98 protein-coding genes and 1 pseudogene (2 of these 99 only partly in view) are annotated in these 112562 nt (G+C 74.1%); 48 read left to right on the top strand and 51 right to left on the bottom strand.

Features of this window, described 5'->3' with window-relative positions; genetic code table 11:
* Positions 1–1455: the 3' portion of a glycoside hydrolase family 3 C-terminal domain-containing protein gene (locus tag ABFY03_RS32170; protein ID WP_346171490.1), read on the top strand. 1389 nt of this gene lie to the left of the window's left edge; the window shows 1455 of its 2844 coding nt (coding positions 1390–2844); its start codon lies off the left edge, out of view; the stop codon is at positions 1453–1455.
* Between the two features lie 311 nt (positions 1456–1766).
* Positions 1767–4049 carry an alpha-xylosidase gene (yicI, locus tag ABFY03_RS32165; protein ID WP_319010513.1) on the top strand — a complete coding sequence of 761 codons (2283 nt, stop codon included), beginning with the start codon at positions 1767–1769 and terminating at the stop codon, positions 4047–4049.
* Positions 4050–4099: 50 nt separating this feature from the next.
* Here yicI and ABFY03_RS32160 read toward each other — a convergent pair whose 3' ends face one another.
* The 3 genes from ABFY03_RS32160 to ABFY03_RS32150 form a co-directional block, all read right to left on the bottom strand.
* On the bottom strand, positions 4100–5215 hold the full coding sequence (locus tag ABFY03_RS32160) for a ricin-type beta-trefoil lectin domain protein (protein WP_346171489.1): 1116 nt from the start codon (positions 5213–5215) through the stop codon (positions 4100–4102).
* An 18-nt stretch (positions 5216–5233) separates the two neighbouring features.
* Positions 5234–6880 (bottom strand): glycoside hydrolase family 27 protein, encoded by a 1647-nt coding sequence (locus ABFY03_RS32155; protein WP_346171488.1) that lies wholly within the window; start codon positions 6878–6880, stop codon positions 5234–5236.
* A gap of 96 nt (positions 6881–6976) precedes the next feature.
* Complete coding sequence (locus ABFY03_RS32150; protein ID WP_346171487.1) at positions 6977–8404, bottom strand: non-reducing end alpha-L-arabinofuranosidase family hydrolase; 1428 nt, start codon at positions 8402–8404, stop codon at positions 6977–6979.
* Positions 8405–8919: 515 nt separating this feature from the next.
* Between ABFY03_RS32150 and ABFY03_RS32145 the strand changes: the two genes are divergently transcribed.
* Positions 8920–9606, top strand: coding sequence for a hypothetical protein (locus ABFY03_RS32145; RefSeq protein WP_319010509.1), 687 nt, complete (start codon positions 8920–8922; stop codon positions 9604–9606).
* Between the two features lie 13 nt (positions 9607–9619).
* Here ABFY03_RS32145 and ABFY03_RS32140 read toward each other — a convergent pair whose 3' ends face one another.
* Complete coding sequence (locus ABFY03_RS32140; protein ID WP_346171486.1) at positions 9620–10618, bottom strand: transcriptional regulator TrmB; 999 nt, start codon at positions 10616–10618, stop codon at positions 9620–9622.
* Between the two features lie 137 nt (positions 10619–10755).
* On the bottom strand, positions 10756–14490 hold the full coding sequence (locus ABFY03_RS32135) for a S8 family serine peptidase (protein WP_346171485.1): 3735 nt from the start codon (positions 14488–14490) through the stop codon (positions 10756–10758).
* Between the two features lie 266 nt (positions 14491–14756).
* Between ABFY03_RS32135 and ABFY03_RS32130 the strand changes: the two genes are divergently transcribed.
* The 3 genes from ABFY03_RS32130 to ABFY03_RS32120 all read left to right on the top strand — a co-directional run bounded on the left by ABFY03_RS32130 (position 14757) and on the right by ABFY03_RS32120 (position 16413).
* Positions 14757–15170, top strand: a complete 414-nt coding sequence (locus ABFY03_RS32130; protein WP_319010506.1) for a DUF7144 family membrane protein — start codon at positions 14757–14759, stop codon at positions 15168–15170.
* A gap of 131 nt (positions 15171–15301) precedes the next feature.
* The gene (locus ABFY03_RS32125) at positions 15302–16141 is read left to right on the top strand and encodes an SDR family oxidoreductase (RefSeq protein WP_346171484.1); all 840 of its coding nucleotides are present in this window, start codon (positions 15302–15304) and stop codon (positions 16139–16141) included.
* The gene (locus tag ABFY03_RS32120; RefSeq protein ID WP_346171483.1) at positions 16138–16413 is read left to right on the top strand and encodes a hypothetical protein; all 276 of its coding nucleotides are present in this window, start codon (positions 16138–16140) and stop codon (positions 16411–16413) included. Before ABFY03_RS32125 ends, ABFY03_RS32120 begins: the two co-directional genes overlap by 4 nt.
* Here ABFY03_RS32120 and ABFY03_RS32115 read toward each other — a convergent pair.
* Positions 16379–18217: a glycoside hydrolase family 15 protein gene (locus ABFY03_RS32115; RefSeq protein WP_319010504.1), complete on the bottom strand. Its 1839-nt coding sequence runs from the start codon at positions 18215–18217 to the stop codon at positions 16379–16381. The two genes, ABFY03_RS32120 and ABFY03_RS32115, sit on opposite strands and share 35 nt — an antisense overlap.
* A 257-nt stretch (positions 18218–18474) precedes the next feature.
* On the opposite strand from ABFY03_RS32115, the gene ABFY03_RS32110 reads away from it, so the two are divergent.
* The gene (locus ABFY03_RS32110) at positions 18475–19842 is read left to right on the top strand and encodes a chloride channel protein (protein ID WP_319010503.1); all 1368 of its coding nucleotides are present in this window, start codon (positions 18475–18477) and stop codon (positions 19840–19842) included.
* 19 nt (positions 19843–19861) lie between these two features.
* On the opposite strand, the gene ABFY03_RS32105 is transcribed toward ABFY03_RS32110, so the two are convergent.
* Complete coding sequence (locus ABFY03_RS32105; protein ID WP_319010502.1) at positions 19862–20164, bottom strand: SHOCT domain-containing protein; 303 nt, start codon at positions 20162–20164, stop codon at positions 19862–19864.
* Positions 20165–20206: 42 nt separating this feature from the next.
* Positions 20207–20668: a DUF6325 family protein gene (locus ABFY03_RS32100; RefSeq protein ID WP_319010501.1), complete on the bottom strand. Its 462-nt coding sequence runs from the start codon at positions 20666–20668 to the stop codon at positions 20207–20209.
* Between the two features lie 240 nt (positions 20669–20908).
* On the opposite strand from ABFY03_RS32100, the gene ABFY03_RS32095 reads away from it, so the two are divergent.
* Positions 20909–22240, top strand: a complete 1332-nt coding sequence (locus ABFY03_RS32095) for a DUF1254 domain-containing protein (protein WP_319010500.1) — start codon at positions 20909–20911, stop codon at positions 22238–22240.
* Between the two features lie 24 nt (positions 22241–22264).
* On the opposite strand, the gene pntB is transcribed toward ABFY03_RS32095, so the two are convergent.
* On the bottom strand, positions 22265–23683 hold the full coding sequence (gene pntB / locus ABFY03_RS32090; protein WP_346171482.1) for a Re/Si-specific NAD(P)(+) transhydrogenase subunit beta: 1419 nt from the start codon (positions 23681–23683) through the stop codon (positions 22265–22267).
* Between the two features lies 1 nt (position 23684).
* Entirely contained in the window at positions 23685–25211 is a 1527-nt protein-coding gene (locus tag ABFY03_RS32085; protein ID WP_346171481.1) for a Re/Si-specific NAD(P)(+) transhydrogenase subunit alpha, read from the bottom strand.
* Positions 25212–25321: 110 nt separating this feature from the next.
* Here ABFY03_RS32085 and ABFY03_RS32080 point away from each other — a divergent pair, with 110 nt between their 5' ends.
* The 3 genes from ABFY03_RS32080 to ABFY03_RS32070 all read left to right on the top strand — a co-directional run bounded on the left by ABFY03_RS32080 (position 25322) and on the right by ABFY03_RS32070 (position 27973).
* Positions 25322–25903, top strand: coding sequence for a hypothetical protein (locus ABFY03_RS32080; RefSeq protein ID WP_319010497.1), 582 nt, complete (start codon positions 25322–25324; stop codon positions 25901–25903).
* 113 nt (positions 25904–26016) lie between these two features.
* Positions 26017–26991, top strand: coding sequence for an acetylxylan esterase (locus tag ABFY03_RS32075; RefSeq protein ID WP_319010496.1), 975 nt, complete (start codon positions 26017–26019; stop codon positions 26989–26991).
* Positions 26992–27040: 49 nt separating this feature from the next.
* Positions 27041–27973 carry a LysR family transcriptional regulator gene (locus ABFY03_RS32070; RefSeq protein WP_346171480.1) on the top strand — a complete coding sequence of 311 codons (933 nt, stop codon included), beginning with the start codon at positions 27041–27043 and terminating at the stop codon, positions 27971–27973.
* Positions 27974–27980: 7 nt separating this feature from the next.
* On the opposite strand, the gene ABFY03_RS32065 is transcribed toward ABFY03_RS32070, so the two are convergent.
* The gene (locus tag ABFY03_RS32065; protein ID WP_319010494.1) at positions 27981–28457 is read right to left on the bottom strand and encodes a hypothetical protein; all 477 of its coding nucleotides are present in this window, start codon (positions 28455–28457) and stop codon (positions 27981–27983) included.
* Positions 28458–28596: 139 nt separating this feature from the next.
* Between ABFY03_RS32065 and ABFY03_RS32060 the strand changes: the two genes are divergently transcribed.
* Complete coding sequence (locus ABFY03_RS32060) at positions 28597–29967, top strand: carbohydrate-binding protein (protein WP_346171479.1); 1371 nt, start codon at positions 28597–28599, stop codon at positions 29965–29967.
* Positions 29968–30031: 64 nt separating this feature from the next.
* Here the strand turns inward: ABFY03_RS32060 and ABFY03_RS32055 are convergent, their stop codons facing one another.
* The 3 genes from ABFY03_RS32055 to ABFY03_RS32045 form a co-directional block, all read right to left on the bottom strand.
* The gene (locus tag ABFY03_RS32055; protein ID WP_346171478.1) at positions 30032–30373 is read right to left on the bottom strand and encodes a VOC family protein; all 342 of its coding nucleotides are present in this window, start codon (positions 30371–30373) and stop codon (positions 30032–30034) included.
* A 61-nt stretch (positions 30374–30434) separates the two neighbouring features.
* Positions 30435–31349 carry a glucose-6-phosphate dehydrogenase assembly protein OpcA gene (gene opcA, locus ABFY03_RS32050; protein WP_319010491.1) on the bottom strand — a complete coding sequence of 305 codons (915 nt, stop codon included), beginning with the start codon at positions 31347–31349 and terminating at the stop codon, positions 30435–30437.
* 80 nt (positions 31350–31429) lie between these two features.
* Positions 31430–32005 carry a DoxX family protein gene (locus tag ABFY03_RS32045; RefSeq protein WP_346171477.1) on the bottom strand — a complete coding sequence of 192 codons (576 nt, stop codon included), beginning with the start codon at positions 32003–32005 and terminating at the stop codon, positions 31430–31432.
* 190 nt (positions 32006–32195) lie between these two features.
* Here ABFY03_RS32045 and ABFY03_RS32040 point away from each other — a divergent pair, with 190 nt between their 5' ends.
* From ABFY03_RS32040 to ABFY03_RS32030, 3 genes are all read left to right on the top strand, one after another.
* Entirely contained in the window at positions 32196–33590 is a 1395-nt protein-coding gene (locus ABFY03_RS32040; protein WP_319010489.1) for a dipeptidase, read from the top strand.
* A 42-nt stretch (positions 33591–33632) separates the two neighbouring features.
* Positions 33633–34247: an HdeD family acid-resistance protein gene (locus ABFY03_RS32035; protein WP_319010488.1), complete on the top strand. Its 615-nt coding sequence runs from the start codon at positions 33633–33635 to the stop codon at positions 34245–34247.
* Positions 34248–34390: 143 nt separating this feature from the next.
* Positions 34391–34813: a DUF350 domain-containing protein gene (locus tag ABFY03_RS32030; protein WP_189851624.1), complete on the top strand. Its 423-nt coding sequence runs from the start codon at positions 34391–34393 to the stop codon at positions 34811–34813.
* Positions 34814–34853: 40 nt separating this feature from the next.
* Here the strand turns inward: ABFY03_RS32030 and ABFY03_RS32025 are convergent, their stop codons facing one another.
* Positions 34854–35354, bottom strand: coding sequence for a hypothetical protein (locus ABFY03_RS32025; RefSeq protein WP_319010487.1), 501 nt, complete (start codon positions 35352–35354; stop codon positions 34854–34856).
* A complete protein-coding gene (locus tag ABFY03_RS32020; RefSeq protein ID WP_319010486.1) occupies positions 35351–36793 on the bottom strand; it encodes a WGR domain-containing protein in 1443 nt (480 codons plus the stop codon). The genes ABFY03_RS32025 and ABFY03_RS32020 overlap by 4 nt, the downstream gene beginning before the upstream one ends.
* Positions 36794–36969: 176 nt before the next feature.
* On the opposite strand from ABFY03_RS32020, the gene ABFY03_RS32015 reads away from it, so the two are divergent.
* The gene (locus ABFY03_RS32015) at positions 36970–38094 is read left to right on the top strand and encodes an SPFH domain-containing protein (protein WP_346171476.1); all 1125 of its coding nucleotides are present in this window, start codon (positions 36970–36972) and stop codon (positions 38092–38094) included.
* Positions 38095–38708: 614 nt separating this feature from the next.
* Positions 38709–39068 (top strand): annotated as a pseudogene (locus ABFY03_RS37965) (M23 family metallopeptidase); the annotation flags it as partial.
* Between the two features lie 6 nt (positions 39069–39074).
* On the opposite strand, the gene ABFY03_RS32005 reads toward ABFY03_RS37965, so the two are convergent.
* The 4 genes from ABFY03_RS32005 to ABFY03_RS31990 form a co-directional block, all read right to left on the bottom strand.
* Positions 39075–39926 (bottom strand): alpha/beta fold hydrolase, encoded by an 852-nt coding sequence (locus ABFY03_RS32005; RefSeq protein ID WP_346171474.1) that lies wholly within the window; start codon positions 39924–39926, stop codon positions 39075–39077.
* A gap of 97 nt (positions 39927–40023) precedes the next feature.
* A complete protein-coding gene (locus ABFY03_RS32000; RefSeq protein WP_319010482.1) occupies positions 40024–40725 on the bottom strand; it encodes an ABC transporter ATP-binding protein in 702 nt (233 codons plus the stop codon).
* Positions 40726–40783: 58 nt separating this feature from the next.
* A complete protein-coding gene (locus tag ABFY03_RS31995; protein WP_319010481.1) occupies positions 40784–42262 on the bottom strand; it encodes an ABC transporter permease in 1479 nt (492 codons plus the stop codon).
* Positions 42263–42365: 103 nt separating this feature from the next.
* A complete protein-coding gene (locus tag ABFY03_RS31990) occupies positions 42366–43061 on the bottom strand; it encodes a type 1 glutamine amidotransferase domain-containing protein (RefSeq protein WP_346171473.1) in 696 nt (231 codons plus the stop codon).
* A 130-nt stretch (positions 43062–43191) separates the two neighbouring features.
* Here ABFY03_RS31990 and ABFY03_RS31985 point away from each other — a divergent pair, with 130 nt between their 5' ends.
* Positions 43192–44163 carry a LysR family transcriptional regulator gene (locus ABFY03_RS31985; RefSeq protein WP_386723797.1) on the top strand — a complete coding sequence of 324 codons (972 nt, stop codon included), beginning with the start codon at positions 43192–43194 and terminating at the stop codon, positions 44161–44163.
* Between the two features lie 41 nt (positions 44164–44204).
* Here ABFY03_RS31985 and ABFY03_RS31980 read toward each other — a convergent pair whose 3' ends face one another.
* A complete protein-coding gene (locus tag ABFY03_RS31980; RefSeq protein WP_346171472.1) occupies positions 44205–45248 on the bottom strand; it encodes a S66 family peptidase in 1044 nt (347 codons plus the stop codon).
* A 62-nt stretch (positions 45249–45310) separates the two neighbouring features.
* Entirely contained in the window at positions 45311–46507 is a 1197-nt protein-coding gene (locus ABFY03_RS31975) for an ROK family transcriptional regulator (protein WP_346171471.1), read from the bottom strand.
* Positions 46508–46684: 177 nt separating this feature from the next.
* Between ABFY03_RS31975 and ABFY03_RS31970 the strand changes: the two genes are divergently transcribed.
* The 4 genes from ABFY03_RS31970 to ABFY03_RS31955 are packed head-to-tail and all read left to right on the top strand — an operon-like array spanning position 46685 to position 49132.
* The gene (locus ABFY03_RS31970; RefSeq protein ID WP_319010477.1) at positions 46685–47254 is read left to right on the top strand and encodes a winged helix-turn-helix transcriptional regulator; all 570 of its coding nucleotides are present in this window, start codon (positions 46685–46687) and stop codon (positions 47252–47254) included.
* Complete coding sequence (locus ABFY03_RS31965) at positions 47251–48195, top strand: ketopantoate reductase family protein (RefSeq protein WP_319010476.1); 945 nt, start codon at positions 47251–47253, stop codon at positions 48193–48195. The genes ABFY03_RS31970 and ABFY03_RS31965 overlap by 4 nt, the downstream gene beginning before the upstream one ends.
* A gap of 38 nt (positions 48196–48233) precedes the next feature.
* Complete coding sequence (locus tag ABFY03_RS31960) at positions 48234–48875, top strand: phosphoribosylanthranilate isomerase (RefSeq protein ID WP_346171470.1); 642 nt, start codon at positions 48234–48236, stop codon at positions 48873–48875.
* Positions 48876–48877: 2 nt separating this feature from the next.
* Complete coding sequence (locus ABFY03_RS31955; protein WP_346171469.1) at positions 48878–49132, top strand: hypothetical protein; 255 nt, start codon at positions 48878–48880, stop codon at positions 49130–49132.
* Positions 49133–49252: 120 nt separating this feature from the next.
* On the opposite strand, the gene xylB is transcribed toward ABFY03_RS31955, so the two are convergent.
* Positions 49253–50731 carry a xylulokinase gene (gene xylB, locus ABFY03_RS31950; protein ID WP_346171468.1) on the bottom strand — a complete coding sequence of 493 codons (1479 nt, stop codon included), beginning with the start codon at positions 50729–50731 and terminating at the stop codon, positions 49253–49255.
* 122 nt (positions 50732–50853) lie between these two features.
* Here xylB and xylA point away from each other — a divergent pair, with 122 nt between their 5' ends.
* A complete protein-coding gene (xylA, locus tag ABFY03_RS31945) occupies positions 50854–52026 on the top strand; it encodes a xylose isomerase (protein ID WP_319010472.1) in 1173 nt (390 codons plus the stop codon).
* A 24-nt stretch (positions 52027–52050) separates the two neighbouring features.
* Here the strand turns inward: xylA and ABFY03_RS31940 are convergent, their stop codons facing one another.
* From ABFY03_RS31940 to ABFY03_RS31915, 6 genes are all read right to left on the bottom strand, one after another.
* Positions 52051–53133: a LacI family DNA-binding transcriptional regulator gene (locus tag ABFY03_RS31940; RefSeq protein ID WP_386723798.1), complete on the bottom strand. Its 1083-nt coding sequence runs from the start codon at positions 53131–53133 to the stop codon at positions 52051–52053.
* Between the two features lie 94 nt (positions 53134–53227).
* Positions 53228–53548 (bottom strand): L-rhamnose mutarotase, encoded by a 321-nt coding sequence (locus tag ABFY03_RS31935; RefSeq protein WP_319010471.1) that lies wholly within the window; start codon positions 53546–53548, stop codon positions 53228–53230.
* A 149-nt stretch (positions 53549–53697) separates the two neighbouring features.
* On the bottom strand, positions 53698–54723 hold the full coding sequence (locus tag ABFY03_RS31930; protein WP_319010470.1) for a LacI family DNA-binding transcriptional regulator: 1026 nt from the start codon (positions 54721–54723) through the stop codon (positions 53698–53700).
* A 28-nt stretch (positions 54724–54751) separates the two neighbouring features.
* A complete protein-coding gene (locus tag ABFY03_RS31925) occupies positions 54752–55666 on the bottom strand; it encodes a carbohydrate ABC transporter permease (protein ID WP_319010469.1) in 915 nt (304 codons plus the stop codon).
* Positions 55663–56595, bottom strand: coding sequence for a carbohydrate ABC transporter permease (locus ABFY03_RS31920; protein ID WP_319010468.1), 933 nt, complete (start codon positions 56593–56595; stop codon positions 55663–55665). Before ABFY03_RS31920 ends, ABFY03_RS31925 begins: the two co-directional genes overlap by 4 nt.
* Positions 56592–57911 (bottom strand): ABC transporter substrate-binding protein, encoded by a 1320-nt coding sequence (locus ABFY03_RS31915; RefSeq protein WP_319010467.1) that lies wholly within the window; start codon positions 57909–57911, stop codon positions 56592–56594. The genes ABFY03_RS31920 and ABFY03_RS31915 overlap by 4 nt, the downstream gene beginning before the upstream one ends.
* Before the next feature lie 218 nt (positions 57912–58129).
* Between ABFY03_RS31915 and ABFY03_RS31910 the strand changes: the two genes are divergently transcribed.
* Positions 58130–60157, top strand: coding sequence for a beta-galactosidase (locus tag ABFY03_RS31910; protein ID WP_319010466.1), 2028 nt, complete (start codon positions 58130–58132; stop codon positions 60155–60157).
* Positions 60158–60878: 721 nt separating this feature from the next.
* The gene (locus ABFY03_RS31905) at positions 60879–62459 is read left to right on the top strand and encodes a glycoside hydrolase family 53 protein (RefSeq protein ID WP_346171467.1); all 1581 of its coding nucleotides are present in this window, start codon (positions 60879–60881) and stop codon (positions 62457–62459) included.
* A 63-nt stretch (positions 62460–62522) separates the two neighbouring features.
* Here ABFY03_RS31905 and dgoD read toward each other — a convergent pair whose 3' ends face one another.
* From dgoD to ABFY03_RS31880, 5 genes are read right to left on the bottom strand one after another with little or no spacing between them, the layout of a single operon-like run.
* A complete protein-coding gene (gene dgoD, locus ABFY03_RS31900) occupies positions 62523–63668 on the bottom strand; it encodes a galactonate dehydratase (RefSeq protein WP_319010464.1) in 1146 nt (381 codons plus the stop codon).
* Between the two features lie 10 nt (positions 63669–63678).
* Positions 63679–64431 (bottom strand): SDR family NAD(P)-dependent oxidoreductase, encoded by a 753-nt coding sequence (locus tag ABFY03_RS31895; protein WP_319010463.1) that lies wholly within the window; start codon positions 64429–64431, stop codon positions 63679–63681.
* 26 nt (positions 64432–64457) lie between these two features.
* Complete coding sequence (locus ABFY03_RS31890) at positions 64458–65435, bottom strand: sugar kinase (RefSeq protein ID WP_319010462.1); 978 nt, start codon at positions 65433–65435, stop codon at positions 64458–64460.
* Positions 65432–66073: a bifunctional 4-hydroxy-2-oxoglutarate aldolase/2-dehydro-3-deoxy-phosphogluconate aldolase gene (locus ABFY03_RS31885; RefSeq protein ID WP_346171466.1), complete on the bottom strand. Its 642-nt coding sequence runs from the start codon at positions 66071–66073 to the stop codon at positions 65432–65434. The genes ABFY03_RS31890 and ABFY03_RS31885 overlap by 4 nt, the downstream gene beginning before the upstream one ends.
* Before the next feature lie 39 nt (positions 66074–66112).
* Positions 66113–67018 carry an SMP-30/gluconolactonase/LRE family protein gene (locus ABFY03_RS31880; protein WP_346171465.1) on the bottom strand — a complete coding sequence of 302 codons (906 nt, stop codon included), beginning with the start codon at positions 67016–67018 and terminating at the stop codon, positions 66113–66115.
* 193 nt (positions 67019–67211) lie between these two features.
* Between ABFY03_RS31880 and ABFY03_RS31875 the strand changes: the two genes are divergently transcribed.
* The gene (locus ABFY03_RS31875) at positions 67212–68468 is read left to right on the top strand and encodes an ROK family transcriptional regulator (RefSeq protein WP_319010459.1); all 1257 of its coding nucleotides are present in this window, start codon (positions 67212–67214) and stop codon (positions 68466–68468) included.
* A 286-nt stretch (positions 68469–68754) separates the two neighbouring features.
* Here the strand turns inward: ABFY03_RS31875 and ABFY03_RS31870 are convergent, their stop codons facing one another.
* Positions 68755–69528 (bottom strand): IclR family transcriptional regulator, encoded by a 774-nt coding sequence (locus ABFY03_RS31870; protein WP_319010458.1) that lies wholly within the window; start codon positions 69526–69528, stop codon positions 68755–68757.
* 197 nt (positions 69529–69725) lie between these two features.
* Between ABFY03_RS31870 and ABFY03_RS31865 the strand changes: the two genes are divergently transcribed.
* The 3 genes from ABFY03_RS31865 (at position 69726) to ABFY03_RS31855 (ending at position 73070) form a co-directional block, all read left to right on the top strand.
* Positions 69726–70880: a mandelate racemase/muconate lactonizing enzyme family protein gene (locus ABFY03_RS31865; RefSeq protein WP_346171464.1), complete on the top strand. Its 1155-nt coding sequence runs from the start codon at positions 69726–69728 to the stop codon at positions 70878–70880.
* The gene (locus ABFY03_RS31860; RefSeq protein WP_319010456.1) at positions 70877–71899 is read left to right on the top strand and encodes a zinc-dependent alcohol dehydrogenase; all 1023 of its coding nucleotides are present in this window, start codon (positions 70877–70879) and stop codon (positions 71897–71899) included. Before ABFY03_RS31865 ends, ABFY03_RS31860 begins: the two co-directional genes overlap by 4 nt.
* Positions 71900–72125: 226 nt before the next feature.
* Positions 72126–73070 carry a hypothetical protein gene (locus ABFY03_RS31855; RefSeq protein WP_319010455.1) on the top strand — a complete coding sequence of 315 codons (945 nt, stop codon included), beginning with the start codon at positions 72126–72128 and terminating at the stop codon, positions 73068–73070.
* 145 nt (positions 73071–73215) lie between these two features.
* Here the strand turns inward: ABFY03_RS31855 and ABFY03_RS31850 are convergent, their stop codons facing one another.
* Together ABFY03_RS31850 and ABFY03_RS31845 are read right to left on the bottom strand one after the other, a co-directional pair.
* Positions 73216–73524 (bottom strand): putative quinol monooxygenase, encoded by a 309-nt coding sequence (locus ABFY03_RS31850; protein ID WP_319010454.1) that lies wholly within the window; start codon positions 73522–73524, stop codon positions 73216–73218.
* 85 nt (positions 73525–73609) lie between these two features.
* A complete protein-coding gene (locus ABFY03_RS31845) occupies positions 73610–75874 on the bottom strand; it encodes a glycosyl hydrolase family 95 catalytic domain-containing protein (RefSeq protein ID WP_346171463.1) in 2265 nt (754 codons plus the stop codon).
* Between the two features lie 1314 nt (positions 75875–77188).
* On the opposite strand from ABFY03_RS31845, the gene ABFY03_RS31840 reads away from it, so the two are divergent.
* Entirely contained in the window at positions 77189–77767 is a 579-nt protein-coding gene (locus ABFY03_RS31840) for a hypothetical protein (RefSeq protein ID WP_346171462.1), read from the top strand.
* Here the strand turns inward: ABFY03_RS31840 and ABFY03_RS31835 are convergent.
* From ABFY03_RS31835 to ABFY03_RS31820, 4 genes are all read right to left on the bottom strand, one after another.
* Positions 77727–78905 (bottom strand): Cmx/CmrA family chloramphenicol efflux MFS transporter, encoded by a 1179-nt coding sequence (locus tag ABFY03_RS31835; protein WP_346171461.1) that lies wholly within the window; start codon positions 78903–78905, stop codon positions 77727–77729. The genes ABFY03_RS31840 and ABFY03_RS31835 overlap by 41 nt on opposite strands.
* Before the next feature lie 391 nt (positions 78906–79296).
* Positions 79297–80148: an RCC1 domain-containing protein gene (locus ABFY03_RS31830; protein WP_346171460.1), complete on the bottom strand. Its 852-nt coding sequence runs from the start codon at positions 80146–80148 to the stop codon at positions 79297–79299.
* Between the two features lie 447 nt (positions 80149–80595).
* Positions 80596–81015 carry an Imm10 family immunity protein gene (locus ABFY03_RS31825; RefSeq protein ID WP_319010448.1) on the bottom strand — a complete coding sequence of 140 codons (420 nt, stop codon included), beginning with the start codon at positions 81013–81015 and terminating at the stop codon, positions 80596–80598.
* Between the two features lie 31 nt (positions 81016–81046).
* On the bottom strand, positions 81047–81508 hold the full coding sequence (locus tag ABFY03_RS31820) for a pyridoxamine 5'-phosphate oxidase family protein (protein WP_346171459.1): 462 nt from the start codon (positions 81506–81508) through the stop codon (positions 81047–81049).
* A gap of 442 nt (positions 81509–81950) precedes the next feature.
* Between ABFY03_RS31820 and ABFY03_RS31815 the strand changes: the two genes are divergently transcribed.
* Positions 81951–82295: a hypothetical protein gene (locus ABFY03_RS31815; protein ID WP_346171458.1), complete on the top strand. Its 345-nt coding sequence runs from the start codon at positions 81951–81953 to the stop codon at positions 82293–82295.
* Between the two features lie 238 nt (positions 82296–82533).
* On the opposite strand, the gene ABFY03_RS31810 is transcribed toward ABFY03_RS31815, so the two are convergent.
* Positions 82534–83106, bottom strand: a complete 573-nt coding sequence (locus ABFY03_RS31810; protein ID WP_319010445.1) for an ArsR/SmtB family transcription factor — start codon at positions 83104–83106, stop codon at positions 82534–82536.
* A gap of 75 nt (positions 83107–83181) precedes the next feature.
* On the opposite strand from ABFY03_RS31810, the gene ABFY03_RS31805 reads away from it, so the two are divergent.
* The gene (locus ABFY03_RS31805; protein WP_346171457.1) at positions 83182–83937 is read left to right on the top strand and encodes a hypothetical protein; all 756 of its coding nucleotides are present in this window, start codon (positions 83182–83184) and stop codon (positions 83935–83937) included.
* 36 nt (positions 83938–83973) lie between these two features.
* Here ABFY03_RS31805 and ABFY03_RS31800 read toward each other — a convergent pair whose 3' ends face one another.
* Positions 83974–84456 carry a hypothetical protein gene (locus ABFY03_RS31800; RefSeq protein ID WP_346171456.1) on the bottom strand — a complete coding sequence of 161 codons (483 nt, stop codon included), beginning with the start codon at positions 84454–84456 and terminating at the stop codon, positions 83974–83976.
* 68 nt (positions 84457–84524) lie between these two features.
* A complete protein-coding gene (locus ABFY03_RS31795; RefSeq protein ID WP_346171455.1) occupies positions 84525–84860 on the bottom strand; it encodes a hypothetical protein in 336 nt (111 codons plus the stop codon).
* 392 nt (positions 84861–85252) lie between these two features.
* Between ABFY03_RS31795 and ABFY03_RS31790 the strand changes: the two genes are divergently transcribed.
* Entirely contained in the window at positions 85253–86155 is a 903-nt protein-coding gene (locus tag ABFY03_RS31790; RefSeq protein ID WP_346171454.1) for a GNAT family N-acetyltransferase, read from the top strand.
* Here the strand turns inward: ABFY03_RS31790 and ABFY03_RS31785 are convergent, their stop codons facing one another.
* Positions 86156–86743, bottom strand: a complete 588-nt coding sequence (locus ABFY03_RS31785) for a VOC family protein (RefSeq protein ID WP_346171453.1) — start codon at positions 86741–86743, stop codon at positions 86156–86158. It abuts the gene before it with no gap.
* A 295-nt stretch (positions 86744–87038) separates the two neighbouring features.
* Between ABFY03_RS31785 and ABFY03_RS31780 the strand changes: the two genes are divergently transcribed.
* The gene (locus tag ABFY03_RS31780) at positions 87039–87545 is read left to right on the top strand and encodes a hypothetical protein (protein WP_319010439.1); all 507 of its coding nucleotides are present in this window, start codon (positions 87039–87041) and stop codon (positions 87543–87545) included.
* Between the two features lie 113 nt (positions 87546–87658).
* Here ABFY03_RS31780 and ABFY03_RS31775 read toward each other — a convergent pair whose 3' ends face one another.
* Positions 87659–88540, bottom strand: a complete 882-nt coding sequence (locus ABFY03_RS31775) for an alpha/beta fold hydrolase (protein WP_346171452.1) — start codon at positions 88538–88540, stop codon at positions 87659–87661.
* A 1341-nt stretch (positions 88541–89881) separates the two neighbouring features.
* On the opposite strand from ABFY03_RS31775, the gene ABFY03_RS31770 reads away from it, so the two are divergent.
* From ABFY03_RS31770 to ABFY03_RS31710, 13 genes are all read left to right on the top strand, one after another.
* On the top strand, positions 89882–90541 hold the full coding sequence (locus ABFY03_RS31770; RefSeq protein WP_319010437.1) for a GntR family transcriptional regulator: 660 nt from the start codon (positions 89882–89884) through the stop codon (positions 90539–90541).
* Between the two features lie 2 nt (positions 90542–90543).
* On the top strand, positions 90544–91446 hold the full coding sequence (locus tag ABFY03_RS31765) for a dihydrodipicolinate synthase family protein (RefSeq protein ID WP_346171451.1): 903 nt from the start codon (positions 90544–90546) through the stop codon (positions 91444–91446).
* A complete protein-coding gene (gene araD / locus ABFY03_RS31760) occupies positions 91443–93176 on the top strand; it encodes an L-arabinonate dehydratase (RefSeq protein ID WP_346171450.1) in 1734 nt (577 codons plus the stop codon). Before ABFY03_RS31765 ends, araD begins: the two co-directional genes overlap by 4 nt.
* Before the next feature lie 136 nt (positions 93177–93312).
* On the top strand, positions 93313–94251 hold the full coding sequence (locus ABFY03_RS31755; protein ID WP_319010434.1) for a carbohydrate ABC transporter permease: 939 nt from the start codon (positions 93313–93315) through the stop codon (positions 94249–94251).
* Positions 94248–95168 (top strand): carbohydrate ABC transporter permease, encoded by a 921-nt coding sequence (locus ABFY03_RS31750; protein ID WP_346171449.1) that lies wholly within the window; start codon positions 94248–94250, stop codon positions 95166–95168. Before ABFY03_RS31755 ends, ABFY03_RS31750 begins: the two co-directional genes overlap by 4 nt.
* A 5-nt stretch (positions 95169–95173) precedes the next feature.
* Positions 95174–96346: a Gfo/Idh/MocA family protein gene (locus ABFY03_RS31745; RefSeq protein ID WP_346171448.1), complete on the top strand. Its 1173-nt coding sequence runs from the start codon at positions 95174–95176 to the stop codon at positions 96344–96346.
* Positions 96343–97191: a DUF6807 domain-containing protein gene (locus ABFY03_RS31740; RefSeq protein ID WP_346171447.1), complete on the top strand. Its 849-nt coding sequence runs from the start codon at positions 96343–96345 to the stop codon at positions 97189–97191. Before ABFY03_RS31745 ends, ABFY03_RS31740 begins: the two co-directional genes overlap by 4 nt.
* A complete protein-coding gene (locus ABFY03_RS31735) occupies positions 97188–98732 on the top strand; it encodes a glycoside hydrolase family 43 protein (protein WP_346171446.1) in 1545 nt (514 codons plus the stop codon). The genes ABFY03_RS31740 and ABFY03_RS31735 overlap by 4 nt, the downstream gene beginning before the upstream one ends.
* A 107-nt stretch (positions 98733–98839) precedes the next feature.
* Entirely contained in the window at positions 98840–100177 is a 1338-nt protein-coding gene (locus ABFY03_RS31730; RefSeq protein ID WP_319010429.1) for an ABC transporter substrate-binding protein, read from the top strand.
* Positions 100174–100998, top strand: a complete 825-nt coding sequence (locus tag ABFY03_RS31725; protein ID WP_346171445.1) for a rhamnogalacturonan acetylesterase — start codon at positions 100174–100176, stop codon at positions 100996–100998. Before ABFY03_RS31730 ends, ABFY03_RS31725 begins: the two co-directional genes overlap by 4 nt.
* A gap of 12 nt (positions 100999–101010) precedes the next feature.
* On the top strand, positions 101011–102306 hold the full coding sequence (locus tag ABFY03_RS31720) for a pectate lyase family protein (RefSeq protein WP_319010427.1): 1296 nt from the start codon (positions 101011–101013) through the stop codon (positions 102304–102306).
* A 139-nt stretch (positions 102307–102445) separates the two neighbouring features.
* The gene (locus tag ABFY03_RS31715; RefSeq protein ID WP_346171444.1) at positions 102446–103585 is read left to right on the top strand and encodes a pectinesterase family protein; all 1140 of its coding nucleotides are present in this window, start codon (positions 102446–102448) and stop codon (positions 103583–103585) included.
* A 135-nt stretch (positions 103586–103720) separates the two neighbouring features.
* A complete protein-coding gene (locus ABFY03_RS31710) occupies positions 103721–104665 on the top strand; it encodes a DUF2382 domain-containing protein (protein ID WP_346171443.1) in 945 nt (314 codons plus the stop codon).
* A 71-nt stretch (positions 104666–104736) separates the two neighbouring features.
* Here the strand turns inward: ABFY03_RS31710 and ABFY03_RS31705 are convergent, their stop codons facing one another.
* The 4 genes from ABFY03_RS31705 to ABFY03_RS31690 form a co-directional block, all read right to left on the bottom strand.
* Positions 104737–106392, bottom strand: coding sequence for a rhamnogalacturonan lyase B N-terminal domain-containing protein (locus ABFY03_RS31705; RefSeq protein ID WP_346171442.1), 1656 nt, complete (start codon positions 106390–106392; stop codon positions 104737–104739).
* 161 nt (positions 106393–106553) lie between these two features.
* Positions 106554–107192 (bottom strand): hypothetical protein, encoded by a 639-nt coding sequence (locus tag ABFY03_RS31700; protein WP_319010423.1) that lies wholly within the window; start codon positions 107190–107192, stop codon positions 106554–106556.
* Positions 107192–107737: a SigE family RNA polymerase sigma factor gene (locus tag ABFY03_RS31695; RefSeq protein WP_319010422.1), complete on the bottom strand. Its 546-nt coding sequence runs from the start codon at positions 107735–107737 to the stop codon at positions 107192–107194. Before ABFY03_RS31695 ends, ABFY03_RS31700 begins: the two co-directional genes overlap by 1 nt.
* Entirely contained in the window at positions 107724–108758 is a 1035-nt protein-coding gene (locus tag ABFY03_RS31690) for a LacI family DNA-binding transcriptional regulator (RefSeq protein WP_319010421.1), read from the bottom strand. Before ABFY03_RS31690 ends, ABFY03_RS31695 begins: the two co-directional genes overlap by 14 nt.
* A gap of 281 nt (positions 108759–109039) precedes the next feature.
* Here ABFY03_RS31690 and ABFY03_RS31685 point away from each other — a divergent pair, with 281 nt between their 5' ends.
* Positions 109040–111940 carry a glycoside hydrolase family 2 TIM barrel-domain containing protein gene (locus ABFY03_RS31685; RefSeq protein WP_346171441.1) on the top strand — a complete coding sequence of 967 codons (2901 nt, stop codon included), beginning with the start codon at positions 109040–109042 and terminating at the stop codon, positions 111938–111940.
* Positions 111941–112212: 272 nt separating this feature from the next.
* Here ABFY03_RS31685 and ABFY03_RS31680 read toward each other — a convergent pair whose 3' ends face one another.
* Positions 112213–112562, bottom strand: partial view of a rhamnogalacturonan acetylesterase gene (locus ABFY03_RS31680; protein WP_346171440.1) — the final stretch only. It continues 700 nt past the right edge of the window; only the last 350 of its 1050 coding nucleotides appear in the window; its start codon lies off the right edge, out of view; its stop codon occupies positions 112213–112215.

The following is a 112562-nucleotide window of genomic DNA, read 5'->3' as shown; positions in this document are numbered from 1 at the left end:
GGCACCGAGTTCTCCCTCGTCGACTGGGGCGAGGGCGTGCTGACCCTGCGCGCTCCCGACGGCCGCTATCTCTCCGTCGCCGAGGACGGCCTCGTCCGCGCCTCCGCCGACCAGCCCGGGGGCTGGGTCGTCCAGGAGACGTTCCGGCTGGAGCCGCACGGGAACGGCCACCTCCTTCGGCACATCGGTACGGGGCGCCCCCTCTCGGTCGCCGCCGACGGCCTGAAGGTTGCCGCCGGGGACGGGGAGATCTTCGAGGTCGTCGTCGTGGAGAGCGGCGAGGACGCGGTGCGCCGGGTCGCCACGCGGGCGGACGTCGTGGTGGTCGTCGCGGGCAACGACCCGCACATCAACGGACGCGAGACCGAGGACCGTACGACCCTGGCCCTCCCGGCCCACCAGGAACGCCTGCTGCGCGCGGCCCGCGCGGCCAACCCGCGCACGGTGCTCGCGCTGGTCTCGGCGTACCCGTACGCGGTCGATCACGCGGAGCTGCCGGCGCTGCTGTGGACGGCCCACGGCGGTCAGGCGGCCGGCACCGCCCTGGCCCGGATCCTGGCCGGCGACGTCTCCCCCGCCGGCCGCCTCCCGCAGACCTGGTACGCCGACGACTCCGATCTGCCCGGACTCCTCGACTACGACGTGATCGGCGGCCGCCAGACGTACCTCTACTTCCAGGGCACGCCCCTGTTCCCGTTCGGCCACGGCCTGTCGTACGCGTCCTTCTTCTACGAGGGCCTCAGGACGCACATCGAGGACGGGACGCTGCACGTGTCCTTCACCGTCGCCAACACCGGTGACGTCGTCGCGGACGAGGTCGCCCAGCTCTACACCCGGGCCGTGGAGCCGTCGGTGCCACGGCCCCGCAGGGAACTGGCCGCGCACCGGCGGGTGACGCTCGTGCCCGGCGAGGTCATGGAGATCGCCTTCCGGCTGCCGCTGTCGGCCTTGGCGTTCTGGGACGTCGCCCAGGGACGTCGTCGGGTGGCGCCGGGCCGCTACGAGATCCTCGTCGGCGCGTCCAGCGAGGACATCCGCCTGACCCGGACCCTCGGCCTCGACGGCGAGCCGTCCGTCCCCCGGCCGGTCCTGGCGGACGGCCTGGACGCGGTGGACTTCGACGACCAGAGCGACACCGAGATCGTGGACCGGACGAGGACGGCGGGTGACTCCGTCACCCCCGTGACCGGCCGGACGGGCCAACTGGTCTACCGCGACTGCGACTTCGGGGCGGGGGCCGACGGGATCACGGTGGAGGCCGCGGGCGAGGGCACCGTCGAACTCGCGCTGGGCGACGGTCCGGTCCTGGCGGTCCTCACGCTCCCCCGGGGTACGGGCGGCCGCTACGACTACGCGACGGTGAGCGCCCCCGCCGTCGTGGCGGGGGGTGTGCACGACGTCCGCCTCGGACTGCGCGGCCCCGTGCGACTCGCGCGCGTCGCCTTCACCGCCTGAGGTCTCCCTCGACACCTCTGCCGTGGTCGCACGGCATTCATCGAAGCGCTTCACTCAGGGGGACGCGCTGTAACCGCACTTCTGACGAGGGAAAAGGCGTTCGGCGCGATAACCCTCTTCCTTCCGGGGCATTGACACCGCCTCTCAGGTGATGACAGCGTCGAAGCGCTTCACCTACGGTCCCGGGCGCTCCCGCGCCCCCGACGGGCCGATCCACGACCCGGACCGGATCCGAACGCCCCCGAGGACGGCCACCACCGGCAGCGGGGCCTGATCACCGCGCACCGCGCGCGGACGGAGGAAACCACCCGATGAAGTTCACCGACGGCTACTGGCTGATGCGGCCCGGAGTGACCGCGCACTACGCCACCGAGGTCGCGGACGTCCGGGCCGACGAGCACCGGGTCACCCTCTACGCGCCGGTGAAGCACGTGCGCGGCCGCGGCGGCATGCTCAACAGCGCGCTGCTGACGGTCGAGTGCTGGTCGCCGGCCGAGGGCGTGATCGGGGTGCGCGCCACCCACCACGCCGGCTCGGTGCGCCGCGGGCCGGAGTTCGCCCTGCCCGGCGCGCGACCGGACGTGGGCAAGGTGTCCAGGGACGGCGCGGTGGTCGAGCTCGGTTCGGGTGAGCTGTCGCTGCGGGTGGACACCTCCCAGCCGTGGCGCCTGGAGTTCTCCGCCGACGGCCGGGTGCTGACCTCCGTGGGCGAGCGCGGCATCGGCTACGTCACCGACGCCGCCGGCCGGCACCACATGCTGGGCCAACTCGCCCTGGGCGTGGGCGAGCTGGTGTACGGACTCGGTGAGCGCTTCACCCCGTTCGTCAAGAACGGGCAGTCCGTGGACATCTGGCAGGCGGACGGCGGCACCAGCAGTGAGCAGGCGTACAAGAACGTGCCCTTCCACCTGACCAACCGCGGCTACGGCGTCTTCGTCAACCACCCCGGCAAGGTGAGCTACGAGGTCGGGTCCGAGGCCGTCGGCCAGGTCCAGTTCAGCGTCGAGGACCAGTCGCTGGAGTTCTTCGTCGTCCACGGCCCGACCCCGAAGCGGGTCCTGGAGCGCTACACGGCCCTCTCCGGCCGGCCCGCGCTGCCGCCGGCCTGGGCCCTCGGCCTGTGGCTGACGACGTCCTTCACCACGGACTACGACGAGGCCACCGTCAACCGCTTCGTGGACGGCATGGCCCAACACGGCATCCCCCTCGGCGTGTTCCACTTCGACTGCTTCTGGATGCGCGGCTACCAGTGGTGCGACTTCGAGTGGGACCCCGACACGTTCCCCGACCCGGCCGGCATGCTCACCCGTCTCAAGGAACGGGGACTGCGGATCTCCGCCTGGATCAACCCGTACATCGCGCAGAAGTCGGCGCTGTTCGAGGAGGCCGTGCGCGAGGGCCACCTGGTGCGGCGCCCGGACGGCAGCGTGTGGCAGTGGGACCTGTGGCAGCCCGGCATGGCGCTGGTGGACTTCACCGATCCGGCCGCCCGTGCCTGGTACACCGGCAAGCTCCGCACCCTCCTCGACATGGGGGTGGACTGCTTCAAGACCGACTTCGGCGAGCGCGTCCCCACCGACGTGGTCTGGCACGACGGCTCCGACCCCGAGCGGATGCACAACTACTACACCCACCTCTACAACAAGGCCGTCTTCGAGCTGCTGCGCGAGGTGCGCGGCGAGGGCGAGGCGCTGGTGTTCGCCCGCTCCGCCACCGCCGGCGGGCAGCAGTTCCCGGTGCACTGGGGCGGCGACTGCGAGTCCCACTTCAACGCCATGGCCGAGTCACTGCGCGGCGGGCTCTCCCTCGGCCTGTCCGGGTTCGGCTTCTGGAGCCACGACATCGGCGGCTTCGAGGGCACGCCGACCCCGGCCGTCTTCAAGCGCTGGGTGCAGTTCGGGCTGCTCTCCTCGCACAGCCGCCTGCACGGCAGCAAGTCGTACCGCGTGCCGTGGGACTACGGAGAGGAGGCCGTCGACGTCACCCGCGCGTTCACCCTCCTCAAGCACCGCCTCGCCCCCTACCTCCAGCGCGCCGCGCAACAGGCGCACGCCACCGGCGTCCCGGTGATGCGCGCCATGGTGCTCGAGTTCCCCGACGACCCGGCCGCGGCCACGCTCGACCGGCAGTACCTGCTCGGCGACGACCTGCTGGTCGCCCCGGTCTTCACCGACGACGGCACGGTCGACTACTACGTGCCCGAGGGGACGTGGACCAACGTGCTGACCGGCGCCCAGGTCACCGGGCCCCGGTGGGTGCGCGAGCGGCACGGCTTCCACACCCTGCCGCTGCTCGCCCGCCCCGACTCGGTCATCCCGCTCGCCGCGGACGACCAGCGCCCGGTCTCCGCCTGGGCGGACGGCGTCGAACTGCGGGTGCACGCCTTCGCCGACGGCGCCGAGCGCACCGTCGTGATCCCCGGCACCGAAGGCCCCGGCGAGACCGCCCGCTTCCACCTGCGCCGCCGTGGCGACCGCCTGCACGTGACCACCGACAGCCCGCACCCGTGGCGGCTGCGGATCGGCGGCCCGGACGGGCCGGCGCACACCCGGCCGGCCGGCACCTCGGAGGCCGACCTGCCGTACCCGGCCTGACCCCTCCCGGGATCCGGACCCGGGCGGGGTCCGGGTCCCGGGAGGGGCGGTCATCCGGCGGTCAGGGCGGTCCACTTCTGGTTGGAGCCGCTGTGGCAGTCCCACAGCTGGAGCTGGGTGCCGTCGGCGGTGGAGGAGCCGGGGACGTCGAGGCAGCGGCCGGAGGCGGGGTTGCGGTAGCCGCCGTTGTAGGGCTGCCAGACCTGGTTGGCGCCGCCGTGGCAGGCCCACAGCTGCACCTTGGTGCCGTTGGCGGTGCCCCAGCCTGCGGCGTCGAGGCACTTGCCCAGGGAGCGCAGGGTCCCGTCGGTGTAGGCGGACCAGTACTGGTTGGCGCCGCCGCCGCAGCTCCACGTCTGGACGGCGGTCCCGTCGGCGGTGCCGGCGCCGCCGACGTCCAGGCACTTGCCGGTGATGCCGGACTGGACGCGCGCGGGGGCGGGGGCGGGGTTCCTCAGCCACCCGGCGCTGTCCGCGGCCCGCACGCCGCGCTGGAAGGCGTCGGCCATCTTCCGGTAGCCGGCGTCGTTGGGGTGCAGGGCGTCGGCCAGGTCGGCCGTGGTCAGGGCGCTCATGTCGACGTACGCGACGCGCTTGCCCGCGGCCTGCGCCTCGCTCACGATGCCGGGAATGGCCCGGTTGTAGGCGGCACGGTACTGCTCCTCGGAGCCGCTGGTGGACACGACCAGGGAGGCGACGAGGACGGTGGCGTCGGGGGCGGCGGCGGTGATCCGGCCGACCAGGGACTTCAGCCGGGCGGTGGCCGTGGAGACCTGGTGGGAGCGGTTCAGGTCGTTGGTGCCGATGTGCAGCGTCACGACGTTGGGCCGGTAGCGGGTCAGTGCGGCGTCGGCGAGCGCGTCGATCTGCTCGATCAGGTATCCGGAGTGGCCTTCGTTGTCAGGGTCGGACATCGAACCGGCCCGTCCCGTGCCCACGAAGTCCAGCGGGTGGCCGTCCGCCGCGAGCCTGTCCCACAGCGGGGCCCGGTAGCCGTCTCCCGTCGTGCTTCCCACGCCCCAGGTGATCGAGTCGCCCATCGGCATGACCCGGAGGGGCGTGTCGGAGGCGGCGGCCGCGGGGGCCGTTCCTGCCGCCGTCACCCCGGTCACCCCGAGCGCGGCGGCGAGCAGCGTGATCAGCGGGCGCATCCAGGACTTGCTCATGCGTTCTCCTCTCTCGCGTTACGGGAGCGTGGTCCACTTCTGGTTGCTCTGGCCGTTGCAGGTCCACAGGACGACGGGGGTCCCGTTGGCGGTGGCGGCGCCGTTCGCGTCGAGGCACAGACCGGCGCGGACGTTGCGCACCGACCCGTCGGCCTGCCTGGTCCACTTCTGGTTGTCCTGACCGTTGCAGGGCCAGATGACGACCGGCGTGCCGTTGGCGGTGCCCTGGCCGGAGGCGTCCAGGCACTTGTCGCCGTAGACGCGGATCTCGCCGCCCGCCCACGTGGTCCAGAGCTGGTTGGCGGCGGTGTGGCAGTCCCAGATCAGCGTCTTCGTGCCGGCCGCGGTGGCGGCGCGGTCCACGTCCAGACAGCGGCCCGATCCGGTGCCGCGCAGACGGGCGGTGGTGGCGGCCAGCGGGCTCCCCCCGGTCACCTTGAACACGGCGACGCCGTGCGCGGGCACGCCGGCGGAGATCTGGCCGGAGGTGGTCGACGTCCCGCCGGTCCACAGGTCGGTGAGGGCGAACGACTGCCCGGCGAGGCCGATCTGCGCGGCCGTGGCGGTCACGGTCGCGGTGCTCCCTCCCCTGTTGAGCAGGCCCACGGCGACCGACCCGTCGGCCAGCGGCTTGGCGAACACCTCGGTGGCGCCGTCGTCGCGCACCCTGCGTCCGCCCGCGCCCAGCGGGTCCTGGTTCACCGCCACCAGGCGGGGGTTGCGCAGGATGGCGCTCACGTCGGCGGACATGGTGCGGATGTCGTTGCCGGCCATGAGCGGAGCGCCGAGCAGCGCCCACAGCGCGAAGTGGGTGCGGGACTCGGTCAGGGTCAGGCCGGGGCGGCCGACGACCAGCATGTCGGGGTCGTTCCAGTGCCCCGGACCCGACTGCGCGGCCAGGGGGGCGGTGATGTCCAGGACGTTGCCGACGCCCATCGGGTAGCTGTTGGTGTTGGTGTTCTGCCAGATGTCGAGGAGGTCCTCGGTCGTGCGCCACAGGTCGGCGACCTCGCCCCAGTCGTAGGTGGCGCCGGTGGGGGCGTGGAAGCTGTTGGGGTTGATGCTGTAGACGATCGGGCGGCCGGTGGCGCGCAGGGCGTCGCGCATGATCGTGAACCGTTCGACCTGTTCGCCCAGGGTGCCGCTGCCGGAGCACCAGTCGTACTTGAGGTAGTCGACGCCCCAGGAGGCGAACGCGGCGGCGTCCTGGGCCTCGTGGCCCTTGCTGCCCGTCGAGCCGGGGTAGGTGCCGACGCCCTGCGCGCAGGTGCGCTCGTTGGGCGCCTGGTAGATGCCGAACTTCAGGCCCTTGCCGTGGATGTAGTCCCCGAGCGCCTTCATGCCGCTGGGGAACGTGGTCGGGTTGGCCCGGAGGTTGCCGGCCGCGTCGCGCTGCGGGTCGAACCAGCAGTCGTCGACGACGACGTACTGGTACCCCGCGGCCTTCATGCCCGAGGACACCATCGTGTCGGCGGCCTGGCGGACCTGCGCCTCGGTGATCCCGCATCCGAAGCTGTTCCAGCTGTTCCAGCCCATCGGCGGGGTGAGCGCCGGGCTGCCCGGCGCGGCCTCGGCCGCCGTGTGGGCGGAGGCGGTGACGCAGGCGGTGAGCGTCAGCGCGGCGGCCGCGAGGAGACGCACTAATCGTCCGTGCGGGGAGACCATGGGGGGTTCCTTCCTGGCCCGCACGGCGGAGGCCGCCGTGCGGGCCGGATCGGTCGGGTCGGGGTCAGGTGCGTGGGTGCGGGTGCGCGTGCGGGGTCAGCGCTGCAGGGTGAGCAGTCCGGGCCGGTACGGGAGACGCTGGTAGGGGGTGCCCTGAGGGGTGGCGGGGTCGTAGCCCTGGTAGAGGAACTGCAGCCTGCAGGGGTCGACGGTCATGGTCTGGTCGGCGTTGACGCGGACCAGGTCACCGTGGCTGATGTCGTCGGTCCAGGTGGCACCGCTGTTGGCCTTGCCCGCGAAGGGGCTGCTCTCGCTGCCGGCCTGGACGGTCCACGGCCCCTCCAGGCCGGCGGCGGTGAACGAGCGGAAGAAGCGGTCCTCGCTCGCCCCCCGGGCCTCGACGATCATCAGGTACTGGTTCCGGCCCTGGACCTTGTAGACCTCCGGCGCCTCGAACAGGTTCTTCACCGTGTCGCTCATGACCGTCGTGTACGACGAGCCGAAGCTGCCCGGGAAGTTCCCGAGCGGCAGGGTCGACCGGTAGATCTTGCCGTTGTCGTCGGCGAAGAACAGGTGCATGTTCCGGTCGTCGCCGATCAGGGTCGGGTCGATGGGGCCGGACTCGGGGAGGCTGCCGGTGAACAACGGCTGCGGGGCGGACCAGCCGTGGGGATCGGTGGGGTCGCTGGACGTGCGGTAGGTGAACGGCCAGGCGGTGCCCCACCCGTTCGAGGCCAGCACCCAGATGTTCTTGGGCGCGAAGTAGAAGAGCTTGGGCGCCACCGCCAGGCCCGAGGTCATCCCGGTCTGGGGGGCGGTCGCCATGTCCGACCAGTTCGTGAACGGACGGAAGGCCATCGTGCCCCACGACGAACCGTCGGAGGTGGTCGCGTAGACCAGGTTCCGGCCGTTGTACGGGACGGTGGTGAAGTCCTTCAGCGCGGCCCACCCGTTCGCCGGCTGCGCCAGCGGACCGGTCGAGGTCCAGCGGTACGTCGACGGGAGGGCGCACGTCTCGCCCGGCCCGGACAGGCCGGTCCACTTCTGGTTGTCGCCGCCGTGGCAGTTCCACAGCTGTACGGCGGTGCCGTCGGCCGTGGCGCCGCCCGACACGTCCAGGCACAGGCCGGACTCCACGGCGACGACCCTGCCGTCGGCGTCGATCCGCCACTGCTGGTTGGTGCCGCCGTTGCAGCTCCAGATCACCGGCCGGGTGCCGGCGGTGGTGGCGTGGCCCGGGACGTCCAGGCACTTGTCGCCGTACACGGTCAGCCGGTGGTCGTCGGTCAGCGTCCACCGCTGGTTGGTCCCGCCGTGGCAGTCCCAGATCTGCACGGTCGTGCCGTCGGCCCGGCCGGCGCCCGGCACGTCGAGGCAGCGGCCGGAGCCGACCCCCCGCAAGGCGCCGCTGGTGGCCGCCTGGGCCGGTCCGGCGACGAGCATCGCCGCCAGCGAGACCAGAGCCGCGAGCACGGCGGGGAGCGCCAGGAAGGGGTGTCCGCGGCGTAGACGGCGTCTGCGCATGGTGACCTCTCTCGCATTCTCGAGTAAGTGGTTCGAGCGCCCCGGCCGGGTGATGGTTCGAAATGACGAACAGCGTGCGGCACTTCGAGCAGAAGATAGATTCGGGCCCAGGCTCCGTCAACGTTTCCGGCGCGTAACATTCCGCCGTTTCGCACCGCGCCCCGGATTTCGAAATCGGAGGACGCACAAGGAAGTTGACCTGCCCCTGGAATGCCGTTTACGTTCGGCGTCGACCGTGTCGCACCATGAGGCCTGTTCGGTATTTCGGATATTCGCGTCAGCCCTGTCGGGGGCATCCCGCCCGAGCTCTTCGGGACGGCTATTCCGCCGTCTCTCCGCATCGAAAATTTCTGGACGGGGAATTCCAGCCGCCGGTGTCGGATTTCCGCGGGTCGCTCCACGACCACGCCCGGCACGCGGTTCGCGACGTCCCTGGGGCGGGCGCCGGGGCGCTATATCGTCCGGGACGGGGCGGCGACCGCCGTTCCGCACACGCGACGGGAGGGCTCCGCACCGTGACCGGACGTGTCCCCGTAACCGCCGAGGGCCCGAGTCGGCCCGCGTCCTTCGGCGAGGCGCGGTGGCCGATGGCCCTGGCCGTCGTCACCGCCATGGTGCTGACGCTGCTGCTCCCCGACGGCCTCCGGCTGGCGCCCCGCTGGGTGCTCCCGTCCGTCGAGGGGCTGCTGCTGCTCGCGCTCATCGCGGGCGACCCCGGCAGGATCGACCGGCGGTCGACGGCCCTGCGCGCCCTGTCGATCGCCCTGGTGGGCGTCCTCGCGCTCAGCGCCGTGTGGTCGACGGCGCAGCTGGTGGACGACATCCTCCAGGGCGGCGAGGAGACCGATTCGGCCACCAGCCTCCTGCAGTGGGGCGGCAGCGTCTGGGCCTGTACCGTCCTGGCCTTCTCGCTGCTGTACTTCGAGCTCGACAGCGGCGGGGCGGCCGCCCGCGCCCACCGGTTGCCCCGCACGCCGGCGCTCGCCTTCCCCCAGCAGCTCAACCCCGAACTGGCGGGCCCCGACTGGCGGCCGCGCTATGTCGACTACCTCTATCTCGGGCTGACCAACGCCACCGCGTTCAGCCCCACCGACGTGATGCCGCTGGCGCCCTGGGCCAAGATCGCCATGGGGCTCCAGTCGCTCGTCTCGCTGCTCCTCCTCGGCCTGGTGGTGGCACGCGCCGTGAACGTCCTCGCCTGACCCGGCGGCGCGGTCAGCTTTCCGCGGGCTCCGTCCAGCCGTTGCGTACGGCGTGGGCGCCCAGCTGCATCCGGGTCCTGACCCCGGCCAGGTCCATGAGGTGGCGCAGCCGCCGGTGCAGGGTGCGGGGCGAGAGGCCGAGCTGGGCCGCGGCCGTCAGGTCGGTGACGCCGGCCAGGAGCAGCCCGAGGATCCGGCGGTCGAGCTCGGTCGGGCCCTGGGGACCGGCCTCGGTGAGGGCGTCGGTGCCGCCTTCGCCGGTCGACAGTTCGAGGGGCCGGGCCGTGTGCCACACCGTCTCGAACAGGGCGTCGAGGGCGTCCAGCAGGCCGCTGCGGTGCAGCAGTACGGCGCCGGGCTCGCCGGCCGGTGTGACCGCGAGCGGGACCAGGCCGAGGTCGGCGTCGGCCAGCACGAGCTTCATCGGCACGTGGTCCGCCACGCGCAGCCGCACGCCGTGGCGGAGGGAGTCGACCGCGTCGCGGACGATGCCGGGCTCGGCCAGCACCTCGCGGTCGAGGACGGCGCGGAAGAGCACCCCGCGTTCGAGGGCCACCGGCTCGGCCGTGTTCTCGTCGGGCGGCAGGGCGACGAAGGGGGCGGTGATGAAGGTGCGGACCTGGGTCCGGGCCGCCTGCTGGACCTGGAGGAAGCGGTGGCGGATGGCGTCGACGCCCGTGACGATCTCGATCAGGTCGGTGATGCTGCTGCCGGTCATGGCGGCCCGGTGCTCCTCGGCGAGGGCCACCAGGGCCTGCTCGGCGGTGCGCAGTCCGTCCCGGCGTCGGCCGATGAGGGCGCCCAGCGCCATGGCCGGCGGCGCGGCGGTGAACCGGTCCTCAGCCGATCGGCTCGCGAGCCCCCAGTCGACGAGTCGTGACAGCGCCTCGTCGACGTGGGCGGGGGTCAGCGCGAGCAGCTCCGCGAGCAGGAGCGCGGTGGCGGCCGGCCGCCCGATCAGCGCCCGGTAGACGCGCTCCTCGTCGGGTGCGAGACCCAGAGCATCCAGCATCGGCGACCGACTCTCCTCCGCTTGCCGCAGCGGGGAGAGTATGGTCCACGGCGGCAGACCGTGAAAAGGCCCTGCTGGGAGTGGGTGTGCGGGGAAGGGCCCCGGGGAGTCGCCGCCCCGGGGCCCGGCCGTGTGGCTCATCGCAGGCCGTACGCCCGGATGATCTCGTTCTCGACGCCGAAGCCCGCGTCGGTCTCGGCGCTCGCGCGCAGCGAGACGTATCCGCCGGGCTTCCCGGCCGGCCGGAACGAGCCCGTCCAGGAACCGTCGGTGCCCCGCGTCAGGTGCACCTTCCGCCAGGCGGCGCCGTCGTCGTACGAGACGTCCAGGGTCACCGTGGTGACGTCGCCCGGGACGCGGCCCAGGTCCATCGCCCCCGGCGTCAGCGTGATCCGCTGGAGGGCGTCTGCCTTGATGTCGCCGTGCAGGTCCGTCTCCAGCCGGTAGTCCAGGTTCAGCACCGAGAACGGCTGGAAGAAGTCCGCGTCGACGGTGTCGGACCGGAAGGTCCACTCGGTGTGGGTGCGCGTCGACAGCCGGAAGAGGTCGGCGGGCCGTTCCGCGTCGAGGACGGCGCGGTAGGGGAGGTCCCCGGGCGGCACCTCCACCCACTGCATGTCCGCGCTCCTCGGGTTGTCGTGGATCAGCGTGTCGCCCTGGTAGATCCGCAGGTGGGTCGGGGTCTCGCCCCAGGGCAGGTAGCCGCCGAGGCGCAGGGTGTCGGCGGCGGAGGCCCAGGGCTGCACGTTCCACGTCATGTGGTTCTGCCAGCGGGAGTTGTAGACGCCGAAGGACTCGCTCTGGCCCGGCCGGGTCGCCGGGGCGAACCAGTCCAGACGGGTGGTGCTGCCCTTGGCGTACGTGTTGTCGCCCGACACCATCGACCAGGGCAGGGATCCGTCGACGCCCTGGGTGTGGAACTCGCGCCAGACCTGACCCGGGGTCACCCATTCGGTGCGGGTGCCCGGGTGCCACTCGGCCTCGGGGAAGTTGAACGACGGGCTGAGGGTGAAGTCGGACCGGTAGCCCTCGGCCGTGCGGCCGCCCGCGGCCGCGTGGTAGCGGGCGTCGATCCGGGCGAGGTCGGCCTTGGCCGGCTTGTAGACCAGCGGCCGGTCCGGCACCCGGCCGGGGTAGTCGCGCGTCAGGTCGTAGACGTACGGCGTGTACCGCGTCTGCTGGACGGTGAGCCTGAGCTTGCCGCCCTTGGCCAGCGCGACGAGGGTCCGGCCCGCGTCGCGGTGGACGGTGGCGACCGGGACGGCGGACTCGCCCACGTACTCCATCAGGCCGCCGGCGGCGTCGTTGACCACGATCAGGGCCTTCGCCCCGGCCGCGGCCGCGGCGGCCGCCCGCTCCTCCGGCGCGACCTCGTCGCCGCGTTCGACGACGACGACCTTGCCCTCGGCGTCGATCCGCGCGTAGTCGGCGGCGGCGCCGCGGCCCGCGTACACCGCGGCCGGCCGGTCCGTGCCGGTGCCCAGCGCGCTGCCGGGCTGCACCAGCGTCTCGAAGCGGAGCCGCCCGTCCACCGTGCTCAGGCCGAGCTGCGGCTCGCCCTTGCGCCAGCGGGTGACCATCATGAACTCGCCCCGGGTCATCGGCTCCGTCGGCGCGACGTAGACGTCGTCGTAGGTCGCCGGCAGGACGTACGCGCCGCGGTGGTCCATCCAGGGGTCGAGGCCGGTGTAGTGGACATTGAAGTCGACCTTGCGCTGCCGGTCCTGGGTCCGCTGGGGTGCCTCGGTCTCCAGCAGGCGCGCCTTGCTCGCGTCGAGGACGACGTCCGCGGAGCCGTCCCGGAGCACGGTCTCCGGGTCGACCAGCACGGCCAGACCCGAGCGGTCGGCCCGCTCGCCGGTCACGTCGAGGTAGGCCGCGACGGTGTACAGGCCGGGTGCCATCCGCATCGTGGTGGAGCCGTCGACGTAGACCGACCAGGGCCAGCCGTCGCCGGCCAGGTTGACCGAGACCCATCCGGCGGCGGGCCTGCCGTCCCGGCCGACCAGGTCGATGTTCAGGTCGTAGCGCTCCTCCTCCTTGAGCAGCGCGACGGAGGTGCGGGCCACCGGCCGGCCGGTGGACGCGTCGGTGGCGACGACGTGGCCGGCGTGCCGTCCCGCCGGGGCGGACCGCGGATCGCCGGTCACCGGGACGGCGGCGGTACCGCCCGCCGGGACGGTCACGGTGGCGGCGCCCAGCGAGAACGGGCCGTCGGTGTCGGTCAGCGCCAGGTTCAGCGTGACGTCGCCGGAGCCGGTGTTGGTGAAGGTGAGCTCCTTCGTGACCGCGGCCTCGCCCGGCTCGTGCGGCCAGGTGTGGTTGCCGAAGAAGAGCGGTCCGCCCGCACGGACGGCGGTGCGCACCGCGGCGCTCACGTCGAGGCGGCCGGCGCCGACCTCGTACGGCGAGTAGGCGTCGCCGAGGCCCTTCGCGGTGCTCATCAGGTGTTCCTTGAGCTGCGCGCCGGTCCAGTCCGGGTGCTGCTGGGCCAGCAGCGCGGCCGCGCCGGCGACGTGCGGCGTGGCCATCGAGGTGCCGCTGATGGTGCGGTAGAGGCCCTCGCCCCCGTCCGTCATCGCCTGCGAGCGGGCCGCGGTGATGGCGACGCCGGGGGCGGCGATGTCCGGCTTCATGCCGCCGGAGGAGGCCAGCGGGCCGGTGCTGGAGAAGGAGGCGAGCCGGTCCTGCTTGTCGGTGGCGGCCACGGTCAGCGCCGCGGCGGCGGCGCCCGGGGCGGAGATGCTCTCCGGTCCCGCGTTGCCGGCGGCGATGACGAAGAGCGTGCCGTACTGCTCCGAGAGCGCGTCGACCAGCCGCGACATCGGGTCGCTGCCGTCCGTGGGGTAGGAGTCGCCGAGGCTCATGTTGACGACGTCGGCGCCGGACTCGGCGGCCCACTGCATGCCGGCCATGACCCACGAGTCCTGGCCCGAGCCCTCCGCGCCGCCGAGCACCTTGCCGACGTAGAGGTCGGCGTCGGGGGCGACGCCCTTGTGGTCGCCCGCGGAGGCGGCGCCCGAGCCGACGATGGTGCCGGCGACGTGCGTGCCGTGCCCGTTCACGTCGGTGACGGTCTCCCCCGGCACGAAGCTGGCCGAGCCGTCGATCAGGCCGGCGACGTCGGGGTGGCCGGCGTCGATGCCGGTGTCGAGCACCGCGACCTTGACGCCCTTGCCGGTGTGGCCGGCCGCCCATGCCTCGGGCGCGCCGATCAGGGGCACGCTCTCCTTGAGGCTCGCCTTCACGCGCCCGTCGAGCCAGAGCTTCGCCACGCCCGCGCCCAGGGTCGTGTCGTCCTGCGGCGCGACGGCGTCCCAGAAGGTGCGGGCCTGCCGCTTCTCGGTGCTGAGCGCGGCCGCGCCGATGCCCTTGAGCCGGCGGGTCAGTCTGCTGCCCCGGGGCGCCGTCGGCTCGGCGGCCGCGCGGGACCGCGACCCGTCGTACGTCGCGATCAGCGGCACCGCGCCCGACGCCGTGTCGTCGTAGCCCATCTCGATGAGGTCGGTGACGTTGAACAGCCGCCGGTCCAGCTTGTCGGCGCCCAGCAGCGGCACGGCCTCGTCCGGGACGACGAACAGGTCGCCCTGGATCTCCTGGATCCGGACGCCCCCGACGGCGCTGTCGGGTCGGTCGACCTCGGCGGTCTGCCTGCCGTCGGCGCCGGTGGTGACCGTGACGACGTCGCCGGTGACCAGGGTGACCTGATGGGTCGCGGAGGGGGTGGCGGGGGCGATCGGCCGGCTCGGGGCAGCCTGCGCGGGCGCGGGCAGCACGGCGAGCCCCGCCATCAGGAGCGGGAGCGCGGCGGCGGCCGCTCTCCGTCGTGGGTGTCCGCGCCGGAGGGCGGAGGAGGGGGAGGGGGAGTCCATGGCACGGGTCTACCGACCGGTGAACGCCGTCGTGAAGGCGTCGTGACGGCAAGTCCTCGCCATGGCAGAGGCTTGCCAGTCGCGAACCGTGCGATGACGGGCGGAAAGGGCTTTCTCCCTCGCTTCCCTCCGGGCACGCGGCCGCCCGCGGCACCCGCTCTCCCGTCCCGCCGACATGCGTCCGGCGACGGGGGGCGTCAGATTGGAGGGACCGGCCCGCCGGACGTCCGACGCCTCGGCGGGCAGACGAGGTGAAGGAGCCTGTCATGACGACCCCCACGAGTGCGCCCGGCCGACACGACGCGACGCACACGAGCGGCTGGCTGGTGTTCGCCGCCGTCATCATGATCTTCAGCGGCATCATGGCGGCGCTGGGAGGCATTTCGGCCATCGCCGAGGACGACGTCTTCGTGGCCACGCGCAACTACGTCTACCAGATCAACCTCACCGGCTGGGGCTGGATCCACCTCATCCTCGGCATCGTGATCGCGCTCACCGGCGCCGCCCTGTTCACCGGCGCCACCTGGGCCAGGGTCGTCGGCGTCGGCCTCGCCGGGCTCAGCATGATCGCCAACTTCATGTGGCTGCCCTACACGCCGTGGTGGGCCCTGCTGATCATCGCCATCGACGCCCTCATCATCTGGGGGCTGTGCGTCGCGCCCAAGCCGACGAGGGCCTGACGGTCCGGAACCGGCACCGAGGTGTCCGGGACGGTGGCCGGGGACCGGCCGCGTGATTGCGTGACGATGCCCGGCCCCGAGCACGCGCGGCCGGGCGTCGGCGCGACCGCGCAGCGAGGAGGCAGGACGGCATGGATGCCACCGACGGAGCATCGCGGGACATGATCCCGACGCGTCTGCTGCAGGGCCAGAAGGCGCTGGTCACCGGCGCCAATTCGGGCATCGGCAAGGCCACGGCCATCGGACTGGGGCGGGCCGGCGCGGACGTGGTGGTGAACTACGTGGCGGACCGCGAGGCCGCCGAGAAGGTGGTCGCGGAGATCGCCTCGTTCGGGGTGCGCGCGGCCGCGTACGAGGCGGACGTGTCCCAGGAGGACCAGGTCGTCGCCATGACGGACCGGATGGTCCAGGAGTTCGGCACCATCGACATCCTGGTGGCCAACGCGGGCCTGCAGCGGGACGCCCCGGTCACGGAGATGACCCTCGCCCAGTGGCAGAAGGTCCTCGACGTCAACCTCACGGGCCAGTTCCTGTGCGCGCGGGAGGCGACCAAGGAGTTCCGGCGCCGGGGCGTGGTGCCCGAGGTGTCCCGGTCCGCCGGGAAGATCGTCTGCATGAGTTCGGTGCACCAGGTCATCCCGTGGGCGGGCCACGTCAACTACGCCTCCTCCAAGGGCGGCGTGCAGATGATGATGCAGACCCTGGCCCAGGAGCTCGCGCCGGACCGGATCCGGGTGAACGCGGTCGCCCCGGGGGCGATCAGGACGCCGATCAACCGCGCGGCCTGGGAGACGCCCGAGGCCGAGGAGGAGCTGCTGCGCCTCATCCCGTACGACCGGGTCGGCGAGCCGGACGACATCGCCCACGCGGTCGTCGCGCTCGCCTCCGACCTCATGGACTACGTGGTCGGGACCACCCTGTACGTCGACGGCGGCATGACGCTCTTCCCCGGTTTCGCCACCGGCGGATGACCCGCTCCCGGAACCGCGCCCACCCGAACGACGACGGCACGCCTGCCCACTTCGCTCACCTGCCGGCGGACGCCCCCGCGCAGCTCCTGCCGGCCCGGCGCTGGTCGGCCGTGCCGGCGGTGCAGTTCGCGCTCGGCATCGTCACCGGGACGGTGCTGTCGTTCGAGTTCATCGCCGTCCACCTGTACGGCCGGCGGCGGCTGAGGCCCCGGACGCACTTCCCCCTCGGGCCCGTGCCTAGCGTGCCTCCCGGAGCATCGAGTCCAGGGTGATCGCCGCGTCGATCAGGGCCAGGTGCGTGAACGCCTGCGGGAAGTTGCCGAGTTGGCGTCCGGTCAGGTCGATCTCCTCGGAGTACAGGCCGAGATGGTTGGCGTACGTGAGCATCTTCTCCAGCACCAGCCGGGCCGCGTCGAGGCGTCCCGCGCGGGCCAGGGCGTCGACGTACATGAAGGTGCACAGGGAGAAGGTGCCCTCGGTGCCGCGCAGTCCGTCGGGGGACGCCTCCGGGTTGTAGCGGTAGACGAGACTGTCGCTGACCAGCTCGTCCTCCATCGCGTCCAGGGTGGACCGCCACATCGGGTCGTCCGGCATGATGAAGCCGACGGTCGGCATGCGCAGCAGCGACGAGTCGAGCACGTCGTCGCCGTAGTGCTGGACGAACGCCCGCTTCCCCGGGTCCCATCCGCGGTCGAGCACCTGCCGGTAGATCGCGTCCCGCGCCTCCACCCAGCGGCCGCCGGCGGCGGGGCGCCCGTCGTCGTAGGCGATCCGCAGGGCGCGGTCGAAGGCCACCCAGGACATCACCCGGCCGTAGGTGAAGTCCTTGCGGCCGCCGCGGGTCTCCCAGAGTCCTTCGCCGGGCTGGTCCCAGTGGTCGACCAGCCAGTCGAGCAGGGTGTGCAGGGCGGTCCAGCCGCCGTGGTCGAGGTGCATGCCGTGCTCGTGCGCGAAGTAGATGCTGTCGAGCGCCTCGCCGTAGATGTCCAGCTGGAGCTGGGTGGCGGCGCCGTTGCCGATGCGGACCGGCGCGGAGCCGCGGTACCCCTCCCAGTGGTCGAGGGTCTCCTCGACCAGGTCGGCGGTGCCGTCGACCCGGTACATGATGTTCAGCGGCCCCGAGCCGTTCCCCTGGCCGGCCTCCTGCTTGACCCGGTCGTGCAGCCAGCGGATGAAGTCGGCCGCCTCCTCCTTGAAGCCCAGGCCGAGCAGGGCGTACACGGAGAACGAGGCGTCCCGGATCCAGGTGAAGCGGTAGTCCCAGTTACGCTCCCCGCCCAGTTGCTCGGGAAGCCCGGCGGTCGGGGCGGCGACGAGGGCGCCGGTCGGCGCGTACGTCATGAGCTTCAGCGTCACGGCGGAGCGCTCCACCGCCTCCCGCCAGCGGCCGGAGTAGGTGGACTGGGCCAGCCAGGAGCGCCAGAAGCCGACGGTCTCGTCGTAGAGCCGCTGGAACTCCTCGACGCGGATCTCCCGCGGAGGTCCGTCGGGGGCGGACTCCAGGATCAGGCCGCGCTGCTGCCCCGCGCTCAGCGTGAGGGAGAAGCGCACGTCGTCGTCCTCGACCGCGAGCCTGTCGGCCAGCCGCTCGTCCTGCGGTTCCCGGACGATGTGGACGGCGAGGTCGAGGTCGTCGGAGCTGAACACGGCGCCGTGCTCGGTGAGGTGCGCCTTGTGCGGCTTGCGGCCGTAGTCGAAGCGCGGGGCGATCTCCCCCTCGAACGCCATGCTGCCGCGTACGCAGCGCAGCACGCGGACGAGACGGTGCCGGTCGGTCGCGGTCCGCCCGGTCACCGGCATGAAGTCGACGACCTCCCCCGCGCCCTGCTCCGTCATGAAGCGCGTCACCAGGACGGCGGTGTCCGGATGGTAGAGCTGCTTGGTGGTGTACGTGGCCGCCGTCGGCCGCACACTGAAGTGACCGCCCTCGCGCCGGTCCAGCAGGGCTCCGAAGACGCTGGGCGAGTCGAACCGCGGACAGCAGAACCAGTCGATCGTCGCATCGGTCGTCACGAGGGCCGCGGTCTGCAGGTCACCGATCAGGCCGTGGTCCTCGATCAGGGGATAGTCGTCCATCGCCGACCCCTTTCCGCCCCGGTCGACCGCCCACGGGGCACCACCGCGCCGCGGTCGAAGCCCACGGGGCGGCACCCGATCAGCTTAGGCCGCCCCCTCCGGTCCGTCCTTTCGGGCGGTCACCGGGGGCGGCGGCGCCGCGCCGCCCCTGCGGCGGTGCGGGAATCGCCCTAGCGTGGTGGTCATGACGTCCTCGGCCACCGGCCGGACCTCCAGGGCCTCGGAGGCCCGTCCCCCGCCCCGGAAGGACGCACCCCATGACGGACCCGAAGACCGGCCCCGCCCCCGCCGAGGAGCCGGAGGAGGCCACGGAGGCCGACCGGCTGCGCGAACTGCTGCGGATGCCCGCGTACCGCAAGGTCCTGGTGTTCAGCGCGCTCATCGGCGTCCCGGTCTCGCTGGCCGCCTTCTGGTTCCTCGTCGGCCTGCACGAGCTGGAGCACGTGATGTGGGCCGATCTGCCGGAGGCGCTCGGCTGGGACGCGCCGCCGGCCTGGTGGCCGCTGCCGCTGCTGGCCGTGGCCGGCGTGGTCGTGGGGCTGGTGGCGGCCCGGCTGCCCGGCGCGGGCGGTCACGTCCCGGCGTTCGGACTGCACGCCGGCGGGGCCTCGGCCGCCGCCCTGCCCGGGGTGGTCATCGCGGCGGCCGCGAGCCTGCCGCTCGGTGCGGTCCTCGGCCCGGAGGCCCCGCTGATCGCGCTCGGCGGCGGCCTCGCCCTGCTCTTCCGGGCCCTCGTCCGGGCCCCCGCCACCCCCGAGAGCACGGCGCTGCTGGGCGCGGCGGGCGCGGCGGCGGCCATCGCCGCCATCTTCGGCAATCCGCTCATCGCCGCCGTCCTCCTGATCGAGGTGGCCGGAGTGGGCGGGCCGCAGCTGTTCGTCGTGATGCTGCCCGCGCTGCTGTCGAGCGGCGTCGGAGCGGTCGTCTTCACCGGTTTCGGCCGCTGGACCGGTCTGGAGACGGGCGATCTCAGCGTCCGGTTCTCCACCGCTCCCCCGCGTCTGGACACCGGGGACGTGGTCTGGTCGATCCTGCTGGCCGTGGGCATCGGCGCGCTGACGCACCTGGTGATCGCGGGGGGCCGGCTCACCGCCGCCTTCGTGGCGTCGTCCGTGCTCGTCCGCACGGTGGTCTGCGCGGTCGCGGCCGGAGGCTGCGCCGCCCTGTACGCCGTCGTCACCGGTCGTAGCCCGGTGGACGTCGCCTCGTCGGGCCAGGCGACACTGGCCGCCCTCGCCGCCGATCCGCACGCCTGGGGCGTCGGCGCCCTGCTGGCCGTGCTGCTGTTCAAGTCCGCCGCGTACGCCCTGAGTCTGGGCAGCCTCCGCGGCGGCCTCGTCTTCCCCGTGCTCTTCCTGGGCGCGGCGGCGGGTGTGCTGCTCTCCCCGCTGCCCGGCTTCGGGGTGATCCCCGCGGTCGCCGCGGGAATGGCCGCGGCGGCGGCCGCCGCGCTGCGGCTTCCGGTCAGCAGCGTGGCCCTGGTGGTCCTGGTGCTCGGGAACGCCGAGACGATCCCGGTGGTGATCCTGGCGGCGGTGACGTCGTTCGTCACCGCCGAGCTGCTGCCCCGCGGGCCCTCGGGCACGAAGCGCCGCCCGCGCGAGGAGGCGCGGGCGGCGGGGTGAGAACCGGGGACCGGGCGGGTCAGGAGCCGAGGATGCGGCTCTTCTGGGCCTCGAACTCGGCCTCGGAGAGCACCCCTTGTTCCTTGAGCTCGCCGAGCTCCTTCAGCTGGGAGATCTTGGTGTCCATCGACACCTCGGCCGGCGGCTCGGGTGCGGGTGCGGGCGGCGGAGCGGCGTAGGCCTGTTGGGGCGCCGGGGCGGCGCGGTCGTAGTCCTGCTGCGCCCACCGCCCCGCCTGCCGGCGGGACACGCGGTTGGACACGGCGGTGGCGGTACCGGAGATGACCGCGGTGCGCGCGATGCCGCGGAGGAGACCAGGCATGACGGATTCCTTGTCGTCAGGGTGACTGTCGGCCGGCGGGGGTCAGGAGTCGGATCCGGCGGTCCCGGCCTCCAGGGCGTCCAGACTCGCCAGGAGGTCCTCGGCCGGGATCCGTCCGTTGGCCACCATGCGCGCGCCACTGCGGCGCAGGGCGGCCGCGAGCGGCGCGGCCCACAGGTTCTCGTACACGAGGATCCCCGCGGAGTTGCCGGGTTCGAGGACGGAGGCGGCCTCCTGGAGGTCGTCCTCGCCGAGCAGACCCGAGGAGGCGCCCTCGAAGACGGCGAGGTCGAGTTCCCCGTCGCCGTCCAGGTCCGCGACCTTCAGCGCCGTGACCGTGCCGTCCTCGTCCTTGCGGACGAAGGACAGGTCGAGGACGCGGATGACGCGCCGCTCCACGAGGTCGAGCAACAGGGGCAGTCCTTCTCCGGTCATGCGGTTGCCCGGGAACTCGAGGACCAGGTAGTCCACGGGTCCCATCTCGGAGAATTCGTCGACGCTCATGGCGACTCCTCGCTGGCGGCTCTCAGCCTTCGGCCGTGCGGCGGCCATGCCCCGGCCGCACGCGTTCCCGTCCTCCATTCCAGCACCGCGCCCCCGCCCACGCACCTTCGTGACGGCCCGGGGGCGCGGCGCCGTCCGCCGCCCCCGTCACCCGTTCGGCGGGCCCGCCGGGCGGCGGGCGGGCCGTGCTCCTACCGTCGGGCCGGAAAGCGGATCGCCCTCACACCTTGGGAGCAGCGGATGACGGACGAGTCGATGGAGCAGCTGGCCACGGAGGCGTGGCTCTACGGGTACCCGCTGGTCACGGCAGCCGTGACGAAGGACGCGATGACGGCCGTGCCGGCCCGGGACGACGCGCGCAGGAAGGCTCCGGTCAACCAGTTCTGCTCCATGCGCACCACGCCGGACGCCTCCTTCACGGAGGTCGTCTCGCCGAACGCCGACACGCTGTACACCAGCGCCTGGCTCGACCTGTCCGACGAGCCCCTGGTGCTGACCCTGCCCGACTTCGGCGACCGCTTCTGGATGGTCCCGATCCTGGACGCCTGGTCCGACGTCTGCGCCGTCGTCGGCCGGCGCGCGTACGGTCCGTCCGCCGGGCCGTTCCTGATCGCGGGGCCGTCCTGGTCCGGAGCGGTCCCCGACGGCCTGACCGTGCTCACGTCGCCCACGGCGGTGAACTGGATCATCGCCCGGTACGCGACCAGCGGCCCGTCGGACTTCGCGGCCGTCAACAAGCTCCAGGACGCCACGCGGCTGATCCCGCTGTCGCGGTGGACCGGCGATCCCGACGACTACTCCCCGCCCACCGACGTGCCCGTGCCCGCCGGCGTCGACCTCACGACGGCTCCCGTCGACCAGGTCCACGCGCTCAGCGGCCGCGACTACTTCGCGCTGCTCAACCGGATGATGGTCGACAACCCTCCCGACCCCGCCGACGCCCCGTTCCTCGGCCGTCTGGCCGCGCTGGGCGTCGCTCCCGGCGCGAGCCCGGACGACCTGTCCGCCGAGGAGCTCGCCGTCCTCGACGCGGGCGCCCGGCGCGGCCCCGAGACACTGCGCGAGCTGTTCGCCCGGGCCGAGTCCTCGAAGGCCGACGGGTGGGCCGTGCACCGCGGTCTGGGGGACTACGGAACCGACTACGCCAAGCGGGCGGTCATCACCCGGTACGGGTACGGGGCCAACCTCGACGCCGACGCCCTGTACCCGCACGCCACCACCGACTCCGACGGCCGGCCCCTCGACGGCTCCCACACCTACGTCCTGCACTTCGACGCCGGACAGACCCCGCCGGTCGACGGCTTCTGGTCCCTCACGATGATGAACGAGCGCCAGTTCTTCGCCGACAACCCGCTGGACCGGTACGCGATCGGCGACCGCAGCGACATGCGGACCAACCCTGACGGCTCCCTGGACATCTACGTCCAGCACGAGCATCCCGGACCCGACCGCGAGAGCAACTGGCTCCCGGCCCCCGCGGGCGGCTTCAACGTCTTCCTGCGCCTGTACTGGCCCCGGGAGGCCGCCCTCACCGGCGACTGGACCCCGCCGGCCCTGCGCCGGACCGACTGACTGCGGTCTGCCGGGCGGAGCCGGTCACAGGGCGCTGACGATGTCCTCCACGCGCTCCTTGGCGTCGCCGAAGAGCATCGCGGTGTTCTCGCGGAAGAACAGCGGGTTCTGGACGCCCGCGTAGCCGGAGGCCATCGAGCGTTTGAAGACGATGACCCGGTCGGCCTCCCACACGGTGAGGACCGGCATGCCGGCGAGGGGACTCGACGGATCCTCGGCGCCGGCCGGGTTGACGGTGTCGTTGGCGCCGATGACGAGGACGACGTCGGTGTCGCCGAAGTCGGGGTTGATCTCGTCCATTTCGAGGACGATGTCGTACGGCACGTTGGCCTCGGCCAGCAGGACGTTCATGTGGCCGGGCAGCCGGCCGGCGACCGGGTGGATGCCGAAGCGGACGTCGACGCCCCTGGCCCGGAGCTTCTCGGTGAGTTCGGCGACCGGGTACTGGGCCTGGGCTACGGCCATGCCGTAGCCGGGAGTGATGATCACCGAGCGGGCGGCGCCGAGGAGTTCGGCGGCGGCCTGGGCGGTGATCTCCTGGTGCTCGCCGTGGTCGGTCTCGGAGCCGGGCGGGGCCTCGATGCCGAAGCCGCCGGAGATGACGGCGAGGAAGGAGCGGTTCATCGCCCGGCACATGATGTACGAGAGGTAGGCACCGGAGGAGCCGACGAGGGCGCCGGTGACGATCAGCAGGTCGTTGCCCAGGAGGAAGCCGGAGGCGGCCGCCGCCCAGCCGGAGTAGCTGTTCAGCATGGAGACGACGACGGGCATGTCGCCGCCGCCGATGGAGGCCACCAGGTGCCAGCCGAGGGCGAGCGCCAGGACCGTCGCCGCGACGAGCAGCCACAGCGCGGGCGCGACGGTGAAGCGGACGGTCAGGGCGACGAGGACGGCGAGCGCGCCGAGGTTGAGGGCGTTCTTGCCGGGGAGCGTCAGCGGGCGGGAGGCGATCCGGGCGGCGAGCTTCAGGTAGGCGACGACCGAGCCGGTGAAGGTGACCGCGCCGATGAAGACGCCGATCAGGACCTCGGCGTGGTGGATGCCGAGGGTGCCGAGCGCGTCCAGGGCGGCGGCCTCGGAGCCGTCGGGGTGGTGCTCCACCTCCAGGTAGCCGTTCCAGCCGACGAGGACGGCGGCGAGACCGACGAAGGAGTGGAGCAGCGCGATCAGTTCGGGCATGCCCGTCATCTCGACGCCCCGGGCGCGCCACAGCCCGATGAGCGCGCCGGCCAGCATCGCGACGGCGAGCAGGCCGGCGGCTCCGGCGGCGATGCCGCGGTCGGCGGCGAGGACGACGGTGGCGGCGAGGGCGACGCCCATGCCGAGCATGCCGAAGGCGTTGCCGAGCCGGGCCGACTCGTGCTTCGAGAGTCCGGCGAGGGCGAGGATGAACAGCAGGGCGGCGACGAGGTAGGCCGCCTGTGCGGCGTGGGTGGCGGACATGTCAGCTCCTGTTGAACATTCCGAGCATGCGGCGGGTCACCGCGAAGCCGCCGAAGACGTTGATGCTCGCCAGCAGGATGGCGGCGGCCGACAGCACGGTGACGAGGGTGCCGCCGTGGCCGATCTGGAGCAGGGCGCCGACGACGATGATCCCGGAGATCGCGTTGGTCACCGACATCAGCGGGGTGTGCAGGGCGTGGTGCACGTGACCGATGACGTAGTAGCCGATGACGATCGCGAGCACGAAGACGGTGACGTGGGGCAGGAGCGCGGCCGGGGCGAAGCCGACGGCGAGGAAGAGCGCGAGGGCGCCGAGGGCGACACCGGTGAAGCGGCGCCTCGGCGTCATCGGCTCCTTCACCGGCGAGACGGGGGGCGCGGCGGTGGCACCGGTCGGGGCGGGCGCGGCCGAGACCTCGACCGGCGGGGGCGGCCAGCGGATCTCTCCGTCGCGCACGACCGTGATCGAGCGCTGCACGGGGTCGTCGTCGTCGAGGACGAGGACGCCGTCCTTGCCGGGCGTCAGGAGCGTGAGGAGGTTGAGGAGGTTGGTGCCGTACAGCTGGGACGCCTGGGCGGGGAGGCGGCCGGCCAGGTCGGTGTAGCCGAGGATGACGACGCCGTTCGCGGTGACGGTCCGCTCCCCCGGCACGGTGCCGGCGACGTTGCCGCCGTTGGCGGCGGCCATGTCGACGATGACGGAGCCGGGCCTCATCGTCGCGACCATCTCCGCGGTGATCAGCCGGGGCGCGGGGCGGCCGGGGATGAGGGCGGTGGTGATGACGATGTCGGCCTCGCGGCACTCCGCGGCGTAGAGGGCGGCCTCGCGCGCCTTGTAGTCGTCTCCCATCTCCTTGGCGTAGCCCGTCTTCGAGACCTCCGTCTCCGGGGACTCGATGGCGAGGTACTCGCCGCCCAGCGAGCGGACCTGGTCGGCGACCTCGGGGCGCGGGTCGGTGGCGCGGACGACGGCGCCGAGCGAGCCGGCGGTGCCGATCGCGGCGAGGCCGGCGACGCCCGCGCCGGCGACGAGGACCCGCGCCGGCGGCACCTTGCCCGCGGCGGTCACCTGGCCGGTGAAGAAGCGCCCGAACTCGTGGGCAGCCTCGACCACGGCCCGGTAGCCGGCGATGTTCGCCATCGACGACAGCACGTCCATCGACTGGGCCCGGCTGATGCGCGGCACCGCGTCCATGGACAGGACGGTGAGGGGCCGTCGGCCCAGCTCCTCGACCACGGCCGGGTCGGCGGCCGGGGCGAACAGCGCGATGACGGTGGCCCCGGGACGCATCCGGTCGAGCCGTTCCGGCCCGGGCGCGTCGACCCCGAGGACCACGTCCGCCGCCGTGGCCTCGCCGGTCCGCGCCCCGGCAGCCTCGTACGCGGCGTCCGGGAAGCCGGCCGCCGCGCCCGCGCCGGGGTCGACGACGACCTCGTACCCGAGCCCGCGGAGCTTCTCCACCGTGGCGGGCGTCGCCGCCACGCGCCGCTCCCCGTCCCGTTCCTCCCTGAGGACTCCGACAATCACCGCACCCCTCCGTTCGCCGCTGTCGCCCCCACCTTGGCGTCCCCGGGTCGCTCCGTGAAGAAGGCTCGCGCGGCGCGTCCGTATGCTGGTCTCCTTCGGGGAGGGACGACATGGGCGCGACGCAGTTCGCGGTGGGGCTGCCGAGGTACGGACGACGGCCGCCGGTGCGGCTGCTGCCGCCGCTGGAGCGGCGGACGCGGTGGCGCGCGCTGCGGGACTCCTTCCTGGTCCGCTTCGTGGTCGCGTTGCCCGATGGTCCCGTCGAGGCGGCCTGGGCTCTGCTGGAACCGGCGCGGAAGGCGTGGTGGCTGCTGGTGCGCCTGTGGGCCGGGCCGGGCATGCGGGGCGGCTGGGAGAGCGACGCGGGGCGGCTGCTGCTCGCGGTGCACGGCGCGTACTGGACGCGGGAGGGGGTCCGCGCCGACGAGGCGAACTGCTATGTCCGGGTGACGGACGAGGGTGTCGTGGCGGTGCGTGCCAAGTGGGTGGACGTGGGCGAGGAGTTCGGCCGGGTCCATGCCGGGGTGCGCGGGACGCCGCGGCTCCGGGCGCTGCGGCGGCGGGTGGACATCGGCTTCCCGGACGGGTCGTGGCTGACGGTGCGGACGCTGACGCCGGGGGCGGCGGAGCTGCTGCGGGAGGTGCTGGAGGCGGAGGTGCCGCGGGGGGCGGGTGCGGCCGTGCGGGGCTGAGCACCTGACGGGCGTTCACATACATGAATATTGCGGCGGCGCGGGCTAGGGTGGGCACGGCCGGACGACCACCGGTCGGTATTTCGAACGAACGACCTGACCAGGCGGTGCGCATGACCCTCTTCGACCTGCCCCTCGACCGGCTCCGCGAGTACCGCAGCGCGTCCGAGGAACCCGGGGACTTCGACGCGTTCTGGGCGAAGACGCTCGGCGAGGCGCGGGAGCACGACCTTGACGCGCGCTTCGAGCGGGTGGCGACGGGGCTCGCGACGGTGGAGACGTACGACGTCACCTTCGCCGGTTTCGGCGGGCAGCCGGTGAAGGGCTGGTTCGTCGTCCCGGCGGGGATCACCGAACCGGTCCCGGTCGTCGTGGAGTTCCTGGGGTACGGCGGCGGGCGCGGCCTGGCGCACAGCCACCTGCTGTGGGCGTCCGCCGGGTTCGCGCACTTCGTGATGGACACCCGCGGTCAGGGCAGCGGCTGGGCGCCGGGCGACACCGCGGACCCGGTGGGCAGCGCGCCCGCCTTCCCGGGGTTCATGACGCGCGGCGTGGAGGCCCCGGAGACGTACTACTACCGGCGGCTGTACACGGACGCCGTGCGCGCGGTGGAGGCGGCCCGGTCGCACCCGCTGGCGGACGCGGCCCGCACCGCGGTCACCGGGATCAGCCAGGGCGGCGGCATCACCGTCGCCGTCTCCGGTCTGGTCCGGGACCTGGCGGCGGTGGCGCCGGACGTGCCGTTCCTGTGCGACTTCCCGCGCGCGACGACCGTCACGGACCGGACGCCGTACCGGGAGATCGGCAACTATCTGAAGACGCACCGGGGCCGGGTGGAGCAGGTGCGCCGGACCCTCGCCTACTTCGACGGGGTGCACTTCGCGGCCCGGGCGAACGCCCCGGCGCTGTTCTCGACCGCGCTGGAGGACCAGACCTGCCCGCCGTCGACGGTGTTCGCCGCGTTCAACGCGTACGCGCACGAGGACAAGGCGATCGAGGTCTACGACTTCAACGACCACGAGGGCGGCGAGGCGTTCCAGCAGGCGGCGCAGCTGGCCTGGCTGCCGGAGCGGCTGCGCGCGCGATAGCCGCACCCTTGGTCTGGACCTGTCAGGGCGGGGGCGTCAAGCTGGGCGCATGGACTTGGAGTTGCGGCATCTGAAGACGGTCCGGGCCATCGCCGAGGCCGGCAGCCTCACCCGCGCGGCCACCGCCCTCGGACTGGCCCAGCCCGCCCTCAGCGCCCAGCTGAAGCGGATCGAACGGACCCTGGGCGGGGCCCTGTTCACGCGCGGCCGGGACGGGGTGCGGGCCACCGCGCTGGGCGATCTGGTGCTCGACCGGGCCCGGGTGGTGCTGCCCGCCGTCAGCGGACTCCAGGAGGAGGCCGTCCGGTTCGCCCGGGACGGCGCCGCCGGGCACCGGCTCGGCGGGACCCACGGCCCGCTGCTCGGCGGGCTCGTGGACCGGCTGGCCCGGGCCGAGCCGGACGCCGAGGTGACGACGTACACCTCCTGGTCGGAGCGGGAGGTGGCCCGCGGAGTCGTCGCCGGGCGGCTCGACTTCGCGCTCGTGGGCGTCTGCGGCGAGAGCTCCCCTCCGGAGGCGGGCCGGCTCGCCTGGACGGAGGTGGCCCGCGACCCGGTGTACGTGATGCTCGCGACGGAGCACCCGCTCGCCGCCCGCCCGCAGGTGGCGCTGGCCGAACTCGCCGCCGAGGGGTGGACGGACGTGCCCGGCGACGGCTGCTTCGGCGACTGCTTCGCCGCCGCGTGCGTCCGGGCGGGCTTCACCCCGGCCCGGGTGTACGAGACGGACACCGCCTCCTGCGTCCACCTCGTCCAGGTGGGCCGCGCGGTGGGCCTGTGCCGGGCCACCTTCCCCGCCACCCCCGGCATCGTGACGCGTCCCCTGACCGGCGCCCCGCTGCTCTGGCGCCACCTCCTCGGCTGGCACCCGGAGGGCCGCGCGGCCGGGCGCGCCGCCGCGGTCCTGTCCCACGCCCGCGACGCCCACGCGGAGGCGCTGGCGCGCAGCGCGGGACGGACGGCGGCGGGCGCGGCGCCCTGAGCGCCGGTCAGGTGTCGTACGTGCCGTCCCAGGGCGCGGAGAACCCGAGGCCGTCGGGGTAGAGCTCGACCCAGTTCCCCTCCTCGTCGTCCTCGTCCTCGCTGTGGCCCTCCACGACCAGGCCGAACAGGGCCCCCTCGCACCGCACGGCGAACGGGGCGACGGCGACGGACTCGTACCGCCGCCCCGGCAGGGCGTCCAGCCAGGTGCCGAGGAGCTCCCGCGCGGCCTCCACCGCCCGCCGCTCCCCGTCCGCCGTCGTACCCGTGGACTCGATCCGCGACTCCAGGTGCCGGCCGGCAGCGTCGAACCGGTGGAGGACCGCGTACCACCGCTTGTGCCGCTTCCCGTCGTCGCCCGTCCGCAACCCCTCCGGGAACGCGGCGGTGACCGACGCGAGGAACTGGCCGCCGTCCCACCGGCCGATGGTGGGCGTGCGGTAGTCGGGCTCGTACGCAACGGGGATGACCTCGGGAACGCTCATGGGCGCACCGTAACGGCCGCCACCGACAACGCCCTCGGCCATAACGCGAGGGGAGGGGCCGGCCGGAGGCTCCCCGCTCCCCCGGGCCCGTTCCTACGGTTCTCCGCAGATCCCCCACCGAGAACCGAGGAGACTCCCCATGCTCCGACGACACGCCCGCGCGGCGTGTACCGCGCTGGCCGCCGCCGGGATGGTGCTGGCCGGGCTTCAGGCCGGGTCCGCCACCGCCGCGCAGCCCTCCCCCGGGACCGCCCCGGCCGTGCAGAGCGCCGCCCGGGCGCTCGGCGCCGCCGAGGCGCGGCCCGAGCTGCTCGCCGCGATGGGCCGTGACCTGGGCCTGACCCGGGCGCAGGCCGAGCGCCGGCTCGCCAACGAGGCCGAGGCGGGCGCCACCGCCGCCCGGCTCCGCGACCGGCTCGGCGGCGCCTTCGCCGGCGCCTGGGTCGAGGGCGCCGAGTCCGGCACCCTGACCGTGGCCACCACCCGCGCCGCCGACCTCGCCGCGATCCGGGCGGCCGGGGCGACGGCCCGGCTGGTCCGGCACGACCTCGCCGCCCTGGAGCGGGCGAAGGAGTCCCTGGACCGGGCGGCGGGTGCCGAGGCGCCGGTGCGGTACGTGGACGTGCGCGCGAACGTGCTCGTCGTCGAGGAGACCCGGGCCGGGGCCGGCGCGCGGCTCGCGGCGGAGACCGGCGTGGCGCGGGAGCTGGTGCGGGTGGTGCGGTCCGCCGAGGCGCCGCGCGCGCTGTACGACCTCCGGGGCGGTGACGCGTACTACATGGGCGGCGGCGGACGCTGCTCGGTCGGCTTCCCGGTGACCCGGGGCACCACGCAGGGCTTCGCGACGGCGGGCCACTGCGGCCGGGCGGGCCAGTCGACCAGCGGCTACAACCAGGTCGCGCAGGGCACCTTCCAGGCGTCCGTCTTCCCCGGCAGCGACATGGCGTGGGTCGCGGCCAACAGCAGCTGGACCGCGACGCCGTACGTGAAGGGCGCGGGCGGCGCGAACGTGCAGGTCACCGGGTCGGTGCTGCAGCCGGTGGGCGCCTCGGTCTGCCGCTCCGGCTCCACCACGGGCTGGCACTGCGGCACGATCCAGCAGCACAACACGAGCGTCACCTACCCGGAGGGCACGATCAGCGGGGTGACCCGGACGACCGTGTGCGCCGAGCCGGGCGACTCGGGCGGCTCGTACATCTCCGGCAGCCAGGCCCAGGGCGTGACCTCCGGCGGCTCCGGCAACTGCTCCAGCGGCGGCACCACGTTCTTCCAGCCGCTGAACCCGATCCTGTCGGCCTACGGCCTGACGCTCAGGACGACCGGCACCGACCCGGGCCCCGGTCCCGGCCCCGGCGAGCCGGAGCCGGGCGGCACCTGGAAGGCGGGCACCGTCTACGCGGCCGGCGCCACGGTCACGTACGGCGGCGCGACGTACCGCTGCCTCCAGGGCCACCAGGCCCAGGCGGGCTGGGAGCCGCCGAACGTACCGGCGCTCTGGCAGCGGGTCTGACGCCCGGGACCCGCGTGCACGGTGCCACCCGCCCCCGCCGGACGGGTGGCACCGTCGTGCGGTCTCAGCCGCCCACGTACTCGAAGACCCCGCCCTGGGGGTGCCTGAGCACCGCGCGACGGCCCTGCGGGGTGGGCGACTTGGGCGCCACGACCTCCGCGCCGGCGGCCACCGCCTCCCCGACGGCGGCGTCCAGGTCGGCCACGGCCAGGGTGGCCGTCACCCCCGCGACCCGCGCGACGGCCTCGTCCGGACCGCTGAAGAGCAGGAAGGGGCCGACGCCCGCCAGGTCCACTCCGGCGAAGGAGAAGCGGGAGGCGCTGCTCCCCGTCAGCTTCTCGTAGAAGGGCACGGCGGCGTCGAGGTCGGCGACGCGCTGGCGGACCACCACAGATTCGATCGACATGATCCCATCATCGCCCGAACGCGGGTGCGAGGGTGGTGTTTTCGGGACCGTCCGCGGCGGCTCAGGAGGGGCGGCCCTCCAGGGCCGCCGCGTAGGCGTCGTCGGGGTCGAGGTGGCGGAGCTCCTCGGCGATCAGCTCGGCGGTGGTGCGGACCTTGAGGGCCATGACGCGGCTGGGCTGGCCGGGGATGGCGAGCCGGGCGACCGGGCCCTCGGGCCGGTCGATCCGGATCTCGCCCTGGGGGGTGCCCATCCGGACGGCGGTGACGACCGGACCCTCCGAGACGATCCGGTCCACCGGGACGCCGAGCCGGACCTCGAACCAGCGGGCCAGCAGTTCGGCGCTGGGGTTGTCCTCCTCGGCCTCCACCGCGGCGGACACGACGTCCGTCCCGGCCTGGTCGAGGGCGGCGGCCAGCATGGAACGCCACGGGGTGAGCCGGGTCCAGGCGAGGTCGGTGTCGCCGGGGGCGTACGAGGCGGCCCGGGCGTCCAGCGCGCGGAGCGGGTCCTCGACGGCGTAGGCGTCGGTGATCCGGCGCTGGGCGAGGGCGCCGAGCGGGTCCTTGGCGGGGACGGCGGGCGCGTCCACCGGCCACCACACGACCACGGGGGCGTCGGGCAGCAGCAGCGGCAGCACCACGGAGTCGGCGCGGGCGCCGAGTTCGCCGTGCAGGCGGAGCATCACCGTCTCGCCGGAGCCGGCGTCGGAGCCGAGCCGGACCTCGGCGTCGAGCCGGGTCACCTGGCGGTCGCGGGGCGAGAGCGCCCGGCGGCGGATGACCACGAGGGTCCGCGAAGGGTGTTCCTTCGACGCCTCGTTGGCGGCCCGCACCGAGTCGTAGGCGTTCTCCTCGTCGGTGACGATCACCAGGGTGAGGACGACACCGACGGCGGGGGTGCCGACGGCCCTCCGGCCCTCCAGGATCGCCTTGTTGATCGCGCTGGAGTTGGTGTCCGTGAGATCGATCTTCATAGCCCGGCGCCCGTCCCTTCCTCTGCGGGGAGCCTAACGCCCCCCGCACGCGCGCGTGCGCCGGTGGGGGCGTGCGGGGTTCAGTGGGCGTCCGGTTCCCCGGTGCCGTCGCCCTCGGGGGCCAGGTCCGCCTCGGCGGCGGCGGCCGTCGCGGCCTGCCCCTGGGCCCGGCGGCCGACGACGGCCGCGGCGGCGAGCGCGGTGCCGAGGAAGGCGGTGACGACCACCCAGGGGCGGTCGAGGACGTGCCCGGTGGCGTGGTCGAGGGAGTAGCGGCCCGCGCCGGTGATGCCGATGGCGGCGGCGGTGAAGCCGAGGAAGGCCGGGTACTCGTAGCCGCCGGCCTGGGCGAAGAAGCCGGCCGGGGCGTGCACGGAGACCGCGCCCGCCATGGCGCCCGCGGCGGCCGCGCCGGCGGCGGGGGTGGCGAGTCCGAGGGCGAGCAACGCGCCGCCGCCGGCCTCGCCGAGGCCCGCGGCGATGGCGGACTGGCGGGCGGGGTGGAAGCCCATGGCCTCCATCGCGTGGCTGGTGCCCTCGATCCCCCCGCCGCCGAACCAGCCGAGGAGCTTCTGGGTGCCGTGCGCGGCGAGGACGGCGCCGGTGCCGACCCTCAGCACGAGCAGCCCGAGGTCGCGTCGGTTGGGGTGGACCATGACGTTCTCCAGGTGCGGGAGGGGACGCGTACGCCTCCACTGTCCGTGCCCGGCCGGGCCGCCGCCGCCCGGGAGGCCGTCCGGTACTCCGTCTGTGTCATGTTTTGCAGCGTTTGTCGCGCGTTGCTTGACTGGGGTGGCCGTCGCCGCCCCGGCCGTTCGGGCGCGGCCCGAGAGAAGTGGGTGACGCATGACCTCCGAGTCCACCGACACCGCCGCGCTGCGGGCGCGCGTCCACGACCTGATGCCCCGCGCCGAGGAGGACCTGCGGGCCCTGGTCGCGATGCGCTCCGTGGCCGACCCGCGCCAGTTCCCGCCCGAGGAGTGCGCGAAGGCCGCCGACTTCCTGGTGCGGGCCTTCACCGAGGCGGGGCTGAGCGACATGCGGCGGGTCACCACCCCGGACGGCACGGACGCGGTGGTCGGACACGCGAAGGGCCCCGAGGGGGCGCCGACCGTGCTGCTCTACTGCCACTACGACGTGCAGCCGCCGCTCGACGACGCGGCCTGGCGGACCCCGCCGTTCGAGCTGACCGCGGTCGACGGACGCTGGTACGGGCGCGGCGCGGCCGACTGCAAGGGCAACATCGCCATGCACCTCACCGCGCTGCGGGCGCTCGGCGGTCCCGAGGGAACGGGCTTCCCGGTGAACATCAAGTTCGTTGCGGAGGGTTCGGAGGAGCAGGGCACCGGCGGGCTCGAACAGCTGGTGCCGATGCGGCCCGAACTGTTCGCCGCCGACGCCCTGTTGATCTGCGACACCGGAAACTTCTCGCTGGGTCTGCCGACCACGACGACCTCCCTGCGCGGGCTGACGAACGTGGTGGTGACGGTCTCCACGCTCAAGGGCGAGATGCACTCGGGCATGTTCGGCGGACCGGCGCCGGACGCGCTGGCCGCGCTGGTGCGGATCCTCGACAGCCTGCGCGACGAACACGGCAACACGGCGATCGAGGGGCTGCCGGCCGAGGGACTGTGGGACGGGGTGTCCTATCCGGCCGAGCAGTTCCGCGCCGACGCGGGCGTCCTGGACGGCGTGCAGCTGGTCGGCACCGGCTCGGTCGCCGACGAGCTGTGGGCGCGGCCCGCGGTCACCGTCCTCGGCATCGACTGCCCGCCGGTGGTGGGCTCCTCCGCCGCCGTGCAGGCGAGGGTGCGGGCGCGGGTGAGCCTGCGGGTGCCGCCCGGGACGGACGCCGAGACGGCCAGGAAGGCGCTGACCGACCACCTGGTGGCGGCGGCGCCGTGGGGCGCCCGGGTCGAGGTGGAGGCGGAGAGCGCCGGCCAGCCCTTCCGGGCGCGCACGGACGGGCCCGCGTACACGGCACTCGGGGCGGCGCTGCGCGAGGCGTACGGCGCGGACATGGTGCAGGCGGGGCAGGGAGGTTCGATCCCGCTGTGCAACGTGCTCGCGGACCGCTTCCCCGACGCGGAGATCGCGCTGATCGGCGTGGAGGAACCGGGCTGTCTCATCCACGCCCCCAACGAGAGCGTCGATCCGTCCGAGATCGAGCGGATGGCCCTGGCGGAGGCGCTCTTCCTCGGCTCCTACGCCGAGGCGTTCACGCGCCGGGCCGGCGCGTGAACGCGCACACGGACCACCGGCACAGGAAGGAGAACGGCACCGATGACACGGACGGATGAGAGGGCACACGAGAGGACCGGCCGGGACGGGGTGCCGCCCGGTCCGCTGACGATGCTCGCGGGCGCGGCCTGGCAGGCGCTGCTGCTGGCCGGGATCGCGGCCCTGGTGCTCGGGGTGCTGGTGCTGGTGTGGCCGGGTGCGTCGCTGGTCGCGGCCGGCGTGCTGTTCGGCGTCTACCTGCTGTTCAGCGGTGTGATGCAGTTGGTCGCCGCCTTCGGCACGCACGCCACCGCGGCGCTGCGTGTGATGGCCTTCATCAGCGGTGCCCTGTCGATCCTGCTGGGCCTGTTCTGCTTCCGGGGCGCGACGCAGTCGATCCTGCTGCTCGCGCTGTGGATCGGCATCGGCTGGCTCTTCCGCGGCATCACCCAGGCCGTGGCGGCGGCCTCCGACCCCGCGATGCCGGCCCGGGGCTGGCAGGTCTTCCTCGGTGTCGTGAGCGCGATCGCCGGGGTGGTGCTGATCGTCTCCCCGCTGGAGTCGGTCGCGGTGCTGACCCTGCTCGGCGGGATCTGGCTGATCGCGGTCGGCGCGGCCGAGATCGTGACCGCGATCCAGGTGCGCTCGCGGGCCGGGAGGCTGCCGCCGGGCGCCTGATCCGCCCGGGAGGTCCCGCTCGTCCGGTCCGCCGTCCGCCCGATCTCCGGGCGGACGGCGGACCGGCTGGTTCCGTGCGCTAGATTTTGCCGGTCCATGACCGTCGATCGCTCGCGATCACCACTCTCCGGAGCCGGCTTCCCATGACCGACATCGTCAACGGCCTCGGCCGTGCCACCGCCTACGGCGCCCTCGGCGTGGTCCTGCTGATCCTCGGCATCGTGCTGGTGGACATCCTGACCCCCGGCAAGCTGGGCCGGCAGATATGGGAGGACCGCAACCGCAACGCGGCCGTCCTGCTGAGCTCCGCCCTGCTCGGCATCGGCGGGATCGTCTTCACCTCGATCTGGACCACCTACGACAACTTCGGCAAGGGCCTGGCCTCGACGGCCGCCTTCGGCCTCCTCGGCCTGGTCATGATGGCCGTCGCCTTCCTCGTGGTGGACCTGGTGACGCCGGGGAAGCTGGGTGCCACGCTGGTGGACCCGGAGCCGCACCCGGCGGTCTGGGTGACCGCCTCCTGCAACATCGCCGTCTCCGCGATCGTCTCCGCCTCGATCGCCTGACCGCGCGCGCCGCCTTCCGCCCGGCCCGGTGTCCGTCCGCTCAGGACGGGCCCGGGCCGGCGGCCGTTCCGGCGGCGGGTTCCGCCTCCAGGAAGCGGCGGCCGCGCGGCCCCTTGTAGAGCAGGGCCTCCCAGCCGAGCTCGCCGAGGACCCGGGCGCAGGCGGTGAGCGCCTCGGTCTCCTGTCCCGCGGCGCCGGAGCCGGGCGGCCCCAGCCACTCGACCACGGCGGTGGCCGGCCGCTCCCCCGCCCGCACCCGGTAGCCGGTCGCCACGCGCGCGCCGGCGGGGTCCACCGCCGAGGGGGCGAGCCCGCCGGCCTCCAGGGCGAGCGCCACGGCCCGTACCGGCTGCCGCCGCTCCCACAGGGCGGGGACGGCTCCGGCGCCGCCGCCCGGGGTGCCGGTCAGCCGCCGGATCTGCCGGAGCCCTTCGAGTGCGGAGCGGACCTCGCGGGAGCGCTGCTCGGCGTCCCCGGTGAACGGCGGTCCGTCGCCGGTCGCCGCCTCGAACGCCCCCTTGCCGCCCGGGTCGCCGCTCACAGCAGCCGCCGGATCTCGCCGCGGACCCGGTAGAAGCCGCCGGCCGCCGGGTGCAGGGCCTCCACCACGAACCGCGCGCCGGGCTCCCGGATGGCGCGGGGGAACTGCACGTTCCACGACGGCTCGTAGCCGGGACTGATCACCCGGACGCGGCTCCGGCCGCCCTCCCGGGCGCACTCGACCACGATCGAGCCGGCCGGGGCCTCGCCGACCGACGCGACGGAGGCGACGGCGGAGACGGTGGTCGCCGGGGTGTACGTGGGCAGCGCGGCGGCCAGCTTGACGTCCCGGACGACGGGAACGCTGCCCTGCTGGGCGGCCTCGATCGCCGCCTCGCTCGCGTCCACGCAGACCAGCGAGCCGTCGGTGGTGACCAGGTACAGCCGCTCGTCGCGGTACTGCATGGAGAGCGCCGAACCGCCGCCGGTGCCCAGCTTCCACAGCCGGGTGCCGTCCTCGGCGAAGCAGTAGACGGAGGAGGACGAGTCGCCGGCGAAGACGAACCGGCCGCCGGGCGAGGTGGCGCAGGAGTACACGACCGTGTCGCAGGGGTAGACGGCCTCGACCCGGCCGTCGCTCTTGGCGAGCCGCTGCACCTTGTTGCGGCCGGTGCCCGCGTAGACGGCGGTGTCCTCCTGCCAGCCGAAGAGCACCGCCCCGTCGGTGCCGGTGTGCCACAGCTCGCCGGAGCCGTCGTTCGCGTAGGCGGTGACGCCCTGCGTGTCGCCGTAGTAGACGGCGCGGCCGTCGGCCCGGACCATCCAGGCGTGTTCGCCGCGGCCGGAGCGCGACCACTGGTGCTCGTCCTCGTGGTCGATGACGGTGAGCCGGCCGGAGCGGTCGGCCACGTCCAGCACGCCCTCGTGGATGTCGAGCCAGAAGATGTCGACGTCGGAGGTGATGTCGTAGGCGGCGAAGGGCAGCTTGGAGGAGAGGTCGTAGACCTTGCCGTCGTCGCAGCCGGCGTAGATCCAGAAGTCGTCCGCGACCAGGCACTTCACACCGTCGGGGAGGCTGAACCGGGCCAGCACCTCGCCGCCGTGGGCCAGGGTGAAGACGTCCCCCGCCTGGTTGCCGACCCAGATGCGGTCCTCGTCGACGTGGATGCCGAAGGCGGCGGAGCCGGTGCGGAAGCGCCACAGGACGGGGGCGACGGCCCGGGCGGTGGAGGGCGCGGAGGTGACCGCGCGGCGGGTGACGGGCCGGGCGGCGCGGCGGCCGGGGACCGCCGGGGCGTAGCCCTTGCGGACCTTCTCGCCGATCTTCTTCGCCGCGGCGGCCCGGGCCTTGTCGGCGGTCGCGAAGGCGGAGCGCTGGGTCTGGCCGGCCGCGCCGATCCGGCCGTAACGGACCGACACCTCCAGTCCGTCGACCGTCACTTCGTAGAACTTGTGGGCACCGCCGCCGTCCTGCGACAGCTCGAGATAGGTCGTCGTCATGATCCGAACGGTAGGGGCTGCCACTGACAGCGGCCTCCGGTGAAGCCGTGGCCAAGGGACCAAGGTCCCGGCGATTCGGGACCTTTGTCTCGGCATTCCGGACATACACCCCTGTGACGATGGAGCTCGAAGATCATCCGACGTGCCGTCACCTCCGGTACGGCCGAAAGGGCCTCATGACCGAGCCATCCCCACGGGCCCTGCCCGTCCGCGTGCGCCGGCACGCGGACGGCATAGCGATGGACGACCTCTTCCGGTCGGACCCCGGCCCCGAACGACCCCACGACGACCCCGACCGTCCCCGTGACGACCCCGCGCGATCCCGCGCGGACGCGGGCCGCCCCCGAGACGACACCGCCCCGACCCGCACCACGACCGGCCACCCCCTCGCCGACGGCGGCGCCCCGCCGCGCCGCCACCCGCCCGCCGACGCCGGGCTCGCCGAACGCCCCGGTCCCGCCGCCCCCGGATGGCTCGCCGTCCTCACCGGGACGGCCGCCCTGGGCGGCGCCGCCGCGCTCCTCTGGCGGGCCCGCCCCCTGCGCGCCGCGCACCTGCTCCCCTGGGAGTGGGCCGCCCTCGCCGGCCTGGGCGTGCTCGCCGTGGTCTGCTTCGGCGGCCTCACGCGCGGGCGTACCGGCTCCGCCTGGGTGCTCTCCCTCTTCGGCCGCTACCGGGGCAGCGTGCGCCGCACCGGCCTGGTCTGGATCAGCCCCTTCGTGCTGCGCCGCCGGGTCGACGTCCGGCTGCGGCACTGGCGCAGCGAGCCCCTCGCCGCCGTGGACGCGGAGGGTTCGGCGCTGCGGGTGGTGGTGCTGGTGGTCTGGTCGGTACGGGACACGGCCCGCGCGCTGTACGCCGTCGACGACCATCTCGGCTATCTGCGGGAGCAGGTGGAGGCGGCCACCGCGCGCGTGCTGTCGCAGCTGCCCGCCGACGCCTGCCAGGGCGGGGCGCCCACGCTGCGGAACGCGGAGGCGGTCGGCGACGCGCTGACGCGGCTCCTCGCGGCGGAGTGCCGGCCGGTCGGCGTGGCCGTCTTCTCGGCCCAGCCGACCCGGATCGCGTACGCGCCCGAGGTGGCCGCCGCGATGCACCGCCGGCAGCTGGCCGTCCTGGACGCCCGGCACCGGGAGTCGGTGCTCACCGGTGTGATCGACGCCGTCGACGACACGGTGACCCGGCTGACCTCGCGCGGCCTTGTCGAACTCGACGACTTCGAACGGCAGGCCCTGGTCAAGGACCTGACCGTCGCCTTCTGCACCCGGCGGGGCGACCTCGCCCGCCCGAACGAGGAGTGAGAGAGCGCGTGACCGTGGAGAGGAGCACCGCCGTGGACGGCCTGGAGACGCCGAACTTCACCGACGAGACCCCCGAGGACTGCGCCTGCGCCGGCTGCGCGGCGGGCGCGCTCGCGGCCCGCCTGGAGGCCGCGCGGGCGGCGCACTCCGTGACGTCCCTGCACGGGGTGCGCCGCGCGGTGGTCACGGCGGCGGGGCTCGTCGCGCTGACCGCCGCCGCCACCGGCACGGCCGCCGCCGAACCGGCCCCGGCGCACGCCGGCTGGGACGGCTCGCGCTACTGGTTCCGCGACGCGGCGGGCGCGTGGCGGTGGACCGGCCACCGGTCCGTCTACCTCCAGCGCACCGGCGGCGCGGGCGCGAAGGCCGCCCCGGCGGCCCCGGCCCGGGAGCCGGTCTTCCGGGGGCGGCAGGGCTGGGACGCCACGGACCGGGTGTACTGGTTCCGCTCCGGCGGGCACTGGTACTGGACCTCGCACCGCTGGAAGTACGAGCAGCGGACGGGCCGTTCCGGCGCGGTCCCGGCGGAGCGCCCGTCGCGGCCCGCGCAGGGCGGCGGGACGGCGGCGCGCGGCTGGACCGCGCCGGTGGAGTCGTACGTCTTCACCGGCTTCTACGGGCAGCGCGGCTCCTGGTCGCGGGGGTACCACACGGGCCAGGACTTCGCGGTGCCGAGCGGGACGCCGGTACGGGCGGTGGGGCCCGGCCGGGTGGTGCGGGCCGGGTACGCGGGCGCGTACGGCTACGAGGTGGTGCTCCGGCACCCGGACGGCCACTACACCCAGTACGCCCACCTCTCCCGGATCGACGTGTCCCCCGGGCAGAGCGTGTCGGGCGGGCAGCGGATCGCGCGCTCGGGGGCGACGGGCCGGGTGACCGGTCCGCATCTGCACTTCGAGGTGCGGACCGGTCCCTCCTTCGGCGCGGACGTCGATCCGCTGCGGTATCTGCGCGGGCACGGCGTCCGGATCTGAGGCCGGTCAGCCGGTGACGCGCTCGATCCAGGCGGTGACGTCGGCGACGACCTCCGCGCGGTTGGTCTCGTTCAGGACCTCGTGGCGGGCGCCCTCGTAACGGTGGTAGGCGAGGTCGGTGAGGCCGGCCTCGCGGTAGCGGGAGACCAGCAGGTCGGTGTGGGCGAGGCCGCCGTTGAGCGGGTCGCGGTCGCCGACGAAGAGCGCGACGGGCAGGTCGGCGGGGATGCCTGCGGGCGCGGCGAGCCGCGGGGCGGCGGCCGCCATGTGGGCGAGCCCCTGGAGGTCGAGGCCGAAGCCGCAGAGCGGGTCGGCGAGATAGGCGTCGACCTGCTCCTCGTCGCGGCTGAGCCAGTCGGCCTCGGTGCGGACGGGCGCGAAGGGGGCGTTGAAGGCGCCGAAGGGGCCGGCGGCGGACCGGGGGGCCGCGGCGAGGGCGGTGAGGAGGGCGTCGACGGCGGTGGTGCCGGAGAGGGCCACGCCGTCGACCAGCTCCGCGTGGTCGAGGAGGTACTGCTGGGCGGCGAACGAGCCCATGCTGTGCCCGAACAGGACGACCGGGACGCCGGGATGCCGCTCGCGGAGCATGCGGGTGAGGGTGGCGAGGTCGCCGACGAGGAGGTTCCAGCCGTCGGCGCCGAGGTGTCCGGGCCCGGCGTGCATCGACCGGCCGTGGCCGCGGTGGTCGGCGGCGTAGACGGCGTGGCCCCGGGCGGCCAGGTGGGCGGCGAGCGGGGCGTACCGCAGGCCGTGTTCGCCCATGCCGTGCGCGATCTGCACGACGCCGCGGACGGGTCCCCCGGGGAGCCAGGCGTGGACGTGGACGCGGACGCCGTCCTGGGAGGTGAAGGTGAACATGCGCGCTCCGGCTCCTCTGCCCGCTCGACGGAAGGTCACGCCACCGTACGCGCTGTTCGACATTGCCGAACAAGAGTGCGGTGGCGTGATCCGCGTCTCAGGCGGGCGTCGGGGCGGCGGCCTTCGGGTTGTCGGTGACGGTGAGCCGTCCCTTGCGGAGGGTCGCGAGGCGCGGGGCCCGGCGGGCCAGGGCGCTGTCGTGGGTGACCATCACGAAGGTCAGGCCGTGCTCCCGCCAGAGCCCTTCGAGGAGTTCGGCGATCTCGTCGCGGGTGGACTCGTCGAGATTGCCCGTGGGTTCGTCGGCGAGGAGCACCTGGGGCCGCTTGACCAGCGCGCGGGCGATGGCGACGCGCTGCTGCTGACCGCCGGAGAGCTCGGACGGCAGGTGCGCGGCGCGCTCGCCGAGGCCGACGGAGTCCAGCGCTTCGGCGGCCCGGCGGCGGCGCTCGGCGGCCTTGACGCCGAGCGGGACGAGCGCGGTCTCCACGTTCTCCTGCGCGGTGAGCGTGGGGATCAGGTTGAAGCTCTGGAAGACGAAGCCGATGTACCGGCTGCGGACGGCCGTGAGCCGGGCCTCGGAGAGCCGGGCGAGGTCGGTGCCGTCGAGGAACACGCTGCCGGCGGTGGGGCGGTCGAGGCCGCCGAGCATCTGGAGCAGGGTGGACTTGCCGCCGCCGGTGGGGCCCTGGACGACCAGGCGGTCGCCCGGGGCGATCGTCAGGTCGATCCCGGCGAGGGCGTCGACTCTCGCCTGGCCGCGCCGGTACTGCTTGGTGACGCCGATGAGTTCGTACATGGGTGGGACTCCTGGGGTGCGGGAGGGGCTCCTGCGGTACGGGGGGGGTGGCAGGCGGCTACGCGACGCGGCGCAGCGCGTCGGCGGGGCGCAGCCGGGAGGCGCGCCAGGCGCCGAAGGCCCCGGCGACGAGTCCGCCGACGAGGGCGAGGAGCACGGCGAGCCCGACGGTGGCGAGGCTGACGGGCGCGGTGAGCGCGATGTCGACGCTGCGGCCGGCGGCGGTGCGTGCCATGCCGGGCCCGCCGAGCACCATGCCGCCGCCGCGTCCGGCGAACCCGCCGGTGGCGGAGCCGAGTTCGGCGGTGAGGGTGGGGCTGGCGGCGGTGACGGCGTAGGCGCCGGCGAGGCCGGCCGCGATGCCGAGGGCGCCGCCGATGACGCCGTTGACGAGGGCTTCGCCGACGACCTGGCGGGTGACGCGGCCGCTCTTCCAGCCGAGCGCCTTGAGGGTGCCGAACTCGCGGACGCGGCGGCTGACGGCGGAGGAGGTGAGGAGCCCGGCGACGAGGACGGCGGCGAGCAGGACGGCGTACGAGAGCCACCTGCCGACGCTGGAGGCGAGGCCGGCGGCGGTGTCGAGGGAGCCGGAGACGGTCTGGGCGAGGTCGGCGGAGGTGGTGACGGTGGTGCCGGCGACGTTCTTCTGGATGGCCGCCTTGACGGCGTCGATCCGCGTCGAGTCGGTGGCCTTGACGTAGACCGTGGTGACCTTGCCGGCCGAGCCGGAGAGGGTCTGCGCCCGCTGGAGCGGGAGGTAGACCTGGGCGGCGGACTGGCCGCTGTCGGCGGTGGCGATGCCGATGACCTCGAACGCCACGCCCTTGACGGTGAGTTCGTCGCCGACGGCGAGGTCCTGCTGCTGGGCGTAGGCGCTGTCGACCACGACGACGTCGGCGTCGGTCTCGGTGGTCTTGAACGTGCGGCCCTCGGTGACGGTGGAGGTGGTGAGGGGGCCGAGGTCGGGGCTGGTGACGTCGGTGCCGTAGAGGGTGAAGGAGTCGACGTCGAAGGCGGCGCCGCCGCCGGTGACGGTGTCGCCGGGACCGCCGCCGGTGCCGCCCTGCGCCTTCCCCGGGCCCTGCGGCTGCCCTTCCGCCTGGCCTTCGCCGCGCTGGATCTCGCCGCGCCGGAACTCGCCGTCGATCTTCAGGTTGACGAGGCTGAGGCCACCGACGGCCCGGTCCACGCCCGCCTGCTTCGCCACGGTGGCCACGGTGGAGTCGGCGAGGGTCTGGAGGCCCTGGACCATCAGCCGGTCGCTGCTCTGTGCCTCCCCGTCGTCCCGGCCCTGGAACTCGAACCGGGGCCGCGCGGGCTGCGCGCCGTCGGCGGGCCGCTCCTGGGCCTTGGTCACCGTGAGGTCCGTGCCGAGCCCGTAGAGGGATTCCAGGACCTTGCCCTGGGCCTGCTTCATCCCGGCGGAGACCGAGGTCACGACGATGACCAGCGCGATGCCGAGCGCGAGCCCGGAGGCGACGACGAGCGCCGCCTTTCGGCGACGGCGCAGTTCGCGCCGGAGGTAGGTGAAGAACATGGCGGCGAAGGTAGGGCCGCCGTGTGAGGCCGGGATAAGGCCCGCGTGAGAGCCGGATGAGAGCGGGGGCGGCACCCGGCCGCCGCCCCCGCCGGGGCGCCGCTCAGGAGAGGCGCTTGAGGACCTCGGTCGCCAGCGGGGCGGAGGAGGCCGGGTTCTGGCCGGTGATCAGGTTGCGGTCGACGACGACGTGCGGGGTCCACGGCTCGCCCGCCTGGACGTCGACGCCCTCCTCGCGGAGCCGCGTCTCCAGGAGCCACTTCGCCCGGTCGGCGAGGCCCGCCTGGGTCTCCTCGGCGTCGGTGAACGCGGCGACGCGGTAGCCGGCGAAGGCGTTCGTGCCGTCCTCGCCCACGGCGGCGAGCAGGGCGGCCGGACCGTGGCAGACGACGGCGAGCGGCTTGCCGGAGCCGAGCGCGTCGATCAGCAGGCGCCCGGAGTCGGCGTTCACGGCGAGGTCCTCCATGGGGCCGTGGCCGCCGGGGTAGAAGACGGCGTCGTACTCGGCGAGGTCGACGTCCTCCAGGCGGATCGGGGTGCGGAGCTGGGCGAAGGCGTCGAGGGTGGCGGCCACCCGGGCGGCGCCCTCGGGGCCGCCGTTGGCCTCGGGGGCGAGGCTGCCCCGGTCGACGGTGGGGACGACGCCGCCGGGGGTGGCGACGACGACCTCGTGGCCGGCGGCGGTGAACGCCTCGTAGGGCGCGGCGGCCTCCTCGGCCCAGAAGCCGGTGGGGTGCTCGGTGCCGTCGGCGAGGGTCCAGTGGTCGGCGCCGGTCAGCACGAAAAGGATCTTCGACATGGGTCTGCGGGGCCTCTCGGTCGCGAAGGGGGGCGGGTCGCCGTGCCGGGCCCCTGGAGGGGCGTCGTCCGGACGGCGAGGGTTCGACCGTAGGCGTCCGGACCCATGGGAATCCAATAGGCTCGGACATGTGGACGATAGGAATTCCGATGGATCACCGGGAATACCGGCGGGGCCCGGACCGGGGCCGGCCGGGCCGCCGGACCTGAATCTGCTGCGGACCTTCCTCGCCGTGTACCGCGCCGGGGCCTTCACCGCCGGCGCCCGGGTGCTGGGCCTGTCGCAGCCCACGGTGACCGCGCAGATCCGGGCCCTGGAGGGCCGGCTCGGGCGGGAGCTGTTCGAGCGGCTGCCGCGCGGGGTGGCGCCGACGCCGTTCGCGGACGATCTGGCGGCGCGGGTGATGGGCCCGCTGGACGCGCTGAGCGCCGCCGCCGGCGCGGCGGCCGGGGCGCCGGGCGAGGAGGGCCCGGCGGAGCCGGTCCACCTGGCTGGCCCGGCCGAGTACCTGTCGCACGCCGTGCTGCCGACGCTGGCGCCGCTGGTGGAGCGGGGCGTGCGGCTGCGGATCGCCTTCGGCCTGACGGACGGCCTGCTGGACGAGCTCCGCGCGGGCCGGCACGACCTGGTGGTGTCGACGGTACGGCCCCGGGGCCGCAGCCTCGCCTGGCTGCCGCTCGACGACGAGGAGTTCGTCCTGGTGGCCGCGCCGGTGTGGGCCGAGCGGATCGGCGGCCGGATCGCCGAGGAGGGCCCGGCCGCGCTGCACGGCGTACCGCTCGTGGCGTACGCCGAGGACCTGCCGATTCTGCGCCGGTACTGGCGCCACGTCTTCGGCCGGCGTCTGACGGCCGTGCCCGCGGTGACCGTCCCGGACCTGCGGGCGGTCCGGGCGGCGGTGGCGGGCGGTGCCGGGGTGAGCGTCCTGCCCCGCTACCTGTGCGCCGCGGAGCTGGCCTCGGGCGCCCTCGTCCCGCTGCACCTGCCGGAGGACCCGCCGATCAACACGGGCTTCCTGGTGCAGCGCCCCGGCCCGCCGGCCCCACCGCACGTGGCGCTGGTGCGGGACCACCTGGTCCGGCGGGGGCGGGAGGCGGGATAGGGCGAGCGGGTCCGTCCTTTCCCCGCGCCCCGCCCGCCGCGTCAGTACGTGACCGTGATGCGGCGGGCGGGGCCGTCCACACGGATCGTGCCGCCGTACGGGATCACCACCTGCGGGTCGGTGTGCCCGAGGTCCACGTCGAAGACGGCCAGGGTGTCGGGGGCGTAGGCGTCCAGCGCGCGGAGCACGGCGGCGCGCTGGGACTCCCGGTAGGCGGCCCGGGCGGCCGGGTCGTGGGGGGAGTCGAAGGACCAGGCGCAGGCCCGGCCCATGAGGAGCGCGGGGAAGCGGGCGAGCAGGCCCCGCTCCCCCATCGCCCGCAGGATCCGGAAGACCTCGTCGGCGGAGGGCAGCAGCTCCGAGGTCTCCAGGAACAGCACCCCGCCCTCGTACGCCTCCGGCTCCGCGATCTCGCCGCCCGCCATGAGGAGTTGGGCGACGGTCTCCAGGCAGCCGCCCCAGGAGCGGCCCTCGACCACCCGGTCGGCCCGGTGCCAGTGCCAGGGCCCGGCGGGCTCCATGACGGGCGCGGAGTCGAAGGTGCGGGGGTCCTCCCAGGGACGCTCGACGTCGTTGGTCTCGGTCGGGTCCGGCAGGTCGTACGGTCCCGAGCCGAAGAGCGCGGCCCGGACCGAGGCGTCGGTGACGGGGTGGACGGCGCCGGGGCGGCCGAACTGCGTCATCACGGAGGCCCCGTGGTAGCCGACGACGCCGAGGTTCCACAGCCGCATCAGCAGGTTGGTGTTGTCGCTGAACCCGAAGAACGGCTTCGGGTTCGCACGGATCAACGCGGCGTCGACGTGCGGGAGAAGGGTGATCTGGTCGTCGCCGCCGATGCTGGCGACGATCGCCTTCACGGTGGGATCGGCGAAGGCCGCGTGCAGGTCGGCGGCCCGGTCCTCGGCCGAGGCGCCGAGCTTGCGCGTGGTCGGGTACTCGACGGGCACGAGCCCGTACTCCTCCGACAGGCGCCGCAGCCCCCACTCGAAGGGCAGCGGCAGCACTTCGGGCAGCCCGGCGGCGGGCGAGAGGACGGCGACCCGGTCGCCGGGGCGCGGCTTGGGGGGAATGACGATGTCCGGCATTCCCGCACCCTACTGGGGAGTTCGCGCCGCCCTCGCGCCTTTTCCTCGCCGGCCGGGCAGGGTCAGCGGGTGTGGGCGAGCGGGTCGGCGAGGACGTCGTGGAGGACGAGGGCGGCGGCGCCCCGGGCCGCGTCGGTGGCCGGGGAGGCGGCCCGCAGGCGGAGGGCGTCGGCGGGCCAGAGGCCGGAGACGACCCGTTCGGCGAGTTCGGCGGTGACGGCCGGGGCCAGCCAGGGCATCAGCCGGGGGTAGATCCCGCCGAGGACGACGGCCTCGGGGTCGAGGAGGTTGACCGCACCGGAGAGGGCGCGGCCGAGCATCCGGCCGGCCTCGGCGAGGGCCGCGAGCGCCCGCGGGTCGGCGCGCTCGGCGCGGGCGGCGAGGTCGTCGACGTCCGCGGCGCCCGTCGCGCCCAGCAGCGCGGCCTGACCGGCGTACTGCTCCAGGCAGCCGCGGGAACCGCAGCGGCAGCGGGGCCCCTCGGCGTCGACGACGAGGTGACCGATCTCCCCCGCGAAGCCGTGGGCGCCGCGCAGGAGTTCGCCGTGGACGACGACGGCGCCGCCGACGCCGGTCTCGCCGGTGAGGTGGAGGAAGGTGCGGGGCGTGCCGGCGGCGCCGAAGCGGAGTTCGGCGAGGGCCGCCATGTTCGCCTCGTTGTCGGAGGCGACCGGGAGCCCGTGGGCGCCGGGGCGGAGGGCGGCGAGGGCGTCGCCGAAGAGGCGCTCGGCGGGGGTGTCGTGCCAGCCGAGGTTGGGGGCCTGGCGGACGGTGCCGCCGGAGATCAGGCCGGGCAGGGCGAGGGCGGCTCCGGCCGGGCTCAGACCGAGCGCCTCGGCCTCCGAGAGCGCCTCTGCGGCGACGCGGGCGGCGCGGTCGAGGACCTCGGGGGCGGCGGCGCGGTTGTCGACGCGGACGGTGCGGCGGATCCGGTCGGTGCCGGTGAGGTCCACCAGGCAGACGGAGACGTAGGCGACGTTGATCTCGACGCCGAGGCCGGCCGGGCCGGTCCCGGCCGGCTTGAGGACGGTGCCGGGGCGGCCCGCCTGGCCGCTGAAGGTCTTGCCGGACTCGACCAGGAACCCGAGGTCGAGGAGTTGTTCCACGAGGGAGGAGACGGCGGGCCGGGTGAGTCCGACGCGGGCGGCGACGGCGGCCCGGGTGGTCTCGCCGGCGTCGTGGACGGTCCTGAGGACGAGGCTCAGGTTGTGCCGGCGCACCCCCGCCTTGTCGGCCTTGGGTTCCGTGGGCTGGTTCATGGTGAGCGTGAGCCTAGTCGCCCCCTTCGCTCGAACAGAAATACCCGCCGCGCCTGCGCACGGGGGCCCACCGGCCCCTCCGCGCCGGGGCCCGTCGGCACCTCCGCGTGGCCGGCCGACGGCACCTCCGCGCGAAAAGAGTTCAGTGACCGAACTCTTTCGCGTACGCTGCCCGCCATGACCCTTCCGCGCGACTACCGCGGCCAGACCTGCTCCCTCTCCCGCGCGATGGAGGTCGTCGGCGAGCGGTGGACGCTGCTGATCCTGCGGGACGCCTTCTACGGCGTCCGCAGGTTCGGCGAGTTCGCCGCGCACCTCTCCCTGCCCCGGGCGGTGCTCACCGACCGGCTGGCCGGGCTCACCGCCGCCGGCGTCCTGGACCGCCGACCCGACCCGGGCGGCGGCCGCCGCGAGGTGTACGCGGTCACCGCCAAGGGCCTCGGGCTGTGGCCGGCGGTCCGGGCGCTCACCGAATGGGGCGAGGAGCACGCGCCGCCGCCCGGCGGCGGACCGCGCCGCCTCTTCCTGCACCACGCCGACGGGGCCCGGGTCGGCCCCGACGGGCACTGCTCCGGCTGCGCCGCCGTCGTCCCGCCCGGCGACCTGCTGGTCGCCCCGGGGCCCGGGCTCGCCCCGCCCGGCGCCGGCGCCGACCCGGTCACGGCGGCCCTGACCCGCCCGCACCGGCTGCTCACCCCGCTGCTCACCCCCGCGCCGGTCCGGCGCTCCACGAAGGGAACCCCATGAAGATCCTCGTCGTCGGCGCCGGTGCCACCGGTGGCTACTTCGGCACGATGCTGGCCCGCTCCGGGCAGGACGTCACCTTCCTGGTCCGCCCCGCCCGCGCGGCGGCGCTGCGCGCGGGCGGGCTGCGGGTGGTGGGCCGGGACGAGGAGTGGGTGCTCGACGCGCCCCGGCTCGTCACGGCCGGCGAGGGGCCGTCCGGAGGCCCGTACGACCTCGTCCTGCTCGGCGTGAAGGCGACGGCCCTCGACGCGGCCCTGACCGACCTGGCCCCGTTCGTGGGGCCGGGGACGGCGGTGCTGCCGCTGCTCAACGGCCTGGCCCACCTCGACGCGCTGGAGGCCCGGTTCGGCGCCGGAGCCGTCCTCGGCGGCGTCGCGAAGGTGGTCACGGTGCTCGACGACACCGGCGCGATCCGGCGCCTCGCGCCGCTGGCGCACCTGGCCCTCGGCGAGCGGGACGGCACGGTGTCGCCGCGCGTGAAGGAGATCCGTACCGTCCTGGAGGAGGCCGGGATCGACGCGCCCGTGCCCGCGTCGATCGTCACCGCGATGTGGCACAAGTGGGTCTTCATCACCACCTTCGGCGCGGTGACCAGCCTGATGCGGGGCACGGTCGGCGAGGTGTACGACACCCCCGGCGGGCCGGAGCTGGGCCCCGCGGTGCTCGCGGAGGCGGCGGCGGTCGCCGCGGCGGCCGGACACCCGGTGCCGGAGGAGGAGCGGGCGGCGACGCTCGCGGTGGTCTCGGCGTCCGGCTCGCCGATGGTGCCCTCGCTCTACCGGGACCTGACGGCGGGCCGCGCCACCGAGGTCGAGCACCTCTTCGGGGACCTCACCGCGCGGGCGCGCGCCCTGGGCGTGCCGACCCCGCTGCTCGACCTGGCCACCCTCCACCTGCGGGTGCACCAGCGGCGGATCGACGCCACCGGGAGCGGTCAGTAGGCTCGGCGGCGCCGGGACGGGAGCAGAGGAGCGACAGAGTGTTCGTCAAGGTGTGCGGGCTCGCCACGACCGCCGACATCGACGTGGCCGCCGAGGCGGGCGCGGACGCGGTCGGCCTGGTGATCAGCGGGACCAGTGTCCGGGGGCTCGACCGGGACCGGGTGCCGGCGCTCGTCGCGCACGTGCCGGACGGCGTCGTGTCGGTGCTCGTCGTCAACGACACCCCGGCCGCCGAGGCCGCCCGGATCGCCGCCGACCTCGGCTTCGACGCGCTGCAGCTGCACGGACGCGCCTACGGCCGCGCCGAGTTCGAGGCCGCCGCCGAGGTCTTCCCGCACCTGTGGCGGGCGACCGCGCTCGCCGACGGGCCCGACACCCGGGTGGGCGCGCTGGGCGAGGAGATCCTGCTGCTCGACTCGCCCAGGGCGGGCTCCGGTTCGCGCTGGGACCTCTCGCTCCTGGACACGGCCCGCCCGGAGGGCCACTGGCTCCTCGCCGGCGGCCTCGCCCCGGGCAACGTCGCCGAGGCCATCGCCACCGCCCGCCCCTGGGGCGTCGACGTCTCCAGCGGCGTCGAGTCCGCGCCCGGCGTGAAGGACCACGACCTGATCCGCGCCTTCGTCGCGGCGGCGAAGGCCGGGCCGCCCGCTCAACCCTCGGACGTCTCCGCACGTCAGTAGGGGTGAAGCAGGACGCTACCGAGAACGAGGGGACCGTGATGGTGGAGGAACTGGCTGAGGTCGTGGTGAGGGCGGCCGGTGTGGCGGCGCGTGGCGTGGCCTCCCTGCTCACGATCCCGGAGACCTACTCGGCTGCCGCGGAGTTCGCCGCCGCGGAGGCCGACCGCCCCGGCAGGCGGCGGGACGCCGAAAAGGCCGAGGACAAGGCCGAGGACGAACAGAAGCAGCAGGGCAAGAGGGCACCCGAGGAGGGTTAGGCACCGCCTTCGGGCGCGATGGATCCCGCCGGATCCAATATCCGGGATCCACCGTCCCGGATCCACCACCCCGGATCCACCGTCCGGGACGCTGGATCCGGGATCCGACCGCGGCCGCCCTCAGGACAGCAGCCCGGTCCTCGCCGCCCCCAGCACCCCCTCGATGCGCGCCCACGTCTCCTCGTCGCGTGCGACGGCGGGAAGGGTCTCGCCCGCGCCCGTGCCCCAGGCCGTCGCGAGGGCGACCGGGTCCTCGCCGGTGGCGGCGCCGGCGGCGAGGGCGGCGGCGCCGAGGGCGACGAGTTCGGTGGCGGCGGGGAGGACCAGGGGCCGGCCGGAGAGACGGCCGACGGTCTCCGTCCAGGTGCGTCCGCGGGCGCCGCCGCCGATGAGGCGGAGCGGACGGTCGCGTACGGCGGGGTCGGCGGGATCGAGACCGCAGGCGGCCAGGAGGCCGTCGAGGGCGCGGAGGAGGGTGAAGGCCGCGCCCTCGTAGGCGGCGCCGAGGACCGCGCGCGGGTCGGTGGCGTGCCGCAGTCCGGTGACGAGGCCGGAGGCGGCGGGCAGGTCGGGGGTGCGCTCGCCGTCCAGGTACGGCAGGACCACCGTCTCGCCGCCGGGGAGGGCGTCCTCGCGGTCGAGGCCGAAGAGCGCGGCGAACCGGTCGACGGCGAGCGTGCAGTTGAGGGTGCAGCCCAGCGGCAGGTGCGTGCCGTCGGTGGCGGCGAAGCCCGCGAGGGCCGGGTCGGCGGGGCGGGTGCGGGTGGCCGCGTAGACGGTGCCGGAGGTGCCGAGGCTGACCACGGGGTGGTCGAGGAGGCCGGCGGCGCCGAGGCCGAGGCCGACGGCGGCGGCGATGTTGTCGCCGGTGCCCGCGGCGACCGTGACCGTGCGGGGCAGGCCGAGGGCCTCGGCGGCGGCCGCGGTGAGGGTGCCCGCGCGGGTGGCGCCGGTCGGGGCGACCGTCGGCAGCATCGCCGGGTCGAGCCCGAGGAGGTCGAGCAGGGCGGGGTCGTACGCGCCGTCGGCGGTGGAGTACCAGCAGGTGCCGGAGGCGTCGCCGGGGTCGGTGAGGGCTTCGCCGGACAGCCGTTCGGTGAGCAGGTCGTGCGGGAGGCGGACCGCGGCGGTGGCCTCGGCGTGGTGGGGTTCGTGCTCGCGCAGCCACTGCCACTTGGCGGCCGTCATGGAGGCGACGGGGACCGAACCGGTGCGGTCGAGCCAGGCCTTCGGGCCGCCGAGGCGTTCGGTGAGGGCGGCCGCCTGCGGGGCGGAGCGGGTGTCGTTCCAGAGGAGGGCGGGGCGCAGCGGCCGGTGGTCGGCGCCGAGGGCGACGAGTCCGTGCTGCTGTCCGGCGACGGCGAGGGCGGTGACGTCCTCCGGGGCGAGGCCGGCGTCGCGTACGGCCGCGCGGACGGCGGTGGCCAGGGCGGTCCACCACTGGTCGGGGTCGCTCTCGCGGGCGCCGCCGGTTCCGGTGACGGTGTGCGGGGCGCGGCCGAGGCCGAGGACCCGTCCGGTGGCGGTGTCGACGGCGACGGCCTTCGCGGACTGCGTGGAGCTGTCCACGCCGATCACGACGGAGCGGCTGACGGGCACGCCCTCACCTCTTTCTCTCATCTGCGCGGCTCATGGGGTCTGGCGCCGCCGGGCGTCGGTGGCGTATTAGTTATCTCAGAAAACAAATCCTCCCGCCAGGTCACCAGGAGAAGGAACCCACCATGACCGAGCGTTTCTCCCCCACCCCCGAGGACCGTTTCACCTTCGGCCTCTGGACCGTCGGCTGGCAGGGCCGCGACCCCTTCGGCGACGCGACCCGCCCGGCCCTGGACCCGGTCGAGTCGGTCGAGCGGCTGGCCGGGCTCGGGGCGTACGGCGTCACCTTCCACGACGACGACCTCATCCCCTTCGGCGCGCCGGAGGCGGAGCGCGAGGCGGTCGTGAAGCGGTTCCGGGACGCCCTCGACCGCACGGGCCTCCAGGTCCCCATGGCCACCACGAACCTCTTCACGCACCCGGTCTTCAAGGACGGCGCCTTCACCGCCAACGACCGGGACGTCCGCCGCTTCGCCCTGCGCAAGACGATCCGCAACATCGACCTCGCCGTCGAGCTCGGCGCCCAGGTGTACGTCGCCTGGGGCGGCCGCGAGGGCGCCGAGTCCGGTGCGGCGAAGGACGTGCGGGTCGCCCTGGACCGGATGAAGGAGGCGTTCGACCTCCTCGGCCAGTACGTCACCGAGCAGGGGTACGACCTGCGGTTCGCGATCGAGCCGAAGCCCAACGAGCCGCGCGGCGACATCCTGCTCCCCACCATCGGCCACGCCCTGGCCTTCATCGAGCGCCTGGAGCGGCCCGAGCTGGTGGGCGTCAACCCGGAGACGGGCCACGAGCAGATGGCCGGGCTGAACTTCCCGCACGGCATCGCGCAGGCCCTGTGGGCGGGCAAGCTGTTCCACATCGACCTCAACGGCCAGTCCGGCATCAAGTACGACCAGGACTTCCGCTTCGGCGCCGGGGACCTGCGCCAGGCGTTCTGGCTGGTCGACCTGCTGGAGTCGGCCGGTTACGCGGGCCCGCGCCACTTCGACTTCAAGCCGGTGCGCACGGACGGCTTCGACGGCGTGTGGGAGTCGGCGAAGAACTGCATGCGGAACTACCTGATCCTCAAGGAGCGGGCGGCGGAGTTCCGCGCCGACCCGGAGGTCGTCGCGGCCCTCGCCGCGTCCCGGCTGCCCGAGCTGGCCGTGCCCACCGCCGGCGCGGGCCTGGCCGAGCTGCTGGCCGACCCGACCGCGTACGAGACCTTCGACGCGGACGCGGTCGCGGCGCGCTCGATGGCCTTCGAGCGGCTGGACCAGCTGGCCCTGGAGCACCTGCTCGGCGTGCCGCGCTGAGCCCGGACGCGCCCCGAGGCGGCGTCAGCGGGAGGTGAGGCTGGAGCGGCGGACGACCAGCTCCGGCTGGAGCACCACCTGCTGGTGCCGGTGGTCGGCCGCCGCCTCGCCGGTCTCCTCCAGGAGCAGTTCGGCGGCCCTGGCCCCCAGGGTCAGGGCCGGCTGGCGCACGGAGGTGAGCGGGACGGTGGCGGCCGCCGCGAACTCGATGTCGTCGTAGCCGACGATCGCCATGTCCTCCGGCACCCGCACCCCGGCCGCGTACAGCGCCTGGAGGACGCCGAGGGCCAGCAGGTCGTTGGCGCAGAAGACGGCGGTGGGGCGGTCGGCGAGGCCGAGCAGCCGGGAGCCGGCGTCCCGGCCGGAGGCCACGTCGAGCCGGTCCGCCGGGATCTCGCGGAGGGCCGCCGCGGGCAGTCCGGCCTCGGCGAGCGCGAGCAGCGCGCCCTCGCGGCGGTCCCGCACCTGCTGGAGGCGGTCGGGGCCGCTGACGTACGCGAAGGAGCGGTGGCCGGCGGCGGCGAGGTGCCGGATGGCGAGGGAGCCGCCGACGACGTCGTCGACGGAGACCGAGCAGCCGCCGGCCTCCTCGCCGACCCGGTCGACCAGGACGTACGGGATGCCGTGGCGGCGGAAGTCGCGGAGGTTGGCGCCGCTGGGGTCGGCGGGGGTGACGAGGACGCCGCGCACCCGCTGTTCGGCGAAGAGCGAGAGGTAGTCGGCCTCGTCGCCGGGGTTCTGGTCGCTGTTGCAGACCATCACGCCGAGTCCGGCCGCCCGGGCGGTGCGCTCGGCGCCGCGGGCGATGTCGACGAAGAAGGGGTTGCCCATGTCGAGGACGAGCAGCGCCATGATCCGGCTGCGGCCGGCCCGGAGCTGACGGGCGGACTCGCTGCGGACGTAGCCGAGCCGGTCGATGACCCGGCGGACGTGTTCGAGGGTGGCCGGGGAGACCCGCTCCGGCTGGTTGATCACGTTGGAGACGGTGCCGACCGAGACGCCGGCCTCCCGGGCCACGTCCTTGATGCCGACGGTACGGCCTCCGGCGGGCCTGGCCGCGCCGCTGCCCCCGCCGGACTCCCCGACGGTCCCGGCGGTGCCCGTCACCCGTTCCACCCGCATGTCACCTGGTCGTCCGTCCTGCCCGTCCCGCCCCGCCCGTCCGGGGTCGCCGCCACCGCTCGCATCCTATGCGGCCCCCTCACGCGAGGTGGAAGACCTCGGTCAGGGGGCGCATCGCCTCGTCCGGCCGCCGGCCGTCCAGCTCCTCGAAGAAGCCGGCCATCTCGGCCTGCCAGCGGGCGTTCACCTCGGTGGCCTCCATGGCGGCCTTCGCCTTCCCGAAGTCGTCGGTCTCCAGATAGCCGACGAGGAGGCCGTCGTCGCGCAGGAAGAGCGAGTAGTTGCGCCAGCCGGTGGCGGTGAGCGCGTCGCGCATCTCCTGCCAGACCTCGGCGTGGCGCGCCCGGTACTCCTCCACCCGCTCGGCGCGGACCTTCAGCAGGAAGCAGACCCTCTGCACAGACGGCTCCTCGGTGTCCCCCACGCGTGACTGAATCGATTCATCGTAGCGTCGGACGGGACCGCTGTCGCCCTCCGGACCCACGCACCGGCCCCGGAGCGGGGACGTGGTCCCGGCTCCGGGGCCGGCGCGGTGGGGCAGGGGTTCCGTCAGGCGGAGGCGCGGACCACCAGTTCCGTCGGGAGGATGACGGTCGCCGGGTCCTCGCCCGCTATCCGGGCGAGGAGGGTGCGGACCATCTCGGCGCTGATCCGGTCCCAGGGCTGCCGGATGGTGGTGAGCGGCGGCTGGGAGTCGAGCGCGGCCGGGGAGTCGTCGAAGCCGCCGACGGCGATGTCCTCGGGGATCCGCTTGCCGGCGCGGGCGAGGGTGTCCAGGACGCCCTGGGCCATCAGGTCGGAGGCGACGAAGACGGCGTCGGTGTCGGGGGCCCGCTCCAGGAGGGTGCGGGCGGCCTCGGCGCCGCTGGCGCGGCTGTAGTCGCCGGTGACGATGAGGTCCTCGTCGACGGGGAGCCCGCACGCGGCGAGGGTCTCGCGGTAGCCGGCGAGCCGTTCGACGCCACCGGGGGTGTCGAGCGGGCCGGTGACCGTGGCGATCCGGCGCCGCCCGGTGGCGTACAGGTGGCGGACCATCTCGCGGGCGCCGTCGCGGTCGTCGGCGGCGACGTACCCGATGCGGGTGGTCTGGCCGAGCGGCTTGCCGCAGGCGACGACGGGCACGCCGGCCTCGTGCAGCCGGGCCACCACGGGGTCGCCGGAGTGGCTGGAGACGAGGAGGACGCCGTCGACGTGGCCGGCCTCGATGTAGCGGAGGTTGCGGCGGCGTTCGTCCTCGGTGCCGGCGATCATCAGGATCAGCGGGATGTCGCGGTCGGCGAGGGCCTGGGTGCAGGCACGCAGGAGGACGTTGAAGTTGGGGTCCTCGAAGAACCGCTCCTGCGGTTCCGTCAGAAGGAAGGCGACGGAGTCGGACTTGCCGGTGATCAGCGAGCGGGCGTGCCGGTTGACGACGTAGCCCGTTCTCCTGATCGCGGCGTCGACGGCCGCCTTCGCCGCCGGGCTCACGTAGTGGCCGCCGTTGAGGACGCGGGAGACGGTGCCGCGCGAGACACCCGCCTCGCGGGCCACGTCGTGGATGGTGGCCGGGCGGCGCCTGCCCGCTGTGGTGCCCATGCTGTGTGTTCCCCTCGTTCCCCTGTGCTCAGGACTTTACGGCGCCCGACAGCAGGTCGAGGCTCCAGAACCGCTGGATGACGAGGAAGAGCGCGATCAGCGGGACGACGGCGAGCAGCGCGCCGGTGATGACGAGGGTGTAGAGGGCGGGCTGGCTGGCGCCCTGCTTGAGGAGGGTGAACAGGCCGACGGTCATGGGGAACTTCTCGTCGTCGCCGAGCATGATGAACGGCAGCAGGAAGTTGTTCCAGATGGCGACGAACTGGAAGAGGAAGATCGTCACCAGGCCGGGCCCGAGCATCGGGACGGCGATCCGGGTGAAGATCCGCCATTCGCCGGCCCCGTCCACGCGGCCCGCCTCGACCAGTTCCGCCGGGATGGCGGCCTCGGCGTAGATGCGGCCGAGGTAGACGCCGTACGGGGAGAGGATCAGCGGCAGCAGCACGGAGACGTAGCTGTCCGTCAGGTCGGCCTCGGCCATGAGCAGGTACTGCGGGATGGCGAGGATGACCGGGGGCATGAGGACGCCGGTGAGCATGACGTTGAAGAAGAGTTCGCGGCCGCGGAAGCGGTAGACGGCGAGGGCGTAGCCGGCGAAGGCGGAGACCACGGTCGACAGGACGGCGCCGAGGCCCGCGTAGAGGACGGAGTTGCCCATCCAGCGCCAGTAGATGCCGTCGCGGTAGGCGGTGAGGTCGGTGAGGTTGTCGCCGAGTCCGCTGCCCGGCAGGAAGCTGAAGGTGGAGAAGAGCTCGTCGTCGGCCTTGGTGGCGGCGACGACGACCCAGGCGACCGGCAGCAGACAGTAGACCGCGCCGAGGACGAGCGCGGCGGTGGGCAGCAGCGCGGTGCGGCGGGGGCGCGGGGGGCCCTGCGGGACGCCGGGGGTGGTGCCGGCGGCGGGGGCCGCCTTGCGGAGCGTCGGGGAGGCGAGCCCGGTCATCGGCTGGCTCCTTGTGTGGTGCGGCGGTTGGAGATCCTGAGGAGGGCGAAGGAGAGCGCGAACGTGGCCAGGGCGAGGACGACGGCCGTGGCGGAGGCCGCGTAGATGTTGCCGCCGGTGAACGCGTCGTTGAAGACCTTCATCAGGGGGCTCCAGGTGGAGGGGATGCCGTTGGTGAGCGGCCTGAGCGTGGTGGGCTCGTTGAAGACCTGAAGGGTGGCGATGATCGAGAAGAAGAAGGTCAGGACCAGGGAGGGCGCCACCATCGGGATCTTGATGCGGAGCGCGATCTGGAGCTCGGAGCAGCCGTCGAGCGTGGCGGCCTCGAAGACCTCGGCGGGCAGGGAGCGCAGCGAGGTGTAGATGACGATCATGTTGAAGCCGGTGCCGCCCCAGACCGCGATGTTGGCCATCGCGAGGTACAGCGGGCCGCCGTCCATGAGGTCGGGCTGCGGGAGTCCGGCCTTCTCCAGGAGGTGGTGGAGGGGGCTGACGTCGGGGAGGTAGAGGAAGCCCCAGAGGACGGCGGCGATGACGCCGGGGACGGCGTACGGCAGGAAGATCGCGAGCCGGGCGAAGGAGCGGCCGCGGACGCGCCGGGAGTCGAGCAGCAGCGCGAAGAAGAGGGCGAGGCCGAGCATCACGGGGACGACGACGGCGCCGTAGCCGAGGACGCGCAGCGCGCTGGCGAGGAACTCGGGGTCGGTGAGGGCGGAGGCGTAGTTCTCCAGGCCGGCCCAGACCTCGGACTTGGCGCCCTTGCCGAGGCCGTTGCCCTTGATCTCGGTCCTGTGGAAGCTCAGCCAGACCGCGTAGCCGATGGGCAGCGCGAAGAAGAGGAGGAAGAGGACGGCGGCGGGGAGGAGGAAGGCATACGGGGCCGTCTTGACCCCGTACGACCTGCGCGCGCCCTTGGGGGGCTGCGTCACTTGGCGACCTCGAAGCCCTGCTTGGCGAGGTCGGCGACCGTGGTCTCCTGGAGCTTGGCGAGGGCGGCGTCGAAGGCGGTCTTCGTCTTGGCCTTGGCGGCCTTGCCGAACTCGTCCTTGAAGGCGGTGTAGGCGACGTTCACGTTGGGGCCCCAGGCCGCGGGGGCGGTGGTCGACGCGATCTCGGCGGCCTTCCGGTAGAAGTCGGGCTGGTTCGCGAAGTAGTCGGGGGCCTTGGAGAGGGCGCCGCTGGTGTGCGCCGCGGTGGCGGCGGGGTAGATGCCGCTCTCCTTGACGAGCGCCGCCAGCGCCTCGGGGTCGGTGTTCAGCCAGGTGGCGAACCGGGCGGCGGCCGCCTTGTGCTTCGAGTCGGCGGTGACGGCGGTGGAGGAGCCGCCCCAGCTGCCGGTGGTGTTCTCGCCCTTGCTCCACTGCGGGAGGGGGGCCATGGCCCACTTGCCCTTGGTGGCGGGGGCGGCGGTGCCCAGGGTGCCGGGAGCCCAGACGGCGGAGACCCAGGCGATCTGCTCGCCGGTGTTGAGGGCGTTGTTCCAGGCGGGGGTGTACATCGGCTGGTTGTCGATGGCGCCCTCCTGGACGAGGCCGCCCCAGAAGTCGGTGACCTTCTTGGTCGCGGCGTCGTCGATGCCGACCTTCCAGGTGTCGCCCTCGAAGGTCCACCACTCGGCGCCGGCCTGCTGGGCGAGGCCGGCGAAGAGGCCGGAGTCGTTGGCGGAGAAGGTGGTGAGGGCCTTCTTCGGGTCCTTCTTCTTCAGCGCGCGGGCGGTCTCGGCGAACTCGTCCCAGGTGGTGGGGACGGTGAGGCCGTACTGCTTGAAGAGGTCCTCGCGGTAGAAGAACATCAGCGGGCCTGAGTCCTGCGGCAGGGCGTAGACGGCGTCGCCGCCGAAGGTGGTCTGCTGCCAGATGCCGCGGGGGAACTGCTCCTCGACGCCCTTGACCTCGCCGGCTATGTCGGCGAGGGCGTCGTTGCTGACCAGGGTCGGCAGGGCCTGGTACTCGGCCTGGACGAGGTCGGGGCCCTTGTGCGCCTTCGCCGCGGTGATGATCTTGGTGACCAGGTCGTCACCGGAGGCCTGCTTCTGCACGGTGACCTGGATGTCGGGGTGCTTGGCGTTCCAGAGGGCGGCGACCTTGTCCATGCCGGGCGCCCAGGCCCAGTAGGTGAGCTTGACGGGGCCGGACTCGGCGCCCGCCTCGTCGCCGGAGTCGGAGGATCCACAGGCGGTGAGCGCGGTGGCGCCGAGGAGGACGGCGGTGGCGGCGGCGAGGCTGCGGCGCGTGATCTGGGGCATGGGTTGGGTTCTCCCTGACCGAAAGGGGCCTCTCCATCGGACGGAGAGGCCGACCATGCATCTGTGAGCGTTCACAGTAGAGAAACGTTCCGGACACTTGTCAATGGTTGTTCCTGTGCGGTTATGTTGCGTTGCCACTTCGAAATCTGATGTGTGTACGTTCACAGTCACGGCAACCGAACACCCCCTTCCGTTCCACAGGTGCTCAGGAGAAACTCATGTCAGCCACGACCCCCAAGGGCCTGACCCGGCTCGCGTTCGGCGGCGACTACAACCCCGAACAATGGCCGGAAAGCGTCTGGCAGGAGGACGTGCGGCTGATGCGGGAGGCCGGCGTCACCATGGTGAGCGTCGGGATCTTCTCCTGGGCGCTCCTGGAGCCCGAGCCGGACCGGTACGACTTCGGCTGGCTCGACCGGGTCCTCGACCTGCTGCACGCGCACGGCATCAGGGTCGACCTCGGCACCCCCACGGTCGCCCCGCCCGCCTGGTTCTACCGCGCGCACCCCGAGGCGCTGCCCGTCACCGCCGACGGCGTCCGCCTCACGTACGGCTCGCGCGGGGCGATCTGCCACAGCTCCCCCGCCTACCGCGAGGCCGCCGCCCGGATCACCACCGAGCTGGCCCGCCGGTACGCCGGCCACCCGGCGCTCGCCCTCTGGCACGTCCACAACGAGTACGGCGTCCCCGTCAGCGCCTGCTACTGCGACGGCTGCGCCGCGCACTTCCGGCGCTGGCTGGACGGCACGTACGGCTCCGTCGAGGCCGTGAACGAGGCGTGGGGCACCGCCTTCTGGGGCCAGCGGTACGGCACGTACGAGGAGATCCTGCCGCCCCGCGCCACCCCCACCGTCGGCAACCCGGCCCAGCAGCTCGACTACCGCCGCTTCGCCGACGCGACCATCCGCGAGAACTTCCGGACGGAACGGGACATCCTGCACGAGCTGTCCCCCGGCATCCCGGTCACGACGAACTTCATGACCGCTCTCAGCCAGTGCGACTCGATCGACTACTGGGCCTGGGGCCGCGAGGTGGACCTCGTCACCAACGACCACTACCTGATCACCGACGGCCGCCGCACCCACGTCAACCTCGCCATGGCCGCCGACCTCACCCGCTCCGTCGCCGGCGGCGCGCCCTGGCTGCTCCTGGAGCACTCCACGTCGGGCGTGAACTGGCAGCCCCGCAACCCGGCCAAGCGGCCCGGCGAGATGGCCCGCAACTCCCTCGCGCACGTCGCCCGCGGCTCCGAGGGTGCCATGTTCTTCCAGTGGCGGCAGTCCCGGCGCGGAGCCGAGAAGTTCCACTCGTCGATGGTGCCGCACGGCGGGACCGACACCCGGATCTGGCGCGAGGTCGTCGAGCTCGGCGCCGGGCTCGGCGCCCTGGAGGAGGTCCGCGGCACCCGGACCGTCCCGGACGTGGCCATGCTGTGGGACTGGCAGTCCTGGTGGGCGCAGAAGCTGGAGTGGCGGCCGAACGAGGCGCACGACGCCCGCGAGCGCGCCGACAGCTTCTACGAGACCCTCTACGACCGGCACCTCACGGTGGACTTCGCCCACCCCGAGGCCGACCTCTCCGCCTACCCGCTGGTCGTCGTCCCCGCGCTCTACCTGATGACCGAGGCCGCCGGGCGGAACCTGCGGGAGTACGTGGAGAACGGCGGCACTCTCGTCGTCTCGTACTTCTCCGGCATCGTCGACGAGCACGACGCCGTCCACCCCGGCGCCTACCCGGGCGCCCTGCGGGACGTCCTCGGCCTCACCGTCGACGAGTGGTCGCCGCTCCTGGACCACCAGCGGGTCGGCCTCGCCGGCCCCGGCGGGGCCGCGCTCACCGGCGACGTGTGGACGGAGTTCGTCCGGCCGCGCGGGGCCGAGACGGTGTGGACGTACGCGGACGGCCCCGCCGCCGGCGGCCCCGCCGTCACCCGGCACCGCCTCGGCCGGGGCACCGCCTGGTACGTCTCCACCCGCCTCGACGCGGCCTCGCTGGACGCGATCGTCGCGGCGGCCTGCGAGGACGCCGGCGTCCCGAGCCGCCCCGGGCTCGCGCGCGACGTGGAGGTCGTCCGCCGGGCCGGCAGCCACGGCCACTACGTCTTCGCGCTCAACCACACCGCCGAGGAGGCGAAGGTGCCCCTGGACGGCACCGGCGCCGGCACGGACCTCCTGACCGGCGACGAGGTGCACGGCACGCTCACCGTCCCGGCCGGCGGCGTCCGGGTCGTCCGCCTGCACGCCTGACGCCGGGCGCCGACGCACCCGGCAGCGGGCGGCAACCTCCGGCCGACGGCCGACGGCCGACGGCTGACGGCTGACGGCTGACGGCTGACGGCTGACGGCTGACGGCTGACGATCGGCGGGCGCGACCGACCGTCGGACGGCCGGCAGTCGGGGCGTGGCCGCCGGTGCCCGCCCGCGGCTGCCGGCCTACCGGCTGACGCCGGACGGCGACACTCGCCCGCTGACGGCTGACACTCGGCGGGCGCCACCGGCCACCGGCCGTCGGACGGCCGGCGGCCGGGGCGTGGCCGTCGGTGCCCACCGGGGGCCACGCCGGCCGACCGGCTGACACCGGACGGCGACGCTCGCCCGCTGACGGCTGACAGCCGGCGGCTGGTCACCGGGGGCTTGACCGTCGGTGCTGGTCGGCGGCGACGCTCGCCGGGATGTCGGTCGGAGGGGGCGCTCGGCGCGCGGCGCCCGTCGCGGGTGCCGGGCGGCGCCCGCGCCCGGCGTCCGTGGTCGGCGTCCAGCCGGCGGCGGCACGTCGGACGGGCTTCGCCTTCGGCGGGGCCGCCGTCGCCCCTTCCCGCCCCACCCGGCCCCTTCGCGGGGTCGGGACCCCGAGACTCCCCGGGGGTGGCGCACGTGGTGCGTCGCCCCCGGGTGACCCCCCGTCCCCGAGGAACAGCGCCACCGCTCCACCACTCCCCCATCCGTCACCGTCGAAGGGACATCGGCGATGCGTACCATCCGAGGCCGTTTCCGGCTTCGCTCCGCCGTTCTCGCCACCGCGCTCGGCGCGGGGCTTCTGCTCGGGCCGCTGCCCGCTCAGCAGGCCGTGGCCGCCGCCACGCTCACCAACACCGGGTTCGAGGCCGACGGGACCGGCACGGCGACGCCGTCGGGCTGGTCCACCTACTCGGCCGCCGGGCAGAACGCGGCCTCGTTCACCGAGGCCGGCGGCCGCAGCGGCGGCTACCGGCTGTCGCACTGGTCATCGGCGGCCTACAAGGTCGAGACGTACCAGTACCTCAGCGGGCTCACCGACGGCACGTACACGCTGAGCGCCTGGGTGCGCTCCGGCGGCGGCCAGAACTCCGCGTATCTCGCCCTGCGCAACTGCGGCTCGGCCGAGCAGCGCACCGACCTGCCGGTGTCGACCAGTTCCTGGATACGGATCGTGACGTCCGTCAAGGTCGTCGGCGGCAGCTGCACGATCAGCATCAACTCGGATGCCAAGGCGGGCAACTGGATCAACGTCGATGACCTCGCCTTCACCTCCGGCTCGACCGGCCTCACGGTGAAGGGCGTGGACCTCTCCGGGCTCAAGAAGAACGAGGACTTCGGCGCCACGTACAAGAACGCGTCGGGCACGACCGGCGATCCGGTCGCGCTGCTCAGGGGCGCGGGCGCCAACTACGGCCGGCTGAAGGTGTGGGTGAACCCGGCCGACGGCTACAACGACAAGGCCCGGGTCCTCGCCACGGCCCGGCGCATCAAGGCCCAGGGCATGAAACTGCTGGTGGACTTCCACTACTCGGACATCTGGGCCGACCCGGGCGCCCAGACCAAGCCGGCCGCGTGGGCGGGGCACTCGTACACGCAACTGAGGACGGACGTGTACAACCACACGTACGACGTCCTCAACGCGCTGAAGGCACAGGGCACCACGGCCGACATGGTGCAGATCGGCAACGAGATCAACACCGGCATGCTGTGGCCGGAGGGCTCGACGAGCAACTGGACGCAGCTCGCGGGGCTGCTCGACTCCGGCATCTCGGCGGCGAAGGCGGTGTCGTCCACCACGCAGATCGCCCTGCACCTGGCGAACGGCGGCGACAACGCGCTGTACCGCACGTGGTTCGACAACGCGAAGGCGCAGGGCGTGAGTTACGACGTGATCGCGCTGTCGTTCTACGGCTACTGGCACGGTGCGCTGTCGTCGCTCCAGGCCAACCTGGACGACATCTCGGCCCGTTACGGCAAGAAGGTGATGGTCGCGGAGACGGCGTACCCCTTCCGTCTCGACAGCAAGGACGCGCACGAGAACATCATCGACCTGTCCTCGGAGCTGGTCGCGGGCTATCCGGCCTCCCCGGCGGGCCAGTCGGCGTGGCTGCGTGACGTGATGAACGTGGTGGAGGCCGTCCCGGGCGGCCGCGGCCTCGGCGTCGTCTACTGGGAGCCGGCCTGGACCGCGGTCACCGGCAACGGCTGGGACCCCACCGACCCGTCGTCGGGCAACGCCTGGGAGAACCAGGCGCTGTTCGACTACGACAGCAGGCTGCTGCCGGCGGCGAACTGGTTCGCCCACCGGTAGGCCCGCACCGCCCTGGAGGGCCGGACTCCTCGACGGGGTCCGGCCCTCCGCCCGTCGGGCGGGCTACCACTCCGCGAGCGAGCCGTCGTCGCGGCGCCAGGCCGGGTTGCGCCAGCGGTGGCCGGTCTCGGCGGCGCGTTCCACGGCCCTCGCGTCGACCTCGATGCCGAGGCCGGGCGCGGTGGGCAGGGCGACGTGCCCGTCCTCGTACCGGAAGACCGAGGGGTCGACGAGGTAGTCGAGGAGGTCGGAGCCGGTGTTGTAGTGGATGCCGAGGCTCTGTTCCTGGATGAGCAGGTTCGGGGTGGCGAAGCCGACCTGGAGGCAGGAGGCGAGCGCGATGGGCCCGAGCGGGCAGTGCGGGGCGAGGGAGACGTCGTACGCCTCCGCCATGGCGGCGATCCGGCGGGTCTCGGAGATGCCGCCGGCGTGCGAGAGGTCCGGCTGGGCGACGGCGATGCCCTGGCCGAGGACCTTCTTGAAGTCCCAGCGGGAGTAGAGGCGTTCGCCGGTGGCGACGGGGATCGGGGTGGAGCGGACGATCTCGCCGATGTGGTCGCTCATCTCGGGGACGACCGGCTCCTCCACGAAGAAGGGCAGGTACGGCTCCAGGAGCGGCAGGACCCGGCGGGCCATGGGGAGGGTGAGCCGGCCGTGGAAGTCGATGGCGATGTCGAACGCGTCGCCGACGGCCTCGCGGAGGGAGGCGACCCGGTCGACGATGGCCTGGGTCGCGGCCGGGGTGTCGATGAGCCGGAGCTGGGCGGAGGCGTTCATCTTGACGGCGGTGAAGCCCTCGTTCTTGCGGGCCAGGGCCTGGCTCGCCACCTCGTCGGGGCGATCGCCGCCGATCCAGCTGTAGACCCGGACGCGGTCGCGGACCTGCCCGCCGAGGAGTTCCCAGACGGGGACGCCGAGGGCCTTGCCCTTGATGTCCCACAGGGCCTGGTCGATGCCGGCGACGGCGCTGGAGAGGACCGGGCCGCCCCGGTAGAAGCCGCCCTTGGTGAGGACCTGCCAGTGGTCCTCGATCCGCATCGGGTCCTGCCCGATCAGGTAGTCGGAGAGTTCGTCGACGGCGGCCGCGACGGTGTGGGCGCGGCCCTCGACGACGGGTTCGCCCCATCCGGTGACGCCCTCGTCGGTGTCGATCCGCAGGAAGCACCATCGGGGGGCGACGAGGTAGGTCTTCAGGGAGGTGATCTTCACGGGGAGTCCTTCACTTGGAGTCCTTCTTGACGGTCCAGCCGCCGTCCACGACGAGGTTGGTGCCGGTGATGTAGGCGGCGTCGGCGGAGGCGAGGAAGGCGACGGCGGAGGCGACCTCCTCGGGGCGGCCGAGGCGGGCGAGGGCGGTGGCGTCGGCGGAGAGCCGGCGGCCCTCCTCGTCGACGTCGTTCCAGACGTCGGTGAGGATCGGGCCGGGCAGCACGGAGTTGAAGCGCACGTCGGGGCCGTACTCGACGGCGAACTGGCGGATCAGGGCGCACATGCCGCCCTTGGAGGCCGCGTAGGCGGGGTAGCCGGGGAGGCCGAAGTCGGCGTGGACGCTGGAGGTGGCGACCAGGCTGCCGCCCTCGGCGCGCAGGTCGTCGAGGAAGGTGCGGGCCGCGAGGTAGAGGGCGCGCAGGTTGACGGCGAGCTCGCGGTCCCAGGAGTCGAGGGGGAGTTCGTGGGCGGCGGCCGGGGTGTGGGTGAAGGCATTGCTGTGGAGGATGGAGACGGGGCCGAAGCGGTCGTGGGTCTCGTCGCGCAGGGCGGCCCAGTCGGCCTCGGAGGAGACGTCGCAGTGGACGTAGGCGGCGCGGCCGCCCTCCGCGCGGATGCGGGCGGCGACGGTCTCGCCGGCGTGGGCCGCGATGTCGGCGACGACGACGGCGGCGCCTTCGCGGGCGAGCCGGGCGGCGCTGGCCGCGCCGATTCCGGAGGCGGCGCCGGTGACGACGGCGGTCTGCCCGGAGAAACGGTTCATGGGAGGGGCCTTCTCGGAAGGGGCGTTCAGCGGGTGATGTCCTGGGCGGCCAGCAGGCCGAGTTCGGTGCGGTGCGGGATGCCCTCCCAGTCGCCGGGTACGGAGACGGCGAAGGCTCCGCAGAGGGCGGCGAGCCGCAGGCGTTCGGGGACCGGGGAGCCGTCCAGGAGCGCGGCGAGGTAGCCGGAGACGAAGGCGTCGCCCGCGCCGACGGGGTCGACGGCGCTGACGGGGACGGCGGGCCGAACGTGGCACGCGCCGCCGGTGACCGCGAGGGCGCCGCCGGCGCCGAGCTTGAGGACGGCCTCGGCGGGGCCGAGCCGGGTGAGGGCCCGGGCCATCTCCTCCGGTTCGCCGTCGGGGACGAAGAGGGCGGCCTCCTCGGGACCGGCGAAGACCAGGTCGGTGTACGGGAGGAGGCGGCCGAGGACCTCGGCGGCCTCGGCGCGGCTCCACAGGCGCTCGCGGTGGTTGACGTCGAGGGAGACGGTGACGCCGGCGGCCCGGGCGACGGCGACCGCGTGTTCGGCGGCGGCGCGGGCGGTGGCGCTCAGCGCCGGGGTGATGCCGGTGACGTGGAGGACCCGGGCGCCGCTGATCCGGTCCTCGTCGAGGTCGGCGGGGGCGAGCCGGGAGCCGGCGAGGCCGGTCCGGTAGTAGGAGACGCGGAGCCGGTCGGCGGTCCTGCGCTCGCGGAGCGTCAGTCCGGTGGGTGCGTCGGGGTCGGTGCGGGCGCCGGTGACGTCGACGCCCTCGGCGCGCAGCCCGGCGAGGATCATCGCGCCGGCGGCGTCGTCCCCCACCCGGCCGGTCCAGGCGGCGGTGTGGCCGAGCCGGCTGACGCCCACGGCGACGGTGGCCTCGGCGCCGGCCCAGCCGAGCCGCAGGGGCGCGCCGTGGGCGAACGGTCCGGGGGTGGTGGCGGCGACGACGGCCATGGCCTCGCCGAGGGTCACCAGGGCGGGTGCGGGGACGGGTCCACGCGCGCGTGCGGGGTGCGTCATCGGAGCCGTATCCCGTCCAGGAAGGCCGCCGCGCGCTCCGTGAGGGCCGCGAGGGAGCCGCCCTCGCAGGCGTCGCCGACGAGCGGGCCGCCGATGCCGAGGGCGGTGGCCCCGGCGGCGAGGTAGGCGGGGGCGTCGGCGGCGGAGATGCCGCCGGTGGGGACGAGCGGCACGTCGGGGAGCGGGGCGCGGACGGCCTTGACGTACGCGGGGCCGCCGGTGGCTGCGGGGAAGAGTTTGACCAGGGTGGCGCCGGCCCGCCAGGCGGTGAGGATCTCGGTCGGGGTGTAGGCCCCCGGGAGCACCGGTACGTCGAGGCGGACGGCCTCGGCGATGACGTCGGTGCAGGTGGCGGGGGTGATGAGGTAGGTGGCGCCGGCCTCGACGGCGGCCTGGGCCTCGGCGGGGGTGGTGACGGTGCCGGCGCCGAGGGCGAGTCCGGGCGGGGCGTCGGCGGCGTACTCGCGGAGCGCGTCGAGCACACCGGGGGTGGTGAGGGTGAACTCGGCGGCGCGGACGCCGGTGGCGAGGAGGGTGTCGGTGACCTCGGCGAAGCGGGCGGCCGAGGTGGAGCGGAGGATCGCGATGACGGGGGCGGCGGCCAGGGCGGCGCGCAGCCCCTCGTACGGGCTGGTCATGGTGGGTTCCTGAGACGGGGTCACGGGGGTCGAGGGGGTCTAGCGGTCGGCGTACGGGGTGGCGGGCAGGCCCGTGACGCCCGGGCGGCAGACGAAGAGGCGGCCGGCGTCGGGTTCGGCGCGGCGGCGCTCCTCGGGGAGGCCGTGGGTGGCGGTGGTGATGACGAGGACGTCGAGGTCGGGTCCCGCGAAGGCGCAGCTGGTGACGTGGGAGACGGGCAGGGGCACGCGCGCGTGCGGGACGCCTCCGGGGGTGAAGGCGAGGACTTCGGCGCCGCCCCAGACGGCGACCCAGACGTTGCCCTCGGCGTCGACGGTGAGGCCGTCGGGGTAGCCGCTGTCGAGGACCGCGAAGGGGCGGCGGCCGGACAGGGCGCCGGTGGCGGGGTCGTAGTCGAAGACGTCGACGCGGCGGGTGGGGCTGTCGGCGTAGTAGAGGAGGGTGCCGTCGGGGCTCCAGCCGAGCCCGTTGGAGATGGTGACGGGCTCGACGAGGGGGGTGAGCCGGCCGGCGTCGAGGCGGTAGAGGGCGCCGGCGCCGGGCCGTTCGTCGAAGGCCATGGTGCCGCCGAGGAGGCGGCCCGCGGGGTCGACGGAGGCGTCGTTCATGCGGCGCGGGACGCCGTCGTCGGGGAGGGCGGGCGCGGCGAGCACGACCGCCTCGGCCGGCGGCCGGCCGTGCTCCAGGCGGACGAAGGCGGTGCCGGTGGCGGCGAGGAGGGCCCCGGAGGCGCAGGGGACGGCCGCGCCCACGGGGCTGTCGAAGCGGAGGGCGGCGGTCGGCACCAGGTCGGTGCGGCCGTCCTCGCGGGTGAGGGCGGCGCGGTGGACCAGTCCCTCGGTGATGTCCACCCAGAGGAGTTCCTGCCGGGCGGTGTCCCAGACGGGGCCTTCGGGCAGGCGGCCGGGCGCGGGGGCGCAGGGCACGGCGCTGAGCTGGAGCATCGCTGGTCCTCCTGGGGGCGGCAGAGGGGGGTCGGCATGGGGTTCCCGGTTCGCCGGCATGGGACGCCGGGGGGGACGAGGCAAAAAACTACGGGTTCGTCTAACGGTTGTAAATAAGCCGGGGACTCCTTCTTCCAACCCTTCGAATAAGATCCTCGTCGACGACCGCGCACCGCCGACGGAGGCAGCAGAGATGATCAGGCGCACCTCGCAGGACATTCGCCGCCTCAACCGCTTCGAGGTGCTGCGCCGGGTCTACGCGGGCCCGGGCGCGATGAGCCGGCAGGACATCGCCGCGGCGACGGGGCTCTCCTTCGCCACGGTCGCCAATCTGACCGCGGAGCTCCTGGAGGCCGGCGTCCTCGTCGAGGCCGGCCACGAGGAGTCGGGCGGCGGCCGGCCGCGCGCGCGGCTCGCCGTGAACGCCGAGCGGGGGGCGCTGATCGGCGTCGACATCGCCGAGACCTCCGTCCACGCGGAGCTGTTCGACCTCGCCCTGACGGTCCGGCACTCCGTCGAGCGGCCTCTGCCGCCGGGGGACGTACGGCCCGCGGATGTGGTCGACACCCTCGCCGGGGCCGTGGAGGAGCTGCTCGTCGCCTCCGGGACCGACCGGTCGCGGGTCCTCGGCGCGGGGGTCAGCGTGCCCGGCATGGTCGAGCGCGAGGGCGGGGTGTCGTCGTTCTCGCCGTACTGGTCCTGGCACGAGGTACCGCTGCGCGCGCTGCTCGACGAGCGGCTCGGGCTGCCGCTGTGGCTGGACAACCCGCTGCGGGCCAGCACGGTCGCGGAGATGTGGTTCGGCGCGGGCCGCGAGGTGGACGACCTGGTGGTGCTGACGCTGCGGGCCGGCGTCGGCGCGGGCATCGCGGTCGGCGGGCAGCTGTACCGGGGCTTCACCAACAGCGCCGGCGAGTGGGGCCACACCTGCCTCGCCCTCGACGGACGGCCCTGCACCTGCGGCAACCGGGGCTGTGTGGAGGCGTACGTGTCGCTGCGCGGGATCGCCCAGACCTGGCGCGAACTCGCCCCGGAGGACGGGCGGGCGAGCGGCCCGGACGACGCGGCGACGGTCGCGGCGCTGGCCCGCGCGGCGGACTCCGGGGAGCCGGCGGCCCTCGCGGTCGTGGACCGCACCGCGCGCTATCTCGGCGCCGCCGTCGCCAACCTCGTGAACCTCGTCAACCCGCAGGTCGTCGTGGTCGGCAACCAGGTCGTGGACCTGCTCGGGGAGCGGCTGCTGCCGGCGGTGTACGAGGCGGTCGGCCGGCACGCGCTGGCCCTGCCGCACCGGGCGGCGACCCTCCGGCGCAGCGCCGTCCCGCACAACCCGGTGACGCGGGGCGCGGCGACCTTCGCCCTGGAGGGCTTCCTCGACGACCGGGAGGTCTTCGGCCCGGTCAGCCGCATGCGGAAGGCCGCGAAGGGCGGCGGATCCTCCAGTGCCTGAGCACGAGCGTGCGACCGGGCGCGTGCCCGAGCCGGCGGGCGGGAGCGCGGCCGGACGGGAACGCGCCCCAGGACCGGTGGGCGGGCACACGGGCGGACGGGAACGCGGGCCCGGACCGGCGGGCGGGCACACGGGCGGACGGGGGCGTGCGGCCGGGCGGGTGCACGGAGCCGTGGGCGTGCGGGGGGCGTTCGGTCCGTACGGGCCGAGGCCGGCGGGCGGGCCTACGCGCGCGCTCGGGCGGTCCGGGCCGACGTCCCCGGACGCGCCCGCGGGCACCCCCGGCTCAGCGCACCCCGCCGCGGTGCCCGAGGCGGGCGGAGAGTTCGCCGGCGCCGCGCACGGCGAGGGCCGTCAGCTCGTTCTCGCGGGCCTCGTCCCAGCGGGTGACCGGGACGGAGACGGAGAGCGCGGCGACGACCCGCCCCGAGCGGTCGCGGACCGGCGCGGCGACGCAGGAGACGTCCGGGTTGGACTCGCGCTGCTCGACGGCGACGCCGAGGATGGCGATCTCGGCGAGCGCGGCCCGCAGCACGTCCGGGTCGGTGATGCTGTTCGGCGTCATGCCGACCAGCTCGCGCCCGTCGAGGAGTTCGTCGAGCTCGTCGGCCGGGAGCATGGCGAGGAGCATCTTGCCGACCGCCGTGCAGTGGGCGGGGAGCCGCCGGCCGGCCGCCGACACCATGCGGACGGCGTGGGTGGAGTCCACCTTGGCGACGTAGATGACGTCGGCGTCCTCCAGGAGCGCGACGTGGACCGTCTCGCCGCAGGTGTCGGCCACGTCCTGGGCCACCTCGCGGCCCTCCGCGGCGAGGTCGAGCTGCTCGGCGTACCGGCTGCCGAGCTGGTACGTGCGCACGCCGAGCCGGAAGCGGCCGGGCTGTTCCGGCACCGGGACGAGGTAGTTGCGGGCGGAGAGCGTGGAGACCAGTTCGTGGGTGGTGGTGCGGGGCAGCCCGAGCCGGCGGGTGATCTCGGGGGCGGAGAGCGTGCCGTCCCCCTGGAGGAAGAGCTCCAGAATGTCGAACGCCCTGGTCACCGCGGGTACGAGTCGTCCCATGGCCCCCACCTCACCCTCATGCTGTTCGAAATGCCGTACCCCGACCGAAATAGCGGACAGAGACTAGCCCCGGACCGGGGGTGGGGCAACGGCCCCCGCGCCCGGGCCATCCCTTGACGCCTCTCGGCGCCGCTGCCTACCGTCGCGCCACCTCGCCGAACACCGTCCGGAATGACGAACACCCTGGAGCCTCCGCCGTGCGCATCACGGGAATCACCACTCATGTCGTCGGCACGCCCTGGCGCAATCTCACCTATGTGCTGGTCCACACCGACGAGGGACTGACGGGCGTCGGCGAGACCCGGATGCTGGGTCACACCGACGCCCTGCTCGGCTATCTGCGCGAGGCGGAGGCGAACCACATCGCGGGCTCGGACCCGTTCGCCGTCGAGGACCTGGTCCGCCGCATGAAGTACGGGGACTTCGGGCGTGCGGGCGAGATCGTCATGTCGGGGATCGCGGTGGTCGAGACGGCCTGCTGGGACATCAAGGGCAAGGCGCTCGGCGTGCCGGTCTGGCAACTCCTCGGCGGACGCGTGACCGACCGGGTGCCGGCGTACGCGAACGGCTGGTACACCACCGAGCGCACCCCGGAGGCGTACCACGCGGCGGCCCGCGAGGTCGTCGCGCGCGGCTACCGGGCCCTGAAGATCGACCCGTTCGGTGCCGGGCGCCTCGAACTCGACCCGGCGGCCTCGCGGTACGCGGTCTCGCTCATCGAGGCGGTCCGGGACGCGATCGGCCCGGACACCGAGCTGATGGTGGAGATGCACGGCCGCTTCTCCCCCGCCACGGCCGTCCGGCTGGCCCGCGAACTCGCCCCGTTCCGGCCCGCGTGGCTGGAGGAGCCGGTGCCGCCGGAGAACCTGAAGGCGCTGGCGAAGGTGGCCGGGAAGACCGAGCTGCCGATCGCCACCGGCGAGCGCATCCACGACCGGATCGAGTTCCGCGAGCTCTTCGAGTCGCAGGCCGCCGACATCATCCAACCCGACGTCGGGCACATCGGCGGCATCCTGGAGGCCCGCAAGCTGGCGGCGACCGCCGAGACCCACTACGTGACGGTCGCCCCGCACAACGTCGGCGGCTCGGTCCTCACCGCCGCCTCCCTCCAACTCGCCGCCTGCACCCCCAACTTCAAGGTGCTGGAGCACTTCAACGACTTCGCCGACGCGGAGATCAAGAAGGTGGTGCGCGGGGCCCCCGAGATCGACCCGGAGACGGGCTGCTTCCCCGTCTCGCACGCCCCCGGCCTCGGCGTCGAGCTGGACGTGGACGCGGCCGCCGAATTCCCCCAGCAGCGCGCCAGGTTCGACCTGTGGTCCGAGGGCTGGGAGCGGAGGCGGCCGAAGTGACGGCTCCGCACGGCCGCGCCGTCCTCGTCGAACGGCCCGGCGTGCACCGGCTGGTGGAGCGCCCGCGCCCCGCACCCGGACCGGGCGAGGTCCTGGTGCGGGTCTTCGCCGCCGGGATCTGCCTCAGCGACCGGGAGGTGTACGAGGGCCGCCGGGCGCCCGGCTATGTGCGGTATCCGGTGGTGCCCGGGCACGAGTGGTCCGGCACCGTCGAGGCGGTCGGCGCCGGCGTGGCCCGGGACCTGGTCGGCCGGCCCTGTGTCGCCGAGGGCTTCCGCTGCTGCGGGACGTGCGAGCGGTGCAGGTCCGGCGAGACGAGCCTGTGCACCGCCGGGTACGCGGAGACCGGCTTCACCGAACCGGGCGCCTTCGCCGACCGGCTCGTGGTCCCCGCCCGGCTGCTGCACCTGCTGCCCGAGCGGGCGGACCTGAGGGCCGCCGCGCTGCTCGAACCGGCGGCGGTGGTCGCGGCGGCGGTCCGGGCCGGGCGCCCGCGCCCCGGGGAGCGGACGGCGGTCGTCGGCGCCGGCACCCTCGGGCTGCTCGCCACGCAGTGGCTCGCCGCCTCCTCCCCCGCCGCGCTGGCCGTCATCGAGCCGCGTGCGGCCCGGGCCGAACGGGCCCGCGACTTCGGCGCGACGCTCGTCCTTGACCCGGCGAACGCCACGGCCGCGCACGGGGAGTTCGACCTGGTGGTGGAGACCGCCGGAGCCCCCACCACGGCCGCCTCGGCCTGCCTGCTGGCCCGCCGGGGCGGCCGGGTGGTGCTCACCGGCATGTTCGCGGAGGGAGCCACGGGCATCGACCCGGTGCACCTCTCGCTGAACCAGCTGGAGTTGCGGAGCGTCTTCGGCGCCTCGTCGGCCGCCTGGGCGGACGCGGTCCGGGCCTTCGCGACCGGACTGCTCGACCCGGCGCCGCTCGTCACCCACGAGTTCCCGCTCGACCGCTTCACCGAGGCGCTCGCCCTGGTCGGCGGCGGAGACCCGACGGTCGGCAAGGTCCTGCTGAGGCCCTGAGCCCCGTCCGTACCGCCCCACCGGCCACCCGACCGTCCGTCAGCCCCGACCGTCCGTCAGCCCCGTCCGCACCGCCCCGCCGGTCACCCGACCGTCCGTCCCGGGGCCCCGTCCGTACGACGCCATCGGTCACCCGCCCGTCCCGCAACCCCGGCCGTACCGCGCCACCGGGCACCCGCCCCTCCCGCTCCCCCACGACGTCCGACCCATCGCACAGAGGAGTCCGATGCTCCATCCAGGAACCGAAGCCCTCCGCCGCATCGGCCACCCGGCACCGCCGCCCGACCCCGCCGACGCCTCGCCGCACACGTTCCCCGACGGCGGCCGGTGGCGGACCGAGGTGCCGTCCGTGGAGGGCCCGGAGGCACTGGAGGCGGTCCTCGCGGAGAGCGAGCGGCTCGACGTGCCGGTGCACCGCGTGAGCCAGGGCAGCGGCGTGTGGATGCTCACCGACGCCGAGATCCGGGAGATGGTGGCGGCCTGCGCCGAACGGGCCGTCGAACTCTGCCTGTTCACCGGCCCGCGCGGCACCTGGGACACCGGTGCGGCGACCCGCACCGCATCGGGCGGCGGCGGCCTGCGCGCCCGGGGCCACGACGCGCTCGCCGGCTGCGTCGAAGACGCCCTGCGCGCGGCCGAGCTGGGGGTGCGCGCGCTGCTGGTGGCGGACGAGGGCGTGCTCTGGACGCTGCACCGGCTCCGTGCCGCCGGGATCCTGCCGGCGGCGACCCGGCTCAAGGTCTCCGCCCTCATCGGACCCGTGAACCCCGCCTCGTACGCCGTGTACGAGCGGCTGGGCGCCGACTCCCTCAACGTGCCGTCCGACCTGACGACGGCCCACCTCACCGAGATCCGCCGGGTCAGCCGGGCGCCGATGGACCTGTACGTGGAGGCCCCCGACGACCTCGGCGGCTACGTCCGCCTCCACGAGGTGGCCGAACTGGTGCGCCGCGCCGCGCCGTTGTACCTGAAGTTCGGGCTGAGCCGGGCCGCCGGCATCTATCCGTACGGGGCGCACCTGCGCGAGCACGCGCTCGCCACCGCGCGCGAACGGGTCCGCCGGGGACGGCTGGTTCTCGACCAGCTCGCCCGCCACGGAGCGGCCGGCACGATGTCCCCGACCGGCTCCCACGCCCCGGGCCCACTGGCCCGCTTCCCCGTCACGGACTGAGGGGACCACGGGGCCCTCAAACGGCGCCGAACCACGGGGAGTTCAGCCGACCCCGGGGGGCCCGTGACTTCGGCCGGCCTCGGCGCCCGGGACGTCAGCCGACTTCGGGGCCCGGGACGTCAGCCGGTCTTGGAGCCCGGGGACTTCAGCCCGCCTCGGGGCCCGGCTCGGCCAGGAGGTCGTCGACGAGGGTGAGGCGGGTCTCGGGGAAGTACTCGGCGATCGCCTCGCGCATCATCGCCTCGCCCTCCGGGTCGGGCGTCCCGCACTTCTCGCGCGTCTCGCGGTCGGGCCAACGGGCGTACGCCACCCAGGTGTCGTCGTCCGAGCGGTGGAGGCGGGAGCCGTAGCTGCCGCACTCCTGGTGGATCGCCAGGGTCACCCGGTGCCAGCCGTCCACGAGCTGCTGCTCCCGCCCCGGCCGCACCTTCCACCGGTAGATCACCGCGAACATCTCTCCGCCTCCCTCGTCCGGTCGGGCGGGCCGTGCCGCCCGCGCCACCTCCGGCCCCGACTGAACTACACCGACCAGTTCAGTGTCAAGACTGAACCGTTCTGTCAACGGCGTATCCGGCGAGCACCTGCTCCACCCCCGCCCGGAGAGCGAGCCGCCGCACCTCCCCCGGGGCGCGGAGTTCGACGGTGGCGTCCCGGTCGGGGCGGAGCACGCACCTGTACTCCCCCGGCGCCCAGGCGAGGTCGATCCGGGCGCCGAAGCGGGTTCGCACCCCGGTGAGCCGACCGCGCGCGCAGAGCCCGGGCGGCGGCGCGGGCAGCAGGACGAGCCGGCCGGGGGTGGAGCGGACCAGCGCCTCGACGAGCAGCGCGGGCAGGGCGTGGGCGGCGTCGGCGTTGTACACGTCCCGCTTCGGGTAGTGCGCGCTCATCAGGGAGGCGTGGAAGTAGTCGCCGTCGAGCACCCGCCGCAGGGCGTCCCCGGCGCGGACGGCGTCGCCGAGGCGGGCGGCGATGAGCCCCTGGTGGAGGTGGCCGTGGGCGGAGTCGTTCTCGCTGCCGCGCAGTTCGAGGGCGCGGGCGGCGGCCCGGGCGAGGTCGGGCGTGTCGTAGGGGGTGATCGCGTCGAGCGGCCAGACCGGGTAGAGATGGCTGAGGTGCCGGTGGTCGTAGCGGTCGCCGAGGCCGGGCCAGGCCCATTCGGCGAGGGCGCCGTCGGCGTTGACCCGGTAGGGCGGGAGCCGGTCGGCGAGGGCGCGGAGCCGGCCCGCCCGGGTGGCGGGGGCGCGGTCGGCGGCGGCCGTGAGGGCGTGCCGGGCGGCGGCGAGGTCCATGGTGGCGTTGACGGCGCCCCAGCTGCCGCCGTCCGGACGGTTCTCCGGAGAGTAGGAGGGCACGACGGCGAGGCGCCCGTCGGGCCCCGTGCGGGTGAGGAAGTCCTCGTAGAAGTCGCTGAGTTCGAGCAGCCGGGCGGTGAGCCAGGGGTCGCGGCGGCCCGCGGCCTCGTCCGCTTCGAGGAGCGGCAGGAGGAGCCAGTCGGCGGCGGCGGTCCAGAGGTGGAGGGGGTACTCGCGGTCGAAGTGGTACGCGTGGCCGCTCTCGCCGTCGGTGTGGGCGGGGGCCACGATGCCCCGGGCCCCGAAGACGGCCCGGGCGTTGTCCCGCCAGTCCGCGAACTGGCGCCTGATCAGGGCGCGGTGGGCCTCGGTGACCTCGGGGAGGTCGGCGGCGACGGCGGAGGCGGTCTGGAGGGCGAGATTCGCGTCGGTGGTGAAGCCGCCGGCCCAGGCGGTGTCCCAGTCGCCGGTCCACAGGCCGCAGAGCCGGGGCGGCAGCATCCCGGACGAGGAGAGCAGGTGGTAGCGGCCGGCGGCGAAGAGCCGTTCCAGGAGCGCGGGAGCGGCGGGGCGCGCCAGCAACGCGGAGCCCGGCAGAGCCCGTTCGGCCGGATCGGCGGCGAGGTCGAGGCCCACCCGGCGGTACGCGGCGCGGTGCAGGGCGGTGTGCCGGTCGAGGAGCCGGACGTACGCGGCGGAAGGCCCGTCCTCCCCGGCGAGGGCACGCAGGGCGGCGGTCTCCTCGGCGGGGTCGTACGGACCGTCGTGGCGCCGCACCCGGGTGAGCAGCAGGAGCCGGCGGGCCCCCTCGACGCGGATCCCCCGGTCGGTGAGCGTGGTCCGGCCGCTGTCGGGGACGACCAGGGTGACACCGGTGTAGCCGAGGGTCGAGTCGGGGTAGCGGACGCCGAGGGTGAGGACGGTCTCGCCATGGGCGGTGGCGACGCCGTGAGCGGCGATGAGGCCGGGCGGCGCGCCGGAAAGCCGGTGGTCGAGCTCGACGCGGACGCGGGGGCCGGGCTCGGTGACGTACTGGACGAGGACGTCGTCGGCACGGGAGACGAGGACGCGGCTGGTGCGGGCGGGGGCGGTGGCGGCGCGGGCGGTGGCGGTGACGACGCCGGTGGTGAAGTCGACTTCGCGCCGCGTGCCAGAGGTGTCGAGGGCGTCGGGACCGCCGTGCGGGGTGTCGGCGCGGACGTGGGTCTGGAAGGCGGGGTGGAAGGGCTGGATCCAGCGCAGCGGGCGCCCGTCGGTGAAGGTCTCGGCCGCCCTGAGGTCGCCGGCGAGCAGGGCGTCCTGGAGGGCGCGGAGCCGGTCGGCGAGGCGGGGCGGGTCGGTGTCGCCGGGCCGGTGGTGGGGGCGTACGAGGGTGTGATGGGTGACGATCACCCGGTCGTCCCGGGGATCGCCGTACACCAGCGCGCCGTGCCGGCCGTTCCCGGCGAGGAACGCGTCCTCCCAGCGGGTGGCGGGCTCGGGCTCCCAGGTGCCGTGCACGGGTTCGGTCATGGATGCTCCTCCAGGACGGACGGCGGCGCCGAAGCGGTCGGGGGTCGGGGTGCGGTGTCGTCGACGGTGGTGCCGGTGAGCGGATCGCGGCGCCGGGCGGGGCACGCGGACGGTGACCGGGGCGTGGCCGGCCTCGGCAGTTCCGGGGGAGGGTGGGGCGCGGGCGTGGCGGAGGTCGGCGGGGCGGGCGGCGAGGTGCGCGGCGCGGACCGGGTCGGCCGTGCCCGAGGCGATCCCCGGAGCTCGATCCGTCCGCGCGCGAGACCGGGTACGACATGACCGGCCGCCGGGAGCCGGCCTGCGAAGCGACGGAGGCGGCGCTCGTCCCGCTGTGCAACGAGCCGACCGGGAAAGGTACTTCGCCACAGCGGTTCGGCGCCGACCGGGTCGACTTCGCCGAGGGCAGGGACCGGATCCGGCTGCGGACCGCCGACGGGCGCGCGGAGATCGCCCTCGCTCCGGCGCTGCTCGCCGCCCGCTCGGACCTACCGCCGCTGACCGCGGACGCCGGGGGTTCGGTACACGACCTGGGAGGGACCTGGGCGGCGGGGTGCCGGCCCCGCGCCGCCGGCGGCCGCTGTCTGCCGGTGGCGGAGGACCGCCTGGTCCGCGCCCCGGCGGACGAGCCCGGCGGATGGGGGTCTGGGAGACGTACCGGTTCGAGGCCCACGGTCACGGTCACCTCCTTCCGTGCGTCGGGACGGGGCCACGTCTCTGTCGCCGCCGGCGGCGCGAAGGTTGCCGCCGATCACGCGTGGGCCGAGGTCTTCGCCGTGGAGAGCGTCGAACGGGGCGAGGAGACGGTGGGGCGGGCCGACGCCGGGGCGGGCACGGGGGGCACGCGGCTTCGGACGAGGTCGTCCAGGTGCGGCGTGCGGTCACCCCCTCAGTACCGCGCCCTCGCATCGCGCACGCGTCGCCCACGAGCGGCTCCACCTGGCGCCGGGAGGGCTCTCGCGCACTGAGCGGCGCACAGACCGCAACGTCGACCCCGGCGTCGGGCCCGGGTGAGGTGACATTCTTCGCGGGCGTCGGCGCGGCGCGGCGCGGCGGGGCGGGGCGGGGCGCGGCGGGTACGGAACCGGCCGACGCAGGCGGCGTCACGGCGGGTCCGACGGGCGGCCCGTACGGCCTCGTGACCGCCGGAGCGCCCGCCGGCTCCTCCTCGTGAGGCGCCGGAGAGGCGCGGCGAAGGTGCCCCACGGTCGCCTCCGGACGGGCGGGACGCACCGGGGCCCCGCGCCACGGGCTTCCGGTGCCGGGTCTCCGGTGCGTGGCGGGCTAGGCTCTCGTGATCGTCAACCTGGGGGGATCATGACCGGCACGACTTCCGTACGACGCACCGCCCTGCTCACGGTGGCGCTCGCCGCACTCGCCGTCTCGTGCGGCACGACGCCGAAGCCCGATCCGACGGTGGAGCTTCCCCGCCCTTCGGCGACGACCGCGGCGGGAACCGGGAACGCCGGAGCGACGGCGACGGCGACGGCGACGGCCGAGCCCACCGCCACGCCCACCGGCACCGACGCCCTGCCGGACGACTCCACGCCCGCCGCCGCTCCCAGCACGTCCGACCCGTACGCGCCCGCCCCCGGGGAGAAGGTCCGCGACGCCTTCGCCACCCTCCAGGCCACGCTCAACGACTCCTGCGCGACGGACTGCTCCTACTTCCTGGGCCGCGTCAACAAGGAGGTCCAGGAGATGGACATGGCCATGAAGGCCGACCCGAAGGGTCCCGGCCACTTCCCCGAACCGATCGCCCGGATCGCGGAACTGAACAGGACCCTCGGCGGGGACCGCTCCTACGAGAACCTGAAGAAGCACGAGAAGGAGTTGATCGGCACCCGGGACTTCATCAACACCTGGATGCAGGACCACCCGGACGACTACCGCTGACGACGCCGACGGCCAGCGCAGCGGCGACGAGCCCCGCGCTCAGCAGGAACGGCCCCGTCGGCCGTACCAGGACCGGCGCCGCCAGCAACGGCCCCGCCACGGCCCCCACGTTGAGGGCGGCCGTGGCGTAGGCCCCGGCGAGCGCGGGCGCCCCGGTGGCCTCGTACAGGATCCGGGCGATGAGGGTGCCACCGAGGGCGAACGAGAGAGCCCCCTGGACGAGCAGCAGGGCCAGCAGGGCCGCCGGCCGGTCCGCCAGCGCGGCGAGCGCGAGCCAGCCCACGAGGAGCAACGGCCCGCCGACGGCGAGCAGTCGGTCCGCGTGCCGGTCGGCGAACCGGCCCGCCAGGGTGACCCCGGCGAAGGAGCCCGCGCCGAACAGCACGAGGGCCACGGAGACCCAGGGGGCGCTGAGCCCGGCCGGTCCGGTGACGACCGGCGCGAGGAAGGTGAACGCGCCGAAGGTGGCGGCGTTCACCAGCGCGGCGAGCACCATGACCCGGACGAGCCGGGGTGCGCGCAGGACCCGGAACTCGCCCCGCAGCGAAGTCCGTTCGCCTCGCCCGCCGCCCGGAACGCCCCAAAGGACACCGAGCGCGGCGGGCACGCACAGCGCGGCCACGGCCCAGAACGCCGCCCGCCATCCGGCGAGGGAACCGAGCAGCGCGCCACCCGGAACGCCCGCGACCGTGGCGACGGTCGTCCCGCCGAGGAGGACGGCGAGCGCCCGCGCCTTGCGGTCGGCCGGGACCATGGCGGTGGCGGAGGTCAGAGCCAGGGCGAGGAAGCCCGCGTTCGCGAGGGCGGCGACGAACCGGCTGAGGAGCAGGACGGGAAAGCTGGTCGTCACGGCACCGACGACGTGTGCGGCGAGGAAGACGAGCACGAAGCCGAGCAGCCCGGCCCGGCCGGACCACCCCCGGGCGAGCACGGCCATCAGCGGCGCACCGATCACCATCCCGACGGCGAAGGCCGAGGTGAGCGCTCCGGCGGCGCCGACGCTCACCCCCAGGTCGCGGGCGAGGTCGGGCAGCAGCCCGGCGAGCATGAACTCCGAGGTGCCCATGGCGAAGACGGCGAGGGCCAGCAGATACAGGGGAAGAGGAAGGGGAACGAGACGGGCTGGAGGAAGAGGCACGGAGGACTCCGAGGCGAGGCGAGAAGAGAGGAGACGAGAGACGTCGTCGCGTCACCGCCACCAGCCCGCCGCCCCGCCCTCCAGGACGCACGGACACCCGGCACACAGACACCCGGCACACGGACACACGGCACATGGACATGTCCAACCACCCGCACGGCGCAGAGTGCCGCGGGCGGTCGGTGCCGTGCACCGAATCAGGAGATGCGGAGGCTCAGGGGCTGACGGCGCGACCGAAAGCCCCCCACTCTGGATGCCTCGGGACTGGACATGCGGGGCAGGCTACGCCCGGCCCCACTCCCCCGCACCTGCTTTTCTGTCCCTCCGGCCGAGGCGGCGATCAGGACGCGGTCGGATCCGCCGAGCGCGCTCCGTACGCCTGCGCGCAGGCTCACGGAAGCCGGATGTCGGACCAGGCCTCGACCGCGCACTGACCGTCGGCATGGTTCCCGGCGGCCACGACGGTGCCGTCGGCCCGCAGGCCGAGGGTGTGCGTCGAGCCGGCCGCCACGGCGACGACGTCCCGCCAGTCGTCGACGTCGCACTGCCCGTGGCTGTTGTCTCCGGTCGCGAGCACCCGCCCGGACGCCGTGACCCCGACGGTGTGATAGCTGCCCGCGTCGAGCGCCACGACGTCCTCCCACTCGTCGACCTCGCACGCCCCGGTCGTCCGCTCTCCGGTCGCCACGGCGCGCCCGTCGGCTGTGAGGCCGACGGTGTGGCAGTACCCGGCCGCGATGCCGACGAGATCACGCCACCCGCCGACGTCGCACTGCCGTCGCCGGTCGTTGCCCACGGCCACGGCGGAACCGTCCGCCCGCACACCGACCGAGTGCCAGTCACCGCACGACAGGACGACCACCTCGCGCCAGGACTCCACGTCGCACTGTCCCTCCGCGTTCCGGCCGACCGCCAGCACCCGGCCGTTCCCGAGCAGGCCGAGCGTCCGCCGCCAGCCCGCGGCCACGGCGGTGACACCACGCCAGCCGGCGACCTCGCACTGCCCGTCGCCGTTCCACCCCGCGGCCAGCACCGTGCCGTCCGACCGGAGCCCCACCGTATGGGACCTGCCCGTGTTCCTCGCCGTGTGGACGTTGCCGGCCGCCACCTCGACGACCCGCTCCCACCCCTGGACACGACACTCCCCGGCCGCGGAACCGCGCACGGCGAGAACAGTCCCGTCCCGGCGCGCAGCAACCGAATGACGCCTCCCCGCCGCCAGCACCGACGGACGAGCGCGCATGCTGCCTCCTTGGACGAGCTGACACACAGGTGGGCACCCTCCTGTCCTGTCCGTTGCTCCACCAGGCTAGGCGAGGGCGACGGGTGTCAGCGGCCCGCCACCGCGACGCCCAGCAGCAACTCGCCGGTCACCTCCGGCGCGTCGAGCACAGGGGCGTACCCGATCCCGGGCAACAGCCCCGTGCGCGCGCTCGACACCGTGTCGCAGAGGTCCGCCGAAGACGGGCCCCGGCAGGAGTCGGCATCGCCGTCGCTCCCGACCCCGGACCGACCCGTCGCGACGCACAGGAGGTGGACAAGACCGACCCAGCCCTATGGGCCTCCGGCCTCGCGGCGGATCTGCGGCGGGAGGTGGTCGCCCCCTGGCCACGGCCGACCGGATCTCTCACCTGCGTGGGCTCGGTGATGAGGCGATCCACGACCGGGGCGGCGTCCACGGCCGCGGCGGTCAGGCGGCGATCACGATCGGCAGCGCGGCGGCCCGGCCGTAGGCCAGGATGTGGCGGAGCGCGTCCTTCAGGCGGGCGACGTCCTCGGCCGGCGCACGCAGGACCGCCTCGACCACCGGATCGTCCAACTCCAGGTCGTCCAGGACGGCGGGGTCGAACGTGACCCGCAGGAGGTTCCCTTCCAGTTCCACCGTGCGGACGCAGCCGTACGCGGTGTTCTGGACCGGGGTGAGGACGCAGTACGAGTCCAGGCCCAGGCGCACGGCCTGTTCGTCCGGTTCCTCGACGCCGCCCTGGAACTCGAGCGCGAAGCTCTCCTCGTCCTCCGACTCGGCGACTCCTGCCGTCGGCACGTGTATGCCCGGCGGAAGGTCCTGGTGCCAGCCGTAGACGACGTTCGCCACGAACCTGTAGGTCATACGCGTGTTCTACCAGACCCGTTCGCGTCCGTCAGGCGTCGGTCCACGCCCCGTCCGTCATGAGCTGCCGCCCAGCCAGCTCCGGCTCCTCGTGCCACGCCTGGAGGTCCGTCGGACGGACGCGGAACCAGCGGTAGGCCGGGCCCGAACGGCGGGCTTCCCAGCCCGTCTTGGCGCGGAAGCCGTCGGCGGTCTCCGCCGGGACCTCGTCGTGGGTGTACGTGGTGACCTCGCCGTCGAGGAGGACGACGTCTCTGGTGTCGCCGAGGGCGAGCCGGGTCCGGGGGTTGGCGGCGAGGTTGCGGCCGGTGGGGTTGGTCAGCCGGGTGACGAGCCAGACGTCCCTCCCGTCCCAGAGGAACGAGAGCGGCACGAGGTACGGCACCCCGTCGGGACCCGCGGAGGCGACCCAGAGGTCCCTCTCCCGCTCCAGCCTGCGCCGTACGTCCTTGATGCGCTGCGCCCGGTCGCGCGGCGCCGTCTCGTTCGTCATGCCTCGACCTTACGAGCGCGGCCCCCGCCCGTGACGCGGCTCCCCGCCGACACGGAGCCCACGCGCGCCCCTGGTCGACGCGGCGAGCACCTTCGCGAGCCTCAGCGCGCGCTCGGCCCGCGGTTCGAGCCGGTCCTGGAAGCAATCAGGGTGCGCCGGCCGGCCGCCGGAATGCCACAAGCCTGCCGTCTGCCACGAGGCACCGTGCTGGTCGCGGTCCTCAACGAGTGGCTGTGACTGAGGAAGGTTGGTACGGGCGCACGCAACGGGAACTCCCGGTTGTCCGTTGCACGATCGCCCGTCTTTGCGGCACCGGGATTGCAGCCGAGAGGGACGATACCCGAGCCCGACCATCACACCCATCTCAAAAGCAGCAAAGATCTGCTTTCGGAACAGTCCCAGGAACTGTCCGGCGGATCATGAAGTCGTAGGCTTCCGGTTCATGCACAGCACCCTGACGGAGCACGCTCGCTGCCTCTACGGAGATGAGTACCGACCGACACCGGAGTGCGGCCGGGAACACCGGGAGCGGTACTTCGTCGAAGAGCTGACCTTCGCCGACGCGGACGCGATCCTCGCCATGCTGCGCGAGCTCTGCCCGCAGTACGTCGACGGAAATCTTCCTGTCTGGATCCGGAACCTTTCGTATCGACTGGTGCTGTTGCAACGGCCGGACGAGCCCGAGCTGATGCGGGAGGCTGCGATGGTCCTGCAGATCTTCGGTCCCGACTGGGACGACATCGCAGCGGACCTCATGAAGCGGGCTGACGCTCTGAAACCGGGTTGATCACGTCTTGGGCCGGAGGCGGATCGAAGCCATATGACGGTGCCGCGCAAGACGTAGGAGGTCGCGCGGACGATCACTCGCGCCGGTGGCCGCCGGGGCGGCCGGGGACGAGGAGGCAGCGGCCGACAAGGCCACCAGGGCCACCTCGTCAGCGCAGCACTCGGCGATCGGCGCACCCGGTCGCCTCCGCCACGGGCTGGCCACTCGACGATCGAGTACTTCGTCGGCAGGTCGCCGGTCAGTCGGCGGGCAGGCCGAACCAACGGAGGAGTACGGGGCGCGCGTCGTCGGGGGCGTCCTCGGGCCCGCGGGCATAGCGCGCGAGCAGGGCCAGATAGTCGTCGTGGAACGCGTCCAGCTCGTCCTTCGTGAGGTGGATGAGGCTGCGGGAACCCCGCATCCAGCCTTCGGACTCCGCCTGTCCGGCGGTGAACCGCCGGGCCAGCTCGACGTCCTCCTCCATTCTCATCCGGTCCAGCTCGGCGGACAGGGCGCGTTCGGCCTCCGTCAGCTCGCCCTGCGGGGGTCTGCGGATGTCGAGGCCGCGCACCCCGCGCCACCACCGCTCACGTCCGGTGGAGCGCTCGGGGATGTCCTCGATGAGGCCGCTGCGTTCCAGCATGCGCAGGTGGTAGCTGAGCGTCCCGGTGTTCTCGCCGAGGGCCGCGGCGAGCGTGGTCGAGGTGGCCGGGCCCGCGGCGCCGAGGTGGCGCAGGATCCGCAGCCGCAGGGGGTGGGCGAGGGCCTTGAGCACCTCGGGACTCTCGACCGTGCGCTGCGCTGAGGGTTCCGCTCCGCGTTCTTCCGTCATGCCGCAAGTCTATCCGACGGCAGCGATTTCTCTGCAGACCTTCCTCTGCAGAGAAATCTCTGCAATGCTGGATGCATGACACCGAACCGAGTGACCTCGCATCGCACCGTCCTCCGCCGCTTCACGCGTGCTGCCGCGGGCGCCCTGATCGCCGGACTCGCCCTGGGGGCCGCGCCCGCACAGGGCGTGGAACAGAGCACCGACCTGTCCGAGTTCGACTTCTCCGCCTGCCCGGCCGTGGACGAACTGCCCGCCGGTGCGGATCCCGGGACCTGGCGCTGCGAGGTCATGCACGCCACGGGGCATCTGCGCATGGGCGGGGTCGACGAGCCGCTCACCGAGCCCATGAAGATCACCTTCGCGGAAGGCCGCGTGGACGGCGAATTCCGCCAGGTCTTCGGGGAGATGACCGCTGCGCCGATCCGGGTGGGGCGCTCCCCGTTGACCCTGACTCCGCAGTACGGGGGTTACGCGGACTTCCTGTCCGACGACAGCCGGCGCGGCGAGTTCGACATCACGTTCGCGATAGGCGCGGCACATGGCTTGCCGGCCTTCGTGAAGTCGGGCTGCGCGGTGGGCAGCGACGAGGACGCGGTCCACCTGGTGCTCAAGGACACCGTTCCCACCCGGGTGATATCCAAGGACCCCCTGGTCGTCACCTTCGGCGCCCAGGACGCGGAGTTCGCCGCCCCGGGCACCAGCGGCTGCGGCCCCGCCGGCCGCGCGCTCGACCGGGTCCTGGGCCTGCCGTCCGCGGCGGGAGCGAACGTCTTCCGCATGGATGTCACGGTGGCCATCCGGCCGTACAACGGGACCGGTGTCGATGAGTGATAGTGCACACCACGAAGCCGGCCGACATGCGGCCCGTCAACCGCCGACCGCACGGGACCAGCACTCCTGGATGGCTACCTGCTTCCGCTCAAGCTCTGCATCCATCATCCGGTGGGTGACGGTCCCCGGGATCCCGAGCGAACGTCCACGGACCCTGACGACCCGAAGATCGGACCAGACTCCGCTCCGAGTCACGCGCTGTCGCCTCTCCATGTCGGCGACTTCGTTCCAGGGGACGACGCGCCTGCTGACGAAGGTCCGGAACTCCAACCCCGTCGCGGTCAGGAGGACCCCGCCGTAGATCACGTCGACGTAGCCCAGGAACACGACCACGGCCACAACCCCGCAACCGCCGACCCCCCACCACGTGCCCGGCTCAGGCGTGGTCGAGATCATCGCCGCCACCACGCCGACGAGGGCCGACATCCCCATGCCGTTCCGCCACCAGTGCCTCTGCCGGTCCGTGGCGTTGAAGCCGCTCCACACGTCGGGCATGTCCACGCTGCCGTGGACGCGCACGTGAACAACGTCCTTCCCGGCTTGAGGAGTTGTCCGCCTCAGGATTCTCCCTGACATGCCGGGGCCCTCTACGCGCCGTCCCACAGCCCCGTGCGCTTGAGGCGCCCCTGCCGGCGACGCTCCGCGGCCGCCGTAGAGCCGTAGATCAGGCCGGCGGCCAGCGCGGGCGCCAGCGCGCTCAGACCCGCTTCGAACACCGACAGGAGGAGCCCGACAGCCATGGCGACATCGAACCCGGTAGCCACGGGGTGGCGCGCCACCCGTTGCTGGAACGGGGTGCGCAGCCTCTCTCCGCCCAGGGCCCGGTCCAGCGCACGCCACGCGCGCCCCAAGGAGCGGGCTGTGCCGCGCGGGCCGCCGGAGCCCGAGGTCCTGTCTTCTCTCTCGTCTTGCGCATCGGACATGGCCTTTCCTCCGGTCGGTCGTGGCAGAGCATGAGGTGCCGGCTCACTGCCGAGAAGCCCGAGCTCCCCGAGCTGCCGTCCGCACGGACACGGACCCTACGCACGGAGCCCCACCGGCTCTTCGGCCTCAGCACCCACACTTTCGTGCCCTGACGTTGCCGGGGACCGGCAACGTCACTCCGCCGTCCGTCGCCACACGGAAATCCGTGGACGGGACCGTGTGGGGTCCCCTAGGGTGGGGCTCCACGCCCTGAGACGGATGGAAGGAGGCGAGTGCGGTGCAGTTCAGATCTTTCCGGCGCTCCCGCTTCCACCGGTCCGGCGTGGTGGTCCGTCAGTTCTGACGTCCGGCCGGGAGCGCTCCACGCAGCCTGTATCCCGGAGGAAATCCCATGACCGATCTGGTCATCCGCACGCTCTCCACGAGCGACGCCTCTCTCTTCGACGCGCTTCCCGATCCCCTCGGTGCCCGTGAGAAGCACCGGCGTACCCGCTTCCGCCCCGAGTGGAAGCGGGTCGCGCTGCGCGACGGCGAGGTCGTCGCGCGCGGGGCCTGGTGGGGCGGGCCCGACGACGCGGAGCCCGTGAACATCAACTGGTTCGACGTGGCCGAGGGCGAGGAGGAGGCCGGAGCCGAACTGCTGCGGTCCGCGCCCTGGCGGGTCGAGCTGGAGATCAACCTGCCCGGCGACTGGCGGGAGGAGGCCGGCCCCCGGGCCGCCGCCGAGGCACGCTTCGCCGCCGCCCGGGCCGCCGGCTACGAACTCCTGGTGGAACGCCTCCTGTACCGGTGGACGCCGGAGCTCGGCCTGCCCGAACGGCCCGGTCGCCTGCGGTTCGAGGCCGAGCCCGACGACGCCGTGTTCTTCGACGCGCTGCGCCGCATCCACTCCGTGACCCTCGACGCCCACGCACTCAAGGCCGTGGAGGAGGGCGGCGTCGACCAGGCCGCGCAGGAGGAACTGGACTTCTTCCACTGGTGCCCGTCCCCGCGGGAGTGGTGGCAGGTCGCACGTACGCCGGCGGGCGAGCTGGCCGGGATCCACATACCTGCCCACAACCCGTCCGGGCCGACCATCGGCTTCATCGGGGTCGTCCCGGACCAGCGCGGACACGGTTACGCGTACGACCTGCTCGCGGAGTGCACCCACTTCCTGGTCGAGCAGGGCGCGGAGTTCATCAGCGCGGCGACGGACCTGGGCAACGTCCCCATGGCGGCGCACTTCGCCAAGGCCGGCTTCCCCGTCACCAGCGAGCGCGTCAACTTCCATCCGGTGAGCGACGCGCGGCACTAGTCATCGCGCGGGCCGCGTTCCCGCGCCGTCGTCCTCCCCGCCGCCCGGCGGGGAGGGGAGCGCGCCCTGGACGTACTCCATCGCCTGCGTGAAGACGGGGTCGCCCAGGCGGCGGTTCATCTCGTCCTCGTCGACGTCCTCGATGTGGGTCTGGATCCACCAGAGGTTGCCGTAGGGGTCGCGGACGCGGCCGACGAGGTCGCCGAAGAACAAGTGCGTGACCTCGGTGACGGAGGCGCCGCCGGCCTCGACCGCGCGCCGGTGGACGGCCCGCGCGTCCTCCACGTACAGGCGGAGGAACGCGGGGGTCGGCGACCAGCCCGGCGGACTGTCGAAGGCCATGAGCCGGCCGTTCCCGATCCGCAGCTCGGCGTGGCCGATCGTGCCGTCCTCCAGGACGAAGCGGCCCAGGTCCTCGGCGCCGAAGGCCCGTTCCAGGTAGTCGATGAGTCCGGCGGTGTCGGAGCCGATGATCCAGGGCGTGATGGTGGTGTAGCCCTCCGGGACCGCCTGGACGGGGGTGGCAGTGGGGGTAGGAGTGGGGGTGTGGGTGGGAGTCGGGGTGGGGCTGGGGGTGTTCTCGGTCATGGGGCCATGCTGGACCGCGTATAGGTCGGAATCCGTCCGCCGAAGGGGGCGAGTCGGCGCTCTCGCGAGCCGGGGTGAGCAACATGGCGGCCGGCGCCGGGGCGACCAGCGCGTCGTGCCCGCGCCGTCGCCACGGTCGGCGGAGCCTGCCGACTCGCCCGGCGGAACGGGTGGTTCACGGGCCCCGCCGCTTTCCCGCCATTGCTCCCCCCTTGCCGTGTGATCTCCGGGCCCTCCGCCACATACTGGGCGGCGCGCGCATCTCTGTTCCGACCATGACACGGAGGACAAAGGCATGCACTTACGTCGTAGGGCGGCGGGACTCGTCGCCGTGGTGGGTCTGTTCCTCGGTGGTCTCCTGGCCACCGCCCCGGCCCAGGCCGTCGCACCTGCCGATCGGGCGGTGAGCGACACCGCGCTGATCACGGTGGTCGCCGATCCGGCCGGTGCGCAGGCCGAGAGCGGTGTGCCGGCGACGGCGCCGACGATCTCTCCGGCCGCCGAACGGGTCCGTTACGTCGCCGACGGCACCTACAGCTGCCCGACCGGCCGGCTGTGCGCCCGCGTGTGGGATCCGACCCGGAACACGTACAAGGTCTTCGACCTGTACTACTGCAACACCTACTCGCTGTCCTACTGGGGCAACGGCGGTGACGGCGGCGGTTTCAAGAACTACCAGACCGACGGAACGGTGGCCGGGTTCTCCAACTCGGCCGGGACGGTCGTCCACACCTCGACCGCGCCCGACGTGGCCCCCTCCTGGTGGGGCTGGGATCCGATCTGGAAGATCAAGAACTGCTGATCCGCGTCCGCCGTATCCGCACGCCCGCCCCGCGCTCCGGGGCGGGCGTCGCGGGGTGCCGCGCGTTCGGGCGCGGCGCGGTCCCTGGTCCGACGCGCCGAACCGGTCGCGCGTCAGGCCAGGAAGCGCGTGAGCAGGTGGTTGAGTTCGGCCGGCCGCTCGGTGGGCAGGGTGTGGTGGGTGGCGTCGGGCAGGACGACGACGTCGGTCTCGGGCAGGAGGTCACGGGCCCGGGCCGCCACCCGTCGCGCATCGTGGGTCCGGCTGCGTCCGGCGACGAGGACCAGGGTCGGAACGCTGCAGCCCCTCAGCTCCTTCGGCCGGGGGCGGCGCAGGGCGACGACCTTGGATCGCGCGGCCGCCGTGGTGCTGTCGAGGAAGTGCTGCCACCCGGGGTCCTCGGGGGGCCGGCCGGTCTCCCACAGCAGGAAGGCGCGCTGTCGCGCGACGGTGGGGCGCAGGAGCGATGGGAGTGCGCGCAGCAGATAGCCGGGGTTCGGCCCGGCGAAACAGTTGGTGGGGTCGAGGAGGGCCAGCCTGCTGACGCGCCGGGGCGCGTGCAGCGCGTAGCGGAGGGCGATCGCGGCGCCGTAGGAGTGGCCGCACAGGCTCGTCTCCCCGAGGCTGAGTCCGTCCAGGAGCGCGTCCAGCCACGTCATCAGATCCGCGGCGCCGCGCAGGGGCGTTCCGTCGTTGACGCTGTGGCCGAAGTCGCCCATGACGTCGACCGCGTGGACGCGATGGGCGCGGCTGAGGTCCTCGACGTTGCCGAACCACGCCATGGAGGTGGTGCCGCCTCCGGGCAGCAGCAGGAGCGGGGCGCCGGCCTCCGGACCGCAGACGTGGACCCGTGTACTGCCGTACGGCGTCGGCACGTCGACACTCGTGATGTCCGCGGGCCACCGCCGCAGCATCGCGTCGTACGCCGCGAAGAAGTCCGCCTGCTCCATGCCGCTGCCCCCGCTGGTCTCGAAGCCGTCGTCGTCCCCGTACATCGTCCCGCGCGGCCATCATCTCGACCACGGTCGAGCGCGACACGTCCAGGGGGTGTCGCTCGCGGCGCCGGCACGGGCCGGTGACCGTCACGCGGCGAGGAGGGCGAGTCGAGCGCCCTCGGGGACGTATACCTTGGCCTCGCCGCCGCCTGTGGTTGCGAGCCGGCTTCGGCTGTTCTTGACGGGGAGCGTGAACCGCCGCCGGCCAGGCCCCGTGGACCTGCTCCCGACGCCGAGCGCGGCCTGGACGCCGAGGCGTCGGGCGCCGTCGGGGCACGAAGACGGTGCCCGCGCGGCCGGCCTGGGCGAGGGCCCGAGGCCGGCTCGACGACGGTGCCGTCGACGGTCGTCGAGCGTCCAGCCACGGGCCGGGATCGCGGAGCGAACTGGGGGCCGTGGTGGGCCCCGCCTGCGTGTCACTCCACCGCGAGCAGCGCCGAGCCGACGTGTCGGCGCAGGTTCGGACCTGCCTGACGGCCGCGTACGCGGTGAAACGGCCAAGGCTCATCCGGAGGCCGCGAAGCACGGCAGCGCGGACGGCGGACGCCCGGACGGCCGGACGGCCCCACCGCCCGGATGGAGGCGGGGCCCGGACACCCGGACAGCCCCACCGCCCCGATGGCGCCGGGGCCCGGACGCCCCGACGGCCCCACCGCCCGGATGGTGCCGGGGCCCGGACGCCCAGACGCCCCCACGCCCGGATGGTGCCGGGGCCCGGACGCCCAGACGCCCCCACGCCCGGATGGTGCCGGGGCCCGGACGCCCAGACGCCCCCACGCCCGGATGGTGCCGGGGCCCGGACACCCCGACGCCCCCACCGCCCGAATGGACACGGGGCCCGGACACCCCGACGCCCCCACCGCCCGGATGGTGCCGGAGCCCGGACACCCCGACGCCCCCACCGCCCAGATGGTGCCGGGGCCCGGACGGCCGGACGGTCCCGCCGCCATCCGGGCGGCGGGCAGCTGGGCGGGGATCGCCATCGGCCGTTCAGGACCTCGCGCGCAGTCGTCGCACGCGGTCGTGCCCGGCCCCGTGGACCGGGGACGGCCCCACGGACCCGCCCGCTCGGCCTGGTCGGACGTCCCGTGCCCGGCCCGGGGGCCTTCCCCGGCCCGCCCCACCGGCCAGCACGGCCACCGGCGCCGTCCGGCCGACGCGCCAGGGAGTCCACGCCTCGCGCGCCCCGCACCACACACCCCTCCCCCCTCCCGCGCAGAAAACGCTTTCTATCAACCCTGTCCGAAGCATTGACGAAACACCAACGCCCCCCTAGCTTCATGCCCGTTGCACTTCGTACGTCATATATGAGACGCGATACATGAGATCTGAGAGTGCGCCATGCCCTTCGCCCCCAGCCCCATCCCCTCCCGGACCCAGTACGTCCTGGAGGCGATCAAGCACGACATCCTGACCGGGGGGCTCAGACCCGGGCAGGCGCTCGTGGAGGCCGAGCTCGCCGCGCGTTTCGGGGTGTCCAAGACGCCGGTGCGCGAGGCGCTGAAGACGCTCGCGGGCAGCGGGCTCGTGGTGATGAGCCAGTACAAGGGCGTCACCGTGCGGATGGTCGACGCGGACATGGCCCGGGCCGTGTACGACGTGCGGCTGCTCCTGGAGCCGGAGGCGGTCCGTCGCGCGGTGGCTTCCGGGGCGCCGCTCGACGAGGCCCACGAGGCGCTGGCCCGGGCGGCCGCCGCCGAGGACCCGGCCGAACGCTCGCTGGCCAACCGGGCGTTCCACCGCGCGCTCTACCTCCCCTGCGGCAACCCGCTGCTCGGGCGGATGCTCGACGAGGTGCGCGACCAGGCCGCGCTCGTCTCCACCGTCGCCTGGGCCGCCGTCCCGTCGTGGGACCGCGAGGCGGCCGAGCACGAGGAGATCCTGCGGCTCGCCGCCGCGGGCGACGCCGACGGGGCGCGCCGGGCGGTGCACGCCCACATCGCCTCGTTCGTGGAGCGGGCCTTCCCCGAGAACACCCTGAATCCCCTGGACAGTGAGTGACGATGACCTTCGAGACCCTTCGGGCCGCCCTCGCCGACGTCGTGGCCATCCCGGTCACGCCGTTCGCCGAAAACGGCCGGGTGGACTCCGCCGCCCACCGGGCGCTGCTGCACCGGCTGCTCGACGGCGGGGTGCGCACCCTCACCCCCAACGGCAACACGGGCGAGTTCTACGCCCTCACCCCCGACGAGCGCCGCGCGGTCACCGAGGCGACGGTCGCGGAGGCGGCCGACCGGGCCGCGATCCTGGTCGGTGTGGGGCACGACCTGCCGACCGCGGTCGAGGCGGCCCGGCACGCCCGGTACACGGGGGCGCACATGGTGATGGTGCACCAGCCGGTGCACCCGTACGTCTCCGAGAGCGGCTGGGTCGACTACCACCGGGCCATCGCGGACGCGGTGCCGGAACTGGGCGTCGTCCCGTACGTCCGCAACCCGCTGCTGAGCGGGGAGCGCCTGGCCGAGCTGGGCGCCGCCTGCCCGAACGTGGTCGGCGTGAAGTACGCGGTGCCGGACGCGGCCCGGTTCGCCGGCTTCGCCCGGGACGCGGGCCTGGACCGGTTCGTGTGGGTGGCCGGTCTCGCGGAGCCGTACGCGCCCTCGTACTTCTCGGCGGGCGCCACCGGGTTCACGTCCGGGCTGGTCAACGTCGCGCCCGCGCTCTCCCTGGAGATGCTGGCGGCGCTGCGGGCCGGCGACTACGGGACCGCGATGAAGGTGTGGGAGCGGATCCGCCGCTTCGAGGAGCTGCGGGCCGCGAACGGCAACGCGGACAACGTGACCGTGGTGAAGGAGGCGCTGGCCTCGCTCGGGCTGTGCCGGCGGGACATCCGGCCGCCGAGCCGGGAGCTCCCGGAGGACGCGCGGGCCGAGGTCGCGGCGATCGCCGGCGGGTGGCCGATATGACGGACGACGCCGTGAAGCGGCCGCACGAGCTGCGCAGTCACCAGTGGTACGGGACCGACGGGCTGCGGTCGTTCAGCCACCGGGCGCGGACCCGGCAGCTCGGCTATCTGCCCGAGGAGCACCTGGGCAAGCCGGTCGTCGCGATCCTCAACACCTGGTCGGACATCAACCCCTGCCATGTGCACCTGCGCGACCGGGCGCAGGCCGTGAAGCGCGGGGTGTGGCAGGCCGGCGGCTTTCCGCTGGAGTTCCCGGTGTCGACGCTGTCGGAGACCTTCCAGAAGCCGACGCCGATGCTCTACCGCAACCTCCTGGCCATGGAGACGGAGGAGCTGCTGCGCTCGTACCCGGTGGACGGGGCGGTGCTGATGGGCGGCTGCGACAAGACGACGCCGGCGCTGTTGATGGGCGCGGCGTCGGTGGACCTGCCGACGGTGTTCGTGCCGGCCGGTCCGATGCTGCCGGGGCACTGGCGGGGGGAGACCCTCGGGTCCGGTACGGACATGTGGAGGTACTGGGACGAGCGGCGGGCCGGCACCATCGGCGACTGCGAGATGGCCGAGCTGGAGAACGGGCTCGCCCGCTCTCCCGGCCACTGCATGACGATGGGGACGGCGTCGACGCTGACCGCCGCGGCGGAGACCCTGGGCGTGACCGTGCCGGGCGCCTCCTCGGTGCCGGCGGTGGACTCGGGGCACGACCGGATGGCCGCCGCGTCGGGGATGCGGATCGTGGAGCTGGTCCGTCAGGACCTGCGGCTGTCGCGGCTGCTGACGCGGGAGGCGTACGAGGACGCGGTCGCCGCGGTCCTGGCGCTCGGCGGTTCGACCAACGCGGTGATCCATCTGATCGCGATGGCCGGCCGGTCCGGGGTGAAGCTGACGCTGGACGACTTCGACCGGATCGCGCGGACGGTGCCGGTGCTCGCGAACCTGCGGCCCGGCGGCGCGTACCTGATGGAGGACTTCCACTTCGCGGGCGGGATGACCGGTTTCCTGTCGCGGATCGCGGACGTGCTCCACCTGGACCGGCCGACGGTGTCCCATGCCTCCCTGCGCGAGCAGCTCGACGGGGCCCTGGTGCACGACGACGAGGTGATCCGGGAGCGGCACCGGCCGCTGGCGGCCGAGGGCGGGCTCGCGGTGCTGCGGGGCAACCTCTGCCCGGACGGGGCGGTCATCAAGCACGTCGCCATGGAGCAGCGGTTCCTGAAGCACACCGGTCCCGCCGTCGTCTTCGACGACTACCGGACGTTGCAGCGGACCATCGACGACCCGGCGCTCGGGATCACCCCGGACCACGTGCTGGTGCTGCGCGGCGCGGGGCCCAAGGGCGGTCCGGGGATGCCGGAGTACGGGATGCTGCCGATCCCGAAGTACCTGCTGGAGCAGGGGGTGCGGGACATGGTGCGCATCTCGGACGCGCGGATGAGCGGCACGAGCTACGGGGCGTGCGTGCTGCACGTGGCGCCGGAATCGCATGTCGGCGGGCCTCTTGCCCTGGTCCGTACGGGCGATACGATCACCCTCGACGTCGCGGCCCGCTCCCTCCGCCTGCACGTCGGCGACGAGGAGTTGGAGCGCCGGCGGGCCGGGTGGACCCCGCCGCCGGCCCGGTACGAGCGCGGCTACGGCGCGCTGTACATGGAGCAGATCTCCCAGGCCGACACCGGCTGCGACTTCGCGTTCCTGGCCCGGCCGGGGACGACCCCCGAACCCTACGCGGGCTGAACCGCGGCCCGCCGCGACCGCACGCCCACCGCCCGATGCGTTCGAGATGTCGAATGCCGTTCGCGAAGCGCTTGACCTTGCGGAGAAAGCGCTTTCCGAACTCTCGCACCGCCCGCCCGAGAACGGAGCCGCCGTCATGGCCACAGCTGTGACCAAACCGCCCCGCGCCGCCACGGCACGGGAGCGCCGCCGCACGGGAGCGACCCCCCGCCGGCTGCCGTACCTGCTGATCGCGCCCGCGGGGCTGCTGATGCTGGGCTTCATCGCCTACCCCGTGCTGAGCGTCTTCTACTACAGCCTCCAGCACTACAACCCGACGAAGCCCTGGCGGAACGGCTTCGCCGGCTTCGACAACTTCACGAAGATCTTCACCGACGACCCGCACTTCTGGGGCACCCTGACCTTCAGCCTCAAGTGGGTCGTGGTGGAGGTGTCGCTCCAGCTCCTCCTCGGGCTCGCGCTCGCCCTCATCGTCAACCAGACCTTCGCCGGCCGGGCGCTCGGCCGGGCCCTGGTCTTCTCGCCGTGGGCCGTCTCCGGCGTGCTCACCTCGGCGATCTGGGTGCTCCTCTACAACTCGCAGACCGGCATCACCCGTTACCTGGCGGACCTCGGCATCGGCGAGTACGGCACCTCGCTGCTCTCCGACACCGCAACCGTCTTCCCCGCCGCGATCGTCGCCGACCTCTGGCGCGGGGTGCCCTTCTTCGCCATCCTCATCCTCGCCGACCTCCAGTCGGTGCCGAAGGACCTGTACGAGGCCGCAGAGGTCGACGGGGCGGGCCGGCTGCGGCAGTTCTTCCACATCACGCTCCCCCACATCAGGGACGCGATCGTGCTCTCCACGCTGCTGCGCGCGGTGTGGGAGTTCAACAACGTCGACCTGCTGTACACGCTGACCGGCGGCGGACCCGCGGGCGTCACCACGACCCTGCCGCTGTACGTCGCCGAGACCAGCGTCGACGCCCACAACTTCGGTTACGCCTCCGCCCTCACCACGGTGGCGTTCGTGATCCTTCTCTTCTGCTCGATCGTCTACCTGCGCCTGAGCAAGTTCGGAGGCGACAGCAAGTGACCGCCGCAGCCACCCCCACCCGCACCGCGCCCGTCACCGGGACCGCCGGGACCGGCCGGCCTCCGGAGGGCACCCCGCCCGCCGCCGCCCGCAAGCGGCACCGGGCCTGGGACGAGGTCCCCCGCTGGCAGATCTACCTGCCGCTCGGCGTCTACCTCGTCTTCACCCTCGTCCCCTTCTACTGGATCTTCCTCTTCGCCGTCCGCCCGGCCGGCTCCACCTCGCTGCTGCCCTGGCCGATGACGACCGCGCACTTCGAGAAGGTGTGGACCGAGCGCAGCTTCGGGATCTTCTTCCAGAACAGCCTGCTCATCGGCGTCGCGGTGCTCGTCAGCACCACGGTGGTCGCGCTGGCCGGCGGTTACGCCCTCGCCCGCTTCGACTTCCGGATCAAGAAGGGCTTCATGCTGGCCCTGCTCTGCTCCCAGTTCGTGCCGGGCGCCCTGCTCCTCGTCCCGCTCTTCCAGATCTTCGCCGAGCTGCGCATGATCAACTCGATCGGCAGCGTCATCCTCGCCGAGACCGTCTTCCAGCTGCCGCTGTCGATGATCCTCATCAGCGGCTTCATCCGGAACGTGCCGCCCTCCCTGGAGGAGGCCGCCTGGGTCGACGGCTGCAACCGTTTCCGCGCCTTCCTGATCGTCGTGCTCCCGCTGCTGCGGCCCGGGCTTGTCGCCGTCGGCTCCTTCGCCTTCGTGCACGCCTGGAACCACTTCCTCTTCGCCCTGATGTTCCTCAGCAGCCAGAGCAAGCAGACCATCCCGGTCGGCCTCAACACCCTCATGGGCGCCGACAGCGTCGACCTCGGCGCGCTCGCCGCGGGCGGCGTCATCGCCGCCGTCCCCGTCGTGATCGTCTTCGCCTTCATCCAGAAGTGGCTCGTCACCGGCTTCAGCGCCGGGGCGGTGAAGGGATGAGCCCCATGCCCGCAGCCCAGTCCGTACGCGAACCCCTGCCCGTCGTCCTCGCCGGCGCCCGCGGCCACGGCCGCAGCCATCTCCTCAACATCCACCGCCTGGAGCGGCTCGGTCTGGTCCGCCTCGCCGGCGTCTGCGAGCTGCGGCCGCTCGACGCCGCCGAGCTCGACGGGCTCGGCGACCCCGCCCAGTCCGACGACTTCGAGGCGCTGCTCGCCGCCACCGGCGCGCGACTGGCCGTGCTCAGCACCCCGATCCAGACCCACACCGACATGACGCTGGCCGCCGCCCGGCACGGCGCCGACATCCTCCTGGAGAAGCCGCCGGCCCCGTCGTACGCCGAGTTCCGGCGGATGGCCGACGGGGTCGCGGAGACCGGCCGGGCCTGCCAGATCGGCTTCCAGTCGCTGGGCTCGCACGCCGTGCCCGCGGTCCGCGAGCTGATCGAGCGGGGCACGATCGGCGAGGTCCGGGGCGTCGGCGCGGCCGGCGCCTGGGTCCGCGACGAGGCGTACTTCCGGCGCGCGCCGTGGGCCGGCCGGCGCCGGCTCGACGGCCTCGACGTCGTCGACGGGGCGCTGACCAACCCGCTGGCGCACGCCGTCGCCACCGCCCTCGCCCTCGCCGGGACCACCCGCGCCGAGGACGTGACCGGCATCGAGACCGAGCTCTTCCACGCCCACGCCATCGAGTCGGACGACACCTCCGCCGTCCGCGTCTCCACCGCCGCCGGGCTGCCGGTGACCGTGGCCGCGACGCTCTGCGCAGAGAAGACCGGCGAGCCCTACGTGGTGGTGCACGGCAGCCGCGGCCGGATCACCTTCTGGTACCGGGAGGACCGGATCCTGCTCCAGCGCGCCGGGCACGGCCCGGAGGAGATCACGTACGGGCGCACCGACCTGCTGGAGAACCTGGTCGCGCACGTCACCGGCGGCACCCCGCTCCTCGTGCCGCCGGACGCGACCGGCGCGTTCATGCGGGTCGTCGAGGCGGTCCGCACCGCGCCCGACCCGCGGCCGCTGCCCGCCGCCCACTGGCGCGCCGAGCCCGGCGAGAGCGCCGAGCGGCGGATCGTCGAGGGCGTGGAGGCGCTGGTGGACGCGAGCGCCGAACAGCTCCGGCTCTACTCCGAACTCGGCGCCCCCTGGGCGTCGTCGGCGCCGGCGGAGGTCCGATGACCGGCGCCGACGGCACCGTCGTCCTGCGGGCCGCCGGCCGGGCGGTCGCGCACTGCGTGACCCGTCCGGCGCTGGCCGCCGCCCACTCCCCGCGCCCCTATCTGCATCCGGTGACCACGCTCGCCGGGCGGGCCGTCACCGAGGTGCTGCCCGAGGACCACGTGCACCACCTGGGCGTCGGGATCGCGATCCCCGACGTCGACGGGCGGAACTTCTGGGGCGGGCGGACCTTCGTCCGCGGCCGGGGTCCGGTCGAGCTGGACAACCACGGCGTGCAGCGGCACGACGGCTTCAAGCTGTGCGACCCGGACGGCTTCGTCGAGGAGGTGAGCTGGACCGCCGGAGGGGAGCGCCTGTTCGCCGAGCACCGCACGGTCGCCGCGGTCCCGCTCATCGACACGGCGTGGGCCCTCGACCTGACCTTCTCGGTCGCCAACGTCTCCGGCCGCGACCTGTCCGTCGGCAGCCCGGCCACCAACGGACGCCCGGGCGCCGCCTACGGCGGCTTCTTCTGGCGCGCCCCCAAGGAGGCGGCCGTGCCACGGGTGTTCGGCCCCGGGGCGGACGGCGAGGAGGCCGTGCACGGCGCCCGCGCCGCGTGGGTGGCGATGTGCGGCGACGGCTGGAGCCTGGTCTTCGCCGGGGCGACCGGGACCACCCGGCGCGACCCGTGGTTCGTGCGGGCCGCCGAGTACCCGGGCGTCGGTTCCTCCCTCGCGTACGAGGAGCGGCTCGCGGTCCCGGCCGGGGAGACGTTCGTCCGGCGCGTGGTCACCGTGGTCGCCGACGGGCGGCTCGACCGGGACGGCGCCGCCGCCCTGGTCCGCAAGGCGGTGGCGACGTGACCGGGGCCGTGGTGCCCGAGGTCACCGGCGACCTGGGGGACGGTACGTACCGCAACCCGGTCCTGGCGGCGGACTGGTCCGACCCGGACGTGGTGCGGGTCGGCGAGGACTTCTACCTCACCGCCTCCAGCTTCGGCCGCGCCCCCGGGCTGCCGCTGCTGCACTCGCGCGACCTGGTCAACTGGACGTTCGCCGGGAACGCGCTGGAACGGCTCGAACCGGCCGAGGCGTTCACCCTCCCCCGGCACGACCGCGGGGTGTGGGCGCCGTCCCTCCGCCACCACGACGGCCGGTTCCGGATCTTCTGGGGCGACCCCGACCACGGGATCTTCCAGGTCGACTCCCCCGCCGTCGAGGGGCCCTGGACCCGGCCGCACCTGGTGAAGGAGGGCCGGGGGCTGATCGACGCGTGCCCGCTGTGGGACCCGGAGAGCGGCGAGGCGTACCTGGTGCACGGCTGGGCCAAGTCCCGGGCCGGCTTCAACAACCGGCTCACCGGGCACCGGATGAGCCCGGACGGCACCAAGGTCCTCGACGAGGGCACCACGCTCGTCGACGCCGACCTGATCCCCGGCTGGTTCACCCTGGAGGGGCCCAAGCTGTACCGGCACGACGGCCGGTTCTGGATCCTCGCCCCGGCCGGCGGCGTCGCCACCGGCTGGCAGGGCGCCTTCCGCGCCGACTCCTTCTTCGGCCCGTACGAGGAGCGGATCGTCCTCGCCCAGGGCGACACCGACGTCAACGGCCCCCACCAGGGCGGCTGGGTGCGCACCGGCGCGGGCGAGGACTGGTTCCTCCACTTCCAGCAGACCGGCGCGCACGGCCGGCTCGTCCACCTCCAGCCGATGCGCTGGGACGCGGACGGCTGGCCGGTCCTCGGCGACGAGGGCTCCCCCGTGCGCGTCCACCGCAAGCCCGCCCTGCCGTCCGGGCCCCCGGCCCGGCCGGCCGTGGACGACGCCTTCCCGGGCGGCGCCTTCGGACCGCAGTGGTCGTGGACCGCCAACCCCGGTGTGGGGTGGACGGTCGCGCACCCCGGGCCCGGACTGCGCCTGGCCTGTGTCCGCACGGGGCGGGCCGACGACCTGCGGTCGGTGCCGCACGTGCTGACGCAGCGGCTGCCCGCCGGGGCCCGGAGCGTGGAGGTCCGGCTGCGGCTGGAGTCCGCGGCGGCCGGGGCCCGGGCCGGACTGGTCGTGCTCGGCGACGCGTACGCCTGGATCGGGCTGGAACGGGACGCCGGCGGCGGGGTGCTGCTCGCCCACCGCTTTGCCCCGGGCAACGCCGACCGGGAGCGGGACGCGGCCCGCGCCGTGCCGCTCGGCACCGACGAGGTGCTGCTGCGGATCGAGGTCACCGCCGACGCCCGCTGCCGCTTCTCCTACGACGCCGGCGCGGGACCCGTCCGGCTCGGACCCGAGTTCGCCGCCACCCCCTGGCGGTGGGTGGGCGCCCTGCTCGGCCTGTTCGCCGCCGCTCCGGAGGGCGAAGGGCACGCCGGGACGGGCGTGTTCACCGACTTCCGCACCCTGACCGGCTGAGGCCGGCCACCGCCACCGCCCGCCGTCCCCGGGCGGGCCCGTACACCCCCACGCACCATCCGTTCCCTCCCCATCCCCCGCACCACCCCGAGAGAAGAGAGCCGACGATGACCATCTTCCCCGGACGGCGCAGAGCCGCCCTCGCCCTCGCCCTCTCCGGCGTCCTCGCGCTGACCGCCACCGCCTGCGGTGACGACGGCAGCGGCGGCGCCGGCGGCGAAGGGGCCGAGGGATCGGGCAAGGGCAAGATCACCTTCTGGGACAACAACGGCGGTGTCCGCACCGACGTCTGGAAGGAGATCATCGCCGACTTCGAGAAGGCCAACCCGGACATCGACGTCGAGTACGTAGGCGTCGCCTCGAAGGAGGTCCAGTCCAAGTACGACACCGCGATCCAGGGCGGCGCGCTGCCGGACGTCGGCGGCGTCGGCGCGGCGATGCTGGCCGGGATCGCCGCCCAGGGCGCCCTGGAGCCGCTGGACGAGCGGATCCGGAAGAGCGAGCTGCTCGGCAAGCTGAACAAGGGCATGGTCGAGTCCGTCAGGGCGGCGGGCGGCCAGGACAAGCTCTTCACCGTGCCCACCTCCGCCAGCAACGGCGTCCTCTACTACCGCACCGACCTGTTCAAGGCCGCCGGCCTCGACGAGCCCACCACCTGGACGAAGTTCTACGCCGCGGCCGACAAGCTCACCGCGAAGGACAAGAACCGCTTCGGCTACACCATCCGCGGCGGCGCCGGCTCCATCGCCCAGGCCCTCGACGCCATGTACGGCCAGAGCGGGATCACGGACTTCTGGGAGGGCGACAAGACCACGGTCAACGACCCGAAGAACGTGGCCGCGCTGGAGAAGTACGTCGGCCTCTTCAAGAAGAACACCCCGGCCGCCGACGTCAACAACGACTTCACCAAGATGGTCGCCCAGTGGGACAGCGGCGAGATCGGCATGCTGAACCACAACCTCGGCTCCTACCAGGACCACGTGAAGGCCCTGGGCACCGACAAGTTCCGCGGCATACCGAACCCGACGCTGGACGACGGCACCCGGGTCATGGTGTCCAACCCGGTCGACGGCCTCGGCCTCTTCTCCTCCAGCAAGAACAAGGCCGCCGCCTGGAAGTTCATCGAGTTCGCGGCCTCGCACGCGTCCAACTCGAAGTGGAACAGGTCCGCCGGCGCCATCCCCGCCAACGTCGAGGCGGCGCGGGACCCCTGGCTCCAGGAGGCCGAGCCGACCAAGCTCGCCGCCGAGGTCCTCTTCAGCGGCAAGGCGACCATCGTCCAGCTGCCGTACTACCTGCCCGACTGGAACACCATCTCGAAGGCCGACAACGAGGCGAACTTCCAGAAGGTGCTGCTCGGCACGATGTCGGCGAAGGACTTCGCCGACTCCCTCGCCGAGCAGCTGAACGAGGCCCAGGCCGAGTGGAAGGCGCAGCGGAAGTGACGGTCGGTCGCCGTGAGGCGGTCGTGGCCGGGGCGGGCCTGGTGCTCGCCCTGGCCGCCCGGCCGGCCGCCGCCCGCACCGAGGAGTCCGCGGAGGGGGCCGCCTCCCGCGGCCGCACCCTCTACGTCGCCGGAGACTCCACCGCCGCGCAGAAGTACGCCGACGCGGCGCCCGAGACCGGCTGGGGCATGGCCCTCCCGTTCTTCCTCCACCGCCCGCTGACCGTCGCCAACCACGCGGTCAACGGCCGCTCCACCAAGAGCTTCCTCGACGAGGGCCGCCTCGAACCGATCGCGGCCGCCCTCCGCCCCGGCGACCTGCTGCTCGTCCAGTTCGGGCACAACGACGCCAAGAGCACCGACCCCGCCCGGTACGCCGCCCCCTGGGGGGCCTACCAGGACAACCTGCGGGTCTTCGTCGAGACCGCCCGCGCCCGCGGCGCCCAGCCGGTGATCGCGACCTCCGTGGAGCGGCGCCGCTTCGACGCCGCCGGGACCGCCCAGCGCTCGCTCGGCGACTACCCGGCCGCCGCCCGCGCGGTGGCCGCCGCCTCCGGCGTACCCCTCCTCGACATCGAGGCGCTGTCGCTGGAGCTGTGGCAGCGGCTCGGTCCCGAGACGACCAAGACGTACTTCAACTGGACCGCCACCGAGCAGGACAACACCCACTTCAACCCGCCCGGCGCGATCGAGGTGGCCCGGCTCGTCGCCCGCGAACTGCTGCGGACCCGGGTCCTCGCCCCGCACGAGACCCGCCGGCTCGACGACACCCTCCCCACCGACTGGATCACCTGGCCTCCGGCCGCCCCTTCCGCATCCTGAGGAGAACCGCGCGTGAACAGAAGCACGAAGCTGGGAGCGGTGGCCGCCGCCGCCCTCGTCCTCACCGTCACCGCGCCCGCCGCCGGCGCCCACCCCGGCCGCCCCGCCGGCCCCGACCCGGCCCGCGCCACCCTGCCCGCCGGCGACGGCTGGGCCTCCGCCGGCACCGGCACCACCGGCGGCGCCGCCGCCGACGCCTCCCGGGTCTTCACCGTCACCACCTGGGCCGAGCTGCGCGCCGCGCTCGCCGTCCCCGGCACCGAGCCGCGGATCGTCAAGGTCGTCGGCACCCTGGACGCCGTCGAGGCCGGCTGCGCCGCCTTCGAGGCGCCCGGCTACGACTTCCAGCGGTACCTCGCCGACTACGACCCCGCCGTGTGGGGGTACGAGGACGAGGTCAGCGGCCCGCAGGAGGAACTGCGCGCCGCTTCCGCCACCGCCCAGGGCCAGGCCGTCAAGGTCAAGGTGCCCGCCAACACCACCCTCGTCGGCGTCGGCCGCGACGCGACGATCCTGGGCGGCAGCCTCCAGGTCACCGGCGTCGACAACGTGGTGGTCCGCAACCTGAGGCTGGAGAGCCCGCTCGACTGCTTCCCGCAGTGGGACCCGACGGACGGCGCCACCGGCGCCTGGAACTCGGAGTACGACAGCCTGGTGGTGTACGGCTCCACCCACGTCTGGATCGACCACAACACCTTCACCGACGGCCGCCACCCCGACAGTTCGCTGCCGGAGTACTACGGGGAGGTGTACCAGCAGCACGACGGCGAACTGGACGTGGTGCGCGGCGCCGACCTCGTCACCGTCTCGTGGAACGTCTTCACCGACCACGACAAGACGCTGATGATCGGCAACAGCGACAGCGCGGGCGCCACCGACCGCGGGAAGCTGCGCGTCACCCTCCACCACAACCTCTTCGACGACGTGGTGGAGCGGGCGCCCCGGGTCCGCTTCGGGCAGGTCGACGCGTACAACAACCACTTCAGGGTGCCGGACACGGACTACGTGTACAGCCTGGGCATCGGCCTGGAGTCGCAGCTGTACGCGGAGAAGAACGCCTTCACGCTGGGCTCCGGGGTACCGGCCGGGCAGATCCTGAAGAAGTGGAAGGACGCGCCGGTCACCACCGCGGGGAACTACGTCGACGGGCGCCCGGTCGACCTGCTGGCCGTCCACAACGAGCAGTTCCCGGCCGAGGTGCTGCGCGGCGACGCGGGCTGGACGCCCGTCCTGCGCACCCGGGTGGACCACCCGCTGGCCGTGCCCGCCCTCGTCGGCGTCCACGCCGGCGCCGGCCGGGTCCGCTGACCGACCCGCCCCCGCACCCCGGGCCGGGGCGGTGCGCGGCAACCCCCGTCCCGTCGCGCCCGCCCCGGCCCGGCCTCCTCTCCTCCCGCCCTCTCCTCCCGCCCTCCTCTCCCCGCCCTGTCAGCGAAGGAGCTTCCGCATGCCCTCGCACCACCCCCGCACGCCCCTCGGCCGCCGTGCCCTCCTCACCGGCGCGGGCGCGGCCGTCGCCGCCCTCGTCCTGCCGGCGGCGCCCGCCCTCGCGGCGGAGGGCCCGGCCGGACCGTTCGGCCGGTACGGTTCGCCGGCCGCCCGGCTGACCGCCCGGACCCTCTACGTGCACCCGGGCGGCCTCGGTGACCACACCTCCGTCCAGGCCGCGGTGAGCGCGGCCGACGGAGCCGGCTGGACGCTGGTCCTGGCGGCGGGCACGTACCGGGAGACGGTCGCGGTCAGCCCCGCCCGGACCGGGATGACCTGGGTCGGGGCGACCGGCGACGCCAAGGACGTCGTCGTGGTCTACGACAACGCGGCGGGCACCCCGAAGCCGGACGGGTCCGGCACGTACGGCACCACCGGCTCGGCGACGGTCACGCTCCAGGCGGCGGACTTCACCGCCCACGCCGTCACCTTCTCCAACGACTTCCTCCGCACCGACCTGCCCGGCAACCCGGGCACGCAGGCGGTGGCGGTGAAGGCGCAGGGCGATCGCTCGGCCTTCTTCCACTGCCGCTTCCTGGGCCACCAGGACACCCTGTACGCGGACTCGATGTCCCTGTCGGCCTTCGCCCGGCAGTACTTCGCGCACTGCTACGTCGAGGGCGACGTGGACTTCGTCTTCGGGCGGGCCACGGCGGTCTTCGAGCACTGCCACTTCCGGACGCTGGTCCGCACGGACCTGGCGGGCCCGCCGTACGGCTTCGTCTTCGCCCCGTCGACGGCCCGCGCCAACCCGTACGGCTTCCTCGCCTCCCGCTGCCGGGTGACCAGCGAGGCCCCGGACGGCTCCTACAAGCTGGCCCGTCCGTGGGTGCCGGGGTCGGACACCACGGCCTGGCCGTCGCTGGTGGTGCGGGAGTCCGTGCTGAGCGCGGGGATCGACGCGGTCGCGCCGTACGCGAACATGCGGGACGCCTACCCGTGGCAGCGGCAGCGCTTCGCCGAGTACCGCAACGCGGGCCGGGGCGCGGAGGTCACCATGCCGGAGAACCGCCCGCTGCTGACGCCCGAGCAGGCGGCGACGGCGACCCGGGCGGCGTACCTCGGCGACTGGGCGCCACACGGGCCGTCCTGCCTGTGAACCCGGAAACCCCCGGCTTCGATTCAACGGTCAACTGGTCATGAATCAACCATTCTTGCCGCCCGGGAAAGGGTTTTCCCCTCGTTGTCGTGGTTAGTCGCCGGGAGATCACGACAACACCTGGAGGGTGCGAACATGATCACCCAGGAACAGATACCGACCGTCCTGAACCATCCCGTCTACGACACCGAGGGCAACAAGATCGGTGAGGCCAAGCGCGTCTACCTCGACGACGCCACCGGCCGTCCCGAATGGGTCACGGTCAAGACCGGCCTGCTCGGCACCGGCGAGTCCTTCGTTCCGATCAAGGACGCTTCCCTGGTCCACGACCATCTGCAGGTCCCCTACCCCAAGGACCGGGTCAAGGGGGCTCCGCACGTCGACGTCGACGGCGGCGGGCATCTCGACGAGAGCGAAGAACAGCGCCTCTACGCGTATTACGGCATCGCCTGGGACGACGCCTGGAAGCGGGCCAACGAGCCGGGTGAGAACGGCTGGGCCCACGGCGGCACCCCGGGCGCGGCCGGTGCGGCCGGGACGGCCGGCACGGCGGGCATGACCGGTGCGGCCGGCACGGCCGGTGCGGCAGGCACCTCAGGCACCGCGGGCACCACCGGAGCGGCCGGCATGACCGGCATGACCGGGGGCCCTGGCATGAAGGGTGACCTCGGGCCCGCCCCGGACGCGATGACCCGCTCCGAGGAGCGGCTCCACGTCGGCACCGAGCAGGTCGAGTCCGGCCGCGTCCGGCTGCGGAAGTACGTCGTCACCGAGGAGGTCGAGGAGACCGTGCCGGTGCACCACGAGGAGGTGCGCGTGGTCCGTGAGCCGATCACCGAGGCCAACCGCGACGCGGCCCTGTCCGGCCCCGAGATCGCGGAGGCCGAGCACGAGGTGACCCTGCACGAGGAGCGCCCCGTCGTCGAGACCCGGGCCGTGCCCGTGGAGCGGGTCCGGCTGGTGACGGACGAGGTGACCGAGGAGCAGACGGTCACCGGACAGATCCGCAAGGAACGCATCGAGGTCGAGACGGACGACACCGTCGTCGCCCGGGAGGCCGACGAGCGCGGCGGGATGTGACGCGCCCGCCGTCCGCGCGCCTCGCGCGACCGGGGCCGGGCGGGCACACCGCCCGGCCCCGGCGCACGACGTCAGACGAGGAGGTCCACGCAGTCGAGCGCGGTGCCCGGGCTGAGGAAGCCCGTGCCGGTCGAGCCGCTGACGATGTTCAGGCGGAGCACGTTGTACTGCGCGGGGTCCGTCCTCCAGGCGCTCGCCGGGACGCTGTACGTGAAGGTGTGGTTGTTGCCCCGGTAGGAGCCGTTGGTGAGCGAGCGGGTCGCCGGCTGGGTGGGCGGTGACGGGATCGCGGAGACCCAGGTGTCGTTGACGGTGACCTGCGGGCGGCCGTTGAGGAAGGCGGTGGTGACGCCGATCCGCAGGGTGTGCGCGGCGGCCGCCTGGGCGGCGGTGAGCCTGAAGTAGACCAGGAAGCCGTCGTTGACGTCCTTCCAGAGGTAACAGGGCACCGCCGCCGAGGGGTTGGCGCCGTCGACGACGACGTTCCCGGTCCAGCCGGCGGCGCGGACGTCGGCCGGATGGGCGTACGTCATCAGCTGGGCGTTCTTGAAGCCGGCCGGGGTGCCGTCCCAGTCGCCGAGGCGCCAGACGGCCGGGGCGGTGCTCGGGTCGCCGGTGAGGGTGATCGTGTGCAGCGCGGTGGCGGCGCCGGCGGTGACGGTCACCGTCGCGGTGTGGACGGCCAGTTCGCCCTTGTAGACGGTGAGCGTGTAGGTGCCGGGGAGCATGCCCGCACAGGAGTACGCGCCGGTTCCGGCGGTGGCGCGGGTCCAGTACTGGGCGTCGGCGTTGGCGAAGCCGATCGTGTACGGGTGGGCGGGGTCCATGTTCCTGAGCCCGACGCCCGCGACCCGGCCGCGCCCGGCGGCGCCGACCCAGTTCGGGATCCCGAGCGGGTCCACCCAGCGCGTGTCGTGGCGCCCGGCGGAGAGCGCCGGGTCGGGCGCGCCGCCGTCGGTGAAGGCGAGCAGGTAGGGGCCCTGGAGCCCGAAGCGCATGGCCTCGGTCTGGGACTGGTTGTAGTGGAGGATCTCGTAGAGTCCGACGCCCAGTTCGTTGGAGTGGCGGAGCAGCGAACGGTAGAAGGGACCGCCGGACGCCTTCTCGTGGTTGGAGCGGACCATCCAGAGGCCGACGGTGCCGGTGGTGTAGCCGATGTGGTCGTAGTCGATGACGCGGACGCCGGAGTAGTGCTTGGAGCGGGTCTGCCCGTCGGCGCGCCGCCAGACGTCGCCGGCCTCGATGACGGTGTCGGCGCCCTCGACCCAGGAGTCCGGGCCCTCGTTGGGGAAGACGCCGGGCTTGAGGCGGGCGATGAAGCGGGTGGCGGTGAAGGAGGTGTCGGCCTTGTCGGTCCACAGGTAGACGTTGTTGAGGCCGGAGCGGGCCGCGTAGTAGTGGCGCAGGGTGCCGTGGACGACGGTGACGAGGATCGTGGCGCCGACCTGCCTGAGGGTGACGGTGGAGGCGCCGAGGCCGGACTCCACGTGGGAGTGCTTGCCGCCGTAGCCCTCGTACTCCCTGCCCTTGTAGACGAGGGAGGTGAGGTCGCCGGTGGTCTTGGAGACCTTGAAGACGAGTCCCGCGCCGGTGTCGAGGACGTAGTTCGCGCCGTCGTCGCTCCAGCCGAAGCCGGCCGCCCCGGCGGTTCCGGTGGCGGTGGCGACGAGGGCTCCGGCGGCGGCCGCGCCGAGGACGGTGCGGCGGCGGACGGGGTGGCTGCGCATGTGCGGCTCCTTCGGTGAGGTGGGGGCAGCCGTAGGTCGCCGCGGGGCGGGAAAGGGTTGCCCCCTCCGTCGAAACGTTTCAAGGAGCCGGGGCCGAGGTCGCTGCGGCCGCTCGCCGGACGGCGTCCGCCCGGCCCCTCGCGTCCGGGGCGGCCCCCGCGTCAGCCGAAGCCGCCCCGGAGGGTGGTGCGGCCGCCGTCGCGGGCGGTGAGGACGACGGTGTACGCGTCGGCCGAGGCGTCCCGGGTGCCCTCGGCGTGGTTGTACTGGGCGGCGAAGGTGTGCGGGCCCGGGGGCACCGCCCGGCCCTCCTTCAGGGTCCAGCGGTAGACCAGGGCGCCGGCCTCCTCCGCGACGGTGACCGTGTACTCGTCGGCGGGACGGGTCTGCCAGTGGCCGGTGCTCGCGATCCCGCCGGTGAGGGCGACCCGCAGCTCGACGGTGAGACCGGTGACCTCGGCGTCCGTGGTGACGGCGAGGTCGCTCTGCGCCCACCAGCGGTTGCTGCCGGCGTCGATCGAGCCGGCCGCGCGGGCGGCCGGTCCGGGCACGGCGGCGACGCCCGCCGGGGGCGCGGGCCGGTCCCGGAGGGTGGTGACGGCGAGGCCGCCGAGGCCGAGGACCCCGGCAACGGTGACGGCCACGGCGGCCGCGACCGTCCAGCGGCGGCGGGGCAGCCCGGCGCGGGCCGGCGGCGGGGCGGCCATGCCCCGTTCGACCCGGGCCAGCATCCGGGCCCGGTCGGGGCGGTGGGCGAGCGCCGCCTCGCGCAGCTCGCCGCGCAGCCGTGTCTCGTCCATCAGCGCCTCCCCGCGGCGAGTTCGGTGGCGGCCCGGCCGCCGAGCAGCCTCTGCAGCTCCGCCATGCCCTTGGCCGTCTGGCTCTTGACCGTGCCGACCGAGACGCCCAGGGCGAGGGCGGTGTCCCGCTCGGAGAGGTCGAAGGCGTGGCGCAGGACGACGCAGGCGCGCTTGCGGAACGGCAGGGCCCGCAGCGCGGTCCGTACGTCGACGACGGCGGGCACGTCCGGGTCCTCGGTGTGCTCGGGGCGGCGGTCCCAGAAGGCGGCGATCCGGCGGCGCTCGCGGACGGTGCCGCGGATGCGGGTGCGGACCAGGTTGGCGACGACGCCCCGGGCGTAGGCGGCGGGGTGTTCGGCGGCGCGGACCCGGTCCCAGCGGTGCCAGAGGGCGAGCATGGCGTCGGCGGCGAGGTCGTCGGCTGCGTCGGTCTCGCCGGTGAGGAGGTGGGCGAGGCGGGCGAGTTCGGCGTAGTGGCGGTCGAAGAAGTCCCGGAACTCGGCGGCGCTGTCCCCCTCCTCCCGCCGGGGGTCAGGGACGCTCACGGCCGTCCCCCGGGGCGGTGGGCGCCGGTCCGGTGCCGGCGCGGACGGTGAGGCGGGGGGTGAGGAGTTCGGTGCCGCGGGCGGGTTCGCCGCGGAGCCGGGCCACGAGCCGTTCGACGGCGATCCGCCCGAGGTCCTGGGTGGGCACCGCGACGGCGGTGAGCGGTACGGAGGCGTGGGCGGCGACCTGGTCGGGGCAGAGCGCGGCGACGGAGACGTCCTCGGGGACGGCCCGGCCCTGGTGGCGGAGGACGGCGAGGAGGGGTTCGACGGCGGCCTCGTTCTGCACGACGAGGGCGGTGGTGCCGGGGCGTTCCTCGAAGATCCGGGTGACGGCGGCGGCGACGGCCGCGTAGGTGCCGTCGACGGGCCGGTGGAGCAGGTCGAGGCCGTGCTCGGCGGCGGCGGCGCGGATGCCGGTGAGGGTGCGCTGGGCGTAGCCGGTACCGCGGGCGTAGACGGCGGGGGGTTCGCCGAGGACGGCGAGGCGGCGGTGGCCGAGGCCGGCGAGGTGGTCGACGCAGCGGGCGCCGGCGGCGGCGAAGTCGAGGTCGACGCAGTCGAGTCCGGCGGTGTCGGCGGGCAGGCCGATGAGGACGGACGGCCGTTCGGCCTCCTGGAGGCCGGGCAGCCGGGGGTCGTCGAGCTCGACGTCCAGGACGATCATGCCGTCGGCGAGGGCGCTGCCCTCGACGCGGCGGACGGCCTCGGGGCCCTCCTCGCCGGTGAGCAGCAGCACGTCGTAGCCGTGGGCGCGGGCCGTGGTGGTGGCGGCCATGGCGATCTCCATCATGACCGGGACGGAGAGGCCGGCGCGCAGCGGCATCATCAGGGCGAGGACGCTGGTCTGACCGCCGGCGAGGGCGCGGGCGCCGGCGTGCGGGCGGTAGCCGAGCTCGTCGATGGAGTGCTGGATGCGTTCGCGGGTGGCGGCGGAGATGGAGCGCTTGCCGCTCAGCACGTAGCTGACGGTGCTGGCCGACACACCGGCGTGACGGGCGACGTCGGCGAGGGTGACCACGTGCGTGCTCCTCGGCTGGTCCGGGCGGTTCTCCGGGGTGGTTCTCCGGGACGGCTTCCGGGGTGGACGGGGGTGCCCGTCGACGACAGGGACCCCCGACCCTAAGCGGCCGCTCGTCGGACTGTCCAGGCGGGGCGCGAAAGGTCCAAGGGCCCGGGGTCCGTGCGGGGTTGTGCGGGGACGGGCGGCGCGGTGGGATGGAGTCCGTCGCGCAAGCGCTTTCCGGCGGGTGTCCGTTCCCCGCCCTCCGATTCCTCTCTTCTCTTCCCGTGGGGAGCACCATGACCGATCTGCCCTGGTACACCTCCTTCGCCCCCGAGCAGGGCACGCTGCCGCCGCGTTCCTGGACGGCGGACTCGGACGCCGCGCGGCTGCCGCTCGGCGGCGACTGGGCGTTCCGCCTCTCCCCCGCCGCCGACGCGGCGGACACCTCCTTCGCCGCGCCGGGCTTCGACGCCGGCGGCTGGCGGACCGTCGCCGTGCCGGGGCACTGGGTGCTCCAGGGGAAGGACGGGGAGTTCGGCGGGCCCGCGTACACGAACGTGCTGTACCCGTTCCCCGTCGATCCGCCGTTCGTGCCCGACGAGAACCCGACGGGGGACCATCTGCGCCGGTTCGACCTGCCGGACGGCTGGCCGGCGGGGGGCGGGGCGGTGCTCCGCTTCGACGGGGTCGAGTCCTGCGCCCGGGTGTGGCTGAACGGCACCGAGCTGGGCTGGTTCAAGGGGTCCCGGCTGGCCCACGAGTTCGCGGTCGGGGAGCTGCTGCGGGAGCGGGACAACGTGCTCGCGGTCCGGGTCCACCAGTGGTCCTCGGGGTCGTACCTGGAGGACCAGGACCAGTGGTGGCTGCCCGGCATCTTCCGGGACGTGACGCTGCTGCACCGCCCGGAGGGCGCACCCGGCGACTTCTTCGTGCACGCCTCGTACGACCACCGGACCGGCACCGGGGACCTGCGGGTCGACTGCGACGTGCCGGGCCGGGTCCGGGTGCCGGAGCTGGGTCTCGACGTGGCGGCCGGGGAGTCCGTGACGGTGCCGGTGGAGCCGTGGAGCGCGGAGGTGCCCCGGCTGTACGAGGGCGAGCTGACGGCCGGCGGGGAGCGGATCGGGCTGCGGATCGGCTTCCGTTCGGTGTACGTGGAGGACGGGGTCCTGAAGGCGAACGGCCGGCGGATCCTCTTCCGGGGCGTGAACCGGCACGAGTTCCACCCGGAGACCGGGCGGGCCGTGGACCTGGAGACCCTGCGCGCGGACGTCGAGCTGATGAAGCGGCACAACATCAACGCGGTGCGGACCTCCCACTACCCGCCGCATCCGGCCTTCCTCGACCTGTGCGACTCCTACGGTCTGTGGGTGATCGACGAGGGCGATCTGGAGACCCACGGCTTCGAGGAGCTGGGCTGGCGGGGCAACCCCGTGGACGACGAGCGGTGGACGCCGGCACTGCTCGACCGGGCGGCCCGGCTGGTCGAGCGCGACAAGAACCACCCGTCGGTGGTGCTGTGGTCGCTGGGGAACGAGTGCGGCTCGGGTGCCGGGCTCGGTGCGATGGCCCGCTGGATCCGTGACCGGGACCCGTCGCGGCCGGTGCACTACGAGGGCGACCGGTCCTGCCGGGACGTGGACGTCTACTCCCGGATGTACCCGCCGCACGCGGAGGTCGCGGAGATCGGCCGGCGCGAGGACGAGGGTCCGGAGCACCGCCGCGCCCTGCCCTTCATCCTCTGCGAGTACGCGCACGCGATGGGCAACGGGCCGGGCGGACTCAGCGAGTACCAGCGGCTCTTCGAGACGTACGAGCGCTGCCAGGGCGGCTTCGTGTGGGAGTGGATCGACCACGGTCTGGTCCATCCGGTCCACGGGTACGGCTACGGCGGCGACTTCGGCGAGGAGCTGCACGACGGGAACTTCGTCTGCGACGGGCTGCTCTTCCCGGACCGCACGCCGTCGCCGGGTCTGGTCGAGTACAAGAAGGTGATCGAGCCGGTGCGGATCGAGCCGGGCGAGCGGCCGGGCACGGTCGCGGTGACCAACCTGCATGACGTGGCGGACCTGTCGGGGCTCGCCTTCGGGTGGGAGTTCCTGGCGGACGGGCGGCTCGTCGGCGCGGGCACGCTCGACGTGCCGCCGCTGCCGGCCGGCGAGCGCGCGGAGGTGCCGCTGCCGGCGGCGCCGGAGGTTCCGGAGGGCGCGGAGCCGGTGTGGACGGTACGGGCGGTGCTGGCCGCCGACGCGCCGTGGGCGCCCGCCGGGCACGAGGTGGCCTGGGGCCAGGTGCCGGCCGCCCCGGCCACCGCCCCGTCGGTCCGGTCGGTCGCCGTCCCCCCGGTCGCGGAGGGCGGCCGGATCGCCGTCGGTCCCGCCGCGCTCGACGCCCGGACGGGCGCGCCGCTGGAACTGGGCGGCCTGCCGGTGACCGGTTTCGGTCTCGACGTGTGGCGGGCGCCGACGGACAACGACGAGGGGGCGCCCTGGCAGCCGGACACCCGCTACGGGCCGCTCTGGCGGGAGCTGGGCCTGCACCGGATGCGGCACCGCACGGACGCCGTGGAGGTGACCGACGGGGGCGTGACGGTCCGGGTACGGGTGGCGCCAGCCGCGCGTGACATCGGGCTTGCCGTGACGTACCGGTGGACCTCGGACGGCACCGTGGCGCACCTCGGCGTGGACGTGCGCCCGGAGGGCGCGTGGCCGGTGCCGCTCCCCCGGCTCGGGGTCCGCCTCGGGCTGCCGGCGGTGCTCGACCGGGTGGAGTGGTACGGCGGCGGCCCGGGCGAGGCGTACCCGGACACGCGGGCCGCCGCGCGGCTCGGCCGCTGGGAGTCGACGGTGGCCGGACTGCAGACCCCGTACGTGCGCCCGCAGGAGAACGGCGCCCGGATCGACACCCGGTGGCTGGAGCTGACCGGCGGCGGCACCGGCCTGCGGGTCGCGGGCGACCCGTCCTTCTGGTTCACCGCCCGTCGCTGGACCGGCGTGGAGCTCGACGCCGCCGCGCACCGCCCGGACCTGGTCCCGGGCGACACCCTGTGGCTGAACCTGGACCACGCCCTGCACGGCATCGGGTCCCAGTCCTGCGGCCCGGGCGTGCTGCCGGAGTACCGGCTGGAGGCGGCCCCGTCGGCGTTCGCCTTCACCTTCACGGCGCTCGGGGCGGCCGCGGCGGAGTCCGGCGCGTGACCGTCACCCGGACGCGTCCCGAGGCCGGCCGGCTCTTCGGCCGTCCGGCCTCGGCGGCCTCCTGCCTCGGCTTCGTCCTCGTCGGCGCGCGGCAGGCGGCACGGCTCAGCCGTTCGGGGCCACCAGCCCGACCTCGTAGGCGCGGATGACCGGGTGGACGCGGTCGCGGGCGGCGAGCCGGCTGCGCAGCCGGGCCACGTGGGCCTGGGCGGTGGCCGGGCCGGCCGTCGCGGTGGCGGCGGTCCACCACCGCGACGTCTGAGCCGCGCGTCCTAGCGGAAGGCACGCTGGGGCAGCAGGCCCCGGGCCTTCAGTTCGGCGGCGACCAGCGCCGCGTACTCGGTGGCGCCGCGGACCGAGGTGTGGGTGTTGTCCCGCTTCTCGGCCGTCAGGTAGAGCGCCTTGGAGGGCTCGGGGCCGAGCTGCTCGACCCGGGCCCTGGTGAGGGCCGTGAGGTCGATCAGCGGGGTGGCGAGGGTGGCGGCGAGGGCCCGGATCTCGGCCGGGTGGTCGACGCCGAGACCGTTGACGAGCAGGGCGGTCCCGTTGTTCAGGGTGCCGTCCGCGTTGAACCAGCGGCGGACGATCGGGGTGACGAGGACGGGCTCGCCGCCCCTGGCCC

The sequence above is a fragment of the Streptomyces roseofulvus genome (genome assembly GCF_039534915.1).
GTDB classification, from domain to species: Bacteria; Actinomycetota; Actinomycetes; order Streptomycetales; family Streptomycetaceae; genus Streptomyces; species Streptomyces roseofulvus.
Note: the sequence above shows the minus strand (reverse complement) of the source record. Positions and strands in the feature narration are given on the sequence as shown.

What these genes read in the sequence shown, in the direction of transcription:
- yicI (WP_319010513.1), top strand. Translation starts at nt 1,767, where the DNA reads ATGAAGTTCACCGACGGCTACTGGCTGATGCGGCCCGGAGTGACCGCG.
- ABFY03_RS32160 (WP_346171489.1), bottom strand. Translation starts at nt 5,215, where the DNA reads ATGAGCAAGTCCTGGATGCGCCCGCTGATCACGCTGCTCGCCGCCGCG.
- ABFY03_RS32155 (WP_346171488.1), bottom strand. Translation starts at nt 6,880, where the DNA reads ATGGTCTCCCCGCACGGACGATTAGTGCGTCTCCTCGCGGCCGCCGCG.
- ABFY03_RS32150 (WP_346171487.1), bottom strand. Translation starts at nt 8,404, where the DNA reads ATGCGCAGACGCCGTCTACGCCGCGGACACCCCTTCCTGGCGCTCCCC.
- ABFY03_RS32140 (WP_346171486.1), bottom strand. Translation starts at nt 10,618, where the DNA reads ATGCTGGATGCTCTGGGTCTCGCACCCGACGAGGAGCGCGTCTACCGG.
- ABFY03_RS32135 (WP_346171485.1), bottom strand. Translation starts at nt 14,490, where the DNA reads ATGGACTCCCCCTCCCCCTCCTCCGCCCTCCGGCGCGGACACCCACGA.
- ABFY03_RS32130 (WP_319010506.1), top strand. Translation starts at nt 14,757, where the DNA reads ATGACGACCCCCACGAGTGCGCCCGGCCGACACGACGCGACGCACACG.
- ABFY03_RS32125 (WP_346171484.1), top strand. Translation starts at nt 15,302, where the DNA reads ATGGATGCCACCGACGGAGCATCGCGGGACATGATCCCGACGCGTCTG.
- ABFY03_RS32120 (WP_346171483.1), top strand. Translation starts at nt 16,138, where the DNA reads ATGACCCGCTCCCGGAACCGCGCCCACCCGAACGACGACGGCACGCCT.
- ABFY03_RS32115 (WP_319010504.1), bottom strand. Translation starts at nt 18,217, where the DNA reads ATGGACGACTATCCCCTGATCGAGGACCACGGCCTGATCGGTGACCTG.
- ABFY03_RS32110 (WP_319010503.1), top strand. Translation starts at nt 18,475, where the DNA reads ATGACGGACCCGAAGACCGGCCCCGCCCCCGCCGAGGAGCCGGAGGAG.
- ABFY03_RS32105 (WP_319010502.1), bottom strand. Translation starts at nt 20,164, where the DNA reads ATGCCTGGTCTCCTCCGCGGCATCGCGCGCACCGCGGTCATCTCCGGT.
- ABFY03_RS32100 (WP_319010501.1), bottom strand. Translation starts at nt 20,668, where the DNA reads ATGAGCGTCGACGAATTCTCCGAGATGGGACCCGTGGACTACCTGGTC.
- ABFY03_RS32095 (WP_319010500.1), top strand. Translation starts at nt 20,909, where the DNA reads ATGACGGACGAGTCGATGGAGCAGCTGGCCACGGAGGCGTGGCTCTAC.
- pntB (WP_346171482.1), bottom strand. Translation starts at nt 23,683, where the DNA reads ATGTCCGCCACCCACGCCGCACAGGCGGCCTACCTCGTCGCCGCCCTG.
- ABFY03_RS32080 (WP_319010497.1), top strand. Translation starts at nt 25,322, where the DNA reads ATGGGCGCGACGCAGTTCGCGGTGGGGCTGCCGAGGTACGGACGACGG.
- ABFY03_RS32075 (WP_319010496.1), top strand. Translation starts at nt 26,017, where the DNA reads ATGACCCTCTTCGACCTGCCCCTCGACCGGCTCCGCGAGTACCGCAGC.
- ABFY03_RS32070 (WP_346171480.1), top strand. Translation starts at nt 27,041, where the DNA reads ATGGACTTGGAGTTGCGGCATCTGAAGACGGTCCGGGCCATCGCCGAG.
- ABFY03_RS32065 (WP_319010494.1), bottom strand. Translation starts at nt 28,457, where the DNA reads ATGAGCGTTCCCGAGGTCATCCCCGTTGCGTACGAGCCCGACTACCGC.
- ABFY03_RS32060 (WP_346171479.1), top strand. Translation starts at nt 28,597, where the DNA reads ATGCTCCGACGACACGCCCGCGCGGCGTGTACCGCGCTGGCCGCCGCC.
- ABFY03_RS32055 (WP_346171478.1), bottom strand. Translation starts at nt 30,373, where the DNA reads ATGTCGATCGAATCTGTGGTGGTCCGCCAGCGCGTCGCCGACCTCGAC.
- opcA (WP_319010491.1), bottom strand. Translation starts at nt 31,349, where the DNA reads ATGAAGATCGATCTCACGGACACCAACTCCAGCGCGATCAACAAGGCG.
- ABFY03_RS32045 (WP_346171477.1), bottom strand. Translation starts at nt 32,005, where the DNA reads ATGGTCCACCCCAACCGACGCGACCTCGGGCTGCTCGTGCTGAGGGTC.
- ABFY03_RS32040 (WP_319010489.1), top strand. Translation starts at nt 32,196, where the DNA reads ATGACCTCCGAGTCCACCGACACCGCCGCGCTGCGGGCGCGCGTCCAC.
- ABFY03_RS32035 (WP_319010488.1), top strand. Translation starts at nt 33,633, where the DNA reads ATGACACGGACGGATGAGAGGGCACACGAGAGGACCGGCCGGGACGGG.
- ABFY03_RS32030 (WP_189851624.1), top strand. Translation starts at nt 34,391, where the DNA reads ATGACCGACATCGTCAACGGCCTCGGCCGTGCCACCGCCTACGGCGCC.
- ABFY03_RS32020 (WP_319010486.1), bottom strand. Translation starts at nt 36,793, where the DNA reads ATGACGACGACCTATCTCGAGCTGTCGCAGGACGGCGGCGGTGCCCAC.
- ABFY03_RS32015 (WP_346171476.1), top strand. Translation starts at nt 36,970, where the DNA reads ATGACCGAGCCATCCCCACGGGCCCTGCCCGTCCGCGTGCGCCGGCAC.
- ABFY03_RS32005 (WP_346171474.1), bottom strand. Translation starts at nt 39,926, where the DNA reads ATGTTCACCTTCACCTCCCAGGACGGCGTCCGCGTCCACGTCCACGCC.
- ABFY03_RS32000 (WP_319010482.1), bottom strand. Translation starts at nt 40,725, where the DNA reads ATGTACGAACTCATCGGCGTCACCAAGCAGTACCGGCGCGGCCAGGCG.
- ABFY03_RS31995 (WP_319010481.1), bottom strand. Translation starts at nt 42,262, where the DNA reads ATGTTCTTCACCTACCTCCGGCGCGAACTGCGCCGTCGCCGAAAGGCG.
- ABFY03_RS31990 (WP_346171473.1), bottom strand. Translation starts at nt 43,061, where the DNA reads ATGTCGAAGATCCTTTTCGTGCTGACCGGCGCCGACCACTGGACCCTC.
- ABFY03_RS31980 (WP_346171472.1), bottom strand. Translation starts at nt 45,248, where the DNA reads ATGCCGGACATCGTCATTCCCCCCAAGCCGCGCCCCGGCGACCGGGTC.
- ABFY03_RS31975 (WP_346171471.1), bottom strand. Translation starts at nt 46,507, where the DNA reads ATGAACCAGCCCACGGAACCCAAGGCCGACAAGGCGGGGGTGCGCCGG.
- ABFY03_RS31970 (WP_319010477.1), top strand. Translation starts at nt 46,685, where the DNA reads ATGACCCTTCCGCGCGACTACCGCGGCCAGACCTGCTCCCTCTCCCGC.
- ABFY03_RS31965 (WP_319010476.1), top strand. Translation starts at nt 47,251, where the DNA reads ATGAAGATCCTCGTCGTCGGCGCCGGTGCCACCGGTGGCTACTTCGGC.
- xylA (WP_319010472.1), top strand. Translation starts at nt 50,854, where the DNA reads ATGACCGAGCGTTTCTCCCCCACCCCCGAGGACCGTTTCACCTTCGGC.
- ABFY03_RS31930 (WP_319010470.1), bottom strand. Translation starts at nt 54,723, where the DNA reads ATGGGCACCACAGCGGGCAGGCGCCGCCCGGCCACCATCCACGACGTG.
- ABFY03_RS31925 (WP_319010469.1), bottom strand. Translation starts at nt 55,666, where the DNA reads ATGACCGGGCTCGCCTCCCCGACGCTCCGCAAGGCGGCCCCCGCCGCC.
- ABFY03_RS31915 (WP_319010467.1), bottom strand. Translation starts at nt 57,911, where the DNA reads ATGCCCCAGATCACGCGCCGCAGCCTCGCCGCCGCCACCGCCGTCCTC.
- ABFY03_RS31910 (WP_319010466.1), top strand. Translation starts at nt 58,130, where the DNA reads ATGTCAGCCACGACCCCCAAGGGCCTGACCCGGCTCGCGTTCGGCGGC.
- ABFY03_RS31905 (WP_346171467.1), top strand. Translation starts at nt 60,879, where the DNA reads ATGCGTACCATCCGAGGCCGTTTCCGGCTTCGCTCCGCCGTTCTCGCC.
- ABFY03_RS31895 (WP_319010463.1), bottom strand. Translation starts at nt 64,431, where the DNA reads ATGAACCGTTTCTCCGGGCAGACCGCCGTCGTCACCGGCGCCGCCTCC.
- ABFY03_RS31890 (WP_319010462.1), bottom strand. Translation starts at nt 65,435, where the DNA reads ATGACGCACCCCGCACGCGCGCGTGGACCCGTCCCCGCACCCGCCCTG.
- ABFY03_RS31885 (WP_346171466.1), bottom strand. Translation starts at nt 66,073, where the DNA reads ATGACCAGCCCGTACGAGGGGCTGCGCGCCGCCCTGGCCGCCGCCCCC.
- ABFY03_RS31880 (WP_346171465.1), bottom strand. Translation starts at nt 67,018, where the DNA reads ATGCTCCAGCTCAGCGCCGTGCCCTGCGCCCCCGCGCCCGGCCGCCTG.
- ABFY03_RS31875 (WP_319010459.1), top strand. Translation starts at nt 67,212, where the DNA reads ATGATCAGGCGCACCTCGCAGGACATTCGCCGCCTCAACCGCTTCGAG.
- ABFY03_RS31870 (WP_319010458.1), bottom strand. Translation starts at nt 69,528, where the DNA reads ATGGGACGACTCGTACCCGCGGTGACCAGGGCGTTCGACATTCTGGAG.
- ABFY03_RS31855 (WP_319010455.1), top strand. Translation starts at nt 72,126, where the DNA reads ATGCTCCATCCAGGAACCGAAGCCCTCCGCCGCATCGGCCACCCGGCA.
- ABFY03_RS31850 (WP_319010454.1), bottom strand. Translation starts at nt 73,524, where the DNA reads ATGTTCGCGGTGATCTACCGGTGGAAGGTGCGGCCGGGGCGGGAGCAG.
- ABFY03_RS31845 (WP_346171463.1), bottom strand. Translation starts at nt 75,874, where the DNA reads ATGACCGAACCCGTGCACGGCACCTGGGAGCCCGAGCCCGCCACCCGC.
- ABFY03_RS31840 (WP_346171462.1), top strand. Translation starts at nt 77,189, where the DNA reads ATGACCGGCACGACTTCCGTACGACGCACCGCCCTGCTCACGGTGGCG.
- ABFY03_RS31830 (WP_346171460.1), bottom strand. Translation starts at nt 80,148, where the DNA reads ATGCGCGCTCGTCCGTCGGTGCTGGCGGCGGGGAGGCGTCATTCGGTT.
- ABFY03_RS31825 (WP_319010448.1), bottom strand. Translation starts at nt 81,015, where the DNA reads ATGACCTACAGGTTCGTGGCGAACGTCGTCTACGGCTGGCACCAGGAC.
- ABFY03_RS31820 (WP_346171459.1), bottom strand. Translation starts at nt 81,508, where the DNA reads ATGACGAACGAGACGGCGCCGCGCGACCGGGCGCAGCGCATCAAGGAC.
- ABFY03_RS31815 (WP_346171458.1), top strand. Translation starts at nt 81,951, where the DNA reads ATGCACAGCACCCTGACGGAGCACGCTCGCTGCCTCTACGGAGATGAG.
- ABFY03_RS31810 (WP_319010445.1), bottom strand. Translation starts at nt 83,106, where the DNA reads ATGACGGAAGAACGCGGAGCGGAACCCTCAGCGCAGCGCACGGTCGAG.
- ABFY03_RS31805 (WP_346171457.1), top strand. Translation starts at nt 83,182, where the DNA reads ATGACACCGAACCGAGTGACCTCGCATCGCACCGTCCTCCGCCGCTTC.
- ABFY03_RS31795 (WP_346171455.1), bottom strand. Translation starts at nt 84,860, where the DNA reads ATGTCCGATGCGCAAGACGAGAGAGAAGACAGGACCTCGGGCTCCGGC.
- ABFY03_RS31790 (WP_346171454.1), top strand. Translation starts at nt 85,253, where the DNA reads ATGACCGATCTGGTCATCCGCACGCTCTCCACGAGCGACGCCTCTCTC.
- ABFY03_RS31785 (WP_346171453.1), bottom strand. Translation starts at nt 86,743, where the DNA reads ATGACCGAGAACACCCCCAGCCCCACCCCGACTCCCACCCACACCCCC.
- ABFY03_RS31780 (WP_319010439.1), top strand. Translation starts at nt 87,039, where the DNA reads ATGCACTTACGTCGTAGGGCGGCGGGACTCGTCGCCGTGGTGGGTCTG.
- ABFY03_RS31775 (WP_346171452.1), bottom strand. Translation starts at nt 88,540, where the DNA reads ATGTACGGGGACGACGACGGCTTCGAGACCAGCGGGGGCAGCGGCATG.
- ABFY03_RS31770 (WP_319010437.1), top strand. Translation starts at nt 89,882, where the DNA reads ATGCCCTTCGCCCCCAGCCCCATCCCCTCCCGGACCCAGTACGTCCTG.
- ABFY03_RS31765 (WP_346171451.1), top strand. Translation starts at nt 90,544, where the DNA reads ATGACCTTCGAGACCCTTCGGGCCGCCCTCGCCGACGTCGTGGCCATC.
- araD (WP_346171450.1), top strand. Translation starts at nt 91,443, where the DNA reads ATGACGGACGACGCCGTGAAGCGGCCGCACGAGCTGCGCAGTCACCAG.
- ABFY03_RS31755 (WP_319010434.1), top strand. Translation starts at nt 93,313, where the DNA reads ATGGCCACAGCTGTGACCAAACCGCCCCGCGCCGCCACGGCACGGGAG.
- ABFY03_RS31745 (WP_346171448.1), top strand. Translation starts at nt 95,174, where the DNA reads ATGCCCGCAGCCCAGTCCGTACGCGAACCCCTGCCCGTCGTCCTCGCC.
- ABFY03_RS31740 (WP_346171447.1), top strand. Translation starts at nt 96,343, where the DNA reads ATGACCGGCGCCGACGGCACCGTCGTCCTGCGGGCCGCCGGCCGGGCG.
- ABFY03_RS31730 (WP_319010429.1), top strand. Translation starts at nt 98,840, where the DNA reads ATGACCATCTTCCCCGGACGGCGCAGAGCCGCCCTCGCCCTCGCCCTC.
- ABFY03_RS31715 (WP_346171444.1), top strand. Translation starts at nt 102,446, where the DNA reads ATGCCCTCGCACCACCCCCGCACGCCCCTCGGCCGCCGTGCCCTCCTC.
- ABFY03_RS31710 (WP_346171443.1), top strand. Translation starts at nt 103,721, where the DNA reads ATGATCACCCAGGAACAGATACCGACCGTCCTGAACCATCCCGTCTAC.
- ABFY03_RS31705 (WP_346171442.1), bottom strand. Translation starts at nt 106,392, where the DNA reads ATGCGCAGCCACCCCGTCCGCCGCCGCACCGTCCTCGGCGCGGCCGCC.
- ABFY03_RS31700 (WP_319010423.1), bottom strand. Translation starts at nt 107,192, where the DNA reads ATGGACGAGACACGGCTGCGCGGCGAGCTGCGCGAGGCGGCGCTCGCC.
- ABFY03_RS31685 (WP_346171441.1), top strand. Translation starts at nt 109,040, where the DNA reads ATGACCGATCTGCCCTGGTACACCTCCTTCGCCCCCGAGCAGGGCACG.